84 protein-coding genes, 19 tRNA genes and 3 pseudogenes (1 of these 106 only partly in view) are annotated in these 115,343 nt (G+C 41.8%); 68 read left to right on the forward strand and 38 right to left on the reverse strand.

From position 1 onward, the window contains the following. Positions 1 to 67 precede the first annotated feature (67 nt). Positions 68 to 730 carry a maleylacetoacetate isomerase gene (maiA, locus tag HWQ47_RS09775; protein WP_269970948.1) on the forward strand — a complete coding sequence of 221 codons (663 nt, stop codon included), beginning with the start codon at positions 68 to 70 and terminating at the stop codon, positions 728 to 730. A gap of 23 nt (positions 731 to 753) precedes the next feature. Here maiA and HWQ47_RS09780 read toward each other — a convergent pair whose 3' ends face one another. Then, positions 754 to 1,623 (reverse strand): LysR family transcriptional regulator, encoded by an 870-nt coding sequence (locus HWQ47_RS09780; protein ID WP_269970949.1) that lies wholly within the window; start codon positions 1,621 to 1,623, stop codon positions 754 to 756. 101 nt (positions 1,624 to 1,724) lie between these two features. Here HWQ47_RS09780 and HWQ47_RS09785 point away from each other — a divergent pair, with 101 nt between their 5' ends. Further along, positions 1,725 to 3,029, forward strand: coding sequence for an MFS transporter (locus HWQ47_RS09785; RefSeq protein WP_269970950.1), 1,305 nt, complete (start codon positions 1,725 to 1,727; stop codon positions 3,027 to 3,029). A gap of 279 nt (positions 3,030 to 3,308) precedes the next feature. On the opposite strand, the gene HWQ47_RS09790 is transcribed toward HWQ47_RS09785, so the two are convergent. The 8 genes from HWQ47_RS09790 to HWQ47_RS09825 all read right to left on the reverse strand — a co-directional run bounded on the left by HWQ47_RS09790 (position 3,309) and on the right by HWQ47_RS09825 (position 4,205). Further along, positions 3,309 to 3,384 (reverse strand) — tRNA-Val (locus HWQ47_RS09790). 41 nt (positions 3,385 to 3,425) lie between these two features. Beyond that, positions 3,426 to 3,501, reverse strand: a tRNA-Val gene (locus HWQ47_RS09795). A 41-nt stretch (positions 3,502 to 3,542) separates the two neighbouring features. Continuing rightward, positions 3,543 to 3,618, reverse strand: a tRNA-Val gene (locus tag HWQ47_RS09800). 41 nt (positions 3,619 to 3,659) lie between these two features. Then, positions 3,660 to 3,735 (reverse strand) — tRNA-Val (locus tag HWQ47_RS09805). A gap of 41 nt (positions 3,736 to 3,776) precedes the next feature. Beyond that, positions 3,777 to 3,852 (reverse strand) — tRNA-Val (locus tag HWQ47_RS09810). Positions 3,853 to 3,893: 41 nt separating this feature from the next. Continuing rightward, a tRNA-Val gene (locus HWQ47_RS09815) sits at positions 3,894 to 3,969 on the reverse strand. A gap of 42 nt (positions 3,970 to 4,011) precedes the next feature. After that, positions 4,012 to 4,087 (reverse strand) — tRNA-Val (locus tag HWQ47_RS09820). Positions 4,088 to 4,129: 42 nt separating this feature from the next. After that, positions 4,130 to 4,205, reverse strand: a tRNA-Val gene (locus tag HWQ47_RS09825). 321 nt (positions 4,206 to 4,526) lie between these two features. Here HWQ47_RS09825 and gltX point away from each other — a divergent pair. The 12 genes from gltX to HWQ47_RS09885 all read left to right on the forward strand — a co-directional run bounded on the left by gltX (position 4,527) and on the right by HWQ47_RS09885 (position 8,455). After that, positions 4,527 to 5,936: a glutamate--tRNA ligase gene (gene gltX / locus HWQ47_RS09830; protein WP_269970951.1), complete on the forward strand. Its 1,410-nt coding sequence runs from the start codon at positions 4,527 to 4,529 to the stop codon at positions 5,934 to 5,936. 103 nt (positions 5,937 to 6,039) lie between these two features. Further along, a tRNA-Ala gene (locus tag HWQ47_RS09835) sits at positions 6,040 to 6,115 on the forward strand. 154 nt (positions 6,116 to 6,269) lie between these two features. After that, a tRNA-Glu gene (locus HWQ47_RS09840) sits at positions 6,270 to 6,345 on the forward strand. A gap of 148 nt (positions 6,346 to 6,493) precedes the next feature. Further along, positions 6,494 to 6,569: transfer RNA gene (locus HWQ47_RS09845), tRNA-Glu, on the forward strand. 148 nt (positions 6,570 to 6,717) lie between these two features. After that, positions 6,718 to 6,793, forward strand: a tRNA-Glu gene (locus tag HWQ47_RS09850). 148 nt (positions 6,794 to 6,941) lie between these two features. After that, a tRNA-Glu gene (locus HWQ47_RS09855) sits at positions 6,942 to 7,017 on the forward strand. 148 nt (positions 7,018 to 7,165) lie between these two features. Continuing rightward, positions 7,166 to 7,239, forward strand: a tRNA-Glu gene (locus tag HWQ47_RS09860). 148 nt (positions 7,240 to 7,387) lie between these two features. Beyond that, positions 7,388 to 7,463: transfer RNA gene (locus HWQ47_RS09865), tRNA-Glu, on the forward strand. Positions 7,464 to 7,611: 148 nt separating this feature from the next. Continuing rightward, positions 7,612 to 7,687: transfer RNA gene (locus HWQ47_RS09870), tRNA-Glu, on the forward strand. A 265-nt stretch (positions 7,688 to 7,952) separates the two neighbouring features. Then, positions 7,953 to 8,028, forward strand: a tRNA-Glu gene (locus HWQ47_RS09875). 236 nt (positions 8,029 to 8,264) lie between these two features. Next, positions 8,265 to 8,340, forward strand: a tRNA-Glu gene (locus HWQ47_RS09880). Between the two features lie 39 nt (positions 8,341 to 8,379). Beyond that, positions 8,380 to 8,455, forward strand: a tRNA-Ala gene (locus tag HWQ47_RS09885). Between the two features lie 399 nt (positions 8,456 to 8,854). Here HWQ47_RS09885 and HWQ47_RS09890 read toward each other — a convergent pair. Together HWQ47_RS09890 and HWQ47_RS09895 are read right to left on the reverse strand one after the other, a co-directional pair. After that, a protein-coding gene (locus HWQ47_RS09890; RefSeq protein ID WP_443020112.1) for an IS630 family transposase occupies positions 8,855 to 9,884 on the reverse strand; the annotation gives its coding sequence in 2 pieces (ribosomal slippage) (positions 8,855 to 9,430 and positions 9,432 to 9,884; 1,029 coding nt in all). Positions 9,885 to 9,923: 39 nt separating this feature from the next. Beyond that, positions 9,924 to 10,736: a LysR family transcriptional regulator gene (locus HWQ47_RS09895; protein ID WP_269970952.1), complete on the reverse strand. Its 813-nt coding sequence runs from the start codon at positions 10,734 to 10,736 to the stop codon at positions 9,924 to 9,926. Positions 10,737 to 10,774: 38 nt separating this feature from the next. On the opposite strand from HWQ47_RS09895, the pseudogene HWQ47_RS09900 reads away from it, so the two are divergent. Continuing rightward, positions 10,775 to 11,445, forward strand: a pseudogene (locus tag HWQ47_RS09900) (sodium ion-translocating decarboxylase subunit beta); the annotation flags it as partial. A gap of 219 nt (positions 11,446 to 11,664) precedes the next feature. On the opposite strand, the gene HWQ47_RS09905 reads toward HWQ47_RS09900, so the two are convergent. Then, positions 11,665 to 13,494 (reverse strand): ABC transporter ATP-binding protein, encoded by a 1,830-nt coding sequence (locus HWQ47_RS09905; RefSeq protein ID WP_269970953.1) that lies wholly within the window; start codon positions 13,492 to 13,494, stop codon positions 11,665 to 11,667. Between the two features lie 184 nt (positions 13,495 to 13,678). Between HWQ47_RS09905 and HWQ47_RS09910 the strand changes: the two genes are divergently transcribed. From HWQ47_RS09910 to sstT, 6 genes are all read left to right on the forward strand, one after another. Next, on the forward strand, positions 13,679 to 15,190 hold the full coding sequence (locus HWQ47_RS09910) for an AlkA N-terminal domain-containing protein (protein WP_269970954.1): 1,512 nt from the start codon (positions 13,679 to 13,681) through the stop codon (positions 15,188 to 15,190). Then, complete coding sequence (locus tag HWQ47_RS09915; protein ID WP_269970955.1) at positions 15,187 to 15,750, forward strand: methylated-DNA--[protein]-cysteine S-methyltransferase; 564 nt, start codon at positions 15,187 to 15,189, stop codon at positions 15,748 to 15,750. Before HWQ47_RS09910 ends, HWQ47_RS09915 begins: the two co-directional genes overlap by 4 nt. A 154-nt stretch (positions 15,751 to 15,904) precedes the next feature. Then, a complete protein-coding gene (locus HWQ47_RS09920; RefSeq protein WP_269970956.1) occupies positions 15,905 to 17,203 on the forward strand; it encodes a DEAD/DEAH box helicase in 1,299 nt (432 codons plus the stop codon). 366 nt (positions 17,204 to 17,569) lie between these two features. Next, a complete protein-coding gene (locus HWQ47_RS09925) occupies positions 17,570 to 18,040 on the forward strand; it encodes a dual specificity protein phosphatase family protein (protein ID WP_269970957.1) in 471 nt (156 codons plus the stop codon). 336 nt (positions 18,041 to 18,376) lie between these two features. Further along, positions 18,377 to 19,270, forward strand: coding sequence for a chemotaxis protein CheV (locus tag HWQ47_RS09930; RefSeq protein WP_269970958.1), 894 nt, complete (start codon positions 18,377 to 18,379; stop codon positions 19,268 to 19,270). 189 nt (positions 19,271 to 19,459) lie between these two features. After that, positions 19,460 to 20,689: a serine/threonine transporter SstT gene (gene sstT / locus HWQ47_RS09935; protein WP_269970959.1), complete on the forward strand. Its 1,230-nt coding sequence runs from the start codon at positions 19,460 to 19,462 to the stop codon at positions 20,687 to 20,689. 87 nt (positions 20,690 to 20,776) lie between these two features. On the opposite strand, the gene HWQ47_RS09940 is transcribed toward sstT, so the two are convergent. Next, entirely contained in the window at positions 20,777 to 22,183 is a 1,407-nt protein-coding gene (locus HWQ47_RS09940; RefSeq protein ID WP_269970960.1) for a Gfo/Idh/MocA family protein, read from the reverse strand. 319 nt (positions 22,184 to 22,502) lie between these two features. On the opposite strand from HWQ47_RS09940, the gene HWQ47_RS09945 reads away from it, so the two are divergent. Continuing rightward, a complete protein-coding gene (locus HWQ47_RS09945) occupies positions 22,503 to 22,904 on the forward strand; it encodes a hypothetical protein (protein ID WP_442802114.1) in 402 nt (133 codons plus the stop codon). A gap of 52 nt (positions 22,905 to 22,956) precedes the next feature. Here HWQ47_RS09945 and HWQ47_RS09950 read toward each other — a convergent pair whose 3' ends face one another. Both HWQ47_RS09950 and HWQ47_RS09955 read right to left on the reverse strand, forming a co-directional pair. Continuing rightward, entirely contained in the window at positions 22,957 to 23,616 is a 660-nt protein-coding gene (locus HWQ47_RS09950; RefSeq protein WP_269970961.1) for an RluA family pseudouridine synthase, read from the reverse strand. Positions 23,617 to 23,715: 99 nt separating this feature from the next. Further along, a complete protein-coding gene (locus HWQ47_RS09955) occupies positions 23,716 to 24,318 on the reverse strand; it encodes an acyl carrier protein phosphodiesterase (protein ID WP_269970962.1) in 603 nt (200 codons plus the stop codon). 164 nt (positions 24,319 to 24,482) lie between these two features. On the opposite strand from HWQ47_RS09955, the gene HWQ47_RS09960 reads away from it, so the two are divergent. The 11 genes from HWQ47_RS09960 to HWQ47_RS10010 all read left to right on the forward strand — a co-directional run bounded on the left by HWQ47_RS09960 (position 24,483) and on the right by HWQ47_RS10010 (position 35,362). Beyond that, a complete protein-coding gene (locus HWQ47_RS09960; protein WP_269970963.1) occupies positions 24,483 to 24,641 on the forward strand; it encodes a hypothetical protein in 159 nt (52 codons plus the stop codon). A gap of 58 nt (positions 24,642 to 24,699) precedes the next feature. Beyond that, positions 24,700 to 25,737: a tRNA preQ1(34) S-adenosylmethionine ribosyltransferase-isomerase QueA gene (gene queA, locus HWQ47_RS09965; RefSeq protein ID WP_269971717.1), complete on the forward strand. Its 1,038-nt coding sequence runs from the start codon at positions 24,700 to 24,702 to the stop codon at positions 25,735 to 25,737. A gap of 175 nt (positions 25,738 to 25,912) precedes the next feature. Continuing rightward, positions 25,913 to 27,046, forward strand: a complete 1,134-nt coding sequence (gene tgt / locus HWQ47_RS09970) for a tRNA guanosine(34) transglycosylase Tgt (protein ID WP_269970964.1) — start codon at positions 25,913 to 25,915, stop codon at positions 27,044 to 27,046. 31 nt (positions 27,047 to 27,077) lie between these two features. Beyond that, positions 27,078 to 27,410, forward strand: a complete 333-nt coding sequence (gene yajC / locus HWQ47_RS09975) for a preprotein translocase subunit YajC (protein WP_269970965.1) — start codon at positions 27,078 to 27,080, stop codon at positions 27,408 to 27,410. A 17-nt stretch (positions 27,411 to 27,427) separates the two neighbouring features. Next, positions 27,428 to 29,278: a protein translocase subunit SecD gene (gene secD, locus HWQ47_RS09980; protein WP_269970966.1), complete on the forward strand. Its 1,851-nt coding sequence runs from the start codon at positions 27,428 to 27,430 to the stop codon at positions 29,276 to 29,278. A 12-nt stretch (positions 29,279 to 29,290) separates the two neighbouring features. Further along, on the forward strand, positions 29,291 to 30,238 hold the full coding sequence (secF, locus tag HWQ47_RS09985; RefSeq protein WP_269970967.1) for a protein translocase subunit SecF: 948 nt from the start codon (positions 29,291 to 29,293) through the stop codon (positions 30,236 to 30,238). Between the two features lie 1,329 nt (positions 30,239 to 31,567). After that, on the forward strand, positions 31,568 to 32,152 hold the full coding sequence (locus tag HWQ47_RS09990) for a hypothetical protein (protein ID WP_269970968.1): 585 nt from the start codon (positions 31,568 to 31,570) through the stop codon (positions 32,150 to 32,152). Positions 32,153 to 32,179: 27 nt separating this feature from the next. Further along, entirely contained in the window at positions 32,180 to 32,380 is a 201-nt protein-coding gene (locus HWQ47_RS09995; RefSeq protein WP_269970969.1) for a hypothetical protein, read from the forward strand. 303 nt (positions 32,381 to 32,683) lie between these two features. Continuing rightward, positions 32,684 to 33,664, forward strand: coding sequence for a transposase (locus HWQ47_RS10000; protein ID WP_269970970.1), 981 nt, complete (start codon positions 32,684 to 32,686; stop codon positions 33,662 to 33,664). A gap of 369 nt (positions 33,665 to 34,033) precedes the next feature. Beyond that, on the forward strand, positions 34,034 to 35,062 hold the full coding sequence (locus tag HWQ47_RS10005) for a serine hydrolase domain-containing protein (protein ID WP_269970971.1): 1,029 nt from the start codon (positions 34,034 to 34,036) through the stop codon (positions 35,060 to 35,062). A 21-nt stretch (positions 35,063 to 35,083) separates the two neighbouring features. Continuing rightward, positions 35,084 to 35,362, forward strand: coding sequence for a hypothetical protein (locus HWQ47_RS10010; protein WP_269970972.1), 279 nt, complete (start codon positions 35,084 to 35,086; stop codon positions 35,360 to 35,362). Between the two features lie 141 nt (positions 35,363 to 35,503). On the opposite strand, the gene HWQ47_RS10015 is transcribed toward HWQ47_RS10010, so the two are convergent. From HWQ47_RS10015 to HWQ47_RS10060, 10 genes are all read right to left on the reverse strand, one after another. Next, positions 35,504 to 36,769, reverse strand: a complete 1,266-nt coding sequence (locus HWQ47_RS10015) for an OmpP1/FadL family transporter (protein ID WP_269970973.1) — start codon at positions 36,767 to 36,769, stop codon at positions 35,504 to 35,506. 348 nt (positions 36,770 to 37,117) lie between these two features. Beyond that, complete coding sequence (putP, locus tag HWQ47_RS10020; protein WP_269970974.1) at positions 37,118 to 38,569, reverse strand: sodium/proline symporter PutP; 1,452 nt, start codon at positions 38,567 to 38,569, stop codon at positions 37,118 to 37,120. 157 nt (positions 38,570 to 38,726) lie between these two features. Beyond that, positions 38,727 to 39,431, reverse strand: coding sequence for a DUF3379 domain-containing protein (locus tag HWQ47_RS10025; protein ID WP_269970975.1), 705 nt, complete (start codon positions 39,429 to 39,431; stop codon positions 38,727 to 38,729). Further along, on the reverse strand, positions 39,424 to 39,987 hold the full coding sequence (locus HWQ47_RS10030; RefSeq protein WP_269971718.1) for a sigma-70 family RNA polymerase sigma factor: 564 nt from the start codon (positions 39,985 to 39,987) through the stop codon (positions 39,424 to 39,426). Before HWQ47_RS10030 ends, HWQ47_RS10025 begins: the two co-directional genes overlap by 8 nt. A gap of 118 nt (positions 39,988 to 40,105) precedes the next feature. Next, entirely contained in the window at positions 40,106 to 41,749 is a 1,644-nt protein-coding gene (locus HWQ47_RS10035; protein WP_269970976.1) for a BatD family protein, read from the reverse strand. Between the two features lie 85 nt (positions 41,750 to 41,834). After that, positions 41,835 to 43,811 carry a VWA domain-containing protein gene (locus HWQ47_RS10040; RefSeq protein WP_269970977.1) on the reverse strand — a complete coding sequence of 659 codons (1,977 nt, stop codon included), beginning with the start codon at positions 43,809 to 43,811 and terminating at the stop codon, positions 41,835 to 41,837. 2 nt (positions 43,812 to 43,813) lie between these two features. After that, positions 43,814 to 44,806 carry a vWA domain-containing protein gene (locus HWQ47_RS10045; RefSeq protein ID WP_269970978.1) on the reverse strand — a complete coding sequence of 331 codons (993 nt, stop codon included), beginning with the start codon at positions 44,804 to 44,806 and terminating at the stop codon, positions 43,814 to 43,816. Beyond that, entirely contained in the window at positions 44,800 to 45,336 is a 537-nt protein-coding gene (locus HWQ47_RS10050) for a DUF4381 domain-containing protein (protein WP_269970979.1), read from the reverse strand. The genes HWQ47_RS10045 and HWQ47_RS10050 overlap by 7 nt, the downstream gene beginning before the upstream one ends. After that, positions 45,336 to 46,265: a DUF58 domain-containing protein gene (locus tag HWQ47_RS10055; protein ID WP_269970980.1), complete on the reverse strand. Its 930-nt coding sequence runs from the start codon at positions 46,263 to 46,265 to the stop codon at positions 45,336 to 45,338. Before HWQ47_RS10055 ends, HWQ47_RS10050 begins: the two co-directional genes overlap by 1 nt. Continuing rightward, positions 46,266 to 47,222, reverse strand: a complete 957-nt coding sequence (locus HWQ47_RS10060; RefSeq protein ID WP_269970981.1) for an AAA family ATPase — start codon at positions 47,220 to 47,222, stop codon at positions 46,266 to 46,268. A 422-nt stretch (positions 47,223 to 47,644) separates the two neighbouring features. Here HWQ47_RS10060 and fadI point away from each other — a divergent pair, with 422 nt between their 5' ends. Further along, positions 47,645 to 48,955, forward strand: coding sequence for an acetyl-CoA C-acyltransferase FadI (fadI, locus tag HWQ47_RS10065; protein WP_269970982.1), 1,311 nt, complete (start codon positions 47,645 to 47,647; stop codon positions 48,953 to 48,955). A gap of 6 nt (positions 48,956 to 48,961) precedes the next feature. Further along, the gene (gene fadJ, locus HWQ47_RS10070; protein WP_269970983.1) at positions 48,962 to 51,100 is read left to right on the forward strand and encodes a fatty acid oxidation complex subunit alpha FadJ; all 2,139 of its coding nucleotides are present in this window, start codon (positions 48,962 to 48,964) and stop codon (positions 51,098 to 51,100) included. Positions 51,101 to 51,828: 728 nt separating this feature from the next. Here fadJ and HWQ47_RS10075 read toward each other — a convergent pair. From HWQ47_RS10075 to HWQ47_RS10085, 3 genes are all read right to left on the reverse strand, one after another. After that, positions 51,829 to 52,593 (reverse strand): hypothetical protein, encoded by a 765-nt coding sequence (locus HWQ47_RS10075; RefSeq protein ID WP_269970984.1) that lies wholly within the window; start codon positions 52,591 to 52,593, stop codon positions 51,829 to 51,831. A gap of 147 nt (positions 52,594 to 52,740) precedes the next feature. Beyond that, positions 52,741 to 57,066 carry an EAL domain-containing protein gene (locus HWQ47_RS10080; RefSeq protein WP_269970985.1) on the reverse strand — a complete coding sequence of 1,442 codons (4,326 nt, stop codon included), beginning with the start codon at positions 57,064 to 57,066 and terminating at the stop codon, positions 52,741 to 52,743. Positions 57,067 to 57,450: 384 nt separating this feature from the next. Then, a complete protein-coding gene (locus HWQ47_RS10085; protein ID WP_269970986.1) occupies positions 57,451 to 60,240 on the reverse strand; it encodes an insulinase family protein in 2,790 nt (929 codons plus the stop codon). 229 nt (positions 60,241 to 60,469) lie between these two features. Between HWQ47_RS10085 and sixA the strand changes: the two genes are divergently transcribed. Further along, a complete protein-coding gene (gene sixA, locus HWQ47_RS10090) occupies positions 60,470 to 60,940 on the forward strand; it encodes a phosphohistidine phosphatase SixA (RefSeq protein WP_269970987.1) in 471 nt (156 codons plus the stop codon). Positions 60,941 to 61,069: 129 nt separating this feature from the next. Here the strand turns inward: sixA and smrB are convergent, their stop codons facing one another. Beyond that, positions 61,070 to 61,600: an endonuclease SmrB gene (smrB, locus tag HWQ47_RS10095; protein WP_269970988.1), complete on the reverse strand. Its 531-nt coding sequence runs from the start codon at positions 61,598 to 61,600 to the stop codon at positions 61,070 to 61,072. A 123-nt stretch (positions 61,601 to 61,723) separates the two neighbouring features. On the opposite strand from smrB, the gene prmB reads away from it, so the two are divergent. From prmB to HWQ47_RS10125, 6 genes are all read left to right on the forward strand, one after another. After that, entirely contained in the window at positions 61,724 to 62,668 is a 945-nt protein-coding gene (prmB, locus tag HWQ47_RS10100) for a 50S ribosomal protein L3 N(5)-glutamine methyltransferase (RefSeq protein ID WP_269970989.1), read from the forward strand. A gap of 138 nt (positions 62,669 to 62,806) precedes the next feature. After that, positions 62,807 to 63,901, forward strand: a complete 1,095-nt coding sequence (gene aroC, locus HWQ47_RS10105) for a chorismate synthase (protein ID WP_269970990.1) — start codon at positions 62,807 to 62,809, stop codon at positions 63,899 to 63,901. Between the two features lie 185 nt (positions 63,902 to 64,086). Then, positions 64,087 to 65,256: an MFS transporter gene (locus HWQ47_RS10110; protein ID WP_269970991.1), complete on the forward strand. Its 1,170-nt coding sequence runs from the start codon at positions 64,087 to 64,089 to the stop codon at positions 65,254 to 65,256. A gap of 30 nt (positions 65,257 to 65,286) precedes the next feature. Continuing rightward, positions 65,287 to 66,420 (forward strand): ATP-NAD kinase family protein, encoded by a 1,134-nt coding sequence (locus tag HWQ47_RS10115; RefSeq protein ID WP_269970992.1) that lies wholly within the window; start codon positions 65,287 to 65,289, stop codon positions 66,418 to 66,420. A gap of 44 nt (positions 66,421 to 66,464) precedes the next feature. Continuing rightward, positions 66,465 to 66,734 carry a YfcL family protein gene (locus tag HWQ47_RS10120; protein WP_269970993.1) on the forward strand — a complete coding sequence of 90 codons (270 nt, stop codon included), beginning with the start codon at positions 66,465 to 66,467 and terminating at the stop codon, positions 66,732 to 66,734. Positions 66,735 to 66,739: 5 nt separating this feature from the next. Continuing rightward, positions 66,740 to 67,264: an RNA methyltransferase gene (locus HWQ47_RS10125; RefSeq protein WP_442802108.1), complete on the forward strand. Its 525-nt coding sequence runs from the start codon at positions 66,740 to 66,742 to the stop codon at positions 67,262 to 67,264. Positions 67,265 to 67,375: 111 nt separating this feature from the next. On the opposite strand, the gene HWQ47_RS10130 is transcribed toward HWQ47_RS10125, so the two are convergent. Further along, complete coding sequence (locus HWQ47_RS10130; RefSeq protein ID WP_269970995.1) at positions 67,376 to 68,704, reverse strand: DUF5666 domain-containing protein; 1,329 nt, start codon at positions 68,702 to 68,704, stop codon at positions 67,376 to 67,378. Positions 68,705 to 68,804: 100 nt separating this feature from the next. Between HWQ47_RS10130 and HWQ47_RS10135 the strand changes: the two genes are divergently transcribed. After that, positions 68,805 to 69,473, forward strand: coding sequence for a response regulator transcription factor (locus tag HWQ47_RS10135; protein WP_269970996.1), 669 nt, complete (start codon positions 68,805 to 68,807; stop codon positions 69,471 to 69,473). A gap of 44 nt (positions 69,474 to 69,517) precedes the next feature. Beyond that, a complete protein-coding gene (locus HWQ47_RS10140) occupies positions 69,518 to 70,771 on the forward strand; it encodes a sensor histidine kinase (protein WP_269970997.1) in 1,254 nt (417 codons plus the stop codon). A gap of 58 nt (positions 70,772 to 70,829) precedes the next feature. Here the strand turns inward: HWQ47_RS10140 and mnmC are convergent, their stop codons facing one another. Then, a complete protein-coding gene (gene mnmC / locus HWQ47_RS10145) occupies positions 70,830 to 72,902 on the reverse strand; it encodes an FAD-dependent 5-carboxymethylaminomethyl-2-thiouridine(34) oxidoreductase MnmC (RefSeq protein WP_269970998.1) in 2,073 nt (690 codons plus the stop codon). A 112-nt stretch (positions 72,903 to 73,014) separates the two neighbouring features. On the opposite strand from mnmC, the gene fabB reads away from it, so the two are divergent. The 11 genes from fabB to purF all read left to right on the forward strand — a co-directional run bounded on the left by fabB (position 73,015) and on the right by purF (position 89,272). Beyond that, positions 73,015 to 74,226, forward strand: coding sequence for a beta-ketoacyl-ACP synthase I (fabB, locus tag HWQ47_RS10150; RefSeq protein WP_269970999.1), 1,212 nt, complete (start codon positions 73,015 to 73,017; stop codon positions 74,224 to 74,226). A 709-nt stretch (positions 74,227 to 74,935) separates the two neighbouring features. Further along, positions 74,936 to 76,300, forward strand: a complete 1,365-nt coding sequence (gene guaD, locus HWQ47_RS10155) for a guanine deaminase (protein WP_269971000.1) — start codon at positions 74,936 to 74,938, stop codon at positions 76,298 to 76,300. Positions 76,301 to 77,859: 1,559 nt separating this feature from the next. Continuing rightward, positions 77,860 to 78,162, forward strand: coding sequence for a hypothetical protein (locus tag HWQ47_RS10160; protein WP_269971001.1), 303 nt, complete (start codon positions 77,860 to 77,862; stop codon positions 78,160 to 78,162). A gap of 435 nt (positions 78,163 to 78,597) precedes the next feature. After that, on the forward strand, positions 78,598 to 79,761 hold the full coding sequence (locus tag HWQ47_RS10165) for a 4-phosphoerythronate dehydrogenase (RefSeq protein ID WP_269971002.1): 1,164 nt from the start codon (positions 78,598 to 78,600) through the stop codon (positions 79,759 to 79,761). 2 nt (positions 79,762 to 79,763) lie between these two features. Then, a complete protein-coding gene (locus HWQ47_RS10170; protein ID WP_269971003.1) occupies positions 79,764 to 80,780 on the forward strand; it encodes an aspartate-semialdehyde dehydrogenase in 1,017 nt (338 codons plus the stop codon). Between the two features lie 188 nt (positions 80,781 to 80,968). Beyond that, a complete protein-coding gene (locus HWQ47_RS10175; protein ID WP_269971004.1) occupies positions 80,969 to 84,052 on the forward strand; it encodes a FimV/HubP family polar landmark protein in 3,084 nt (1,027 codons plus the stop codon). Positions 84,053 to 84,208: 156 nt separating this feature from the next. Next, positions 84,209 to 84,994, forward strand: coding sequence for a tRNA pseudouridine(38-40) synthase TruA (gene truA, locus HWQ47_RS10180; RefSeq protein ID WP_269971005.1), 786 nt, complete (start codon positions 84,209 to 84,211; stop codon positions 84,992 to 84,994). A 74-nt stretch (positions 84,995 to 85,068) separates the two neighbouring features. After that, positions 85,069 to 86,343, forward strand: coding sequence for a bifunctional tetrahydrofolate synthase/dihydrofolate synthase (gene folC / locus HWQ47_RS10185; protein ID WP_269971006.1), 1,275 nt, complete (start codon positions 85,069 to 85,071; stop codon positions 86,341 to 86,343). Between the two features lie 9 nt (positions 86,344 to 86,352). Then, a complete protein-coding gene (locus tag HWQ47_RS10190; protein WP_269971007.1) occupies positions 86,353 to 86,958 on the forward strand; it encodes an SPOR domain-containing protein in 606 nt (201 codons plus the stop codon). Between the two features lie 203 nt (positions 86,959 to 87,161). Continuing rightward, positions 87,162 to 87,650 carry a CvpA family protein gene (locus HWQ47_RS10195; protein ID WP_269971008.1) on the forward strand — a complete coding sequence of 163 codons (489 nt, stop codon included), beginning with the start codon at positions 87,162 to 87,164 and terminating at the stop codon, positions 87,648 to 87,650. A gap of 107 nt (positions 87,651 to 87,757) precedes the next feature. Beyond that, positions 87,758 to 89,272 carry an amidophosphoribosyltransferase gene (gene purF, locus HWQ47_RS10200; protein WP_269971009.1) on the forward strand — a complete coding sequence of 505 codons (1,515 nt, stop codon included), beginning with the start codon at positions 87,758 to 87,760 and terminating at the stop codon, positions 89,270 to 89,272. Between the two features lie 135 nt (positions 89,273 to 89,407). Here purF and HWQ47_RS10205 read toward each other — a convergent pair whose 3' ends face one another. Next, a complete protein-coding gene (locus HWQ47_RS10205; RefSeq protein WP_269971010.1) occupies positions 89,408 to 93,418 on the reverse strand; it encodes a response regulator in 4,011 nt (1,336 codons plus the stop codon). A 167-nt stretch (positions 93,419 to 93,585) separates the two neighbouring features. Here HWQ47_RS10205 and HWQ47_RS10210 point away from each other — a divergent pair, with 167 nt between their 5' ends. Beyond that, positions 93,586 to 94,701, forward strand: coding sequence for an HD-GYP domain-containing protein (locus HWQ47_RS10210; RefSeq protein ID WP_269971011.1), 1,116 nt, complete (start codon positions 93,586 to 93,588; stop codon positions 94,699 to 94,701). Positions 94,702 to 94,786: 85 nt separating this feature from the next. Here the strand turns inward: HWQ47_RS10210 and HWQ47_RS10215 are convergent, their stop codons facing one another. After that, complete coding sequence (locus tag HWQ47_RS10215; protein WP_269971012.1) at positions 94,787 to 95,053, reverse strand: hypothetical protein; 267 nt, start codon at positions 95,051 to 95,053, stop codon at positions 94,787 to 94,789. Between the two features lie 157 nt (positions 95,054 to 95,210). Here HWQ47_RS10215 and HWQ47_RS10220 point away from each other — a divergent pair, with 157 nt between their 5' ends. The 6 genes and pseudogenes from HWQ47_RS10220 (at position 95,211) to HWQ47_RS10245 (ending at position 101,495) form a co-directional block, all read left to right on the forward strand. Next, entirely contained in the window at positions 95,211 to 97,226 is a 2,016-nt protein-coding gene (locus HWQ47_RS10220; RefSeq protein ID WP_269971013.1) for a DNA topoisomerase III, read from the forward strand. A 108-nt stretch (positions 97,227 to 97,334) separates the two neighbouring features. Continuing rightward, positions 97,335 to 98,068 (forward strand): annotated as a pseudogene (locus HWQ47_RS10225) (aromatic amino acid lyase); the annotation flags it as partial. A gap of 63 nt (positions 98,069 to 98,131) precedes the next feature. Beyond that, positions 98,132 to 98,359 (forward strand): cytochrome c3 family protein, encoded by a 228-nt coding sequence (locus tag HWQ47_RS10230; RefSeq protein WP_269971014.1) that lies wholly within the window; start codon positions 98,132 to 98,134, stop codon positions 98,357 to 98,359. A 191-nt stretch (positions 98,360 to 98,550) separates the two neighbouring features. Beyond that, positions 98,551 to 99,900 carry a DUF1800 domain-containing protein gene (locus tag HWQ47_RS10235; RefSeq protein ID WP_269971015.1) on the forward strand — a complete coding sequence of 450 codons (1,350 nt, stop codon included), beginning with the start codon at positions 98,551 to 98,553 and terminating at the stop codon, positions 99,898 to 99,900. Between the two features lie 28 nt (positions 99,901 to 99,928). Beyond that, entirely contained in the window at positions 99,929 to 101,092 is a 1,164-nt protein-coding gene (locus tag HWQ47_RS10240; protein WP_269971016.1) for a DUF1501 domain-containing protein, read from the forward strand. A gap of 274 nt (positions 101,093 to 101,366) precedes the next feature. Next, positions 101,367 to 101,495: a hypothetical protein gene (locus HWQ47_RS10245; protein WP_269971017.1), complete on the forward strand. Its 129-nt coding sequence runs from the start codon at positions 101,367 to 101,369 to the stop codon at positions 101,493 to 101,495. A 143-nt stretch (positions 101,496 to 101,638) separates the two neighbouring features. On the opposite strand, the gene HWQ47_RS10250 is transcribed toward HWQ47_RS10245, so the two are convergent. After that, positions 101,639 to 102,715 (reverse strand): DUF4331 family protein, encoded by a 1,077-nt coding sequence (locus HWQ47_RS10250; protein ID WP_269971018.1) that lies wholly within the window; start codon positions 102,713 to 102,715, stop codon positions 101,639 to 101,641. Positions 102,716 to 103,064: 349 nt separating this feature from the next. On the opposite strand from HWQ47_RS10250, the gene HWQ47_RS10255 reads away from it, so the two are divergent. After that, positions 103,065 to 104,039 carry an AraC family transcriptional regulator gene (locus tag HWQ47_RS10255; RefSeq protein ID WP_269971019.1) on the forward strand — a complete coding sequence of 325 codons (975 nt, stop codon included), beginning with the start codon at positions 103,065 to 103,067 and terminating at the stop codon, positions 104,037 to 104,039. A 165-nt stretch (positions 104,040 to 104,204) separates the two neighbouring features. On the opposite strand, the gene HWQ47_RS10260 is transcribed toward HWQ47_RS10255, so the two are convergent. Beyond that, positions 104,205 to 104,741, reverse strand: a complete 537-nt coding sequence (locus HWQ47_RS10260; RefSeq protein WP_269971020.1) for a hypothetical protein — start codon at positions 104,739 to 104,741, stop codon at positions 104,205 to 104,207. A 14-nt stretch (positions 104,742 to 104,755) separates the two neighbouring features. Beyond that, positions 104,756 to 106,903, reverse strand: coding sequence for an LruC domain-containing protein (locus HWQ47_RS10265; protein ID WP_269971021.1), 2,148 nt, complete (start codon positions 106,901 to 106,903; stop codon positions 104,756 to 104,758). Between the two features lie 625 nt (positions 106,904 to 107,528). On the opposite strand from HWQ47_RS10265, the pseudogene HWQ47_RS10270 reads away from it, so the two are divergent. Further along, positions 107,529 to 108,210: pseudogene (locus HWQ47_RS10270) on the forward strand (transposase); the annotation flags it as partial. Positions 108,211 to 108,525: 315 nt separating this feature from the next. On the opposite strand, the gene dld reads toward HWQ47_RS10270, so the two are convergent. Continuing rightward, the gene (gene dld / locus HWQ47_RS10275; RefSeq protein ID WP_269971022.1) at positions 108,526 to 110,214 is read right to left on the reverse strand and encodes a D-lactate dehydrogenase; all 1,689 of its coding nucleotides are present in this window, start codon (positions 110,212 to 110,214) and stop codon (positions 108,526 to 108,528) included. Between the two features lie 737 nt (positions 110,215 to 110,951). Then, positions 110,952 to 111,368: a ribbon-helix-helix domain-containing protein gene (locus HWQ47_RS10280; RefSeq protein ID WP_269971023.1), complete on the reverse strand. Its 417-nt coding sequence runs from the start codon at positions 111,366 to 111,368 to the stop codon at positions 110,952 to 110,954. 520 nt (positions 111,369 to 111,888) lie between these two features. Here HWQ47_RS10280 and gloB point away from each other — a divergent pair. The 4 genes from gloB to HWQ47_RS10300 all read left to right on the forward strand — a co-directional run. Beyond that, entirely contained in the window at positions 111,889 to 112,719 is an 831-nt protein-coding gene (gloB, locus tag HWQ47_RS10285; RefSeq protein WP_269971024.1) for a hydroxyacylglutathione hydrolase, read from the forward strand. Positions 112,720 to 112,814: 95 nt separating this feature from the next. Then, the gene (locus HWQ47_RS10290) at positions 112,815 to 113,210 is read left to right on the forward strand and encodes a VOC family protein (protein ID WP_269971025.1); all 396 of its coding nucleotides are present in this window, start codon (positions 112,815 to 112,817) and stop codon (positions 113,208 to 113,210) included. Between the two features lie 25 nt (positions 113,211 to 113,235). Continuing rightward, on the forward strand, positions 113,236 to 113,805 hold the full coding sequence (locus HWQ47_RS10295) for a hypothetical protein (RefSeq protein WP_269971026.1): 570 nt from the start codon (positions 113,236 to 113,238) through the stop codon (positions 113,803 to 113,805). Positions 113,806 to 113,821: 16 nt separating this feature from the next. Next, positions 113,822 to 115,343 carry the 5' portion of a GMC family oxidoreductase gene (locus HWQ47_RS10300; RefSeq protein ID WP_269971027.1) on the forward strand. 47 nt of this gene lie beyond the right edge of the window, so 1,522 of the gene's 1,569 nt are visible here — the first part of the coding sequence; its start codon is at positions 113,822 to 113,824; its stop codon lies beyond the right edge, outside the window.

Genomic DNA, 115,343 nt, shown 5'->3' on the forward strand with positions numbered 1-115,343 from the left:
TATATTTTAAAAAGGTCAATTCATTGAATTGGCCTTTTTTGTACACATTTTTATTAAGGGATGGCATATGTTAAAGCTTTATGGATATTGGCGTTCGAGTGCCGCTTACCGAGTCAGAATTGCACTTAATTTCAAGGATCTAGAAGCTGAGCAAATTTCAGTTCATCTGGTAAAAGAGGGGGGCGAGCAGCATAAAGCAGACTATGCCAAGTTAAACCCACAGCAGTTAGTGCCAACTTTTATCGATACTGACTCCGATGATGTTAATGATGAGTTTGTTTTATCTCAGTCAATTGCGATTATTGAGTATCTAGATGAAAAGTATCCTGAAATGACTCTGTTGCCTCTGAATATGCAACACCGGGCTATTGTACGCTCAATGGCAATGTCGATTGCTTGTGAAATGCATCCACTCAATAATCTAAAAGTGCTTCAGTATCTTGCGAAAAAGCTTAACGTGGATGATGATGCAAAGTCGGCTTGGTATCATCACTGGATCCATGAAGGATTTTATGCGCTAGAGAAACAGCTTGAGAAGCATGCTGGTCAGTTCTGTTTTGGTGATTCAGTGACATTAGTTGATTTGTGTTTAATTCCTCAGGTATATAACGCCAATCGTTTTAATGTTGATTTACTGCTGTACCCGAACATTGTACGGATCACTCGAAACTGTAACGAACTGGATGCTTTTATTGATGCGGCTCCTGATAATCAAATTGATGCAAGCTAAGGTCAAATCAAAACTGATATTAATCACCTGTTTGCCATTAGAAAATTAACAAAAGCTTTGTCGGCGACACTGATCGGTTTGTGTTTTTTCCAGGCTATATGTAAGTCGAGAAAAACTGGAGGTTCAAACGGTTTAGCTAAGATCTCATCTTTATCGCTGATCACCATTTCAAGCACACTGGTGATCGCAAAACCTTGTGAAACGATCTGTTTTATCAAGTTAATAAGATTTGTTTCGAAACCTATGTTGGCCGTTAGGCCTAAAGCTGTGGCTTGAGATAGCATCCACTCTCTGTGGAAATAACCAGGTTTAAACATCACCAGCTCATGCTCAAAGAATTGTTTAATATTAACACTTTTGTGTTCAGCTAAAGGATGTTCTGGTCCAAGTGCGACAACCATTTGTTCAGTTAACAGTCGGTGACTCTCAAACTCAGGTTTAAGATCATGAGCCGTAATGATGGCGATATCGACCTCTTCTTGCATTAGCATCTTCAATGAATCACGAGTGCCACCCTCAAAGAGTGATAATTTTAGATCTGCATATTGGTGGCGAAATGCCATTAATCGACTCGGTAAGTAGAAAGATCCTAACATGCCGGGAACTGCAATTCTGACCTCACCTTTTGTAAGGTTTGCCATGGATTTGATATGGGCTTCAGCTTGCTTGAGCTGTTTGATGATAAGCAGTGCATGACTATGTAAAGCTGCCCCTTCAGCGGTAAGGGTGATTCTTTTCATACTGCGACTAACTAGGGTGACACCTAGTGAACCTTCTAACCGTTTGATGCTCTGACTCAAAGCGGGCTGAGCCATACTAAGACTCTCAGCAGCTTTGGTGAAGCTTCCATGTTTAGCAAGCGCATCTAAGTGATTGAGTTGACGTATATCCATAACAAATATCAATAGCTCTGATTATTTTAATCTATTATTGTTATATTAATGCCAATGTTAATCTATGTCTATTGAGTTTGTTTATTAAGTAGTTGTAGCAGATGTCGGTCAATAATAGCCAAGTGATCCATATAGATAACCCAGTTAAGCAAGGTCATTCCCTTACGGTGGTGCACAAGGGGGAGTTGCGTTTAATCTGGGGTCTTTCCATTGCGTCAATCATTGTTTATATAAACCTTTATTTAGTGCAAGGGATCTTGCCACTGATAGCCGATACATTTGATGTTGCAGTACCACAAGCTACTTTATTGCTGTCAGTGACCAGCTTTTCAATGGCTTTTTCATTGCTGTTTTATGCCGTTATATCCGATAGAGTGGGGCGCAGAATACCTCTACTTATCAGTTTGTACCTACTCTTACTCTCTGATTTACTGATGATGTTTGTGGGGGATTTTACACAACTTCTGGCATTGAGATTATTTCAAGGGGCCTTATTAGCAGCCGTTCCAGCTATTGCTATGGCCTATTTTAAAGATGAGTTAAGTCAGGGCGCCATGTTGAAAGCGGGTGCTATCTATATTGCAGCGAATAGTTTAGGTGGAATTGCCGGTCGTCTGATTGGCGGTGCGCTGTCATTACACTTGCATTGGCAGCAAGTTATCGGCGTTATCTTACTATTATCACTGGTGGGAGTCGTTGCTGTTCATTGTTTATTACCAAGCCAAAGTACAAATAGTGGCTCCTTAACGTTGGTGGCATCTGGTGAGAAACCCATGTCTTGGTTGTCATCGATCCAGAATGATTTCCGTGGCTTTTGTCTTCACCTTAACGATGTAAAGCTGCGGAGCATCTATTTGGTTGGTGGTTTGGCATTTTTGGTGATGGTAAACCAATTTAGCTATATTCAACTTCATTTGATGTCAGCGCCGTTTAATTGGGGACGTTTTCAAGTTACGCTTATTTTTCTCTGCTATCTAAGTGGAACCTTTGCTTCATTCTATTCAGGGAGTTGGATAGCACGTTTTGGGCGGGAAACTGTATTCAGACTTGCTCTGGCGGCCATGTTTTTTGGCGGGTTAATCACTTTAGTGGATACAAGCTTGGCGATCTGTCTTGGTTTTTTGATGAGTTCATTTGGCTTTTTTCTGCTTCATAGTAGCTGTAATGCTTGGGTCGCTCAGCGTGCTAAGGTTCATAGAGCCAAAGCAACAGCGCTGTATTTGTGCTGTTATTATTTAGGGGCTTCTTTAGGAGGGCCTTATTTGATGCCATTCTGGCAGCACTGGGGCTGGCGTGGTGTTGTTTTTGCTTCAAGTTTGGTCTTGGTGCTGCTAGCTTGGGTTTTATTCAAACTGACTCGAACTATCTCGTTTGAGGGGGCGTCAACCAAACTCGCTGCTAGCTGATTGCTTTTTTATCTCATTCTCTGGGATTACTGCAGTAGGTTTTCTTCTGTAATGCTATTTCCACTAAGTTTGGATTCTCAGATACTTTAAATAAAGCAAATTGGGTAGATAGACTTTACGCTAATAGTTAGTTATTGGAAGTGTAACTGGAATAGATAAAAGGGTGATGTTGGGATTGATATTGGGTTAGAACTGATCTTACTAAGAGTGATTTTTTAGATAATTTTAAAAAGTAGATTTGAATCAGAGGAATTGAACTTTGCTTCTCAATAAAGAGAATGGTGGTCGATACTGGGCTCGAACCAGTGACCCCCTCCTTGTAAGGGAGGTGCTCTCCCAGCTGAGCTAATCGACCTGGGACTTTCTATTTTATGTTACGCTTCTCAATAAAGAGAATGGTGGTCGATACTGGGCTCGAACCAGTGACCCCCTCCTTGTAAGGGAGGTGCTCTCCCAGCTGAGCTAATCGACCTGGGACTTTCTATTTTATGTTACGCTTCTCATTAAAGAGAATGGTGGTCGATACTGGGCTCGAACCAGTGACCCCCTCCTTGTAAGGGAGGTGCTCTCCCAGCTGAGCTAATCGACCTGGGACTTTCTATTTTATGTTACGCTTCTCATTAAAGAGAATGGTGGTCGATACTGGGCTCGAACCAGTGACCCCCTCCTTGTAAGGGAGGTGCTCTCCCAGCTGAGCTAATCGACCTGGGACTCTCTATTTTACGTTACGCTTCTCAATAAAGAGAATGGTGGTCGATACTGGGCTCGAACCAGTGACCCCCTCCTTGTAAGGGAGGTGCTCTCCCAGCTGAGCTAATCGACCTGGGACTTTCTATTTTACGTTACGCTTCTCAATAAAGAGAATGGTGGTCGATACTGGGCTCGAACCAGTGACCCCCTCCTTGTAAGGGAGGTGCTCTCCCAGCTGAGCTAATCGACCTGGGACTTTCTATTTTACAGTAACACTTCTCATTAAAGAGAATGGTGGTCGATACTGGGCTCGAACCAGTGACCCCCTCCTTGTAAGGGAGGTGCTCTCCCAGCTGAGCTAATCGACCTGGGACTTTCTATCTTACAGTAACACTTCTCATTAAAGAGAATGGTGGTCGATACTGGGCTCGAACCAGTGACCCCCTCCTTGTAAGGGAGGTGCTCTCCCAGCTGAGCTAATCGACCTCGCTGTGTGGGGCGTATTATAGGGATGAAGGACTTAGTGTCAACGATTTTTTAGTGAAAAAGAACCGTGCGTTTTAATTTTGTACGACTTGCCGCTATGTTGCTCATGTTGTTGTTGGTATGGTTCATTTTTATTCAAAACAGTATGGCAAGTAAAGAAAAAAGGAGCGAATGAAGTTAGATATAGGTGAATGTCGTCTGTTTATCTTCATATATAGGAGTATGGCAATTTCCCTAATCCCAATTGGCTGTTAGAATATGCCCCACATTCATTGGTACCGTCTATTTTTTTAGACTTTCTATATAGGTTAGTGTCCCATTATGACAACTAAGACGCGTTTTGCTCCCAGTCCTACTGGATTCTTGCATGTCGGTGGCGCTCGTACAGCGCTTTATTCATGGTTATGTGCTCGTGCGAATCAGGGCGAGTTTGTTCTGCGAATTGAAGATACTGATATTGAACGTTCTACGCCAGAAGCATGCGAAGCTATTCTTGAGGGGATGCAGTGGTTAGGTCTGAATTGGGATGAAGGCCCTTACTACCAAACTAAGCGTTTCGATCGCTATAACGAAATCATTGCTCAGATGTTAGAGCAGGGCAGTGCTTATAAATGTTACTGTTCGCGTGAACGTATAGAAGCTATGCGTGAAGAGCAGGCTGAGAAGGGTGAGCAGCAGAAGTATGATGGTTGTTGCCGTGATAAAGCACCACGTGATACTGATGAGCCTTTTGTTATTCGTTTTAAAAATCCAACTGAAGGCAGTGTTGTATTTGATGATCACGTTCGCGGACGTATTGAGATCTCAAATGAACGATTAGATGATCTTATTATTGCCCGTACGGAAGGAACGCCTACATATAACTTCTGTGTAGTGGTTGATGATTGGGATATGGGGATCACTTGTGTTGTTCGTGGTGAAGATCATATCAATAATACACCTCGCCAAATTAACATTCTTAAAGCACTTGGGGCACCGATCCCTGAATATGCTCATGTAGCGATGATTCTGGGTGATGACGGTGCCAAGCTTTCTAAGCGACATGGCGCTGTGGGTGTAATGCAGTATCGTGATGATGGTTTCTTGCCTGAAGCACTACTTAACTATCTTGTTCGCCTAGGTTGGTCACATGGAGATCAGGAAATTTTCTCAATTGATGAAATGAAGCAACTATTTAAGCTTGATGATATCAATAAAGCGGCATCTGCTTTTAATACAGAGAAGTTGATCTGGTTAAATCAACACTATATAAAGGAGCTTGCTCCAGAATACGTGGCTAAACATCTTGAATGGCATATGGCGGATCAAAATATTGATACCACTAATGGTCCTGAATTAGCCAAAGTCGTCTCTGCTTTATCTGAAAGAGCGAAAACCTTAAAGGACTTGGCAACATCTAGCCGTTACTTCTATGAAGATTTTACTGACTTTGATGAAACTGCGGCTAAAAAGCACCTTAGAGGTGTAGCTATGGAGCCGCTTCAACTTGTTCAGCAGAAGTTAGCTGAATTAAATGAGTGGACTTTAGAGGGCGTTCATCAAGCTATTGAAGATACAGCAGCAGAATTAGACGTCGGTATGGGTAAAGTTGGTATGCCTTTACGCGTGGCTGTAACGGGCGCTGGCATGTCTCCTGCTGTCGATTTAACCTTATTCTTAGTTGGAAAGGTTCGTTGTGAACAAAGAATCCTCAAAGCGATTGAATTTGTAGCAAATAGAATAAATTCCTAAAAAACGAGTTGACACTTTTGGGTGCGCTGCATAGAATGCGCCACGCAGTTGAGACACAAGCAATTAATAGTTGCGGTGCACTTAAATGTCATTAGGTTAGACAGGGGCCTTAGCTCAGCTGGGAGAGCGCAACACTGGCAGTGTTGAGGTCAGCGGTTCGATCCCGCTAGGCTCCACCATCTAACCTAACTCGAATCTTGTTGAGTATAAAACAAGAACCTAATCTCAGCGTCTAGTGAGAATGAATTAGGTTGTTTAGGTTGGTTTCATAGCCTTTGGAATTGAACTTATAGATAACTCTTTATTTGTAGAGTTTAAAGAACAGATGTCCGGGTCCCCATCGTCTAGAGGCCTAGGACACCGCCCTTTCACGGCGGTAACAGGGGTTCGAATCCCCTTGGGGATACCAATATTTCTTTTTAACTGATTTAGTTTGGTTGAATGTGAAAAGATTCACTTCCTGAAGGGAAGGAGTCGATATATAACGTTGTTTCTCGTGCCTTTGAGTCTCAACCTATAAGCTCTTTATTTGTAGAGTCTAAAGAATGAATGTCCGGGTCCCCATCGTCTAGAGGCCTAGGACACTGCCCTTTCACGGCGGTAACAGGGGTTCGAATCCCCTTGGGGATACCAATATTTCTTTTTAACTGATTTAGTTTGGTTGAATGTGAAAAGATTCACTTCCTGAAGGGAAGGAGTCGATATATAACGTTGTTTCTCATGCCTTTGAGTCTCAACCTATAAGCTCTTTATTTGTAGAGTTTAAAGAATGAATGTCCGGGTCCCCATCGTCTAGAGGCCTAGGACACCGCCCTTTCACGGCGGTAACAGGGGTTCGAATCCCCTTGGGGATACCAATATTTCTTTTTAACTGATTTAGTTTGGTTGAATGTGAAAAGATTCACTTCCTGAAGGGAAGGAGTCGATATATAACGTTGTTTCTCATGCCTTTGAGTCTCAACCTATAAGCTCTTTATTTGTAGAGTCTAAAGAATGAATGTCCGGGTCCCCATCGTCTAGAGGCCTAGGACACCGCCCTTTCACGGCGGTAACAGGGGTTCGAATCCCCTTGGGGATACCAATATTTCTTTTTAACTGATTTAGTTTGGTTGAATGTGAAAAGATTCACTTCCTGAAGGGAAGGAGTCGAGATGTAACGTTGTTACTCATGCCTTTGAGTCTCAACCTATAAGCTCTTTATTTGTAGAGTCTAAAGAATGAATGTCCGGGTCCCCATCGTCTAGAGGTTTAGGACACCGCCCTTTCACGGCGGTAACAGGGGTTCGAATCCTTGGGGATACCAATATTTCTTTTTAACTGATTTAGTTTGGTTGAATGTGAAAAGATTCACTTCCTGAAGGGAAGGAGTCGAGATGTAACGTTGTTACTCATGCCTTTGAGTCTCAACCTATAAGCTCTTTATTTGTAGAGTCTAAAGAATGAATGTCCGGGTCCCCATCGTCTAGAGGCCTAGGACACCGCCCTTTCACGGCGGTAACAGGGGTTCGAATCCCCTTGGGGATACCACTATTACTTTTTAACTGATGTAATTCGGTTGAATGTGAAAAGATTCACTTCCTGAAGGGAAGGAGTCGAGATGTAACGTTGTTACTCATGCCTTTGAGTCTCAATTTATAAGCTCTTTATTTGTAGAGTTTAAAGAATGAATGTCCGGGTCCCCATCGTCTAGAGGCCTAGGACACCGCCCTTTCACGGCGGTAACAGGGGTTCGAATCCCCTTGGGGATACCACTATTTATAATAATGAGACTTCGGTCTGGTTGTTCAAGCGTTAAATCTTAGTCTACAGGATTTAATGAGTATTCACTCTTTGCAGAGTCTAATGCAGTCCAGGTCCCCATCGTCTAGCGGGAACAAGACTAGGACACCGCGCAGTGTTTTCTGATAGAAAGTACGGCGGCTCTTTTAAATAAGAGAATGAGGTTCGAATCCATGCCTTCGGAATTGAATTTATAGACAACTCTTTATTTGTAGAGTCTAAAGAACAGATGTCCGGGTCCCCATCGTCTAGAGGCCTAGGACACCGCCCTTTCACGGCGGTAACAGGGGTTCGAATCCCCTTGGGGATACCACTTTTATCAAGCGTTGAGTTTTAGCTTATAGAACTTAATGAGTTCACTCTTTGCAGAGTCTAATGCAGTTCAGGTCCCCATCGTCTAGCGGGAACAAAACTAGGACACCGCGCAGTGTTTTCTGATAGAAAGTACGGCGGCTCTTTTAAATAAGAGATTGAGGTTCGAATCCATGCCTTTGGAATTGAATTTATAGACAACTCTTTATTTGTAGAGTTTAAAGAACAGATGTCCGGGTCCCCATCGTCTAGAGGCCTAGGACACCGCCCTTTCACGGCGGTAACAGGGGTTCGAATCCCCTTGGGGATACCAATATTTACAAAGTTTCATGCAAGTTCCAGTGCGTGAAATGGGGCCTTAGCTCAGCTGGGAGAGCGCAACACTGGCAGTGTTGAGGTCAGCGGTTCGATCCCGCTAGGCTCCACCATCTCAAAACTTATTACTATCACCATTGATCTAGTAATAAGAAAAAACCACCGAAAGGTGGTTTTTTTATGTCTAAATTTTACATTCCCTGTTTATTATTCTCTGCGCAAATAGGATAGAAGAGGGCGGCTAGCGATCGACTGGTTTTTTATGTGTGTCTGTTTGTTATAATATATCTACCCAAATCTATTTTTTATGAATTTTTTGACAAAATTAAAGTGCCGTGGGATTTGGGACAAAACTGGCTGTACTGTATGACTTCTATAATTTGATCACAGAGCAAAGATGCGATTACTTGGCAACAGCAAGTGTTAACTCAATGGCCTTTTTAATCAAGCTATTGTATGGGGACTTAGGATAAGATGCTGTGAAATGTAGGTTGTTATACCAATCGGTATAATCATCTGGTCAGATTTATCCATGAACGATTGCATAGATTCTTTACAGTATCAATGTCACTAATAAAGCTATTCCAAGCTTGCGTGCATTGCTCGACAATGTCCTCATAATTGGCAAAACACCTATTGGCTAAATGGCGCTGTCTTATCCATCCCCAAACTTGTTCGATAGGATTAAGCTCTGGTGAATAGGGAGGTAGTTTAATCATGGTTAGATTATCGAATTCATCATCTAGATCTTTTGTATGCCAACCGGCACCATCCATGATCACGACAGCGTGGCGATCTGGAAGAGTTGCTTCAGAAATTAACTTTAGGTGTTGCCGCATGAACCTTTTATCTACCCATGGAGTGATCAACGCTTCGGTATTTCCATTCGACGGACATACCGCCCCAAAAACATAAGCGTACTCAAACTGTTGTTGTCGAACGACTCTTGGACGACTTCCTTTTTTTGCCCATAAGCGTGTCGTCGTGTTTTGTTGCCCTATACGAGCTTCATCTTGAAACCAAACATCAACTTGAGCCAGGGCAATATGACCGGGGATGTTAAGGATCGTTTCCAAGCGGAAGTTTTTTAAAAGCTTCTTGTGCTTTTTGGGATTGTTTAGGATGTTTTGACCTACTCGTTATCCAAGAAAAACCTAGCCGCTTTAATACTCTATAGACACTTGATGGTTCATAATTGATACCAAAGTGCTGAGAAATATATTCATTAATATCAGCACCCGATAGTCTGCCGCCTTCTTCAGATAAACTTTGCTGCTCAATGAATGTTGCGAGTTGTTTAGATTGAGTCTTGTTTAAAGATGGAGGTCGGCCAGGTGATGTTTTGTGCTCAAGGCCCGCTAAACCGTCGGTTAAGAAATCACTTACCCATTTGTTTACACTGGTACGACTCACCTTAAGAATACTCGTGATCTCAATGCGGTTATGCCCTTCACTGAAATGTGCTAATGCCAAAAGACGGATCCGCTTTTGTGCATTTTTCTCTCGTCGTGCCAGAGAGCGAAAGTCAATGGTATTAAGCATTTCCATATGTAACCTAATCATTAAAATTAACTGTTCAGATTAGATCACATCTTTATACCGATTGGTATTAGGCACCCAGTTTGTATCTACTATTTCTAGCTTTCCGCTGGTTAATTCAGCTTCGATCATTTTTAGGGATAATGGACTGACTCCTATACCTTCAGTTACCATACGCAAACATGCCGATAAGGAACTGCAGGAAAATAGTCTAGGTGGTGGAACATTTAATTCACGGAATTTATTGCTTATATCTTCATATGGTCGTGTATTTCTTGCATACGTGATGACAGGCCACTGGCTTAGTTGCTCTATTGATGTTGTCATTTTTGCCATACCTAGCTTTGGGTTCGCTACCCATATCAGTGAGAACTCACACAAATCTACATTTTCAATTTTACTGTCTGATACCGGGCCCATTAAAAAAGCTAAATCCAATGATTGTGAAAGCAGTCCTTCTCGTAAATTGGTAGTGACATCAACGGTTATTTCTACGTCTAGCTTAGGAAATGCATTATGAATTTTATTCAAGAAAGTAGGTAGCCATGTGTGAACAATAGTTTCAGATACGCCTAGTCGCAATAATCCACATAATGGTGAGTTTTCATCGGCCACCTCTTTTAATTGCTCCGCCATATGCATTATTTTTTTTACATACGGTAATATTTCTTGTCCTTTCGATGTTAAAGATACTGGGCTGTTATCACGTTCAAACAGTTTTACCCCTAACTCTTCTTCTAATGCGATAATCCGTGCTGATATGGAGGGTTGAGTTGTATTCATTTTTTCGGCTGTTAGTCGGAAATTTCCTAGAACAGCAACCCACATAAATGTTTCAAGACGTTTAAAATTCATAACAAAACCTTAGCTCTCATCAATAAGCGAGACACGCTCTGGCCTCGCGACTGGCGCCAGACTTATTAGGTGCAATTGCCTTGCTACCTATTCTTACATGGCATTGGTGCCCTTAATCCAACCACCTATTATGAAAGCGTTGACGACTCATGAAGAACGTTCAATTGTGATGGAACAGATGCGGCATGTGTCGAAGATAGAAAAAATAATCTTTCCCTTAATGGTCCTTGCTCTAACAGTGATGTTTTTACCTGCTGCGACGCCATTGGTCGGGATGTTCTGTCTTGGGAATATAATGCGAGAGTCAGGTGTCGTCGATCGTCTCAGCAACACTGCACAAAATGAATTGATAAATATAGTGACCATTTTTCTCGGGCTGGCTGTTGGCTCAAAGCTATCGGCTGAAAAATTCCTTAATCTTGAAACCTTGGGGAGCCCTGCTCTCGGAGCCATCGCTTTCAGTATCGGTACGGCATCGGGCGTGATGATGGCTAAGCTGATGGGGCGTTTTTCTAGTTCCCCAATCAATCCATTGATCGGTGCAGCCGGTGTATCGGCGGTACCGATGGCGGCGCGCGTTGCTAATAAAGTTGGATTAGAGGCTAATCCACATAACTTTTTGTTAATGCATGCTATGGGGCCAAACGTTGCTGGCGTACTCGGTTCAGCGGTGGCAGCGGGGATATTACTGGCAATCATTGGTGGATAGCACTTCAGTTGTTATTGGATTTGGACCATGGTTAAGCCATTTTTGAACATGAGAAAAGTGTCATCGTGTCGCGAAAACTAGATGTTTAATGTGTAGAAATGACTCAGTGATGCTTTGTTCTACTGCCGGTTACAATATTCCACTTTTTTCAGTGAAAATACTGTAACCGGCAGGTTGATGTTAAGAAAAATAGATGTCATGGACAGAGAGGTTGAATAATTAATCTATTCCCAAGAAACCACCGGTTTGATGAGCCCAAAGTTGAGCGTAGATACCACCAGAAGCAATTAACTCTGAGTGGGTTCCTTGTTCTACTACATTACCTTGATCTAACACGATCAATCTATCCATCGCGGCGATGGTCGATAGTCGATGAGCAATCGCGATGACTGTTTTGCCTTCCATTAATTGATACAAGCTTTGCTGAATAGCGGCTTCAACTTCAGAGTCCAGTGCCGATGTTGCTTCATCGAGTAATAGGATGGGGGCATTCTTTAAGAGAACCCGTGCAATGGCGATTCGTTGGCGTTGCCCACCAGAGAGTTTTACTCCACGTTCACCCACTTGTGCATCTAAGCCCCGATTACCTTCAGGATCGGTTAGTGATTGAATAAAATCATATGACTGAGAATGCTTGATTGCACTTTGAAACTCCTCTTCGCTGGCATCAGGCTTACCGTAAAGAATATTTTCACGAATAGAGCGATGCAGCAGAGAAGTATCTTGAGTCACCATGCCAATATTGGCGCGTAGTGAATCCTGTTGCACATGTTTAATGTCTTGACCATCGATCTCAATGGTGCCTTTTTCAATATCATAAAAACGCATCAACAAATTAACTAAAGTCGATTTACCTGCCCCTGAGCGGCCAACTAAGCCGACTTTCTCACCTGGTTTGATTTTGAGATCAAGCTTCTCAATCACGCCGCTATTTTCACCATAGTGAAAGCTGACTTGGTTAAAATCGATTTTGCCATGAGGTACCTGTAGTGCTTTGGCATTATCAACATCTTGGATCTCTGTGGGTTTAGATAATGTAGTAATGCCGTCAGCAACAGTTCCTATGTTTTCAAATAGTGAGCTTATCTCCCACATAATCCATTGAGACATGCCATTGAGCCTGAGTGAAAGGCTGACTGCAATCGTGATGGCACCTATGGTTATCGCGTGGTGACTCCAGAGATAGATAGAGATCGCGGCGATGGCAAATACGAGTAAGTAGTTGATTATTTGAACACTAACATTTATCCCCGTTACCAGTCGCATTTGACGATATACGGTGTCTAGAAAGGTTTGCATGCTACCTTTTGCGTATTCAGCTTCTTTTTGCGTATGTGAAAACAGTTTTACCGTGGTGATATTGGTATAACTGTCGACCACTCTTCCTGTCATTGTTGAGCGGGCATCGGCTTGCGCCATCGATGCCGCTTTGAGTTTAGGGATAAAAAGAAATTGAATGCCGACGTACGCACACAACCAGATGATCATTGGTGCCATAAGGCGAATATCAGCATTGGCAATCATGACCAACATCGTGATGAAATACACTAAAATGTAGACGAGCACATCGAGTATTTTGGTGACGGCTTCACGCACCGCGATGGAAGTTTGCATGACTTTAGTGGCAATACGACCGGCAAAATCATTCTGATAAAAGGAGACGCTTTGTTTTAATAAGTATCGGTGGGCCAACCAGCGGATGGACATGGGGTAGTTGCCCAACAAGCCTTGGTAAACAATTAATGCGTGCAGTAATACCAATGCTGGGATCACTACCAAAATCAGTACTGTCATCCCAATGAGCTTACGTCCCTCCTTTTCGAATAAAGTCTCAGGGTCATTATTAATTAATAGGTCGACAAGTTGCCCCATAAAGCCAAATAAAGAGACCTCTAACACTGCCAGCAGAGCTGTGATAACTGACATTAAAATGAGTGGTCGTTCAAATCCACGGGTGTAAAAACGGCAAAATGCATATATCCCAGTTGGTGGTTGCTCTGGCTCTTGTGAGGGCAAGGCATCAATCCATGATTCAAATCGTTTGAACATCTAAGTACTCAATTTATGTTGTTATTTCTATGGGAGAAAGAGTGAGTGATTAGCATATCGTAAACACATCTGTTTTGGGGCGATTATTTATTTTTAATTCAGTTCCGTTTTCCGCTAGTTCAATGGCGTAAATATGCGTAAAGTGGTTGCAGTTCATTCAATATTCCGTTAAGTCAGGTCATTAATGTGCCCCAGTTCTGTTAGACCTTTATCAAACGAGTCCTGTCGTAGGGCAAGATTAGCCAGAGATCCACGTTTTGATGGGGTATTCTTTACTGGGGTCTTGAGCACGGGCATTTTCTGCCGCTCTATCTGCCCAGCAGCCCCTGCAAAAGAGGAGAATGTTCGTTACTTTTTTACTGCTATTGGTGCTGCAAATGCAGGGCTTAGACCTTGTTTACGTTGTCGGCCAGACAGTGCTCCAGGCTCCTCAGCGTGGAAAGGAACGCAAACAACTGTTGATCGCGCCTTATCATTAATCGATGCTGGATACCTATTTGGCGATAATGGGGGCTCCTTGGAATCTTTAGCGGAAAAGCTGGGGATCACTAGTCGTTATTTGAGAAAGTTGTTTGTAGAGAAGGTCGGCACGTCACCCAATAAATACGCTCAATTTCGTCAGTTGATGTTTGCTAAACAATTGCTGCATCAAACTGATCTGTCGATGACTCAGGTTGGGCTGGCCGCAGGGTTCAGTAGTATTAGACGTTTTAATGAAGTTTTTCAGCAGACTTTAGCCTTAACGCCGTCAGCTTTGCGTAAGAAAAGAGGGACAAACATGAGTCAAGATAGACATGAGCTGGGTGAGGTCTGTCTATCAATGCAGTTGTCTTATCGGCCGCCCTTAAATTGGCAGAAGCAGTTAGATTTTTATCGATTAAGAATGGTCGAGGGGATGGAGTGGGACAATAAAGCTGAGGGTTATAGCCGCAGCTTTCAAATTGGCAATGTAAAAGGCTTTTTTGAAGCCGAGCATGATGAAGCTCATCACCGGTTTAATGTGACCATTCACTTAGCCGACACTAAAGCCTTACCTGTGCTGAAAGAGGTGGTGACACAGATAAAACGTGTATTGGATCTTGATGCTGACATGGCTCAAATTCAAACCAGTTTATCATCAATCGACATTATCAATAATGCGGTATTAGATGGATTAAGGTTACCGGGGACTTGGAGCGCATTCGAAGCTGGATGCAGGGCTATTTTAGGTCAACAAGTCAGTGTTGTTCAGGCGACTAAGCTGTTAAATCTCATGGTAAACGCTAACGGTGAAGAGTTGACTATTTCTGGCAGAGTAATACGTCTTTTCCCGACTCCTGATGCAATAGCGAACGCAAGTTTAGATGAGCTCAAGATGCCTGGCGCGCGAAAGGCGGTACTTAATGCATTCGGGCAATTTGTGAGTGAACACCCACACGCGTCGGTTGATGACTGGATTAACATAAAGGGCATAGGCCCATGGACGGTGGCATACGCAAAAATGAGGGGCTTAAGCGATCCAAATATTTTGCTGTGTTCAGATTTAATCGTCAAAAAGAAGGTGCTTAAACGTTATGAGGAGTTACATGGTACTACTAAGCATTTAGCTGACAAGATGCCCACTGCGATTAATTACAAGACTGTTACCGAGCAATTAGAGAAAAATATTGCTCCTTGGGGCAGTTACTTAACCTTTCAATTATGGAATTTAGCATGACAGATATCATTCGAACTCAAACGCCAGTTTCATGTTTTACGGATGTGACCGATAAGGCGTTACTCATTCCAGTAGCTGACAGACTGGTTCAAAGTCCCGTTGGTGTACTGCATATCAAGGCTAATCAATTTGGCATCAGTCATCTTGGCGTGGCTAAAGAAGGGGCTGAGTTACTTGAATGTGTGAAAGGGGAGGTTGTTGAATTTGCTCAGTTACATTTGCAGCAGCTTGAGCGTGAATTAACGGAATACTTCGACGGTGAGCGTCACTCATTTACCGTGCCACTGGCGCCTAAAGGAACAGAGTTTCAAACTCAAGTGTGGCAAGCTTTGATTGAGCTAGGTTATGGCAATACCTGCAGTTATGGTGATATTGCACTACAGATAGCACGCCCTAAAGCGGTGAGAGCGGTAGGCGCGGCTAATGGTGCTAATCCCATCGCGATTATTGTGCCTTGTCACCGTGTGATTGGGAAAAATGGCAAGTTGACCGGTTATGCTTATGGTCTTGGTATGAAGCAGCAGTTACTTACCTTGGAAGAACAAAATAGGAGGGGGTGAGCATAAGCGTGAATGACAATTACGTGAGTTATGTCTGATAGGGGGAATTTTGCAGACTTACGTCGACTTGGCTTGATCAGCAAAGCCTCGCCAGCGGGATACAACTAGCGTAGAATACGCCTCATATTTTTTTAATGGCCACACCTGTAAATCTATGACCCACGCACTCTCTTGTGAAACAACAAACAGCGCACGCTTTGACGAATTGGGCTTAATCCCCGAACTACTTAAGCGGGTCACCGAACTTGAGTATTCAACGCCCACTCAGATCCAGTCTCAAAGCATCCCTCTGGTACTGAAAGGAAGCGATCTCCTCGCTGGTGCCAATACGGGCTCAGGCAAGACTGCTGCTTTTTCTCTACCCATTTTACAGCATCTACATACTCAAAAAAAGGCTGCTGCAAAAGGGAACTTTGTTCGCGCATTAGTGATAGTGCCAACTCGAGAACTTGCCCAACAGGTGGCTACTAGTTTTAAAAGTTATGCTCAGTGCTTAACGCCAAGAGTTAAAATAGAGGCTGTATTTGGTGGTGTTTCAGCTAACACACAAATGTTAGCACTGCGTGGTGGAGCTGATGTGCTTGTCGCAACGCCTGGACGTTTATTGGATCTGTTATCAAGTAATGCCATTAAGTTATCGCAAGTCACTCACTTAGTGCTCGATGAAGCTGATCGCATGTTAAGCCTTGGCTTTACCGATGAGTTAGGGGAGATCTTAGCCCTACTGCCAAAGCGTAAGCAAACGCTTCTTTTCTCTGCCACCTTTCCCGAAGAGGTAAAAGAGCTTATAGATGCACTGTTATCGTCGCCTGTAGAGATTCAACTGCAGAGTGAAGAGGAAAGTACCTTACGCCAGCAGGTTTATAGGGTAAATAAAAGTCATAAAACGGCATTGTTAGGTCATTTGATTAAAGAGAATGACTGGCGTCAAGTGCTCGTTTTCGCTAGTGCTAAAAATACATGTAATCGTTTAGAGCAAAAACTGGGCAAACTGGGTATTACAGCACAAGTATTCCACAGTGATAAATCCCAAAGTGCAAGAACTCGAGTATTAGAGGAATTTAAACGTGGCGATATCAGTGTGCTAATTGCCACAGACATTGCCGCTCGTGGTATTGATATCGAAAAGCTTCCTGTCGTTATCAATTATGAATTGCCTAGAAGTCCAGTTGATTATATGCACCGCATTGGACGCAGTGGACGTGCTGGTGAAGCAGGCTTAGCCTTATCTTTGATCTCACACCATGAATATCAACATTTTAAGCTGATTGAAAAAAAGAACAAACTCAGTTTGGAATGGGAACAGATAGCCGATTTTGAAGCTGATGAAGAAGCACCTTTAGATTGTCCATCAAGAGAGATTAAAGCGATGGCAGCTCCTGAAGGTATGGGGAAGAAGAAGCGCAAAAAATTACCTAAAGCTAATGCCGAATTGTGGGGCAAAAAGTCCTGATCTAGCATTAAGTGTCCATGTATGACTTTAACGTGAAATTCATTAATCGAGATCACGTTTTATACCCAAGCTATTTGGAAATGCAGGATTCAGTGGGAATTTAATGCGCTTTAGGCAAGATATTGATTGTAGGTAATGGTTGTTCCCTTGGCAAAATCAATAACGCAGGATAAAGCGCATTAAAACCCATCAACGAAGGCTTTGCGCAAGCCCACTTCGTTGTTGTATTAGCTTAAAAGGGAGCAACCATTCTAATACTAATACGCCTAGAATTGAACTCGCGTAAGGCCTCTGAAACGAGCATTTTCAGGTAGTTTGGGTATATAGATTCAATTATTTTTAATTAAATTGTAATAGGTAGTAATAATGCAGCATCTATTTTGGTTAGTCGAAGACAAGATTGCTGGACGCAGTGGGCCTAACAAGGAAGTGTGGGATCTGAATGAAATTAAACGTTCAGGTATTGGAGCTCTACTTTCCGTCAATGGCGGAGAAGATTGTGATTTAGTTGAAATTAAACAGGCTAAGTTAGTTTATGCATGTATACCATTTTCAAGTAATGTACCGCCACAAGAGGATGATTTGAAGATCTGTGTTGAGCAATTGCCAAAGGCATTGGCCTTTATTCGTGATTGTGAAGCGAAAGGGCTACCGGTCTTGATCCATTGTCGCTCGGGTAAGGATAGAACGGCTCTTTTAATGGCCTATTATTTAATGGAAAATGGTGCTGCCCCGCTGCATGCTGTGAGTCAAGTTCGTGCCGTTAGGGATATTGCATTTAGTGCAGAAGGCTGGGACCAATTTGCATTTGATGTGTTGTATGCACTTCAAGATTAAACGTGTTTTGCATAGAGATTGAATATGTTTGTTCGTTTAGGATCTTATTTCATTAGGGTCCTTATTCCTTTCTAGCCATATAAATCTCTAATTTCCCTTAACCTAAAGAAACGCCATTTTCTTGTCTAATATAGTCAAAACCTCTTCAGTTTCTCTTCGCTATTTTATCACTTTTATTGCCGGATACAGGCATAGAATTTGGTCTGTTTCATTACTTAATTTTATATATAATCAAAATCTTAATCTCAATTTAGTATTCTTTTTAAAATCGAAATTTTTTTTCATTATTTTAAGGTTATACTTCTAATATTATAGTCGTCAGAAATTGGTCCCCTAATGAAGAGTAAGGCTACACAATCACAAGGGTTATTACTTTTTCGATTGTCTCACAGACAACTGTTTGCTGTGGGAACGCTAAAAATACGTGAACTTGTACCTTACACTCCACTTCATGCCATCCCCCATTCTCATCCAACGATTTTAGGGGCTGCTACTATTAGGGGCAACACTATTCCTGTTATCGATATGGCTGCAGCGGTTGGATATCAGGGGCTTTCAAAGGAAGAGTTAGTTAAAAGCTATATTGTCATCACTGATTGTCAGCGTATGGTGATAGGCTTTTTGGTGCGAGGTATTGATAAGATCATTGAATGTAATTGGAGAGACATTGAGTCTCCGCCAAACAATTTAGGTTCTAATGCTTATTTGACCGGAGTGACACGTTTTGAAGATGGTTTGGTGCAACTCCTCGATGTTGAACTGTTACTTTCAAAAGTATTCCCAGCGAGCCCTGAGACCAGCCGTCCAATTTTAACCGATGTGCAACGAGAAAAGCTTAAGCCTCTAAGAATACTTCTAGTCGATGATTCTAAAGTGGCACGCAAACAGTTATCTGATGCGCTTGATAGAATTAATATCCCGTATCAGGTCACTTCTGATGGACATGATGCACTATCGATAATGAAAGCCGCCGCTGAAAACCATCAACCAATAGATATGTTAGTCAGTGATATTGAGATGCCTGGATTAGACGGTTATGAACTGGCATTTGAAGTGAAAAACACCCCCGCTTTAGCACAAGCATACATTATACTGCATACATCACTTTCGAGTGAGATCAGCGTGGGTCAAGCTCAACAAGTTGGGGCCAATGAAGCTTTAGAGAAATTTGATGCTCATGAGCTCATAAGTGCCATGCTTCGTGGTGCAGAGAGCAAGGAGGAAAGTTAGAACCATGATATTGAAATGCTATTGATAGGTAATATTGTCGTCTATTTTTAATCTATGACTAGACATCTGTAGCCAGTTTAGTTACAACTTCTGATTAAAGAAAATTAACCTATTCAGTTAGCGTCATTTCCCCGTTATATTAGGGGGGTGATTGTTAATCATCATAAATATAAAGTGACAGGCTACTCCATGAAGCAAAATCAATCTTTATTGGCCAAATTGGCTAATGGCAGCTTAGTGCTGCAGATCCTATTTGGGATTATCGCGGGCATTATTGTTGCCAGTTTCTCTGAAAGCACAGCACAAAATGTGGCGTTTTTAGGTGAGTTATTTGTTGGCGCATTAAAGGCGATAGCACCAATTTTGGTTTTCATCTTAGTCGCGGCATCGATAGCAAACCAAAAGAAAAATGCTAAAACCAATATGCGTCCGATTGTGATCCTATATCTATTTGGTACATTCTCGGCGGCAGTGACAGCTGTATTGATGAGTTTTGCATTTCCTACCACGCTGGTATTGTCACTGGATGCTGCGCAGGCATCACCACCAGAAGGTATTGGTGAGGTTGTTCATACCTTGCTATTCCAGCTTGTTGATAACCCAGTTAATGCGGTAATGACAGGTAACTATATTGGGATTTTGGCTTGGGGTGTTGGTCTTGGTTTAGCCTTACATCATGCAACCGATTCAACTAAGCAAGTTTTTGCAGATGTGAGCCACGGTATCTCTCAAATGGTGCGTTTTATCATTCGCTTAGCACCAATCGGTATTTTTGGTCTGGTGTCTGCAACATTTGCGACTACCGGTTTTGCTGCCATTGCAGGTTACATGCACCTATTGTTAGTACTGTTAGGCGCAATGGCAATTATGGCGTTAATTATTAACCCGGCTATCGTGTACTTTAAAATACGCCGTAACCCATATCCATTAGTGTTCACTTGTATTCGTGAAAGTGGAGTAACTGCCTTCTTTACTCGTTCAAGTGCTGCCAATATCCCAGTCAACATGGCATTGTGTGAAAAGTTGAAGCTGCATGAAGATACTTATTCAGTGTCTATTCCACTGGGTGCGACAATCAACATGGGCGGTGCGGCGATCACTATTACTATCTTAACGTTAGCTGCTGCTAACACCATGGGTATTCAAGTCGATATTTTAACTGCGATTTTATTAAGTGTGGTTGCGGGTGTGTCTGCATGTGGCGCTTCAGGTGTTGCTGGTGGCTCATTACTTTTGATTCCACTAGCTTGTAGCCTATTTGGTATTTCAAACGATGTTGCTATGCAAGTGGTTGCCATTGGCTTTATTATTGGTGTTATCCAAGATTCGGCTGAAACGGGGCTGAACAGTTCAACTGATGTGATATTTACAGCGGCGGCATGTGAAGCGGCAGAACGAAAGGAAAATGCTGGAGCATAAATTGTCATTATAAGTATGAGCAATAAAAAGCCTAACACGGTACTGTGTTAGGCTTTTTATTTCGTAATCGCGAATAAGGGAGCAGTCCTAAGCGCCTATTATGCCAAGTGGTTTGCCGGTCTTCCAGGCGCCGCGAGTGAAGTCTGGAAAAGTGACAGAGTTACTTCTGTTATTGACCGACTCCTCGCTTAAGATATTGACCACTGACCAAGCAGCACCATCATAAACATCCTGATCTAACGCTTCACCATTACGTAAACAGTAAATCATGCGCCATAGCATTAAGAAATCCATACCACCATGACCGCCATTTTTCTCGGCTTCTTGGCCCATTTGTTGCCAAAGCGGGTGATCGTATTTGTCGTACCACCTTGTCATGTTCATATCCCAGCGATGGAAGCTTTCACCGCCATCTTGATCACTTAGGTGAAATGGAGAATGCTCTAATGCTATTCTATTGGGGAAGCCTGCAAATACGCCGTTAGTTCCTTGAATTAAGTTATGGCGGCTATAGGGTCTGGGCGTCGTCGTGTCATGCTGAACCATGATAGTGCGACCGTTTACCGTTTTAATTAAGCTGGTATTCATATCACCATTGATAAATTCGAGTTGATTGCGTTCATGATCAGCGGGGAATTCACGTTGAGCATAAAGCGCTCGCCCAAGAGCTGGTGAGCTCATAGAGGTGAGGTAATCGAAACGATCGCCACGGTTGATGTTCATATATTGAGAGACGGGTCCTAAGCCATGTGTTGGATATAAGTTTCCGTTACGTTTAGTATGCCAATAGGTGCGCCAAGAGCCTGTTTTAGAATCAAGCTCTTTCATCTGCCAACGTAATTCATGTATATAAGCTGCCTCACCGTGGATCAGGTCACCGAAAACACCTTGGCGAACCATGTTTAATACCATCAGTTCATCACGGCCGTAATTAACATTCTCCATCATCATGCAGTTTTTTTGGGTTCGCTCAGCCGTATCAACGATTTGCCAACACTCTTCGACACTCATGGCTAAAGGCACTTCAACAAAGGCATGCTTATCATTTTCCATGGTATCTATGGCCATAGGAGCATGCCATTCCCATGGGGTTGAGATAATGACAATATCGATATCATCACGCTTAAGCATCTCTTGGTAAGCATGTTCACTGCCTGTGTAAGCCGTAGGCTTTGGTCGATCCTGTTCAACCACAAACGCTATTGCTCTATCGAGTACGGTTTGATGCGTATCGCAGATAGCGTTAATTTCGATGCCCTCAAGATGACAAAAGTGCTTCACATGGCCATAGCCACGCTGACCTACACCGATAAACCCCACTCTTACTACGTCTAATTTAGGAGATGTCAGCCCCATGACACTTTTACCATTGTGAGGTTTTGGTGGCATTTTAATTGTATGGGCTGATATGGGTAGAGTTAACCCAGCAGTGACAAGACTTGCTGTTGTGATACCTGCGGCTTTTAAAAATGCACGGCGATTATAGTTCTTCATAGACTTCCTGTAGGGACAAGCTACTGTTAATGTTGATTAATTAAATCAACGAAAGTGACGACAGTTAATTATTTTATGATTATTATTTTACCGATATCATTTATATCAAATTTTAGCGCTCGAGTTTGAGTATTTTCTACTCATCCGATGGGTTAGGTCGTTTGGGTTACTTTGCTAAAAGTGGTGCATATAAAGTGATTTAGATCGCGTTTTTATTTTTCTTTTGCGATACACTTAATTAAATTAACTCTTTATTTTCTTATAAGGCGTAAGCGTTACAGATTATTAGCATCTGTAGCGTTAATGGGGTGAGACAACAATGATGCCAGTGGTTGCAGTCAAACAAGAAAATGCATTTAAAGTCGATAGTAGTGAATTGCTTAAAGTGATTAAAATGTCAGTTGTTGAAAAAAGGCAACGCTTAGGTTGGCAGGCTATCGAGGCTGAAAAGCGTGATATTGTTGGCCGTTGGATAGATGAACGAGATTCTGTAGGAGATAAAATCACGCTTTATCAAGAAAATGATAAGATTTTTTTGGAGACTTGGTACAACGATGGCTGCCACAGTTTAGATGAGATCCAAGCAACATCAACGCCTGAAGGATTAAAGCTTGAGGATGTTGGAGGCAACATTTTTGGTGAATATTTTCTTTTATCAGAGGGACAAACTCTGCAGTTTTGTAATTCCGCCAGCTGTTTTTATACCGCCAAACCAGTTTAATTCTGTTTAATAGCTAGAGCATTGATACTAAAGGCTCTAGCGATTAGATATGTTAATCAGTAAAAGGGTGTTTACTGGTAAAGGTTAACATTTTTCCTGAATAGGGATGAGTGATACTCAGTGCCATCGCATGCAGACAGAGTCTGTGAGACGCCTCGATCAGTTCTTTATCGCCATAAAAGTCATCGCCTAAGATCGGATGCCCTATTGCCAGCATATGCAGCCTAAGTTGATGAGTACGTCCTGTTACTGGGTTTAATTCGACTAAGGTGCTATTTTCTCGGTGTTCAAGCACTTTATAATAGGTTTTAGAGGGTTTTCCATCTTGGGCTATTTTTTGTAAAGGTGGTCGTTCACTATCGGCTTTCATTGCTAATTCGATCACCCCTTCGTTTATTTCAAGGTGTCCTTTAACTTCAGCAATATATGTTTTTTTACTCAATCTATTTTGGAATTGCGTTTTTATATTTGATTCTGCTTTTTTATTGAGCGCAAATACCATGATGCCGGAGGTGGCACAATCAAGTCGGTGAACCAAGATTGCTTCAGGATAACGCTGTAATAAACGGTTTAATGCACAATCAAAGGTATTTTCAGCGCGACCAGGGTTTGAAAGTAAGCCCGAAGGTTTATTAATAATAATAAGATCTCGATCTTTATATCGAATATCTAACCAAGGTATTGAGGGTGGGGTATAAGTGAATATTTGCATGGATTCTCCTGTTGCGAGGTAATTTTAGCAAATATAAGTTCTGATTAATATCCAAAATATGAACCTGTTAGATGTAGCAGGTTCATATTTTGGATTGTTTTAATCGACTGAGAGGTACTCACTTGGGGTCTGTCTAGTCCAGATCCGGCTGTATGCCATTAGTTGGGGATAAAAAGTTCTAAACGCTATTTCTATTTCAATATCTAAGGTTTCGACTGTTTGAGCTGCCCCGCTAAAGATCTCAGGTTTTGAAATTCGTTTAGCCACGGACTCAATGGTTTGATTTAGCCCTTTTCTATTTTTATATGCCATTAGCCAATTTTCGTTACGGATCTTAGCTGCGATTTGTTGTAGACCTTCAGGTAGTTGCTCACACTTATCTATTTCATTATAAGCTCGCGTTGAAAAGGCCTCTAAGCTGTCATTGTGATACTCATCCCAATATTTAGCTAACATATGGTCGAACGCGAGATCAATTAAAATAGGGGCTGCTCTTCTGAGTGTGACTGGAAATTTTTGCAGTAGATCTTTCGTTAATTCATGGTTATCGGTTAACTGGTCTATTTGTCTGTGCAACCAGATCCCTTGTTGAAGATGTTTAGGGAAGTCGGCAATATTACCTTTAGCAAAATCTCCTGCTAAGTTAGCCGCAAGGCTGGTTTTACTATTATCTGCGAGATGGAGATGTGCGAGAAAGTTCATAACTGGTTTGTTAATTTTCTTGTTGAAAATGCTTGATTCACGGTATCATGCGCCTAGATGCTAAGATAGCTTTTGCTCATTTTAATTGTGGAATTAGGTTTGTCTTAAGGATGTGCGTCTTTTAAATTTATTTTCTTATCAAATATCGGTTTATAGGATCAAGGATGATGTGGGACTGGTTTTCTAAAATTTTCACCAAAAAAGAGCCGCTTCAACGTAAGCGTGTAGAGTTTGATATTCCCTTTGAACAATATAGTTATCGAAAGGGAAATTTTGATATAGAAGTCAATGCTGAGAGTAAAGATAATAAAACTGATTGTTGATCTTATCTGCCTCTACCAATAAACTAGCGCACGATTTATGTCAAAGCAGAGACCAACCATGCGCGTTACCGATTTTTCTTTTGAACTTCCCGATGAGCTGATCGCTCGCTATCCTATGCCAGAACGTACTTCGTCTCGTTTATTATCCTTAGAGGGTAGTAGTGGGCTGCTGAGAGATAAACAGTTTATCGATATTTTAGACATGGTTAATCCTGGCGATCTTATGGTGTTTAATAACACGCGTGTTATCCCAGCACGACTTTTTGGTCAAAAGGAAACTGGCGGAAAGCTTGAGGTGCTTGTAGAGCGTATGCTTGATGATAAGCGTATCTTAGCCCATGTCAGAAGTTCTAAGTCGCCTAAGGTCAACTCAAAGATTTGTTTGGATGGTGGTTACCAGATGACCATGCTTGCCCGTCATGATGCGCTGTTTGAACTTGAGCTTAATGAGGAAAAAACCATTCTTGAAGTGTTAGAGGAGGTGGGCCATATGCCTCTTCCTCCCTATATTGACCGTCCTGATGAAGACGCGGATAAAGAGCGTTATCAGACCGTTTATAATCATACTCCTGGCGCAGTGGCAGCGCCAACAGCTGGACTGCATTTCGATGACGAATTGCTAAACAGGTTAAAAGATAAAGGTGTCGATACTGCGTTCGTTACCTTGCATGTGGGTGCTGGTACTTTTCAACCTGTTAAAGTGGATGACATTCTTGATCATAAGATGCATTCAGAGTGGGCTGAAGTTACTCAAGAGGTTGTTGATAAAATCGTTTGTACTAAAGCTAACGGTGGCCGGGTGATTGCCGTGGGGACGACTTCAGTTCGTTCATTAGAGAGTGCCGCTAAGGCAAGTGAAGCTCAACTGCAGGCATTTTGTGGTGACACCGATATCTTTATTTATCCTGGGTATCAGTTCAAAATCATTGATGCCATGGTGACCAATTTCCATCTGCCTGAATCTACCTTAATTATGCTACTGAGTGCTTTTGCTGGTTTCGATGAGGTAAAAAACGCCTATCAACATGCGATTGCTCAAAAATACCGCTTCTTTAGCTATGGTGATGCCATGTTTGTGACTAAAAAAGCGAACTAATAGCAAAATTTGGTTTAAAATACCCACCCACTTTAAGCGGTGGGTTTTTTTTAGCTGCCATTTTAGGGTTAAGGGTTGATCCTCAATAGTTTGGCCTTATCTCCTATGTTTACTTCGGCTCGGTATTGGATACGGGCTTGTATGAGTCAGACTGTTTTTCTGGCAAGGATATAAAATGAAATTTGAATTAGATACAACCGATGGCCGTGCACGTCGCGGACGTTTGATATTTGAACGTGGTACGGTAGAGACGCCGGCATTTATGCCTGTTGGTACTTACGGCACCGTGAAAGGGATGACGCCAGAAGAAGTGCGTGAAACCGGCGCTGATATCCTACTGGGTAATACTTTCCATTTATGGCTTCGTCCTGGTGAGGAGATCATGCGTAAGCATGGTGATCTGCATGATTTTATGAATTGGCAGCGTCCTATTCTTACCGATTCGGGTGGGTTTCAGGTATTTAGCTTAGGCGATATTCGTAAGATCACCGAAGAAGGAGTTCATTTTCGTTCGCCTATCAATGGTGAGAAGATCTTCTTAGACCCTGAAAAGTCTATCCAGATCCAAAACTCATTGGGCAGCGATGTGGTGATGATTTTTGACGAATGTACGCCTTATCCTGCGACAGAAGATGAAGCACGCAAATCGATGCAAATGTCACTGCGTTGGGCTCAACGTTCACGTGATGAGTTTGATAGACTAGAGAATCCAAATTCACTGTTTGGGATTATCCAAGGCGGTGTGTATGAAGATCTTCGTGACGAAAGTCTTAATGGTCTAGTCAATATTGGTTTCGACGGTTATGCCGTTGGTGGTTTGGCAGTCGGTGAGCCGAAAGAAGACATGCACCGTATTCTTGAGCATGTATGTCCTCAGATCCCAAATGACAAACCTAGATATTTGATGGGGGTCGGTAAGCCAGAAGATTTAGTTGAAGGCGTACGACGTGGTGTTGACATGTTTGATTGTGTTATGCCAACTCGTAATGCTCGAAATGGTCATCTGTTTACCAGTGAAGGTGTTATCAAGATACGTAATGCTCGTCATCGTGATGATACAGCAACACTCGATGATAAGTGTGACTGTTATACCTGTAAGAACTACTCACGGGCGTATTTGTACCATTTAGATCGTTGTAATGAAATTTTGGGTGCTCGTTTAAACACCATTCACAACCTAAGGTACTACCAAAGATTGATGGAAGGTTTGCGCGGTGCTATCGAGACAGGTACATTAGAGGCCTTTGTTGAGGACTTCTATACCAGTCAAGGTCGCGAAGTCCCTGAAGTTCCAGAATTAATCGATTAATTTTTACACTGTTAAATAAGAAGAGAACACTATGTTTATATCAAATGCACACGCTGCAGATACTGCAGTTACTGGCGCCGGTGGCACTATGGAACTTGTTTTCATGTTGGTTATATTCGGCCTGATTTTTTACTTCATGATTTTCCGTCCACAATCTAAGCGTGTTAAAGAGCATAAAAGCTTAATGGGTTCATTGAGCAAAGGTGATGAAGTCCTCACTAGTGGTGGCATTTTAGGTAAGATTGCTAAAATTAATGACGAAAATGACTATGTGTTGTTGTCAATTAATGATGCAACTGAAATCACAATCAAGAAGGATTACATAGCGGCCGTATTGCCTAAAGGCTCTATTAAGTCACTTTAAGCTAAGAGGGCGATGGTGTGTTAAATAAATATCCAATGTGGAAGAACCTAATGGTGATAATTATCATCTCTGTGGGTTTTTTCTATGCGATCCCGAATCTCTTTGGGGAAGACTATGCCGTACAGGTTGTGGCTACCCGAGGTGCTGAGGTTACGGCGACGACTCAGTCGACTGTAAACGATATTCTTGCGAGTAAGAATATCACGGTAAAACGCTCTGAGCTTGAAAATGGTCAGTTATTAGTTCGAGTGAGTAATGGCGAACAACAACTGTTAGCGAAAGAAGCGATTGTCGAATCGCTAGGTGATAAATACATCGTCGCCTTGAACTTGGCTCCAGCTACACCAGATTGGCTTGAGTCAATGGGTGGCAGCCCGATGAAGTTAGGTCTGGATCTACGTGGTGGTGTGCATTTCCTTATGGAAGTGGACATGGGCGAAGCAGTTCGAAAGATGACAGAAGCTAAAATGTCAGACTTTAGAACCGATCTACGTGGCGAAAAAATTCGTTATGCAGGGATTCGAAATACACCTAAAGGGATTGAAATTAAGTTCCGTGATGCAGAGAACTTAGGTAAAGCCGAACGTTTTCTAAAGACCCGTGGTAATGACATGGTGTTTAATGATATTTCATCAGGCGACAACTATGCACTTCGGGCTACGCTAAGCGAAGCTTATGTTAAACAGGTAAAAGAGGAAGCCCTACAGCAAAACATCACCACGATCCGTAATCGTGTGAATGAGCTGGGTGTCGCAGAGCCTGTGGTACAACGTCAAGGTGCTGAACGTATAATTGTTGAGCTGCCAGGTGTTCAAGACACAGCTCGCGCTAAAGATATTCTAGGCGCAACGGCATCAATTGAATTCCACATGGTTGATGAGAAAGCCGACGCAGCCGCCGCTGCGAGTGGTCGAATTTCTCCAAGTTCTCAAGTTTATAATCGCCGAAATGGTGGTCAAGTCGTGCTGCAAAAAGCGGTTATGTTGACCGGTGATCATATTCAAGGTGCACAACCAAGTTTTGATGAGTACAGTCGTCCTCAGGTGAGCATTAACTTGGACTCTAAAGGCGGGTCAATCTTTTCAAATGTGACTAAGGACAACATTGGTAAACCAATGGCGACCCTATTCATTGAGTATAAAGATAATGGTGATAGAAATCCTGATGGCAGCATCAAGATGCAGAAGATTGAAGAAGTTATCTCTGTTGCAACCATCCAAGCACGTCTTGGTCGTAACTTCGTTATCACAGGTCTTGAACACGCTGAAGCACAAAATTTAGCGCTACTACTTCGTGCTGGCGCCTTGATTGCCCCGGTGACGATTGTAGAGGAGCGTACGATTGGTCCAAGCCTAGGTAAAGAAAATATCCAGAACGGTGTTCAAGCGATGATCTGGGGTATGGCTGTTGTACTTATCTTTATGCTGATCTACTACCGTGCTTTTGGTCTTATCGCTAACTTAGCGCTAACGGCTAACCTAGTGATGGTTGTTGGTGTTATGTCGATGATCCCAGGCGCTGTGCTTACGCTGCCGGGTATTGCCGGTATGGTGTTGACAGTCGGTATGGCTGTTGATGGTAACGTGCTTATCTACGAGCGTATTCGTGAAGAGTTACGTAACGGTCGTAGTGTTCAGCAAGCTATTCATGAAGGTTATGGCAATGCATTCTCAACCATTGCTGATGCCAACATCACCACCTTTATGACCGCGCTTATCCTGTTTGCTGTTGGTACTGGTGCGGTTAAAGGCTTCGCTGTGACGCTGATGATCGGTATTGCAACGTCTATGTTTACCTCTATCGTGGGAACTCGCTCAATAGTTAATGCTATTTGGGGTGGTAAACGCGTTAAGAAACTTTCTATATAAGGAGGCATGATTATGTATCAGATTTTATCAATAAAAGGCACGATCGACTTCCTTCGCCATGCGCTGCCAATCAGTATTCTATCTCTGGTATTAGTGCTTGGATCGTTAACCTCATTAGCGACGAAAGGCATTAACTGGGGACTGGATTTTACCGGTGGTACCGTTGTTGAGCTTGAGTTCTCATCACCCATCAACTTAGAGCAACTGCGTGTTAAGCTAGCCAGTGTTGAAACTGATGGGGCTGTGGTACAGAACTTTGGTTCTAGCAGAGACATATTGGTTCGTCTTCCTGTTAAAGCGGGTATTGCTACCGATATTCAAGTTGTCCAAGTTATGGATGCCGCAATCACCTTGGATCCACAAGTGATCCAAAAGCGTGTTGAAGTCGTTGGTCCTCAGATAGGTAAAGAACTGGCAGAGCAGGGCGGATTAGCGGTATTGGTTGCGCTTATCTGTATTCTTTTTTATGTTTCCTTCCGGTTCGAATGGCGCTTAGCTGTGGGCGCAGTGGCAGCACTGGCTCACGATGTGATCATCACATTAGGCGTATTCTCACTGTTCCAGTTAGATTTTGATCTGACTGTATTAGCAGGTGTGCTGACAGTGGTAGGTTACTCTCTTAATGATACGATAGTGGTATTCGATCGTATTCGTGAGAACTTCCTCAAGATGCGTAAGAGTACGCCAGAAGAGGTTGTTAACACTTCAATTACTCAAACCATGAGTCGTACCATTATCACGACTGGTACAACTTTGGTTGTGGTTGTTGCGCTATTTCTTAAGGGCGGCACCATGATCCATGGTTTTGCTACTGCATTGCTAATGGGAATATTTGTCGGTACTTTCTCTTCTGTCTATGTTGCGAGTTTCTTGGCGATTAAGCTTGGGATTAACCGCGAACACATGATGCCTGTTGAGATAGAAAAAGAAGGCGCAGATCAAGACACGCTGATGCCTTAAGTTTTAGTATTTGTCTAGCCATTATATGAAGAATATGATGGTTGATATTAGAGATTGAAAAACCACCTTCGGGTGGTTTTTTTATACCTTGAAATCCTGCTGTTCATCAATCTTCGAATGAAGCCTGTAGGTCAGTGGGTATTAGGGAGTGTGTTTAACTACATTGCTACCTATTGCCCGTCGTGGAGGTCAGAGCACAAATGTCGTGAAGGCAGGTCAATTATGTTCCCTACATCATCATGACATGTCCCATATCCCTATAAGGTCAGGATGTACCAAAGTTGTGATCACGGATGCGAAACAAAACCTATGTGCAGTTACTTCTGCGAACCGCCGTAAATCCTTCCATGGAGGCTCGACGATGGCATTCATGCCATCAACGTCCGCAGCCGAATATATGGCCTATCCCGTTTGCAAGACATTTGATATCAATTTTGAGAAGAGTTCATTGCACCCATATATTCGGCCTGTTTATGAGGTTAACCTCTGGCCCTGATGGATATTTGCCTCTACTTTCCTGATCATCTACACGGCTTCTTTAAAGCCCTAGCGGCTGTTAGGTTTTAAGTAGAGCAGTCTGATTGTCTCATCATCAAATCAAGTGTCATAGCAACTTGCTGGTATGTCTTACACTAACTCGGTTCGTTTTACTCTAGGACTAGCTGCTAAGCAAATGTCCTATATTCATCTTCTCTAGCAGGGATAGCCCAGGTCTGTGGTACGGCTGCACAGGCTACCCAAAATGTAAAACTACTTATTGTGACAACAACGGCCAACCAAAATATTAAAATTCCATAACCCTTTGTTGATGATGCTTAAGGCTAGCAAAAATTAATTTAAAATAATTAATATGCTAATCACTCCCGCTACAAGTGAGTATCCCGCTCGAAAGAACCCTGTACATATTGATACGATTCAATTGGTTGCGTTAAGGTATATCTATTGTGAATTATTTGCTTTATAAAGTGTATTGCAACATAAGAATGCACAAAAAGAGTATTTACTAAAAAGGAATTTTAATATGAAGTTACTATCAACATTGTGTTTTATGGCCGCTGTTCCGTTTTCTACATCAGCTCTAGACTCATACCATGTGGAATGCGACAGCTGTGTTACCTAGGCGCAATTTACTCAGGTAGCGAAAGATAACGCAATACATAGAGAACATATCTACTTGAGCGTTATGAACTTTGAAAATTATGAGGTAAAAAAATATAAAGACTCTAAAACTGTATGCATACCCAATGGTAGAGAACCAGATGGTGAAGGTGGTTTTATTTATGACTGTTGGCTTGAAAAAACTTTGACGGCAGACATTCGTTAAATCTAATGAATGCTGAGCTAAATTTATTTACAGATTTAGCCGATACGACTAACGATCTCAACCAAGCAATTTCACAGAGAGCAGTCGAAGTCCCTAAAGAAGTATTACCTAGTGGATTAGATATTGTTTCTCCATCAGACAATGGAGGTAAAGTTATAAGCTACTACGATTCTCTGTCATTATTTGACACCTCAGTTGTTAGTAAATTCTTTATTGCATTGGACGTATTTACTAAAACGATTTCTACCGGCATAACTTTCAGTGCACCTGCTGTTAAATTCACTTTTTCAGATAACACAGTAGCTTATGCTGTTTTTGATTTTATTGATTATGATGGTTTTGCCCATTTAAAGTTCATAAAAATTACAGGTAAGAATGGATTAGTAATTGACTTAAAAAAAGATAATCCATTCACTGATAGTTATGACGTTTCAGGAATGTCACTCACTTCATGGCAATCGCTTCTAACTGCTTTTAAAGCTCATGGGTTAGCTGTGAATATTGCAGATACATCAAGAGTTCCTAAAGGCACCATTACAGTTATTGATTGTTCAAACAGCACTGAAATTGTGTGCAGAAACCCGCTTTAATTGGCAAGAAAATATAAGGTGTTTATTATGACGTTAAGCTCAGGATTATTTGCTATGGTTGTATTGCCATTTATGATTTTAGTTGGCGTGTTGAGTTACTATCTAGGTAAAAGAAAAACAAACACACCAGTGATTGTGGCTATTCTGGGGGCTCTTGGCGGAATATTCCCACCTCTTGGCCTTGTGTACCTCATGCTTTTATCACTTAAAAATGATATTGAAATATAAGTCGAAACAGTAAAAAAGTCCCTTGTTACGAAAGCTTGGGGCTATAACTTTATTAATCATTGACTACCATCAACACCTAAAGTGTCAATCGCCTTTAAATTGCTTATGTTCTAAATGTAATGAACTGCTTTTTGTCTTGAAGTGGCCGTAAAAACATACCTTCAGACTCCACTGAAGAATAATTCTTATCGACCATATCAGTATCGTCTAAATGGGCAACAAAGAAATACCCAAGACACCCACAATTGTTAGAAGAAGAATCCTTGACTAAGATTAAGTAAGCGTTGTAGAGGAGGGGTTGTTATGCCTACACCAAGGAAAGCACTAGTTAGTTTGGAAGATACATCCTATTATCACTGTGTATCTCGTTGTGTTAGAAAGGCTTTTTTATGCGGAGTTGATCGTTATACTGGTCAGTCATATGAGCATAGACGAGGCTGGGTTGAAAATCGACTGTTAGAGTTAGCTTCTGTGTTCGCTATCGATATTTGTGCCTATGTAGTGATGAGTAATCATATACATCTGGTATTGCGAGTTGATGCTGATTTGGTTCGAAGCTGGTCAGATATAGAAGTGGTGTCTCAATGGCAAAAGTTGTTCAAAGGCGATAGCCTTAATCATGACTTCATTAAAGGTGAAACACTTGAATCCTATCAACAAACCATCATCAATAAACGGGTTAAAGAGTATCGTATAAGGTTGATGGATATCTCGTGGTTCATGCGAGCATTGAATGAACCTATTGCCCGTAAAGCTAATGCTGAAGATAAGTGTAAAGGCCGATTTTGGGAGGGGAGGTTTAAGTCCCAAGCGCTACTTGATGAAACCGCGGTTCTTGCTTGCATGGCATATGTCGATTTAAACCCGATACGCGCAAAAATAGCCAAGACGCCAGACACTTCCGATTTCACCAGCATTCAAAGACGCATTAAGGCAGCTATGAAAGGTGAGCAACCAACGTCATTGTTACCGTTTGTAGGGGACGAGCGGAAAGATATGGTCAACGGGTTGATGTTTAATGCTAAGGACTATCTGCAACTTGTTGATGATACAGGGCGAATAATCAGAAGTGATAAACGTGGGGCTATTACTCAAAGTTCACTACAGTTGCTAGATAGGCTTAACCTCCCCCAAGAAAACTGGTTGAAAATCACCAGTGAATTTACCAAGCTATTTAAAGGCGCCGTAGGAACACTTCAAGAGCTTGATGCTTATTGCGAACACTCAGAACGCAAACGAAGGCAAGGAGCAGCTAACTGCCACCGATGGTTAGATAGCGCATAACAACTCTATAAATCACATACCCATTCTATAACCAAGCAGCCGTTTGGCACTTTTTATGTTTGAATTTCAGGTAAATAGTCGATAGTTTATAGATAGTTGAGTTTTTAGTGAATAGATTCCCCTTTCATTATGATTGATGGGAGGAATAATCCCCTTCAGTCATTTGAAATGAGGTACTGTTAGATAGAAATTAAAATGGATGTCTTTGTTATTTTGGAAATTAAAATGGATGTCTTTGTTATTTTGTTATTTTGTTTGTTATTTTTTCTAACATTTATCTAACTGCAGGATTAAGCATCTCTATTCCGGGTGCCGGTATCAATGATGCCGCTGGAGGAAATGCCCCTGACTGGAAAGGAGGATTCATCAATGTCGTCTTCAACTACTAAAATCGTATTCACACTCTCTGTTTTAGCCGTCACCTTTGTCTCGAACATCTGGGCTCATGAGGTGGCGTCGGCTCCTCTGACTGACAGCGAGTCTAATCCCATCAAACTTGGTTGGATGCAGGGATTTCCGCCACCTCAGGATAAGCTCATCATGCAGCCAGAGTCGGACTTCTTCAGCTTTCCGAAGATGCGCTGGACCGTTTGTCACATCCGTGAACTGATGCCCACTAAAGAAGTGAGCAGAGGCATCGGGGTGCCCGTTCCGATGGCCTATGCCCTAGATAGTGGCATTGACTCAGTCACGTTCAAACCTCTCGGCAGTAATAAGTCCATGACTTGGAAGGCGTCGTTATCGGTAAACTACACAGATGGAATGCTCGTGCTGCATAAGGGGCGGATCGTTTACGAAGCATATTCTGACTGCCTCAACGACATGGGTAAACATGCCGCCATGTCGATGACCAAGTCCCTTACAGGCCTGCTTGCTGAGATCCTTGTCGTTGAGGGGTTACTCAACCCTACTGCCAAGGTTGCAACCATCATCCCTGAACTCAAGGACAGCGCGTTTGGTAGTGCCACCGTGCGACAAGTCATGGATATGACCACATCACTTAAGTACAGTGAGGACTATGGGAATCCAAACGCAGATATCTGGGTTTACTCAAAGGCAGCTAGCCCTTTACCGAAATCGAATGGCTATAAAGGCCCCAACGGTTATTTCGAATATCTGCAAACCCTTAAACAAGACGACATCAAGCACGGCGAGGCTTTCGGTTACAAAACAGTCAACTCTGATGCACTTGGTTGGATTATATCCAAAGTCACAGGAAAAGATATTGCTAGTCTACTGTCTGAGCGGATCTGGATGAAAATGGGAGCAGAGCAGGATGGCTATATGACCGTAGACGCCAAGGGGATCCCTTTCGCGGGCGGTGGATTGAGTGCTGGCTTACGTGACTTGGGTCGAATCGGGCAATTAATGCTGAACAGCGGAAAGATCAATGGGTAGAGGTTATTCCCACAAGAGGTGGTGGAAAATATTCGGGTCGGTGGCGACAAGAAAGCTTTTGCGAAGGCTGGATACAAAACACTTGAAGGCGGCAGTTATCACAGCATGTGGTGGGTCATGCACAACGAGCATGGTGCTTTTGCTGCGAGGGGTGTACATGGGCAGACCATTTATGTGGATCCGGTCGCTGAAATGGTTATCGTGCGGTTCTCGTCTTTTCCTTCGGCTGCAAACTCGAAGATTGACCCAACCTCGTTACCAGCCTATCAAGCTGTAGCCAAGTATCTTATGAAGGATTAAAGGGGAGGGAGTTTGAGGAAAAGAAAACGGCCAAGGTAGGCCGCTTAACAACACAATATAGAACGGTATTCAACTAAAATAAGATTAACTGAATGCCGCTAGCACTTAAGTGCGCTCAACTGGAATCACTAAACTAAAAGATTAGAACTTGTAGTTGTATTGCATTGAGTAGTAAGTTGCATTTGACGTTGTCGTAGCATTGATTGGGCCAAGAATTTCACTTACTTCAGTTAGGTGAGTTTCTTCGCCGCGAACGAATGCGATACCGAAATCAAGGCTAGTGTGGTTAGATAGGGTGTATGTCGCCCCCATAGTGTACCACTGACGGTCAGAGTCTGGGATTGAGATAGAGCTGACTTCACCTACTACACCTTGGTCGTGCATGTAACCTGCACGCAGTGTCCAGCTATCATTAAGTGTGTAAGTACCACCTACACTGAATAACCAAGAGTCATCCCAAGCATACTTTTTTAAAGGTATCTCACCTGGATCAAGAGTAATTTCGTGGAAGTCGCCCCAAGTTGTCATCTGCGCAGTGTAGTGCAGTGCAAACTTTTCTGTTAGCTGGTGGAAACCAGCAACCTGGAAGATATCTGGAAGGGGAATATTGATCTCTTGGTAATCAACAAAACTTGAGGTGACAGTACCATCAGCAGTGAACTCTGGGCTGAAGCGGTAGCTCACACCAAAACGGTTATCGTCATTGATTTCGTATACTGCGCCTACGATACCACCAAATGCGATCCCGTCAGCATCAACATCAACTAAGTCTACTGGAATATAAGTGCCATTTTCTCCAAATGGTAACTCACCAGAGCGAGTGAGTAAGCCAGAACCATAGATCACGTCTAGACCAGCACCCACGCTGAAGTGGTCGTTAATGCGGTATGACGCACTTAGGTTGAAGTTGATGGTAGTAACTTCAGTTTCACCTAGTAAGTCGACTGGTGCTGGTACTTTTCCAAATCCAGGGATCTCTACAGGCTTAGCTAGATCACCCGTATCAGTACCGGTACCGAAGTTACTGAACATAGCCACGCCGTAAGCGAACTTGTCGTTTACTGGGCTAACATAATAAAAGTTAGGGATGATTTTTGCTTCTGCTCCGTCATCGACTCCACCGTAGTGAATATCACCCATGGCAACATCTTTAACTTCAACTTGTACATCAGCATAAGTGACACCCATTGAAAGTTGTTTTTCATCAAACAATGCCATCGCGGCTGGGTTACGGGAAAGCACTGATGCGTTATCAGCTATGACGGCATCACCTGCAAATGCACGGCCAATCCCTGTTGCTGATTGGGCGTTTATCTGAAAGCCTGCTGCCATAGCTTGTGAGCTGGCAAGTGTTACGGCTACAGCTAGCATTGTTTTGTTAAAGCTCTTGTTGAAATTCTTCATCATAACTCTCAATTATTTACGGCCCCACTTTCTGATTGAATGTAAGACTCAATGTGGGATCCATTTATTAGACCAGTGCATAGTAGGGATGGATGTGACGGCCAACAACTCCGACCAGTTAGGTTTGCAAGTTGTGTTTTTGTTAATTTTAAGCAGATAAAAACAATGATAATAGCGGTGGTATTTTAATTAAGGGCTAAGGTGCTTATCTGTAGCAAGATTAAGGGATTGTGCGCATTTGAATAAAGGTTAACACCTTGTAAATCATAGCCTGAAAAATAAATAGTTATTTTGGCGTACACGTGTACGCCAAAATGAAGTTTATCGCTCTGAAAGCCTTATTTATACTATTTAAAGTTTTGAAGTAAATACTCTAAACTGTTCTTTTACAGCGTCCGATGGTGCTGAAATTCGACTGACTATGACACCCGTTAGCGTGGCAAAAATGAAGCCAGGTAAAATCTCATAGACATCAAAAATACCACCGGATAATTGTTTCCAAACGACAACAGTTACAGCACCAACAACGATAGTGGCGACTGCGCCGTTACGGCTATAATCTTTCCAGAAAAGTGAGAGCAGTACCACAGGACCGAATGCCGCACCAAAACCTGCCCAAGCGTAGCTTACTAGACCAAGTACACTGCTTTCTGGGTTAAGAGCAACGATACCAGCGATAACAGCAATGACCAGTACACCGATCCGGCCAACTAACATCAGCTCTTTACTGCTCGCTTCTGGTCGTAACCACTTTTTGTAGAAGTCTTCGGTGATCACGCTCGAACAGACTAACAGCTGAGAATCGATAGTACTCATAATTGCTGAAAGAATAGCGGCGATAAGCAGACCACCGATCCAAGGATTAAATGCGGCGTGGGCCAAATGAATGAATACAGTCTCAGGATTAGTCAGTGGCTCGCTGGCAAAATACAGACTTCCTGCTATCCCAGTTGCTAAGGCCCCAACCAGCGCTATCAGCATCCAACTCATGGCGATACGGCGGGATAATGGAATATCGTTGGGGTTTTTTATTGCCATAAAGCGTGAAAGTATGTGGGGTTGACCAAAGTATCCCAGTCCCCAGGCGAGCAATGAAATTAAACCAATAAAGGTCGTGTTTTCATTAAACATCGTTAGCATTGCAGGATCGATAGCATCGAGAGCACTTTGTGTTTGAGGCTGGGAAAAAATGGCGACAGGCACGATTAACAGTGCAATTAACATTAAGCAACCCTGAAAGAAATCGGTCCAGCTGACTGCTAAAAAACCACCTACGAAGGTGTATGCGACTATGATGCTTGAGCCGATGATTAGGGCTAAGGTGTAGTCCAAACCAAATACTTTTTCAAACAGTATTGCACCACCAACCATACCTGATGAGGCATAGAAGGTGAAAAAAACCAAGATGGTGATGGCTGAGACAAGCTTGATTAATCCCTTGCTGTCCTCAAAACGTTTTTCAAAAAAGTCGGGTAAGGTGAGTGCATTGTCGGTAAATTCGGTATAAACACGTAAGCGCTGCGCAACGAACAACCAGTTTAACCAAGCACCAAATACTAAACCAATGCCGATCCAAGCTTCTCCTAAACCACCGAGGTAAATTGCACCGGGTAAACCGAGAAGTAGCCATCCTGACATGTCAGATGCGCCAACACTTAAGGCAGTAACAGCTGGACCCATGCCCCTGCCACCTAGAATATAGTCGTCGACAGAGTCGGTGGCTTTATAGGCCCAAAGACCGATCCCCATCATGAGGGAGAGGTAGCCGATAAAGGTAATTAAGATAGGTAGTTCAATGCTCATGCTATTGCCATTTCTTGTTATTTTTAAATGTGAGCGACATGCTAGCAGATGTTAGAGGTGAATCTCAAACTGGATGTGAAGTGTGATGTGGAACTTGCTGATGATATGACCTGTCGCGATAAAATATGGTGATAGGTCATATCATCAGTTAAATACGTTAGATGAACGTTTGCTCAACCTCTTTTTTAACGAAATTAATATCTTCGCTTGTCTCGCCCACAAGCAACATATAGGCGTTATCTTTGACAAAACCATTGCCTTTGTACTTATTATCGGCAAAGGCTGCTTCAAGCACCATACGGTGCTCTACTGGTACAATAAAGAGTGTGACCTTACTGTGCTCACCTTGCATAACTAAATGTAAACTTTGAACCCCTTGAAAGTCACAAAAAGTGCTGTAATAAACCTTACCAGGTTGCTGAGTAAAATGAGAATTACCTAAGGTACCTAACGAAGCCAGTTGAAAGTTAACATCAGAGTACTTGACGTTATTATCCGCCTCCATTGCTTTTGTTTCATGGTAAACATGAGCCAGTGCATGTTGACCCAAATCAACCGGAGCCATTCTTAACAGAGTGAAGCTAATTCCAGCTATAAATGCGACAGAAGCGACCATCGCCAGGGTAAACCCAGAACGTCTACGTTGATATTGATGTTGATGTAGCTGTTGATTAAGTAATAGTTTTGCCGCGAGATCTTCGGGGACATCTATGTTTAATGCTCGCTCTATTTTGCAGTCTAGCTTTTTAAGGTCATTAACGAATGCCTCTTGCTCCACCGAGTTATGCATCTCAGACAAAAAGTCTGGATCTTGGCTGTTAGGATCGCCATAAGCCTGTCGTCTAAATTTCAGCTCATCCATTGGATTGACCTCGTACTTGGGGTTGTTCTAATACATCTTTCAATTGGTTACGTGCTCTAAATAATCTGGTCATCACCGTATTACGGTTTAGATCTAAAATTCCTGCTATCTCTTCACCACTAAACCCACCAATAATTTGCAAAAGAAGTGGCTCACGGTACTCAATTTCTAGTTTGGCAATTTGCTTACGGATCAGGTATTGCTCTGCCTGCTCTTCAGAACTGGAGGAGATATGATCTTCAAGACTCTCTTGTTCTACATCGGAATAGTTAAATTGTTTACGTTCAAAACGTCGGGCATTTTCGCGCCTAAGAATAGTGATAAGCCATGCCTTAGCTGCCTTATCATCTTTCAAAGACTCGAGTGAACGCCACGCCCGTAAAAACGTTTCTTGAGTGATATCCTCCGCCACATGTTTATCGCCGCATAGCCAATAGCCATAGCGGAAGATATCTGAGTGGAGTGCCCTGACAAGGCTATCGTATCGTCTTTGTTTACTTACCATGTCTGAATTGACCGTGGTAGTTGATTTTTTATTTCGCGAGAAATTAAACATTTTCGAATTCATGCTGGTTTCAAGTAGCGACAACTGTATGAGTTAGCTTAACCTTATGAACACTAAGTGCAAGAGGTTAATGCAAAGTTAACCTCTTGTGCTCGTGTTTAAAGCTGTGTTAGCTAGGGTTTAGTTTTGCTAGTGGGCTGTGATTTTTTTGTGCTCTTGGGTGCGGTGTAGATTTGACCGCCGATAAAATTAGCGCATAATCCAGCTCGGTCTTACTGCGGCTAAATGCACTTATTTGCAGCTCATTAATGGCAGTGTTAAGCGTCTCTGATAAAGCTGCGATCTCATTGAGTGTCATGGTTTGTTTGTAAGTTTCACTGAAGTATATTTGCAATGTCGAAAGCACTTTTCCGACTTCTTTCTCGTGGCAGGCAACTTCAAATTGTTGTAATGCTGAATCAGTAGGTTTAGCAACATTGGGAGTGGATGTATCATTAACGTTAGGCTTGCCTATGCTTGGCCGTGTAAGTGCTTTACGCCACAGGATCACAGTGATTATCCATAAGGTGGCAAACAGCAGAGTTAACCATGGCCAGAATCCGTTCGTTGATGAAGTTTGAGTCTCAAAGTCTAGAACTGGCAACTCACTTGCTATATTTTGATTGCTAATCACCTTAATAGTACGGGCGGGTAAGCTTGCAAGTTCCTGTTGCTTGGTGAAGGGGTTCCACCACGGGACGCGGATTTCGGGTAAAGTATAAATGCCTGCTTTGGTCGGGACTATTGCCAATGTTTGTGTCAGTTGAGAGACCATCTGTTTATCACGGAGAAAGGTTTTTCTTAGGGATTTTTCTGGATAGCTTTTTAACTCAGGAGGAAGCTGAATCGTTAATTCTGGTAAACTGGTTTCATCTGTGTTGGAAGCTAACAAGTTAATGGTACGAGTGATCGGCGTACCGACCTCATACTCTTGAGGCTCGGTAGGCCAATCTTCATTGAGCGCAACGAGATCCGAAACTAACCACTCTCCGTGAAATTCATTAGGTATTGGGTTGATCAATATGATCTCTTTGGGTGCCTTTGCTTGCATGGGCTTGCTTTCATTAAAGGAAAACATGCCACCACGTCTTGATGATTGCACTAAAACATCACCAGAGAAACCAGCGCCGTCGATGGTCAGCTCTCCAGGTTGATCGGCGATGATGCTATAGGTTCGCTCAATGACTCGATAGCGCTTTCCATTAACTATTTCGGTTTTATCAATATCTTCACCGAGCTGCTTGATTTGCGCCCCATCAGGTGTTGGCGCACTGAGCACGCCTCGTTGCAGATCCACTGCCAGATAAAGTTTAACCTTGTAGGTGATCATCTGACCCACATAAGCTTCATCTGTCGATAAGGTGCCGCGAATAAACAGACTTTCCATCTGTTCAGGTTGACTATTGGCGGTAACGACTGCCAATGAAATAGGGGCGGAGCTAACACCATCGATGGTCAATGCTGGGATCTGAACATTACCAGCGTGCAATGGAGCGAGCAGAACCTGCCAGGTGGTTTTTCTACTCGCATCGAAATTAATAATTTGAGTATTGCGGCTGACACTGGTCCGTCCGACAATAAAGTCTTTAAGTAGGGCTGAAGTATCCAACTTTCCTGTACTGACGTCATCGTCAGCTTCAATGGTCAGCACCAAATATTGTCCCTCGACGGCGGGGTTACGGTCGACGCTGGCTTCGATGCTAGTCAGGGCAAAGCTAGGGAAAGAGGTTGATAGCGTAATGAGGGCTAAAAGAAAAAGTTGTCGTATTAGCACTGTTCGAGATCCTTTGAAATCATATTGAAACCCATGGAAGATATAATATCTTGCTGATTTATATTAAGTAATAGCTTATTAGTATCTACCACTGTTCATGCTCCTTAGATGTTAAGCCTTGCATACGACGTTTCTGATACTCCAGTTGCATCTTATTTCTAAGTAACACTTGAGGGTCATCGACTAAGCCACGCATTGCTCGCTCCATTTCTGGTGTCAGGTCTTCAGGTCCGGATACAGCCTGTGCTGTTTGAGCTTGTTGCTCATTGCCATCAGCTTGGTTTTCATCTTGATTCTGCTGTGGGGCTTGAGCTTCTGCAGTTTGCTCTTGTGCAGCATTTTTTTCCTCTTCAGCTTTAGCTGTCTGCTGGGCTTCAGGGGATTGCTTTGGTTGATCATCAGCGTTCTGAGGCTCATCCTGTTTTTGATTAGGATCCGCTTGCATCTCTGCCTCGTTATCTTGCTCTTGGGATGATTGCTGCTCATTTTGATCTGAATCTGATTGTTCAGAGTTCTGCTGCTGTTCTTTACTATTTTGTTCTGAACCTTGCTCTTGATCTGACTGTTGGTCCTGATCTTTGCCTTTATCTTGTTCGGACTCTTTGTTCTGATCCGATTGCTGATCTTGGTTTTGCTTGTCGTCTTTGTCTTTCTGATCTGAATCTTCATTCTTGTCAGAATTGTCGCTCTTATCTGAGTCGCTTTCAGGCTTATCTTGTTTTTGCTGGGCTAATTTTTCTGCAAGTTGGTGATTGTCTTCTGCACCTTCAAGATTAGGGTCGAGTTCAAGTGCACTTGAATAGCGTTTTGCAGCTTCTTCAAATTCGCCTTTTTGCATCAGAGCGTTGCCTTGGTTATAGAGACCAAATGCGCTGCTATCTTGTTCAAATAAACTGAGTGCCTCGTCATACTCGCCGGCTTTATAGTGAGCACTCGCCTGCCACTGAGGAGAGGTGAAGGTAGTCGATGCATTGGTGTAATCTTGTGTTTTATAAGCCTGCATGCCTTGTTGATCTTTGGTTTTCCATAAATCATCCCAAGTGGAAGCTTCAACAGGGGAGGGCTGATAAATAGCAAAAACCAGTATGGAGGCGACTAAACCGTGTCTAAAACTCAAGAGTACTGGGAGCAGTAGCAATAAAGCGATGTAGGGACCTGCATCTTGCCAGACTTCGCCGTTAAGCTCTGTGGCTTTAGTGTCGCCACTTGTGTCTAACCATGAGGTTAATTGTTGTAAATCAGCGCCATCGCTTCGAAAGGGAACCAAAATGCCATCAGCGCTTTGGGTTAGTTCATTGAGCTGTGAATAATCTGTTTTGGCAATCACCACCTGATCGCTTCTATCGCGCAATAGTTGCCCTCCAGGTAAACGGATAGGCGAGCCTTGTTTACTGCCTAATGCCAATATTGAAAGGCGGTATTGCGTGCCTTGCAGTACTTTTTTAGCTGCATTAATCTGATTTGTGCTTACCCCATCGGTAAGTAAAATAATATCGCCACGAATATGGCCACCCTGCGTAAGAAGGCTTTTTCCTTGTGCTAATGCTGCGGGCAGGTTCGACCCTCTCACTGGCATTATGTCCGGTGAAAGAGTGGGTAATAAGTTGAGTAATGTCGCTCTGTCTCGCGTCAGTGGACTGATGGTAAACGCATCGCCAGCATAGGCGATAAGTCCTGTCTCTCCCTCTGTTAAAGCTTCAATCAGATCCGTTGCTTTAAATTTTGCCTGGGTCAGTCTATTGGGGGACAGATCCGTTGCGTACATCGACAGGGACATATCCATGATAATGACTCGACCTTGTGCAGCTTCATAAACGGGTAAAGATTGCTTAGATATTGCTGGTCCAGAAAGTGCAAGCACGGCAATAAACCAAGATACAGCGAGATAACCTAGATTGCTACGTTTAACTTGTTGGCTTTTTGATACTAAAAAATTGGCTAGATGGGGGGAGATATAGTGACTCCAGTTGGAGTTTAATCGCTCGCTCTTCCAGATCAATATTAAGATGATAAGCAAAGGTAGTAGCGCGAAAAACCATTCGGGGCGTAGGAAATGCAACATGATTATTTTTTACCCCAGTTCATATTTAAGCGTCTTATCATCGGAAGTTGAGATAAGGTCATTAAGATGCTGACGAATAATGCCACTGCTAATGGCAGATAAAAAAGCTCTGATTGAGGGCGGTAGCTGATTTGATCTCGGCTAATCGGCTCAAGTTTATCTATCTCTTGGTAGATTTGTTCTAACTCTTGGGCATTTCTGGCTCGAAAGTATTGACCACCCGTGGTTTCAGCCAGTGAAGTGAGCTGGTTTTCATCCAGATCCATTGATGGATTGACTTGCTCTTTACCAAATAGGGTTCGACGCTCCATCACATCAGCGCCTACTCCAATGGAATATATTTTGATCCCACGTTTAGCCGCAATTTGTGCCGCTTGCTCTGGAGATATTGAGCCTGAGTTATTAGAACCATCGGTTAACAGGATTAATACACGGTTACTTTCTTCAACCAAATCGAAACGTTTCACCCCTAGGGCGATAGCTTCGCCTATTGCCGTTTGTTTGCCGACTAATCCAATTTGGGCTTCTTTAAGGAACTGTGCAACCGAGCGCCTATCTTGGGTTAATGGGGCTTGAAGGTAAGCATGATCAGCAAATAAAATGAGTCCAAGCTTGTCACCTTTGCGACGCTCGATAAAATCACTAACTACACTCTGAACCATGGTAAATCGATTGACGGTTTGCCCTTCAAGTACCATATCTTCAATCTGCATGCTACCAGAGAGATCAACCGCCACCATAAGGTCACGACCTTTGCTCGGTAGCTCGATAGGATCACCCATCCACAGTGGACGAGCAACGGCGACAATCAATAACATCCACACTAGCCAGTAAGCTTTACGGGATGCTGGGGCTTGTTCTATCTGTTGACTGCCATTTTGAACGATACCAGGAAGGTGTAAATGACCACTAATCTCTACATCTTGCTGTTTTTTCCGAAATATTAAGGGTAAAGGTAACAGTAGAAGTAACCATGCCCATGCGAGTGTTAGCATTTAACTTCTTGCTCCTGCTTCTGTGCATATTGTTGTGATTGTGAGTGGTTACTTGTCTTCGCGGTGAGGGGCAAAGCCTCTTTTAGCCAGAGTTTGGCTAACTGTTTCAATTCTTGGGCCTCATCGGTTGTTAGCCCTTGCTTTTGGTAACGCAGGTCTAAAAGTCGATGTAGTGCTGGTGTTGCATGCTTCACTTGCTGATCCATCCAGGCGTACCAAATTTGTCCCTGCAATCCAGCGACTTGTTCTCGTGGAAGGTAGCTGATGGCGGCACGTTTAATTAAGGTATTTATGTCAACAGAGATATTTGCGCTGTTGATATCGAGAAGTTCGAGTTCAATGATGACTGCCCGCTTTGCTGCTGCGCGTTTGTATCTACGTGTTAGCCAGACGACGCTGAAGATAAGAGTACTTACCAGTATCAAGAGCACTAGCCAGTAGCCGAGGGCTATAGGCCAGTTCTCTACTATTGCTGGAGTGTGGATATCTTTTAATGCTTCTAGTGCTGGATTAATCGCTGTTGCTTGCATTATCTTAATGCCCCTAACTGATCGTTTAAACTTTTCCCAGCATCTATAAAACGGGTCTGAACATTCAGTTTTTGCATCATGTCAGTAAAGTGAGTTTGTGAACTGAGTTGTTTTTTCAACCAGGCATCATAACCCGCTCTATTAAGCGTCACCTCTTTATTGCCCTCTTTGACTGGCAGTTGGAACTGTTTGGGCAAAGCTAACGTGCCTTGTCTTAAAGGATCGGTTATGAGAAAAGCCCCCATATCACAGTGACGCTTGAGATCAGACAATGGTGCAAGGCAGGCTTCATTGAAGTTACTGCCGTCGCTGATTATCCAGATTAAAGAGCCGGGTTTTGCGATGCGCCTTAGTCGCTGACATGCACGAAACAGATGTTCTGGTTCAGCTTGATACTCTGAAAGTTGACTCAACTGTTTTTCATGTAACGATTTGATCCCTGAGATAAGCTGCAAGATGCCTTGTTGACGGCTTCTGGGTTTTAACTCCAGATGTTCTTTCTCTGTGGCAATCAGGGCACCGAGTCGATCGCCATGTTGAATCGCACTCCAGCCTAACGTGGTGGCTAAGTGTGCGGCTTGTACTGATTGAAGTAATAAGCTTGAACCAAAATAGAGGCTGTGGCTAAGATCCAGTAAGATAAGTACCGGACGTTCACGCTCCTCTACAAATAACTTAGTGTGCACCTTGCCTGTTCGAGCAGTGACTCGCCAGTCAATGGTTCGCACATCATCACCAGGTTGATAATGACGCACCTCTGCGAACTCCATTCCCCGACCTTTGATTAAGCTGGCTCTGTGGCCCGCTAAATTAGCACGCGCCTTAGATCTCTTTTCTGGTAAAGCTCTGGCGATGGTTTGACAAGCCAACAGCTCTTTTTGTGTCAGGTTAACCCCGTCAGAAAAAAGCGGTAGTCTAGTATCGGCCATTTAAGGTACCGCAACTTGAGATAGAATATGGTTAATCACATGATCGCTGGTGATACCTTCAGCTTGTGCCTGATAGCTCAATAGCAGTCGGTGTCTTAATACGTTAGGTGCAACGGCTTGAATATCTTCAGGTGACACAAAATCACGTTCATATAACCAGGCACGGGCACGGGCACAGCGCTCAAGAGCTAAGCTTGCACGTGGACTGACGCCATATTCGAGCCAAGAGGCTAGCTCATCACTGAATTTTTGTGGTTGACGCGTTGCCATAATAATATTGACGATGTAATGTTCAAGAGGTTCAGCAAGATAAAGTTCAAGAGACTCTTCACGGGCCTCAAAAATATCTTTCTGAATAATAGGCTCAACGGTGGGCGCATCTTGTTTAAGTGCTTCCTTGCGAGACATACGCATGATTTGAAGTTCTGTCTCAGCACTGGGGTAATCAAGATTAAGATGCATTAAAAAACGATCCAACTGAGCCTCGGGGAGAGGGTAGGTGCCTTCGTTCTCTAATGGGTTCTGAGTGGCCATCACTAAAAAGAGCTCAGGTAGTTTGTAACTGTTCTTTCCTACTGTGACCTGACCCTCTGCCATCGCTTCAAGCAGTGCCGATTGCACTTTTGCTGGAGCCCTGTTGATCTCATCGGCCAAGATAAGATTATGGAAGATAGGACCCGGTTCAAATTCGAAACTTGAAGTCTGGGCACGATAGATATCAGTACCAGTGAGATCCGCTGGCAATAGATCTGGGGTGAATTGAATCCGATGAAAATCCCCTTCGACACCATCACAAAGTGCTTTTACAGCACGGGTTTTAGCCAAACCTGGTGGCCCCTCAACCAGTAAGTGCCCATCAGCTATCAATGCTATTAGTAGGTTTTCGGTCAGGATGGGTTGTCCTAAAATGACCTTATTCAGGTATTCGCGTAATGCGTGAAATCGACTCAAAGGCATGATGATACTCGGTTATTTTAGTTTGTTTGGTTATAGACCATTAACATGGTAAAAAATTCCCATAGGGTTTGGCTAGTGCCAATTTACCATTTGTGTAAAAAGTGGTCATTATTGTATGGCTTATATAAACGCCAGTTTGTCGTTTGAGCTACATTTACATATTTTTTATAGGTTTAAATAGAACCATGGAGCTTCAGATAAGCTTCATTAAACATTGTTAATCCAGACTTTTATATATTTATTTTAAATGAAAACCAAACAAGTGTTTAAAACTTTATCGTAAGAAGTTAGAATCAGATCACATTTTAATGGTCAGACCTGTTATAAAGGATATCCGTTTATTGGGTCGGTTCGTTAATAGCCGCAGGGACATAATATCGTCGGCCGCTGAAACAGCGAGACGTATAAGAAGAGGGTGAAAAATGAGTCACAGACAACAGGTAACGAACGCTAAGGGCGATCGTATTGCGATAGTAACCGGGCTTAGAACGCCTTTTGCGAAGCAAGCCACCGCATTTCATGGTGTATCAGCATTAGATATGGGCAAGATGGTTGTCAATGAACTGCTTTCACGCTCAGAACTTGATCCTAAAGAGATACAACAACTAGTCTATGGACAAGTGGTGTTGATGCCTGCTGCACCCAATATTGCTCGTGAAATCGTGCTAGGCACGGGGATGGATGTCACCACCGATGCTTATAGTGTTACCCGTGCTTGCGCCACCAGTTTCCAGTCAACGGTGAATATAGCCGAATCGATTATGACAGGTAATATTGATATCGGCATTGCAGGTGGTGCAGATTCATCCTCTGTTGTGCCCATCGGAGTGTCAAAGAGGCTGGCCATTGCCTTGGTCGATCTTAATAAGGCGCGTACATTTAGCCAAAAATTGGCAATTTTCCGTCGTCTTGGATTAAAAGATCTTCTGCCCGTCCCACCAGCTGTTGCTGAGTTTTCAACTGGGCTGTCCATGGGGCAGACTGCTGAGCAGATGGCGAAAACCTACAACATTAGCCGCGCCGATCAAGATGCATTAGCGCATCGTTCTCACACACTAGCGACTGAAACCTGGAATGCGGGTCATCTGGCTCAAGAGGTGATGACGGCTCATGTTCCGCCTTATAAAAGCTTTATTGAGCGTGATAACAACATACGTGAAAACTCTTCGCTTGAATCCTATGCCAAGTTAAGACCTGCGTTCGATCGCAAACACGGTACAGTGACCGCTGCGACAAGTACGCCACTTACCGATGGTGCTTCAGCTGTTCTCTTGATGAGTGAAAGCCGTGCTAAGGCACTGGGTTATACGCCTATCGGTTATATAAAAAGTTACGCATTTAGTGCCATTGATGTGTGGGAAGATATGTTGATGGGACCCTCTTATGCGACCCCTTTGGCACTTAAGCGTGCAGGGATGGAGCTTGAAGATCTGACCTTGATAGAGATGCATGAAGCGTTTGCAGCACAAACATTAGCCAATATGCAGATGTTTGGTTCGAAAAAATTCGCCGCTGAAAAACTAGGTCGTAACCGTGCGATTGGTGAGATAGATATGAGCAAGTTTAACGTGCTAGGTGGCTCTCTTGCTTATGGTCATCCATTTGCAGCAACCGGAACTCGACTCATTACCCAAGTGTGTAATGAGCTTAAACGTCGCGGCGGCGGAACGGGATTAACGACCGCGTGTGCAGCGGGTGGTTTAGGTGCGGCAATGATAGTTGAAGTGGAGTAGATGATAATGGATAAGACATTTAAGTTAACTAAACGTGAAGATGGTATTGCCGTACTGACCATGGACGTCCCTGGTGAGACGATGAATACCCTAAGAGCTGAGTTTGGACCTGAAATCAGCCAAGTGTTAGCTGAGATTAAAAGCGACAGTAGCATTAAAGGTTTAGTGCTTATTTCTGGCAAAAAAGACTCTTTTGTCGCCGGCGCCGATATCTCAATGCTAGATGCATGTGAAACGGCGGCAGATGCAAAACAATTATCACAGCAAGGTCATCTTGTATTTAATGAACTTGAGTCATTAACCATTCCAGTCATTGCAGCAATCAATGGAGCTTGCCTTGGTGGCGGGCTTGAGTTGGCGCTAGCATGTCATCAGCGAGTGTGTAGTGATAACAATAAAACCATCATGGGTGTACCAGAAGTTCAGTTGGGGTTACTTCCTGGCGGTGGTGGAACACAAAGGTTGCCTAGGTTGGTTGGGATAACAACGGCACTAGATATGATGTTAACGGGTAAGCAGTTAAGACCTAAACAAGCATTAAAAATGGGATTAGTCGACGATATGGTACCTGAGTCAATATTACTGCAAACCGCAGTTGAGATGGCTCTGCAAGGTAAACGTGCGCCTAAGAAGCCTAAACTGTCATTGGTTAATCGCATACTTGAAGGATCTAACATTGGCCGAAATATTATTTTTGACCAAGCAGGAAAACAGGTACAGAAAAAGACCCAAGGCAACTTTCCTGCACCAGATAAAATTATTGACTGCGTTCGACAAGGTATGGCTAAAGGTATGGTGAAAGGGCTTGAAGTTGAAGCGGGTCACTTTTCCGAACTAGTGTTGTCTAAAGAATCTGCAGCACTAAGAAGTATCTTTTTTGCCACCACCGAGATGAAGAAAGAGAGTGGCGCAGGTGATGCCAAGCCACGCAATATCAAGAAAGTGATGGTATTGGGCGGCGGTTTGATGGGCGGTGGCATTGCCTCTGTCACAACGACTAAAGCCAAAATTCCAGCGCGTGTTAAAGATATCAGTGAGCAGGGGCTGAGTAATGCACTGTCATATGCTTACAAGTTGTTAGATAAAGGGGTAAAGCGTCGTCATATGACACCCGCTGTGCGAGATAATATCATGTCCTTAATGACAACAACGACTGAGTATAAAGGCATTAAAGACGCAGATATCGTGGTTGAAGCGGTATTTGAAGATTTAGCTCTAAAGCACCAGATGGTGAAAGACGTAGAGCGTGAATGTGGTGAGCACACTATTTTTGCATCGAACACCTCTTCATTACCTATCTCTCAAATTGCAGAAGCTGCCAGTCGCCCTGAAAATGTGATCGGTTTACATTACTTCTCTCCAGTCGAGAAAATGCCGCTCGTTGAAGTTATCGCCCATAAGAAAACATCGGCAGAAACAATTGCTACTACGGTTTCCTTTGCCCGTAAGCAAGGTAAAACACCGATTGTGGTTCAAGATGGTGCAGGCTTCTATGTGAACCGAATTTTGGCTCTGTATATGAACGAAGCTGCACAGCTTCTTCTTGAAGGTAAATCTGTTGAAAAATTAGATAAGGCGCTGGTTAAATTTGGTTTTCCAGTTGGCCCTATGACTCTACTTGATGAAGTTGGCATCGATGTTGGTGCTAAAATCTCACCTATTTTAGAGCGTGAGCTTGGGGAGCGCTTCAAGGCTCCAACAGCCTTTGATAAGCTACTTAGCGATGAACGTAAAGGTCGCAAGAATAACAAAGGCTTCTATCTTTATGGCAACAAAGCCAAGAAGGCTAAGCAAGTCGACACTTCTGTTTATGGAGTATTAGGCTTATCGATACCAGCTAATAGTGACGCTAACGCCAGTGAGCTTGCTGAAGTGTCACAGCGCTGCGTAGTACAGATGCTCAATGAGGCTGTTCGTTGTCTGGAGGAGGGGATCATTGCTTCACCAAGAGACGGTGATATAGGGGCTATTTTTGGCATTGGCTTCCCACCATTTCTTGGTGGGCCATTCCACTATATTGATACTTTAGGTGCCACAGAGTTGGTGACTAAACTTGAAGCTTATCAAGAACAATTTGGCGATAGGTTTGCACCATGTAATCGTCTGAAAGAGATGGCTTCGGGTAGTGAAAAGTTCTTCAATTAGATTTTGTGGCGGTAGCCTGAGCTGGTTTGTTGGGTTATTGCGACTTTTTCTGTTTAAAAATGCGGCAAGCTATTGCCGTTTTTTTTTTGCCTATACGGAAATAGTTAGCCTACTTTAGACGGTATTGTTATAGGTTACAGGTCAAGGCCCTGTGCAGATTGTATTGCCATATACTTCTAGTACACGGCTCTGTGTTACGGCAATTAGTGTTTCAGTGGCATGATGGGAGCAACTGATTCTTGCAAAGAACATGCTCTGGTATGTTCCCGACATACTTAAGACCATGGAGATCAGGTGTTGCGAATGCACGACTGGATGGTCTATTCTGTTCCATACAAAATGAGACATTTCTTCCTTTCCTTGGAAGTCAGATTCAGGAGGTAGAGTCACGCAGGAGTCGTTACTTAGGATGCTAGAGCCGAGCAGAAATTAATGACCTTGGCCTAGAGGCGCTAAACTCTCGCTGAGCGATCACATCTTTATACCGGTTGGTATAAAAGGGCTATCAATATAATCTCATTATGTAACGAATAAAAATGGAGCCTAGGCTCCATTTTTATCTCAGTAGTTCACATTTTAGCTGTTGAACTCTAATGCCACCACCCCTTGGCAGGGATAATTTCCAAGTGATTAAGCCCTTCAGGAAGTTGTACTTGTTTACGCTCTGTTTTATTGATAAAACCAAGAGCTTTCATTATTGAATCAAACATAATCATTCTCCTAGAATTTTAAGCAATGTCAGAGTTGATGAATTTAACATGTGGAACTCTGGCTGTTTGTAACGGCTTAAATTTAACATGTGGAACTCTGGCTGTTTGTAGCGGCTTAAACTTCACATGTGGAACTCTGGCTGTTTGTAGCGGCTTAAACTTCACATGTGGAACTCTAGCTGTTTGTAGCGGCTTAAACTTCACATGTGGAACTCTAGCTGTTTGTAGCGGCTTAAACTTCACATGTGGAACTCTAGCTGTTTGTAGCGGCTTAAACTTCACATGTGGAACTCTGGCTGTTTGTAGCGGCTTAAACTTCACATGTGGAACTCTGGCTGTTTGTAGCGGCTTAAACTTCACATGTGGAACTCTGGCTGTTTGTAGCGGCTTAAACTTCACATGTGGAACTCTGGCTGTTTGTAGCGGCTTAAACTTCACATGTGGAACTCTGGCTGTTTGTAGCGGCTTAAACTTCACATGTGGAACTCTGACTGTTTGTAGCGGCTTAAATTTCACATGTGGAACTCTGGCTGTTTGTAGCGGCTTAAACTTCACATGTGGAACTCTGGCTGTTTGTAGCGGCTTAAATTTCACATGTGGAACTCTGGCTGTTTGTAGCGGCTTAAACTTCACATGTGGAACTCTGGCTGTTTGTAGTGGCTTAAACTTCTCATGTGGAACGCTTGAAAGAAGTAACTGATTAGAATTCGTTGATGGGATGTCAAATGCCATAGTGGGTGCTGATAATATCAGGGCGATAGATGTAGCTAATACTTTAATCATATTATTCTTCTCTCAAGTTATTGAAAACACCAAATCATGTTTTCGAATTATTAAAGGTTGCCATTATTTTTGACACTTGAGATGAATGTTGCAGTTGTTATGCCATGTTTTCAATACCTTGTGCTTTTTGTTGTGTATTGTGTTTATTTAGGTTGATTTTCTGTATTTTTGAACTACGTCAGACTCGATGAAATTTTTATTCAACAGTTTACTAAAGTCATCCTCTGTTACAGGCTTACTAAATATGAACCCCTGAATCTCTTCACAGTTCAACGCTTTAAGTATACTGAGTTGTGATGCATCCTCAACGCCTTCACCAACGACTGAAAGCCCCATGTTATGGGCTATAGTGATAATTGAATCGACCATTTTCAGATCTCTATCTGATTTGTCGATATCATCGACGAATGCTTTATCAATTTTCAATGTATGGATTGGAAAGCGTTTCAGATAGGAGAGTGATGAATAACCAGTGCCAAAATCGTCCAATGCTAAACTGACCCCCATTTTAGAGAGTTGCTGCATCACCTTAATCGCTTTCTCTGGCTGCTTAATGACGGTTCCTTCAGTGATCTCAAGTTCTAGGTTTTCTGCTGGTAGCTGAGTGAGTCGTAAAATTGACTCTATTCTTTGTTGTAGATCTGGCAGTGCGAATTGATACGATGATAAATTGACGGCAACCCTACCATCAAATAAACCTAAACTGCGCCATTTTTGTGTGGCGAAGCAGGCCTTCTTCATAACGAGGTCTCCAATATCAACAATCAATCCATTCTCTTCGGCTAAAGGAATAAATTCACTTGGGGGTATTAGGCCGTGCACTGGATGGTTTAGCCTAACTAACGCTTCCATTCCTGCCATTTTTCCGGTTTTTAAGGCTATTTTAGGTTGGTAATACACTTCAAATAGATCATCTCTGAGCCCTTCACGAATAAGATTTTCAACTTCTAATTGTCTGATTGCATTTCGATTGATCGATTCAGAATAAAATTGGTAACGATTGCCACCGCCTGATTTTGCATGATACATAGCAATATCAGCTTTACGTAATAGTGCTTGTTCGTTTTGATCATCTTCTGGGTAAAGAACAATACCGATGCTTAGACCAACGACGACTTTTTCAGAGGTTATTTCAAATGGGCTAACAAAAGCATCGATAACATTATTTGCTATGACTGCACTGGACCCGATATCCGGGTTATTATCGACTAAGATGGCAAACTCATCACCACCTAAACGGTAGATACTGGTGTGGTAAGGAACCGTCGCTTCGATCCGTTTCGCGACTTTAATCAGTAGTTCATCGCCGACTTGATGACCCATAGAGTCGTTAATTTTCTTAAAATTATCCAGATCGAGTACCATCAATGTATGGTGGGTATCTCTTTTAACTAAATTTCCTAAAGTCACCATTAAGCTTGAACGGTTAGGCAAATTAGTCAGCAGATCATTGTTCGTCAGTTTTCTAAGTTCTTCCTCTTGCTGCTTACGACGCGAAATATCTGAAAAAACACCAACATAATGTGATAATTGACCTTGTTCGTCATAGATAGCATCAACGGTTAGCTCCATCAAGAAGCTGGTACCGTCGCCTTTAGCAGATTCAACATCGTTACTCCAACTCCCTTGTTGGTGTAAGATGGAGCGAATTTGTTCGGAATAGCTATCTGGGTATAGATCGAATTTAAATAGGGAGCTTATAAATTGTTCTCTAGGTATCAGGCTCAATTCACAACAAGCTTCATTGACCTCAACAAAAATAAAGTTATTGTCTAAAATAAACATGCCTTCGGATATATTGGCGATGGCGCGTTCAAACAAGCGAAGCTGTTCTTCGGCATTTTTAAAGTTGTTAATATTCTTGATTGTTCCTGTCATACGTAAGGGGTTGTCTTTCTCGTCTCGTTCGACTATTTTTGCTCTGTCTAAGATCCATACCCATTCGTCGGATTTACCTTTAACTCGATATGCCGCTTCAAAATGGTCAGTTTTACCCGAGAAATGACTATTAAGGGCTGTAGTGACACGCTCTTGATCCATAGGATGAATGTTACTCTCTTCCCCGTTTTCTCCTGATCTTTTACCGTCTCTGGGGAATTCTAATGAGCCCCAGATGTTAGATCTGTATATCTGTCCGGTTTCAATATCCCAATCCCACATCTCATCGCCGCTTCCCCACAGAGAAAGTTTGAGTCTCTCTTCTGATTTTGCTATCTGTTTTTGAACTTCACGGCGACGAAGAATAGCTTGTACGATCACAGCAGAAATTATTAGTGTGACAATGAAATAGACTAGCTTTGCCTGCTTAGACAACCACCAAGGTGGGGTTACCAAAATATTTAGACTTTTTATCTCTCCTTGACCTTGAGTCAAGGGATCAAAAGCGTATATGTTAAAAGTATATTCACCGGGTGAGAGGTTAGTGTAAGTTGCTGAGTTTATTCCTTCAGAATGAATCCAAGATTCAGATAGTCCCTGCATTTGATATATGTAGTCAATGTCTTTACTCCCATGGCCAGGGCTATTAAACTTCAGTGTAAAAGGGTAGTCAGAATATTTTAAGAATATTTTTTCTGTTGAGGATATGTTTTCTTTTAATATAGTGCTGCCAATACTGATTGGGACGTTAAAAACTAACAGATCTTTTATATTGACTTTAGGTGCTTTTGAAGAAGAAAAAATACTGTCAATATTCCTCATTGATATTGAACTGATGCCAGATATCCCACCAAGTAATATAGTGTTGTCAAGCTTTAGTATAGATTGTGCATTGTACTCGTCTTGGCTTCCATAGTTACTTGAAAGTGATATTGATTTTTTACTTTTTATTTTGGTAATTATTAATTCTTTTATTGATGTAGAGTAAATGTAATTTTCATCTGAAAAAATAGAATAAATAGGTCTGTTGTTTGAATATATTTCTTCAACCTTGTTGTCGGCGTGACTATATTTTAACAGTGATGTGTCTGTACCAAAGTAAATATCATTGCTGTTTTGAGACAAAGCTATACTTATTACTATTTCTTTGGGGAAAATATTTTTAATTTCGCCATTTGTTATTTTGAAAAGTCCGCCTTGTGTTGCAACCCAAAGAGATGTTTTCGATTTTTTAATATCAAAAACAGGATTGCCAATATCAACATTGTATTCTACAGTAATTTGTTTGTTTTTAGATACTTCTATAACTTTTCCATTTGTTGTTCCTGCGTATATGCTTTCATTGAACTGTGAGTTGTCGATAGCAAAAAATGCTTCATTACTTATGACTTCTCTATAGTGAGTTAGTTTATCAATTGACAATAAACCTTCTGTTGTCGCTACAAATAAGCTATCTCCTAAAGTGGTCACCTGTTTTGGACCTTCAACATTGGTATTATATTTAGTAATTACTTCATTTGATTTGTTATATAGATCAATATTCTTAGATCCAGTTGTTACTAATATGTTTGATTGTAATCCTTTAGTTATTGACCAAACGTTTTCATTTTTTATATCTAAAGTCGATACTATATTGTTATCATCATAATTTACTAGGAAACCTATATTGTGAGTTGTTATATAATTTGTTTTTTTTCCTCTTATAATTTTAGGATTTGTAATTTTGATGTTTTTTAAATCCAACCTATTAATGTTTATTTCTGTGAAGTCACTATTAATAGAGTAAGTGTGTTGATCTTTTATAGATATGTATCGATCTGATAATGCTGTGAGATTTGAATAGGTATTGTTATTTATTTTTTTTATTTTATCTTCCGAGATCTGAAAGACACCCTCAGGTTTTACCATTAGGATTTCATTATTCATATTTACTATATCTGTCGTATGGCTACTTAACAATGTTTGTTGATGATTTTTAATTAATATAATGTCACCTATATAATTTCTTACATATAGATTTTCTTTATTAAAAATTATTTTTTTTATACCATTGAAATCACCTTTTATGGATTTTATAAGATCTAGTTTATTATTTAGGAAGATAATTTCATTTTCTGTCCCGACTACAATCTGAGCATTGTGCTCTGTTATCGTCCATATTGGCTGAGTGCGTAGGTTATTAGCTAGAGTAAAGTCATCGCTAGTTTTGTTATAAATGACTAATCCTTTGTCAGTGCCTACAAATAAATTAGCACTTATCGAAAAATAAATACTTCTAATGAATGAACTCGGTAGAGAGTTTTCTTCTTTGGAAGAAAAATAATGTTTAAACTCACTGCCATCGAAGCGGTTTAGTCCATTCAAAGTTCCAATCCAAGCAAAGCCCTCAGAATCTTCAACAAGTGAAGTCACTGTACTTTGAGAAAGCCCTTCCGAAACACCATAGTTTTTTACTTTTAAAAGTTTTGGTGTGTGAATAGACTCTATAACTTCCTGTTCAGTTATAGAGTTAAACTCTACAGCAACCGACTGGCCAAAAATGCACAGGGTCAATAGTAAAGATATGGTTATTTTCATAAGCGCGTTAGGCATCATTTTTAGTTTAATTATTAGTTAGTAATGCGGGAGCAACAGTTACTTAACCTTACCTTTTCAGAAAGTGAACGATTTGTCAAAGTATCACTTGCTTTTACGGTGATAATTTTGACTATTTTTATTTTAAAAAACGAGCTTTATTCTGAATAATGTATTCAAACGTTGTTTTATCATGATTTTCTTTGCTTATTAGTGATTAGTATTGAGTGGAAGGCTTCTTTTATGATGATATATAAACAGCTTGATACAGCTATTAATTGACTAAAATTTACTCGGTGTAGTTTATTGTTATGATGAGAAGCTTTATTCATGTAAGGGGATAAGTTCTCACGGTTAAATTCGACAAATTGCCGATAACCGCGAGCCTTATTGTTTCAAGAAGTCTTAATAGTAGAATTTTGCCGATTTTTCTTTAAAGCTTCTCAAATCCGTGATCATCTTGTCAGAGGTTAATCGCTCCTGTTGTTGGTGGTTTTCACCTGTTGTAAACAGGACTAAACGGTCGCTGTGTTTACTACGCATCTTTTGCATCATGAATTTTATCATGTCAGAACGAGTTAGCTTTGTGATCTCTTCTACGACAAGCTCTCTCTGGTTAAATTGATAGTCTTTGTTGCCAATACTTGACCAATATCTTTGCCCTCGGGTTTTCAGGTTTGGATCATGTTCCATTACTTGGTTAATTAATCCTTGTTTCGTCAGTTCCCATTGTTCATTGGTTATCTGCAAGATGGCATAGTTAAAATCAGCAATAAACTCATCAATCGCTTCTAGTAGTTGGAGCGGACCACATGTTGGCGATTGGATATAAAAGATCATCCCAGGATATCGATTTAAGGGTAGGTAACCAGTACCTACCATGTAACCAAGTTGCTTTTTAGTTCTAAGTTCATGGAAAAAGGTCGATGACATGGTGTGGTTCAATAAGCTAAATAAAGCCATCATATCAGGGGTTGAGGAGTCTGCTTGATAATAGACGATAATACTGCTGTCTTGGTGTGTGACCATCAGCTCTCGCATTAAGGTACCACGTCCTGAAAGGTTGACTAATTCCCTTTCAGACTCTCTACTGGGGGAGGTGACTAATGATAAGATATGCTCGAGTCGTTTACCCAATGTTTGAGCTTCACTGACTAACCAATCTCCGTACACCAAGCCTTCAAGGTGTATTTTTTCATAAAAACTTCTTACATGATTGTGCAAGTCATCTAAGGTGATTGATTCGAGCTCTTCAGCCATACGAGATGGCTCGTAACTGCGTTTTTGCAGAGAGACGGTTAAGCTAGTAAAAATTTGTGAGATAGGTTTGGCCCGGATTTGGTTATACCAGTTTCTTAAAATTTGGCGCTTTATAAGGTCAAATCTATCTTGGGTAAAGTTTCGCTCCCTGGCTTTCTCGATCAATAGTGCGAGTAGCACTTCCTGTTTGCCAGTAAATCCGGTGAGATGAAGAGTGATCCCACCTTGATGGGGATATATGTTGTAACTTAATCCTGCCACTTCAGCTTGATAGGTATATTCAATTAGATAATCGAGTAACATCTCAACATATAATCGAGTTAACGCGGCATTTCTTGGCGAAGAAGCGGCTTGGCTGGAGTCTAGCGATAGGTATAAATGCCCTTTAGGTACATTGAATTCATCATCTTTTCTGTGCCAGATCCGGTAGCCTTGTTCTTGGGATACAATAACTGGAACGTGAGTTTGGCTTTTTTCATCTCTTGCGAATGAATCGGAGATAATAAAAGGGTTGCGCTTAGGTAAAGTAAGCTCCGCACGGATTTTTACTTGGCTCCAACGATTTAACTTTTCTCTTGAAATCGGCTTTATTTGGTATGGGGTATGGTACCAAGCAGCTTGAGTATTGGTTTCAAGTTCAGATGAAATTATCTGAATGCGCATATTTGAAGGCGTCATCATATTGAGTAGTTTCAAGGTTTCTGGCACATTAAGGCCATCCATTTTATAGTCACCAAAGACCAGATCTTCGATATCATAGTGATGCATATTTATGCTGAGATGGCTAGCGAGATCCAGAGGTTTAATCTGCTCTTGATATTTAAATGCTAACTTGAGCAGGTTAGCTCTTTCTTGGTATCGCCAGTCCTGCATGGCTTGAGTTTTAATTAGTTTAAGATATTCAAAGGCACAATCTATAACGGTATCGAGTTCTAAGACCCCTTTATCAGTGAGTTGGATACTGATATTAAAATCTTTAAAATTATAGCCATTGACCCCACCACCAGCAGAAAGGTTAACGGCGTAGCCATTATCTTTGAGATAGGAGAGTAAGCTGCCATGGCCTTCGTAACCTAAAAGATGACTGATAAAGGTGAGCGGCTTGTGTTTATAGTAGGGATCAATTTCAGGCAAACAGAAGGTGATAGCCACTCGTTTCTGATCTTTTATCGGAATGATATTGATGCGAGTTTGTAGTTGTTCAGCTTGGTATATTGGTACATCAGGGTATTGCTTGGTTAGCTGTCGATTCTCGATATTGCTGAAAAACTGTCGAGCCAGCAGCTCAAGCTCTGCAAGCGATAAAGGAGCAACAAGGCAAAGTGTCATCAAGTTTGCACTATAGTGACTAAGATAAAAGTTGAGTAGTTCTTCTCTTAATTCTGTTTGATCTCCGTTTAGGGTTTCCAAGTTACCGACTGAAAATTTGGAGAAAGGGTGCTCCGGATTAACGGTCTCCTTCTGAACCTGATAAGTTCTGCGAATGTCATCTTTAAGTTTAAGACTAAATTCAGACTCGATAGCATGTCGCTCACGATCAACTAAGTCTTGGTCAAACAAAGGGGCAATAAAAAATTGGCTGAATCGATCTAGTGACTCTACAAATACATCGGTATCAATGCTAAAGAAAAAGTTAGTTTGTTCAGTACCAGTCCACGCATTGTTACTGCCACCGTGTTGATTAATGAATGCATGGTACTCCCCAGAATCTGGGAATTTTTCAGTTCCAAGAAAAAGCATATGTTCAAGAAAATGAGCCATGCCTGGGCGTGAGACTGGATCGTCAAAATGACCGACATTGACGGCCATTGATGCAGCTGCTTGGTTGGCCAATGTATCTTCGACTAGTAATACCGACAACTCGTTGTCTAATTTAAGGTATTGATAGCGGCGGTGATCATTTGGGCTTTTAATTATTTGCAAAGATTCACTCAAGTCGCAAACTCCATGTTTAGACGCTTTTCTGTTATCACTGAGACACAAAATATGTGTACCGCTAGTGGTATTCCATTGTCGAGGTAATACATACTGGTCTCCTTCGCTGAGTTTGGCAAATATCTCAGGATCTATTCGACTAATTAATAACTTATTTTAGGTTTTTCCGAATGAGATTTAGGGCTACAATGTGGAATTAAAGATAATAATAATGAGTAGCGAGAGTGGTATGAAGCTATTTTTAATGCGCCATGGTGAAGCAAGTTATCTCGCCCATTCAGACAGAGAGCGGACTCTAACCGAAGCGGGTCGGTTGCACACTAGTGAGACGAGTAACTGGTTGGCTAAGTCGGTGATGGAGTTTGATCTGGTATTGGTGAGTCCTTATCTGCGGGCTCAACAGAGCTGGCAAGAGGTGAGCAAACATTTTCCAGAGCCCAGAAATTGGCTGGTGCTCGATGAACTTACTCCTTCTGGTGATCCGAGAACGGCAGCAGATTTAACCATAGCTTACGCGGAGCAATATAAAGCTGAAAAGGTATTGGTTATTGCCCATATGCCGCTATTAGGCTATATGGTTAGCGAATTAGTGCCGGGGACTGAACCTCCACTGTTTGCGACTTCAGGAGTCTCTCTTATTGACATACAGGCCGAACAGGCGAGTTTAGTTTGGCAACATACGCCTCATTCAATAAGGTAGACTGAGCGACGGGCTGGGCAGTGAAATTCGTTAAGTATGCCTGACAAATTTCGAGATTTTGTTTGCCCAGTCCTTAGCTCGTGACTGGTCGCTTTGTTCGCTGTATTTTTGGCTCGAAACTTAAGCTTGTTACCTTCTGTGTGATTGATCGCCAATATCGATTAATACCAATAACGCTGCATCGCCTCCCCACTCTTTAGGTGCTTTATGAAACGCCATGACATGGGGATGTTGAGCTAACCACATGGGGATATTTTGTTTTAAAATACCGGTACCATGACCATGCATGACACAGCAACAGTGGATTTGTTGTTTGATACAAGCTTGGATCAATGCAGCCAACTCGAGTTTTGCCTCTGATTGACGCATGCCATGAAGATCCAACAGTAGATCAGGTTGATAATCTCCACGGCGCAGTCGTTTAACCTCAAAATTGCCGACATCATCGCGACTCCAGCGCATCGCCCCTTCACTAGGCAGGTGTGGTTGATAAGTGTCAGAAAAGTAACTGTCAGCATGCAGCTGCTGCTCTTTCTCTTCTAGCTGTTTTTTATCTTTCTGAGGCGTGCCGAAATGACGCTTATTCTGTTTAAAGGGTTTGATCCCTTTAGTTAACGTTGAAAATAGAACTTGGTCTTCAGTATTTGTTTTCTTATTCATATCACTACTTTCTTTCAATCTATGTTCATTAGCGTTCAATTCGGCCCTCTATTTTATTGAATCCGATGCCATATGAATAGAGTTCAGTTACAATGAATCGGAATAATTATGCTGGAGAGCGTTTTGGATAAGATTTTTGTTGATGAAGCTGTGACTGAACTGCGTACTATCGGAGATATGTTACGTTGGAGTGTCAGTCGTTTTAATGATGCTAACATTTATTATGGTCATGGTACCGACAATGCGTGGGATGAAGCCATTGCATTGGTTTTCCATGCACTTCACCTTCCTGAAGAGATAGGTCAACAAGTTATAAATTCAAACCTTACCAGCAGTGAAAAACATAAAATTGTTGAGTTGATCCTTAGGAGAATTCGTGAGCGTTTACCCGTTCCGTATTTGACCAATAAGGCCATGTTCGCTGGGTTAGAATTTTATGTCGATGAACGTGTACTTGTACCGCGTTCGCCTATCGCAGAGATGATCGGTAATCGATTCAGTCCTTGGTTATACAATAAGCCGGTAAATCGTATATTAGATCTCTGTACCGGCAGTGCTTGTATTGCTATTGCTTGTGCATATGAATTTGAAGACGCAGAGGTCGATGCATTAGATATTAGTGAAGATGCGCTTGAAGTGGCACAGATTAATATTGAAACGTTAGGGGTGATGGATAGAGTTTTTCCTATGGAATCGAACCTTTTTTCTGCCATACCCAAAGGGCCACATTACGATCTTATCGTCTCTAATCCTCCCTATGTTGATGCTGAAGATATTAACGATATGCCAGAAGAATATCACCATGAACCAGAGGTTGGTTTAGCATCAGGTCGAGATGGCTTAGAACTCACTAAGCGAATTTTAGCTAATGCTGCGGATTATCTTACTGAAGATGGATTATTAGTTGTTGAGGTAGGTAACTCTATGGTGCATCTCGATGAGCAATTCCCTGATGTGCCTTTTACTTGGGTAAGTTTCGACAATGGCGGCGATGGCGTGTTTGTATTAACCCGTGATCAACTGCTTGAAAATGAATCAGTGTTTGCGATTTACAAAGATACTGAATAGTCAGTCGTTAAGAATTAAGAGAGGCTAACGAATATGTTAGCCTTTTTTAATTCTGTTACTCAACGCGCTTATGGGCTAATCTCAGATTGTGTGTTTTTTTGAGTATTTTAATCACTAGTTTAGAGGTAAATAAATAGGATGTCGGGAAACAGTATTGGTCAAAATTTCGTGGTAACAACGTTTGGTGAAAGCCACGGTGTAGCTTTAGGCTGTATTATCGATGGATGTCCTCCGGGTCTCGAGCTCAATGAAGCTGATATGCAGCATGACTTAGATCGTCGACGTCCTGGAACCTCTCGTTATACCACTGCAAGACGAGAGGCTGATGAAGTCCGTGTGTTATCCGGTATATTTGAAGGTAAAACCACGGGTACTTCGATTGGCTTAATGATTGAAAATACCGACCAGCGTAGTAAAGATTACTCCAATATTAAAGATCTGTTTCGTCCTGGTCATGCGGACTATACCTACCAACAAAAATATGGCTTTAGGGATTACCGTGGTGGTGGTCGTTCATCTGCCCGTGAAACAGCAATGCGGGTTGCTGCTGGCGCGGTTGCTAAAAAGTACTTAAAGCAAGTTCACGGTATCGAGATTAATGGTTTCCTTTCTCAACTTGGTCCAATCAAGGCTGAGACTATAGATTTTAGCCAGATAGAGCAAAATGCTTTTTTCTTTCCTGATGCATCAAAACTTGATGAACTCGATGACTACATGCGAACGCTTAAAAAGAGCGGTAATTCTATTGGTGCAAAAGTGAGCGTTATTGCCACCGGCGTACCAGTGGGATTAGGTGAACCTGTTTTTGATCGACTTGATGCCGAAATCGCTCATGCACTCATGGGTATTAACGCCGTCAAGGGCGTTGAAATTGGCGACGGTTTCGATGTCGTCACTCAAAAAGGTTCAGAACACCGAGACTTAATGTCACCGGAGGGTTTTGCTTCTAACCATGCTGGTGGCATTTTAGGTGGTATATCTTCAGGGCAGCCTATTGTAGCTCATATCGCCATGAAGCCAACATCGAGTATCAGCATTGCGGGTGAGAGTATGACTGCTCAAGGTGAAGCTGCTGAGGTCATCACTAAAGGACGTCATGATCCCTGTGTAGGCATTCGTGCCGTCCCTATTGCTGAAGCTATGTTGGCGATAGTCTTAATGGATCACTTGCTAAGACATAGAGCCCAGAATATGGATGTTAATAGTCAAACGCCAATTATCGGCATGCGATAATTGTTTTTTGTTTAGGCTAAATAGAAAGGTTTGTATAGGCTAGCTAGAAAGTTTAAGGGGCGCATTAAGCGCCTTTTTTATTGTTCTGATTGGTGAATAATTATAAAACTTAGTTACTGTTTAGCGCGCTTGACGTTAAAATGGCGCGACCTTCATATTTAATAAAATCTGATAGATATAACTCAATGAATCAAACCTCTCCTGCTAGTGTACAGCTGCGCTGGATCAGCGCCTGTTATTTTTTCTTTTTTGCTATTTTAGGCGTGATGGTGCCATACCTTGGCGTCTTCTTCGAAAATAGAGGCTTTAATGCGCAGGAGATTGGTTTTCTCCTCGCCATTTTAATGGCGACTCGAATCGTGGCGCCCAATGTCTGGGCTATGGTTGCCGATAAAACAGGGATGCGATCTCAGTTGGTAAAGTGGGGGGCTGCAGCTGCAGCAGTGAGTTACCTGACTTTTTTCTATAATGGTAGCTTCACCTATTTAGCGGTGAGTTTAGCCATATACACTTTTTTCTGGAATGCAATTTTAGCCCAGTTAGAGGTGATAACCCTTGAAACATTAGGCGAAAATACCTCTCGTTACGGTTCCATTCGCAGCTTCGGAAGTCTGGGCTATCTAATTTTCGTAGTGGGAGTTGGTTTTGGCATTAGTGCTTGGGGCACTGAAATTTTACCCTATGTTGGTATGGCACTCTTTATCGGTTTACTCTTGAGCGCGTTACCATTGCCTTCAGAGCGGGTGGTGACTAAGCATAATGCTGATAAACCTAAATTAGTGTTGGATAAAGCCCTATTTTGGTTTCTACTCTCAGCCACTTTATTGCAGATGAGTGCGGGGCCATTTTATGGCTTCTTTGTTTTGTACCTTAAACAGTCAGGCTACAGTGAAGCAATAGCGGGTATATACGTGGCATTAGGCGTGCTCGCCGAGATTTTAATGTTTATGCTGGCACCACGCTTATTGAGTCGCTATGGGGTCAATCGACTGTTAATTGTGAGTCTGGGGTTTACGGCTGTGCGTTGGTTGCTGATGGCATATTTTGTCGAAAGCTATATCCTATTGGGCATTAGCCAACTTTTACATGCTTTTACCTTTGGCTTGGTGCATGCGGCTTCTATTCAATTTGTACATCAGCATTTCGATGTTAGTCATCGCAGTAAAGGCCAAGCGCTTTATGCTAGTCTCAGTTTCGGTGTCGGAGGTGCACTGGGCACTTGGCTTTGTGGCATGATCTGGGGAGATGGTTCAGGGGCATCACTTGCTTGGGCGGCAGCAGCTGTTTGTGCGTTCCTCTCGATGCTAACCATATTTTTTATACCCAAGGCAGAGAAAAGTCCAGTTTCGGCCTGATTTTAATTATCAATTGAACAAGGATACTCAATGACAATTCGATTTCGTTTAGGTTTGCTCATTAACCCCCTTGCTGGGTTAGGGGGCAGTGTTGCCTTAAAAGGCAGTGACGGTGTCGCGGCTGAGGCTATCGCCAGAGGCGCATCACCTAAGTCTCATTTGCGTATGCAACAGGCGCTTGAGGTGATATTACCTTATCAAAATCGTATTGAGATCATTACTGCATCGGGTCCCATGGGGGAGTCTTTAGCTAAAGAGATGGGGTTTGATGTGAGAGTCGTACATCAAGTCAATCAAGAGACGCAAGCCACTGATACCCAAGCGGTCGTGAAGGTCTTATTAGAGGAGACCTTAGATCTATTGTTGTTTGCTGGCGGCGATGGCACTGCGCGTGATATCTACAGTGTTGCTGAGGATCATCTGCCTGTATTGGGTGTTCCTGCGGGAGTAAAGATCCATTCAGGTGTGTATGGCATTACGCCTCATGCCAGTGGAACCGTAGTTAAGATGCTACTTGATGGTGAGCTCGTGAGTCTGATGCATGCAGATGTAATGGATATTGACGAAGTGGCTTTCAGGCAGGGGATGGTGAAAGCGCGCCGTTTTGGCGAGATGTTAGTACCTGCTGAACCAAGGTATATTCAATCGGTGAAGATGGGTGGGGTGGAGGTTGATGAGTTGGTGCTACTCGATATTGCCGCTGAAGTGCTCGATACCATGGAAGATGAGCTGTATATCATGGGATCAGGCTCCACTGTTGCTGCGGTTATGGAAGAGCTTAAACTGGATAATACCTTGCTTGGAGTCGACTTAGTTCGGAACAGACGACTGGTGGCTTCTGATCTCAGTGCTGCTCAATTGCTTGAACACACGCTTAATCAACCAGTAAAATTAGTCATCACCTTAATCGGTGGTCAAGGGCATATTTTAGGTCGAGGAAATCAACAACTGTCCAGTGAACTGATAAAAAGGGTCACAAAAGACAATATTATCATCTTGGCGACTAAAACTAAGCTAAAAGCACTTGAAGGACGACCATTAATTGTGGATAGTGGCGACCCTGAATTAGACAGAGACTTGTGTGGCTATTATCGCGTCATTACGGGTTTTCATGATCATGTGATGTATCAGGTGGCAAATCCCGATCTGGTATCATCACATTGAATAAATATTGCAGCTTGCTGTGAGTAAAAAGAGTGGAGTTATCTATGTTAGAGCAGTATGAAACAACCTTGTATGAGTGGATCGATGATATTGTTGCTCAAGGTAATGAAGACTCCCTGTTTGCCAGTGGCTATCTACAAGGACATTTTGCTGTGGCCATTTCACAACTTGAAACTGAAGTTGAACAGGATTTTTCAGCCCTAAGTGAAAAGATGGACGTATGTATGGAACTGGCTAAACAAGAGCTTGCCGATACCGATTACGCACTGGTGGATTCTGCATGGAAGCAGCTTAGTGATAGATTAGCCGCGTGAGTTCAGTGAGTCAGAGTTTGGTTCAGATAGGACTTGTGAATCCTAAGAGTCCAACTAATGTCGGCGGAATAATGCGTGCAGCTGGCTGCTACCAAGCTGACGCCGTGTTCTATACGGGCAATAGGTATGAATTGGCGGCCAGAAGTGGCAATGCTCAATACAATACTGATACCAAAAGAGCAGGGCATCACATTCCGCTTGAGCGCGTCGAGAGTTTGCTTGCGGCGAGAGCTGATGGCATAAAAGTTGTTTGTGTCGATCTTGTGGTTGGCGCGATCCCTTTGCCTGAATTTGTTCATCCAGATAAAGCGCTGTATGTGTTTGGTCCAGAAGATGGCACCATAGATCAAGAGATTATTGATCATGCCGATGCGGTGGTATACGTGCCTACCATTGGCTGTATGAACTTGGCTGCGTCGGTGAACGTATTGCTTTATGACAGGCTGGCTAAGTCAGATAATCAAGAAGCCAATGATGAGCTGATTAAACGTAGCCGGGATAACAACAACCGGGTGAAAGTTAGATCTTAATGGTTTGCGATACTAATTGTTATACCTATGAGTATTACTCTTAATCAAGACAATAAAAAACCCAGCTAACAGACGTTGCTGGGTTTCTTTTTATCTTAACGCTATCTAAGTTTAATCATCTAAACGGCACTTTAATAAATCGTCACCATTTAATTGACATTCAACTTCAACCCATTTGTCGTTAAAACGAGCTAATGAGTTATCAGATGAAGGGTAGTTCCATAAGCTATTGTTGCTTACTAGACCTTCTAAACTAATGTTAGTTTCTCTAAGTTCTGGCTCTATCTCTTTAACGAGCCAATGAGCAGGTGTCAGAGTTGCGGCTTCAACTTCAATACCTTCAACTTCAACCCATGTATTGTTTAGTGTTCCGACTGTTAAACCATCGTCATAATAAGTACCTGCATCTAAGGTAAACTCAATACCATTGATGCTGAATGCACCATTAGTTACTTGTGCTAGCCCTTCAACAGTAAACTCACGGGCAAATGGCTGTGGAATCGAACCTGATGCATCTTCAAATTCGATTTCAGTGGCTTCAAGTCCTGTCCCTTTAGTGATCAGATCGACACTGATATGGCGACCTGTATTCAAGTCGATAAGTTTGCCGTCTTCAAACTGTGTGGTAGGTGTGACTAAAATGCGAGTGCGGCTATCAATCTCAAAAAGCGTTTTCTCAGTATTTACCCAAGTCACAGTGCCTTCAATTTCGGCATCATTAAAATCCATATCATTTTCGATATCGACTTCTTGTGCAAACAAGGTAAGATCTTGACTGTCATAGCGACCTTCAACTTCAACCCATTGACCGTTAGCTAATTGTTGACCCTCAAGGTCTAGTTCGGCATTGCTGTAATTAACAACAAGGGTGCCAATATTGAACTGTTGCGCGACTTCATTTAATTGTGAAATTCGGCCTTCAATTTCAGATTCTTGTGTAGCTACGCCAGCAGGTGAGGTTATAGATGATGCTAACCAACTACCATCATTTTGTAGCTTAGCAGAGATCATCACCCAGCTACCGACAGTAATGTCATTGCTACGTTGAGCCTGAGGATAGGTGAATGCTAACCCATTAACAGTGATAGTATCTTGGTCAATTGCAGAGACTGTACCTGTAATGGCTGGATCTAATGCTATGGCCTTGGCGCTATTGTTTGCGGTGAGTATTTCGACCTGCATACCTTTAGTTATCGCATCGGTCGTCAGCGTATCTTGCTGATAAGTAACCATTGCGCTAGCAGTTGCCAGTGTGCGTCCATTGACTGTGATAGTTTGGTTTGTCGGTGAAATGCTGTCAACTGTGCCAAAAATTTTGGCAGGAGTCGGCGTTGGAGTTGGGGGTGTTGTGCCGCCATCTGAACTGCCACTACCACAACCAACAACAAACGTTGCGAGTATGCTCGCCAATACTACATTTTTAACACGAAAATTTTTCATTAGTTGTTTTACCTAATATTCAATGAGATAGATTACTTATTTGTATTATAATGTCGCCAGTGTGAAGGTATCGTGAAGAAAAAATAAAGGCGTGAAATTTATGAAAGTGCTAATTGTCGAAGATAATCATAATGTATCTGAAACTATTGCTGATTATTTAGAACTTGAGGGCATGATAATCGATTGTGCATATCATGGAGAGAGTGCAATCAAGCTTATTAGTGACAACTATTATGATGTGATTATTATGGACATCATGATGCCTAAGTTGGACGGTATTTCTACTGTTAAGAAACTACGACAAGAGTTATTTTGCCCGACGCCTATCCTATTTTTGACCGCGAAAGATCATCTTGAAGATAAAGTTGCGGCATTTAAAGCTGGAGGGGATGATTACCTGCTTAAACCCTTTGCGCTAGAAGAGCTGAGTTTGCGTCTACATGCTCTGGATAACCGAGGACCCAGACGTGACATTGGTCAACTTGCTTTTGCCAATATCATCATCGATACCAGTACCGATAAAGTGAGTCGGCAAGGGGTCGACATAAAACTGAGTCGTACACAACTTAAAATTTTGAAGTTATTACTTAAGCATGCGCCAGCCATCGTTAGCAGAAAAGAGATTATTCAAGTGCTTTGGGGGGATGATTCACCTGAAAGCGACTCGCTACGGAGTCACGTGTATGGCTTAAGGACAGCCTTGGATAAAGGGTTTACTGAATCATGTTTGGAAACCTTACACGGACAAGGTTACCGAATAAAAGCTTAACCGTTCGCGTACTTGCACTATGAATTATAAAAAATGAGAGAAGAATGGATAAGATCCCGATAGCTGACCATAGTCATTTCCCCAGTTTCTACTGGAAGCTCCGCTGGAGTTTCGGTTTGATGACTTTGCTTATCTTCAGTCTGTTTGGTTCTCTTCTCTATGTCGCTGAAGACAAGCTTGAAGTGTTGAGTCTGCATCATTGGCTTGATACTGAGGCGAGCCAATATGTAAAAAATTTTGATAAGTTTGGCTTTGATGCGCCACTGCCAAATACTTCAGAGTTTACCAGTTATTGGAGTGAGCAGAATATGCCTGTTTGGCTCTCCCAATACACCCAAACGGGTTTGTATGAACATTTAATTGGCAGCGAAGATAAACACTTCATTGTGAGTGAACATCCGTCCGGAAAAGGCTTGCTCTATGTTGTTTTTCAGGATGATGCTGATGATTATTTAGACAGTTATGAGTCTGAATTACACTCATACACTTTAATGTTGGGTGGTTTTGTGACACTTGCTATGGCTCTCTATGGGCTCTATTTCGTGCGGACTTTGTCTCATCCATTGGCTACGATTCAGGAGAAGGTGAGTCAAATGCCACCTGGCAATGCGTTATTTGATGTCGAAACCAAATTTCGTGAGACGCGTGAGATAGAGAGCACATTACTTGAGAGTAAAATTAATATCAGTAACTTCTTTATTCGGGAAAAGGAGTTTAGCCGTTTTGCCTCCCATGAATTAAGAACGCCCATTATGGTGATAAAAGGCTCGACTGAACTGTTGCAAAAAATCCCAGAACTTCCCCATATTGCCACAAAAGCCATTGCACGTTTAGAGCGTGCCAGTGATGAGATGGAGCTACTCACTGATACATTTCTATTATTGGGGCGAGCTTCGATTGAGTCTCGGTATATGGCAATGCAGTCTCTGGAACGTTTACTGTCTAAGCAGATCGATGAACTGGCAATATTGTTTGCTAAAAATAATGACACTTACCAGCTTATGATTAGTCAACCAAGTCAAGTTTATGCACCAAAAAGCTTCATTACCGTGGTCATTAATAATCTGATTAAGAATGCGTTTAGTTACAGTGTCGGCGATATTGATATTAACCTAACGGGCAGTATTTTAACGATCAGTAATCGCCATGATGGCCACGATGTGTATAACGAAGGCTATGGCTGCGGATTAGTCATCGTTGAGCGGATATGTGAGCGCATGGATTGGATTTTTGAGCATGAAAACAGCGCGGAGTTTTATACCGCGGTTGTTAATTTTTCAGCAAATACAGAAGGGTAAACTCGCTCTGTTGACTCAGCCACAAAGCGATGTAATAAACGATATTTTCCGTCTATGATTAAAGTGCTTTGCCCTTGATTAATTTACGCATCCACATACGATTAGGGTTAAGCATATCCAGCGTTGGTCCATCAAGTGGGATTATTTCACCGCAAAGTTGCGCTGCCAACGCCTCTGCTGCCAGAGGGCCTGAGGATATTCCGCGGGAGCCCAGTCCGCCTAAGATAAACAGGCCTTGATGTATCGGTGCTGGTGTCTCTTGCCAATACTTTATACTGGCTTTAGTATGCTGATGTTGTTGATAATTAGTTAATATTTTATCAATATTCGGCGCGCATCCCATCATAGGAGCGTGATCTCGGGTTACCATTCTCACGCCAACTCGTGCCCTATGATCGCTAATATCCACATCGTCAGTCCAGGTTTTATCTGGATAACTCTGTTTGATTTTATGCAGGTTTTCCATTTGTTCATTCGGGGAATATTCAAGGTGTTGCGGGTTTTTAATGTAACTGGCACCAGTACAGTGAAAACCGTTATTTTGCGGGGTCAGATAACCGTGTGAGCAAAGTACAGTATTGAGTTTTAACAGCTTGTTTCGAGCGGGTATATGACTCACTTGACCTCTGAAACCAGTGGCGGCCAGATGTTCGCTCTGCTTAAACTGAGTGAGGCCTTGTCCGTTGGCTAAGATTAAGGTGTTAAAGGGCCCAAATTTGACCTGCTCAGCTCCATCATCACTTTTGTTATAGAGGAACCACAGACCTTTTATCTGTTCAATTGTGGATATGTCAGTATTAAACTCAACACTAACGTCGCTTAATTGAGCGGCTTTATCAAAGGCGGCTTGAGTAAACTCATGGGGGCATATCCAGCCACCAAGGGGATAGAATATTCCCGCTTTATCAATATCGATGCCGGCTACTTCGTTGGATTCGGTACTGTTGATGGCATACGCTATCTGTTTATCCCACGTTTGTGCCGTAATGATTTTGTCGAGTCGGGCGCAGCTACGCTCATCAAATCCCGTTTGCAGTACACCACAAAAATCATAACTTACAGTAAAACCATCAGAGAGCAGAGTCTGTAACCTGCGGCGACTAAAGAGATACCCCTGCTGAAAGTAGTGGCTTAAATAACCATTATCAGGTGTTAATAGCGGGTATATAGCGCCCTGTTTATTACCTGATGCTTGTTGCGCTAATGACCCATCGTTGCAAAATAGACGTACTTTTTTGTGGCGTTGTGCGAGAGAAAGGGCTAGATGAGCACTGGCAACACCGCCACCAATAATGGCAAAAGTATCAGCTTTCGTGTCAGAGTCTGCATGTGCCAAAGGGGTATAGAGCGAAGTCTGTGCTTGAGCATGCCGTAGTGCTTCTCTCTCCTGTTGACTGATTTGAGAATCTAAGGTGCTATGGCTCATACTTGATGCTGAGTCGATTGATACTGTGTCATTCACAACGTCCAAAGCGATAAAGCTAAAGCCGGTGTGATTACATAGCTGGCTGAGACGTTCATTTTGGTTAGGATCTAAACTGCAAAGCACTGCATCATTGTTACTGATTTTTGCCATTTGCCATAGCAAGGTTTGATTGATGTCGAATGGCCTACTAATGGGGGCGAGACTTATGCTCCAAAGATCTAACAGACAGGTCTCAGCTGCAGATCTTGTTTGAACTGGGAGCCGCATATCCTGTAGAGAGGTGAGAGGATCGCCAAGGTAAAGATCTATCACAAACCGACCGTCATCAAATATCAGTCTTTGACAACCGGATATTGCCACGGGGTTACTGTTTATCAAGTCCTGAATAAAAGCAGTGTGTAGAGTGCCTTTATCGGTGAGTGAAGCTAGCTGTGAAATAAAATCAACGATGGTGCCTAGATCCGGTTCAAATATTTTCAGGTTGACCTGAGCAGAGATTGCACTAGATTGTAACCAGACTCTTAATGAAAGGAGTTGCTGTATCGAACCAAGGCCTAATTGGCCACAGATTAATGTTCGCTTGTCAGTGAACTCTTTAGGCAAAAGTTGGACATATGAGCTGAAAAGGCCAGTATCTTGCTTCATTTGCGTATTTTTCTCACATTCTAGGGTCAATGAATTTACTCTACGGCTTATATTAGGCATTATTTTACCTATGTTTATGGAAAGCTGACCACTTAAATACAGTAAAAGCGATATTATAGCCGCAGCTAACTGGTTCTAGGTGTACTTCAATGTACAAAATGGAAAGTAAATAATGAAAAGAGTCGTGATCACCGGACTTGGCGTCGTATCAAGTATTGGTAACAATAAGCAAGAAGTCACTGAGTCACTAAAAGCTGGCCGTAGTGGTATTACTCACTCAGATCAATTTGAAGAGATGAAACTTCGCAGCCATGTTTGGGGCGATATCAAGTTAGATCCTAAAGAGCATATTGATCGTAAAGCCCTGCGCTTTATGGGTAATGCTGCAGCCTATGCGTATATAGCAATGGCTGAAGCGATTAAAGATGCGGGCTTAACAGAAGAGCAATATTCAGATCCGCGTGTAGGAATTATCGCGGGTTGCGGTGGTGCATCATCTGCTAACCAAGTTCAAGCTGCTGATATTCTTCGTGAGAAAGGGGTTAAGCGTGTTGGTCCTTACATTGTACCTCGCATTATGTCGAGTACAGCCAGTGCATGTTTAGCCACTCCATTTAAAATTAAAGGCATGAACTATTCAATCAGTTCTGCTTGTGCAACGAGTGCACACTGTATCGGTCATGCGGCTGAACTTATCCAGATGGGTAAGCAAGATATGGTGTTTGCTGGTGGTTCTGAAGAAGTTGATTGGACTCTGACTATGGGTTTTGATGCCATGGGTGCACTGTCAACTAAGTACAATGACACGCCTGAAAAGGCATCGCGTACCTATGATACTGACCGTGATGGTTTTGTTATCTCTGGTGGCGGCGGAATTGTTGTTGTTGAAGAGCTTGAACATGCACTCGCTCGTGGCGCTAAAATCTATGCTGAAATCATAGGTTATGGTGCTTCTTCAGACGGTTATGACATGGTTGCTCCATCGGGTGAAGGCGCAGTACGTTGTATGCAAATGGCCCTTGCTGATGTTGATACCCCCATTGATTACATCAACACCCATGGTACATCTACGCCAGTGGGTGATATGCGTGAGCTTGAAGCGTTACGTGAAACCTTTGGGGATGCCTTACCGCCAATCGCATCGACTAAATCTCTTACGGGTCATGCATTAGGTGCTGCGGGTGCTCATGAAGCTATCTACAGCCTGATCATGATGGAAGAGGGCTTTATCGCACCAAGTATCAATATCGATAACTTGGACGAAAAAGCGGTGGGTATGCCAGTTGTAACCGAGTACCGTGAAGCTGAGCTCAATACTGTTATGAGTAACAGTTTTGGCTTCGGTGGTACTAACGCAACATTGGTTATGCGCAAGTATAAGTAATTTTTTATGTAAAAATGGTGCAACGGGTTTTGATTGATGTTGTCGCGATAAAGAGAGGGAGCTTAGGCTCTCTTTTTTGTTTCTTAAGTTTAAGAAATCTTAAATCACCCCGTTATGTATTTTGCTCTACCATACTACAGATGGACTCTCCTCTATCGTAGGGTAATTTATAGTAAGTTTCATCGGGGTCATTTAGAGGTTCAATCATTGCTATTACAAGTTTCTCCTTGGTCAATTCTTTAATCTTGTCAACAAACTTTTGACCTTTTGGTACGAATTCCGAACTCGACAATTCGACTTCGGCAGTAATTTTGTTGGTTAAATCAACAAACCAAGTTGTTTTGAAGTAAGAGGTTTCAATTCTATCATTGGCATGCTTCTCTATAGCGAAAATTTATCTGTGTAAATAAAGAGATGTATTCACTCGAACATGATTTGAATAAGTATGAATAACAGTACCTTGATCACTTTGCAAATAACATCTTATCAGCATGAATCTAATTTGCGTAATACCACAAGATAAACTAGGTGCAGATTAAAGCATCTGTATTTGAAGTGAGATTATAGCCAAAAGTGACCATTTAAGTAGATGCTTAACTTTGTATATTAGCTTGGTCACAAATTGCAGTTAATTTTATTCAATTTAATTGTGCGCATGTAATACTCCCGCCCGTGTGAACCCTATAAATAACAAGATGGATGTATGTCAATGTCTGAGATTAAGTTTGGTGTATTGGGGCAGTATTTTCATTGCCCAGTGAAAGGTGATTTTGAGTATGCGGCTCATTCATTGATTTTAGTTGATCAGCAGGGTGCTATTTCGGCTGTCCTCACAAAGAGTGATGTCAATTACCATGCACAAATTGACACTTTGTCGGCTCATCAGCAGCTAATAGAACTCAGCCCAACTCAGTATTTGATGCCGGGTATGGTTGACCTGCACATACATGCACCGCAATTTCCCCAGGCCGGCAAAGGCTTAGACTTACCACTTTATGATTGGCTACAAGATTATACATTTCCCCTTGAAGCCAAGTTTGAAGATATGGCATTCGCCAAGAAGATTTATCCTCAATTAGTCCAGTCACTGCTCGCGAATGGTACTACCAGCGCTGTTTATTTTGCCACTATCCATAAAGACACATCAGTGGAATTGGCACGGGAATGTCTTCGCCAAGGCCAGCGCGGCTATATTGGTAAGGTCAACATGGATGAGCCTACACAGTGTCCCTCTTTTTATATTGAGTCATCGACTGAATCGGCCTTACAAGAAACTGAGCAGTTCATTGAGCAAGTACTGGCCATCGAAGGGAATGAAGCTCAACTCGTCTCGCCAGTCATTACGCCACGTTTTGTCCCAAGCTGTACTGCACAATTGCTACAAGGTCTAGGTGAGTTGGTGCAAAAGTATCAATGCCATGTGCAAACGCACTGTTCAGAAAGTGATTGGGCACGAGATTACAGCCAAGCACAATATGGTAAGACTGACGTTGAGATATATAATGATTTTGGTTTAATGACGAGTAAAACCATTTTAGCTCACTCGATATTTTTAACGCCATCGGATCATCAACTGATTAAATCCACTGGCGCGAGTATTGCTCACTGCCCGCTATCGAATATGTACTTTGCTAATGCAGCAATGCAGACCCGTGAGATCTTAGATAATGATCTTAAATGTGGACTAGGAAGCGATCTTGCAGGAGCACCGATTCCTTCAATATTCCATAGCTGTTTAGATGCGGTTAATCACTCTCGCGTGCGCGAAGATGGCACATCAACCTATTTAGCTGCCAATGAGCGCGGCGAGCAAGGATCGCGCATCTCTTTCTTAGAAGCTTATTGGTTAGCAACCGTGGGCGGCGGCCAAGCGATTGATGCTAAGGTTGGCTTATTCCAGCCAGGCTTTGAGTTTGATGCGTTAGTTATCGATACCGCTATTGCTGATAGTAATATTTTCATTCTAGATGAGATGGATACAGTGAAAGATAAACTGGAGAAAATCATCTGCCTTAACAGCCGCCACAACATCCGTAAAGTCTGGGTGAAAGGGCAACTCGTTATCGAGAAGTAAATGGTATTAACCATACTTGGGACTTGTCAGATCACAAGTTTCAAGTATCTTTTGGGGTGGGTTCGCTTGGTTGGTTTGTTGAATACCATATCTGAATTGGTGTTTATTGCTTGCAGCAGGTGCCGTGCAGGGTCTTGTATGTTTAGGACAGATATAAGACACTTCTTATCCCTAAGGGTATGATGCACTAATGTCGCAGTGGCAGGTCAATGATGTTGCCTACATCATCAAGATATTTCTATCCCCTCATGGGTCATATGCCAAGGAGTGAGCCGAATGTGTAAGTACTTCTGCGTCGGCGTTACTGAACTATTGTGTCCTTTTATAGGGCTAATCAGTAGTAAGAATCTCCATTCATTTTGTTCTAACATTGGACCACAGGACTCACTTTCCATTACACAGGCTTCTTCTGGCAGGCCCTAGTTTATGCAGATAAATAGATAACGTTAGTGCTTCTCTTAGTTGCAGTCATCTCACTCCTATAAAAGCCAGTATTGACACTGCTCTTCCTAAATTATCCAGCTTCGTCATTCGCTGCCTCTATGTACCTGCACCACATTCAATGTTTCTGTGATGGTTCTGGTCGCCCTTGGCTGATAATCCGGCTTGACTACTAGGGCTACTTACCCGTTGACCATTAGTTTATTTCAATCATTTTGGAAATATTCAGTGAGTCGCCTAAATTGGTATGTTGAAAGTGATTTTTTGCCCATTGCTTAGGATTGAATATTGACATGATTATTTTATAACTGGTTGAAGTTACAAGTTCTAATAATTGTTTACGAAAAAAGTTCAGTTTTTATATTTGTATAGATGAATCAGGTTTACTACTGTCATTATTTGTGTCATTGTTCTGATAAAACAATCATTGTTAGCGACGGCTATTATTAATAGGTTTGTCGTATTTAAAGAACAATGTACTGAAAAAAATATTGGCTTACCGCATAATTAGTTTTATTGTGAAAAACTTTCCCAAAGAGTTAGTTTTCTATATAAGTGCTGTATACACTGACTTGATGCTTCGCTCATATTAATTTTTATAAAGTATTACTTCATTCGTAGATATTATAGTGACCACTTGAATTGATTAAAAAAGAGAATTAATTAACTATACCTACTCTATAGTTGTTACTGATATAACTCTTTTATATCAACATCTCAGCCTATTAATGGCTGTTCTCATCAACGACTTTAATTGACGACTTAGTAATACCTATCATCATTAATACTTATTGACTCTACAAAGTAATAATCGGCTTATAGTCTAATCTATATTTACATTCTTTCGCCAATGTTACTCGTATGTTTCTTTCTTGCAAATGAATGTGTGCGATAGGTGGGGGGGGTAATAATGCATTAATATAGTTAACAATTAAAGCTAGTAATTAGTAAGTGACTTTCAAAAGGATTCTAAAAATGAAAATATATAAGAAATCTTCATGTTATAGGAATAAAAGTTCATTATATCTGGTCAGCGAATTATTATAAAAGAAGGTGGAGTATCATTTCAATATTCCCATTACAATGCCAAATATTCTATTGTCGCTTAAGGGGCTATCATGATAAAAACATTATTAACAATAGCTTTGATGATGTTCATGAACGTAAATTTTACTGATGCTGTCAGAGTAGATGCAAAACTAACAGCACAGATGGAAGCATGTGCTGCTATGTATAAAATCTCTGGTGATTCGTTTGGTGTAGAGTTACACGAGAAAGCACACACACTAGCATGGAGTTATTATAAAGAGCCTATCAAGCTATATGAGCGTAGTGTGTTCACTGATACGTATGGCATAACTCTAGATGAAAATATAGAACGTTTAGACTTGCAAGAATTCTGTGATACAAGTTTCAAATAAAAAGGCACTCACGTATTCCGGCAATTGCAACTACTCATTATAGGTTTCATTTGATTACTTAAATTATCTTTTTTTCTCCACCCTATTTCTATTCTAAGTGATCGGATTACACTATATTTCTCATAAAATATCGTTCAAGCCACTATAAATCAATAGTATATTCTGAATTCAAGATCCAAGTGCACCATATCAAATCATCTAAATACTTCTACTTTGAACAAGGGGAGTCTTTAAGCAAATTACCCAATATCAACGCTACCTGAAGCTCAATCTCAAACTAAGAAAATGTAATCAGGCTATATTCGAAAACTCCCAATACTTGTTATCCTGCATAAGTGATAACTCTCTCTGATATTGAATCAAAAATGTAACTAGCTTCATTTCAAGCTGTTAGAATGCATTAATCCAACGCATTCACCTCACTTTTGGAACCATATGAAAATCCTTGCCGATGAAAACATGCCTTATGTTCAACAGTTGTTTGGCGACTTAGGAACGATTGAAACAGTTAATGGCCGGGAGCTGACAGCTGAGCAGGTGCGTGATGCTGATGTGCTTCTAATTCGCTCGGTTACCCAAGTGAATGAAACATTATTGTCGCTCAATACTCGTTTGAAATTTGTAGGTAGTGCCACTATTGGCATAGATCATATTGATACTGAACTTCTTGCTAGCCGAGGTATCTCCTTTAGCAATGCGCCGGGTTGTAATGCTACGGCAGTGGGGGAGTTTGCTTTTATCGCCATGTTGGAGTTGGCCAATCGTTTTGGTTCCACACTTAAAGATAAGGTCGTCGGTATTGTCGGTGCTGGAAATACTGGTAGTGCAGTGGCTAAGTGTTTACAGGCCTATGGCGTTGAAGTGCTGTTACATGATCCCTTGATTGAAGCGACTGATCCACGTGGCTTTGTTTCGCTCGAACAGTTAATCAGCCGTTGTAATGTGATCAGTTTACACGTGCCAATGACGAACACCGGTGAGCACAAAACCTGGTACATGTTCGATGAGGCAAGACTCAATAGCCTTAAACCCAATACTTGGTTGCTTAACTGCTGTCGAGGTGAGGTGATTGATAACCGTGCCTTAATAAACGTTAAGCAGCAGCGAGATGATATTAAAGTGGTGCTTGATGTGTGGGAAGGTGAGCCTAACCCTATGGTAGAACTTATCTCCTTTGTTGAGTTGGCAACGCCGCATATTGCCGGATACAGCTTGGAGGGTAAAGCTCGTGGTACTTATATGTTGTACCAGAAGTTAATGCAGGTGCTAGGTATGGAGACAGATAAATCGATGACTGCATTGTTGCCTACTTTGTGGAGTGAGCAGATGAATATCGACAGCATCCCCAATGAAAAAGCTTTGTTGCAACTGTCACGTTTTATTTATGACCTACGAGATGATGATGAACAATTTAGGACCACTATTCTTAATCATTCATCAAAAAATCACCAAGTAAATTGCGCGAATAACAATGGGTTTGATCTTATGAGAAAAAATCATAAGCATCGGCGTGAATTTAGTGCCTTAAGGGTAGTAAGTACGGGGCAATCTGATGTAAATTGGTTGTCCAATTTAGGGTTTTCAAGGATCGGTCTGTAATTATGTCGCAAGAATTTAATGTTGTCGTATTAGGTGCTACGGGCGCCGTGGGTCAAACTATGATAGAGATCCTCGAAGAGCGTAACTTCCCCGTTGCTAATTTATTCCCACTTGCCAGTAGTCGTAGTGCTGGTAATACGGTGAGTTTTCACGGTAAACAGGTTGAAATTCTTGATGTTGATACTTTTGACTGGTCTCAAGCTCAGATAGGCTTTTTTTCAGCAGGTGGTGATGTGTCAGCGAAATGGGCGCCGATAGCCGCTGAACATGGTTGTGTGGTGATTGATAATACCTCTCACTTTAGGTATGACATTGATGTACCGTTAGTGATACCAGAAGTTAACCCTGAAGCGATTGCCGATTTCCGTAACCGCAATATTATCGCTAACCCTAACTGTTCTACGATTCAGATGTTGGTGGCACTAAAGCCGATATATGATGCATTTGGGATCTCACGGATTAATGTCGCGACATACCAGTCTGTGTCAGGTTCAGGTAAGGAGGCTATTGAAGAGTTAGCCAGCCAATGTGCAAAGCTGCTTCAAGGACTGCCAGTTGAGCCGAAAGCTTATCCTAAACAGATAGCGTTTAATGCCTTACCCCATATCGATAAATTTATGGATAATGGTTACACCAAAGAAGAGATGAAGATGGTCTGGGAAACCCAGAAGATTTTCGGCGATGAGAACATTGTGGTTAACCCGACAGCAGTTCGCATACCGGTTTTTCATGGCCATTCAGAAGCTATTCACTTAGAGACATTACAGCCTGTTGATGCTGAAGAGGTTAAGGCTGTGTTAAGAGGCGCACCAGGGGTTGAACTATTTGAATCAGATGAAGAGTATCCTACTGTGGTTACCGATGCCGCAGGCAGCGATCCTGTATATGTGGGTCGTGTGCGTAAAGATATCTCTCATGACAATGGCATAAACTTGTGGGTAGTCTCTGATAACATAAGAAAAGGTGCTGCTCTTAATAGTATTCAGATAGCCGAAGTGTTGATCAGAGATTATTATTAGTACTGAGAACATTTAGCCAATTATGTTGAAAAAGCCTGCATATTGCAGGCTTTTTAGTCTTTACACTTGTTTTTGAATTGTGAACAGTAGCAGACCATTGATTTCTGGTTTATAGTAATCTCAATAAATACAATTGCCTAAAGCTATGCGCATATTAGCCAGCTACTGCATTTGAAAGGGAAGAATGAATGAACTTTCGCACTCCGTATCTTGTCGGTTTAATAGCCTCAGTATTATTGGTCTTGATCACCTGTTCTGTTGAACAAACCGTTTTCGCTGCCGAATCCTTAAAGATAACGGGTCCCGACGGCGAAGTCAGGCAGACAAACAGGCAATACGGTCCAACTCGATCTTCTGATACTTTTTGGAGTATAGCCCAGAGGATGCAACCCGATGCGAATGTGAGTATCTATCAGGTGATGGGGGCTATCTACGATGCTAACCCCCACGCATTTTCAAGCCCTAATTATAATAGTCTAGAGAAGGGGATGATACTGCTCATCCCATCTAAAGAGTTGATGCTCTCCATTCCAAAAAGCTTAGCTAAGCAGCGTGCTGAGCGAAATGACGCGGGCTGGAAAAAATTAACGGCTAAACCTGTCGCAGTAGTAAAACCTAGCGTGTCTAAAGTTGACACTACTAATATAGTTGAGAGCGCGGCTTCTTCTACTTCCACGTCTATTCCAGCTATTCCAACAAAAAATGCTGAAACAAGTGAAGTTGATAACAGTAAGATGTTGGCAGAGCTTGAAGTTGCACAAGATAAGAATTTACAACTTACTGATCAACTGGGAAGAGCTCAAGACGAGTTAAGTGTTAGTGGTAATGATATCGGGTTGCTGACTGAAAAGGTTGATGGGTTAAATGAAGAGATTGCCATCTTACAGGAGCAACTTCAGGCGAGTCGCTTAAAAAGTGAATCTTTATCGACTGATGTTGAAGCGTTAAAAGAGAGACTTGCTCAGATGGACCTTCCGGCTTTACAAGAGGAAGGTATCAAGTGGAAAGAGTTAATGAGCAACCCACTGACTTTAATATTAGGTACCGCAATACCTGCGTTTATTTTCTTAATATTGTTGTGGTTATTCTTAAAACGTCGTCGAAATGAAGGTGAGCAGAACGAAGCTGAAACCAGCACAGTGCAAGAGGCACCAGAGTCAGCAGCAGCAGGATCAGAGAAAATAGAGACTGATGTCGAAGATGATCTCGATAATATGGCTGTTCATCTAGACACCGAAGAAGATGAGGGCTCACTTGATTCTCTGATGAATGTCGATGCTAGTGAACTTCAACCTGAAGTTGAGATGGAGATTGATTCTGAGCAGATGGACATGGCGAGCGAGATGTTTGTTGATCCGGGCGAGGAAGAAGCTCCAGAAGAGGCTGTTATCGATGCAGAGGCGGAAGATGAAGGCCAATCCCTGGATGAGCTTTGGGCTGAAGCCATGGGTGAACAAGATGGAGATGAAGAAGACTTAGACTCACTCCTTGATGGCATAGGTGAAGATAACCTTGGCGAAGAGACCGTCACTGAATTAGACGTTGATGTAACCGATAAGGCCGAAGAGCAAGGCAATGAAACTGATCTTGATGGCTTACTTGAAGGAGCTGATGAGTCAGAAGCTGACTCTGCAAGTGACTCTTCCGGGAATTACCTTAGCGAAGATATTGCTGCTGAATTAGCTGCAGATGCAACCGATAAAGGCGAAGAGCAAGTTGATGAAGCCGATCTTGACGCTTTACTGGCTGGGTTTGATGAGCCTACAGATGACTCAGAAACTGCTTCTGCAGTTGGCTCAGAAGCTGACTCTGCAAGTGACTCTTCCGGGAATGACCTCGGCGAAGAGATTGCTGCTGAATTAGCCACAGATGTAACTGATAAAGGCGAAGAGCAAGTTGATGAAGCCGATCTTGACGCTTTACTTGCTGAGTTTGATGAGCCTATAGATGACTCAGAGAGTGGCTCAGAAGCTGCTTCTGCAGTTGACTCAGATGATGGCTCTGCAAATGACTCTTCGGGTCATGACCTCGGCGAAGAGATAGCGGCTGAATTAGCCGTGGATGCAACCGATAAAGGCGAAGAGCAAGTTGATGAAGCCGATCTTGATGTTTTACTGGCTGGGTTTGATGAGCCTACAGATGACTCAGAGAGTGGCTCAGAAGCTGCTTCTGCAGTTGACTCAGAAGATGGCTCTGCAAGTGACTCTTCGGGTAATGACCTCGGCGAAGAGATAGCGGCTGAATTAGCCGCGGATGCAACCGATAAAGGCGAAGAGCAAGTTGATGAAGCCGATCTTGATGTTTTACTTGCTGGTTTTGATGAGCCTACAGATGACTCACAGAGTGGCTCAGAAGCTGCTTCTGCAGTTGACTCCGAAGATGGCTCTGCAAGTGACTCTTCGGGTAATGACCTAGGCGAAGAGATAGCGGCTGAATTAGCCGCGGATGCAACGGATAAAGGCGAAGAGCAAGTTGATGAAGCCGATCTTGATGCTTTACTGGCTGGGTTTGATGAACCTACGGATGACTCAGAGAGTGGCTCAGAAGATGACTCAACAAGTGATTCTTCGGATAATGACCTCGGCGAAGAGATTGCGGCTGAATTAGAGATAGAAACATCAGATTTAGAGGCTGCTCCATCTGATAAACCAGAGGAACAAGTTGATGAAGCGCTTGATGCTTTACTTGCAGATCTAGAATCGGCTGAGCAAGCATCTAATGCTAAGCCAGAGCCCATTAAAGAGGACAGTTTCTTTGGTGATCTTAAGGGCAATAAAGACAATAGCCATGATGATGTAGAGTGGGACGGCGAGTTAGCTAGTTCAATTGCAGATATTGAATCATTGTCTCCTGAATCAATTGATGAAGATAAAATAACGGTAGATGAAGCTTTAGCGGCATTAGACGCTCAAGAAAGTGTAGAGGCTACGTCCAATGGAGTTGATGAGCACGATCTCACCAATTTCCAAAAAGATAACGGTTTTATCGATATAGATCGTCTACTTAACGAAGCCGATGAAGATATCGTTGAAGTCGATCAATACAAAGAGCTTGATGTCGATATGGGAGAACTCGATAATTTGATGGGCAATGCCACTATGGTGGACGTTGATGATGAGGAAAACTCGGTTAACGCTAAGTTAGATCTAGCTCGTGCCTATATTGAGATCGATGATAATGACAGTGCGATTGCATTACTACAGGAAGTGAAGCTAGATGGGAATGACAATCAAAAACAAGAAGCTGAAGGTTTGATCAGTAGCTTGACGTAAACCCTGTTCGATCTTGTGCTCATACTGATTGGCACTCGATAAAAAATGGCGCCCTCGGCGCCATTTTTTTATTTCGTTATGCTAGAATCCAGCCCCAAATAGATTCGAGTATTTCTGCTGTTTTTTTACAGTAGACTAAAGGTGTTAAGAGGTTGTATGCGAGTAGCGTTAGGTGTCGAATATGATGGCAGTAAATATTTTGGCTGGCAGCGTCAGCTTGAAGTTGACTCTGTTCAGTCTCAGCTAGAGAAAGCCTTATCGAAAGTGGCCAATGAGCCTATTACTGTTCATTGTGCTGGAAGAACCGATACCGGTGTTCATGCTACAGGCCAAGTTGTTCATTTTGAAACAAATGCGATACGTAAAGACTCTGCTTGGACCTTAGGTGTTAACGTCAGCTTACCTGATGATATCGCTGTAAGGTGGTCAAAAGTGATTGATGAGGATTTTCATGCTCGCTTTTCTGCCACGGCACGTCGCTACCGATATATGATCTATAACTATCAGCTACGTCCCGGAATTTTGCGCTTAGGAGTTAGCCATTACAGAACTCATTTAGACGAGGAAAAGATGCATGAAGCGGCTCAGCACTTTGTGGGTGAGCATGATTTTACCAGTTTCAGAGCGCTTCACTGTCAGTCAAAGTCACCTAATCGTAATGTCCACGAGGTGAATGTTACCAGACAAGGTATGTATATCTGTGTCGATATTAAGGCCAATGCATTTTTACACCACATGGTACGAAATATTGTTGGCTCCTTAATTGAAGTCGGTTTGGGACACCAAAGCCATGAGTGGATCCCTGAGTTGCTCGCATTAAAAGATAGAAGTAAGGCTGCGCCAACGGCGAAACCTAATGGTTTGTATATGGTCGATGTGACATATCCAGAACGATATGAATTGCCTAAGTTAGCGTTAGGCCCTCTGTTTATGCTGGATTAATAGGTCTGCTACATATCCCTATTCGACTCGCTAAGGGTGTTATTTTTAACTCATTAATTAAGAACAATAAATTTATGCCTAAAGTGCCAACTATAGATGCCAGTTTAGCCTTATGGTTAGATTACCTGATGCTGATACATCCAACTGAAATTGATATGGGGTTAGATCGAGTCTCCATCGTTGCCGATCGCCTTGGCCTAAGAGCGTTGGGTAAGACTAAGGTGGTGACGGTTGCCGGTACAAATGGCAAAGGGACCACTTGTGCAATGCTTGAGCACATTTTATTACTGGCAGGACACCGTGTTGGCGTGTATAGCTCACCACATATACTTAAGTACAATGAACGTATCAGAATTAATGGAGTCGATGCGTTAGATACTCAAGTCGTAGAAGCATTTGTTGTTATTAACCGTGCTAGGGAAGATATCTCTTTAAGTTTTTTTGAATTTGCGACATTAGCTGGCCTCTATCTGTTTAAGTCCTCACAACTGGATGTTATCTTGCTCGAAGTGGGATTAGGCGGCCGATTAGATGCCACTAACATTATCGACTCTGATATTGCGGTGGTGACTTCAATCGATCTGGATCATCAGGAGTACTTAGGTGATACCCGTGAATCTGTTGCGGTTGAAAAGGCTGGAATTTTCCGTGCATCTAGACCCGCGATTGTTGGTGAGCCTGATATTCCAACTGGTTTATTGGACGTTGCTAAACTAAAAGGGGCTGAGCTTTACTGTGTTGGTAAAGACTTTAATTATCACGTTGTTCAAAATAATCCTCTGTACTGGGATTTTAATGGTAGTACACGTGTGATCAGTCGGTTGCCGGTACCTCAATTACCGCTTCCAAATGCGGCAACAGCGCTGGCAGTGATTGAACTTGGTTGGCCTGAAATCTCCACTGATATCATTAAGAAAGCGATAGGTAATGCCCGTCTTGAAGGCAGATTTGAGTTGGTGTGTGAGCAGCCATTAATTATACTTGATGTCGCCCATAATCCTCATGCAGCCAGATATTTGGCTACACGTCTCAATACGTTTAAATTTAAGCGATTATATGCATTATGTGGCATGCTAAAAGATAAAGATTGTACTGAAGTGATCAATATATTGGCTGAGCAGATCGATCATTGGTCATTCACTGCACTCGACACTGAGAGAAGTGCAACGCCACAGCAGTTGCAAACGGCATTAAGGGTTTCAGGCTCATCATCGCAATATGCTAGTCTAGGTGCTGCATGGAGTGAACTCAGTTCAAAACTGACACCTGAAGATGCTGTGATTGTGTTTGGTTCTTTTTATACAGTGGCCGAATTTAAAGCCTTGCCGCTAAATTTTAATTCGTTTTAGGGAGATAAATTGTCTAGTCATTTTCAGAACCGCATTGTCGGTGTCATTGTTATTGCTGCGTTAGGCGTGATTTTTTTACCGGATATTTTAGACGGAAAGAAAGATCATCAAGCTGAACAGTTTGCAGAGATCCCTTTGCGTCCTGAAATCGATCTGGTTGAATTACCCGCCTCCGATTTTGATACTGTGGATCTGAGTGAAAGTGAGCAAGCGTTTGAGCCAGAACCTGATGAATTGGATCAACTGGTTCATGCCATTGAAGAGAAAGAGAACCAAGATAGGAAGGCTTTATCTCAACAGACGAGCAAACAAGTTGATAAGAGTCAAACTTCTCAGATTGAAGAAGTGAAGCCTAAGATCAATTCTGGGTCTGCTTATACGTTACAACTGGGTAGCTTCAGGAGTGCTGACAATGTCAACGGTTTAGTGAAGCAGCTCAAAAAGAAAGGTTTCACTGCTTATACTTTACCTCATAATCCCGTAGATGGTCAGTTGACTAAAGTTTTTGTCGGACCGAATGTGTCAAAAGCTAAATTGCAAAAGTTACGGCAGGACATTGAAAAGTTAACTAAGTTAACGGGTCGCATTGTGGTTTATGCTCCAACGGCTTCGTAATCCTAAATTACCGTTCTACCTCAATTCGAGATAGCCAGTTTTCTGTTTGACTCACTGTTTATGTGTGTGCTAAATCTTGCAGTAGGTTAACTAGAAAACTGTGGTCATAGATTGAAACAATCATTTTCATCATTAGGATGAGAATATCTTCAGTCTCTGGTAAAATCTCGCCGTCTTAACGCCTTTGCTGGATTATTTTTTCAATGGTTTGGATTGATTACGCCATTTTTGCTGTTATCGGAGTATCGACTCTTATAAGTTTACTTCGCGGCTTCGCTAAAGAAGCCATGTCTCTTGTAGTCTGGTTTGCCGCTTTTTTTGTTGCAAGTCACTTTTATCAAGATCTCTCTGTTTACCTCACTCAATTGCAAGATGAAATGTTACGTAATGGTGTTGCCATTGCTATTCTTTTTGTTGCGACATTAATTCTTGGGGCATTAGTTAACTACCTTATTGGTCAATTGGTCGATAAAACGGGTCTATCTGGAACTGATAGAGTCTTAGGCCTGTGTTTTGGAGCAATAAGGGGCGCCTTGATCGTTAGTGCTTTACTGTTTTTTATGGATGCGTTTACGGGCGCACCCAATACGGATTGGTGGCAGAGTTCTAAACTCGTGCCGGAATTCGGCGTAGTAATCCAGTGGTTTTTTGACTATGTGGAAAACACGTCAAGCTTTGTACCCAAAATATAAAATGCGATAAGCATTATCGGCGGCAACATGATGGTTAATTTAGGTTAATAAGCATTAGTCGTTAAAAATTATAATATTAGAACATCTTACAATGAGGAAGCTTATCCATGTGTGGTATTGTCGGAATAGTTGGTCAAACTTCGGTTAATCAGCCAATTTATGATGCACTAACTGTACTCCAGCATCGCGGCCAAGATGCAGCTGGTATCGTGACTGTTGATGGAAATGCGTTTAGATTACGTAAGGCCAATGGTTTGGTAAAAGATGTATTCGAAGCTAAGCATATGCAGCGCCTTCAGGGGAATGCAGGTATAGGACATGTTCGTTATCCTACCGCCGGCAGCTCGAGTGCTTCAGAAGCTCAGCCTTTCTATGTCAATTCTCCATTTGGGATATCATTGGCCCACAATGGTAATTTAACTAATACCGTTGAACTGCATGAGCGTTTAATTAAACAGCGTCGGCATGTCAATACGACTTCAGATTCTGAAGTCTTACTTAATTTATTAGCCGATGAGATCCAACAGTGTAAGGGTGAGAATCTAAGCGCTGAAGAGGTATTTGACGCTGTTGCAAAAGTACACTCATTGATCCGCGGTGCATATGCGGTTACCGCTTTGATCATAGGTCAAGGTCTGGTTGCTTTTCGTGATCCTTTTGGGATCCGCCCTTTAGTACTTGGTAAACAAGAAACTGAAAATGGCACCGAATATATGATCGCCTCAGAGAGCGTCGCTATAGATGCTGTTGGTTTTGAGTTGATGCGTGATGTGGCACCTGGTGAAGCGATTTATATTACACTTGATGGGCAGCTCTTTACTCAGCAATGCGCTAAAACACCGAGTTATGCACCTTGCCTGTTTGAGTTTGTCTATTTTGCTCGTCCGGATTCCACTATTGATAAAGTATCAGTGTATGGCAGTCGAGTTAATATGGGCGCTAAACTGGGTGCTAAAATTAAGCGTGAGTGGGAAGATCATGATATTGATGTGGTTATTCCGATCCCGGAAACCTCATGTGATACAGCGCTTGAAATTGCGCGCCACTTAGAACTTCCTTATCGTCAAGGTTTCGTTAAAAACCGTTATATTGGCCGTACTTTTATTATGCCTGGACAGCAGGAGCGTAAAAAGTCGGTACGTCGTAAGCTTAATGCCATTGGGGTTGAGTTTAAGGGCAAAAATGTATTATTGGTTGACGATTCCGTGGTACGAGGGACGACCTCAGAACAGATCATTGAGATGGCTCGTGAAGCGGGAGCTAAAAAGGTGTACTTTGCTTCGGCTGCGCCTGAGATCCGCTTCCCGAATGTCTATGGCATTGATATGCCAACAGCCAGTGAGTTAATTGCACATGGCCGGGATGTGGATGAGATCAGCAAGATGATTGGTGCTGATGGGATGATCTTCCAAGATCTTGAAGATCTTGTTGAAGCTGTTCGTATGGAAAACCCTGAGATAAAGCGTTTTGAAACTTCTGTCTTTGATGGTAACTACATCACTAACGATGTCGATCAGGCATATCTTGACCACATTACTCAATTGCGAAATGATGATGCAAAAGCCAATAGAAATCAAGATATAGGTACTAATCTAGAGCTGCATAATGTGTGTCATCCTTAAAGAGATAACGCCTTAATTACGCTTAGTCATTACGTATCGTGTTATATAGACAGGTATGATACAAGCCTAAACCGACCTTTATCTATTTTGGGGTCGGTTTTTTCTTGTCTGCCGGATTCAACATTCAAGGATTTCTTATCTGGTTAACTTTCTAGTGAGTGTTTTGGCTTGTTCGAAATCGAAATTTTCAATGGCTCTCTTTAGGCTTTCGAAATCGACCTGACTATTTTGTAGGGAGAGTTTTACCCTGAGTATCTCCTCTAAAGCTTGGGTATCGTAGTTATCTATCATTTCCAATAAGGTTGTTAATGGTAAATTTTCTTGTTCTTGATTAGCCTCATCATCTAGTGGTTGTGGATCATCTACATGATTATTTATTTTTGTGGTATCAATATGTTTTTTCAATGTTTGTAAGTGTTCGATGACGATATCGACTTTCAGCTCTTCAGGATAAATATTATTGTTGAGGGAATCTTCCATCTCTTTGGCCATGTCACAAAGCGTTATAGCTGCAAGGTTTGCAGCTGCCCCACGTAGTGAGTGCGCCGTGCGTGTGGCTGTTTCAATATCTTTAATGATCATTGCCTGTTTAAGGTTAATCATGGCCTCTATCTGAGATATGATAAAGTGTTCTAAAATCTCCCAGTACTTAGTACTATTCCCTCCGATCCTTGAGATGCCTAAAACAGTGTCAACGCCTGGCATATCTTCCATTTTTAACTCAATATCACTTTTCTGATCTTCGACAATATCTTTTTTGTTTATCATCGCTTGTATACTAACAATCGTCGTCTCGGAGGGGATTGAATTGGCTCCGAGAATATACTCTCTTAGCTTTGTTTTAAGGATGTTGAAGTCAATAGGCTTGCCAATGTGGTCGTTCATACCAGCCTTTTTACAGTTTTGAACATCGCTATCCATTGCATTTGCTGTCATAGCGACGATAGGTAAGTTGTCATAGTCTGGATTTTTCCGAATATTTTCTGTCGCTGTAATGCCATCCATTATAGGCATTTGCATATCCATTAATACGAGATCAAATTTTTTGTCGCCCAATCTGTCTAGGGCTTCTTGTCCATTGTTTGCTATCGTGATTTCAACATTAAATGGTTCCATCATACCTATAGCTACTTCTTGATTGGTTTCGTTATCTTCAACAAGTAACAGAGACTTACCACTTAAATCTAACCTTGTTTCCTCGACATTTATATTTTTACTATGATCTGTAAGCCCAAGACTTTCGATACCATATGCTCCCATCACGGAATCGAAAAGGATTGAAGGGTTTACGGGTTTGATGATGATGCCATCGAGTAAATGCTCAATATCCTCTGTCATGCCAACTTCACGACCGTAGGCTGTAACCAGTATAACTTTTGGTTGCTTTATGAGGTCCATTGCTCTGATCCTTTTAATGGTTTCTATCCCATTAATGCCGGGCATGTTCCAATCCATAAAGACTAATTCATAAGGACAAATATTTTCAGTTTCTATTGCTGAGAGTGCTTCTTGGCCATTACTGACGGCTGAAGGAGAAAACTTCATCATGGTTAGCAGGTTTACCAATATATCCCTAGCGACATCATTGTCATCAACGACAAGCACAGGCTTACCAACTAAGTCTTTAATTGGTTGATAATTGTTCTTCATTTTTGCATCTTGCAACTCACAATCTAAGGTAAAGGAGAAGGTTGAGCCTTGGTTTGCTTCACTGGTCACCCAGATCTTGCCCCCCATAATTTCGACTAAGCGTTTAGAGATTGTGAGTCCTAGGCCTGTGCCTCCATATTTGCGCGTGATAGAGGCATCGGCTTGGGAGAAAGACTTAAATAACTTATCTTGTTGTTCCTGTGATAAACCTATGCCTGAGTCGCGAATATCGAATTGAAGATTCAAGGTATCTTCTGTTTGATTAAGGAGTTTAACGCCAACCACTACCTCACCAGACTCTGTAAATTTAATGGCATTACCACATAAGTTGATCAATATCTGGCCAATGCGTAATGGGTCACCGACTAGGGCTAGTGAAATATGAGGGTCGATATCAAATAGAAACTCTAATCCTTTCTCTTCAGCTTTGACGGCGATGATATTGGTGAGGTTATCCAACACTTCATCCAGTCTAAAGTCTACATTCTCGGTAACCAATTTCCCGGCTTCCATTTTTGAAAAATCTAAAATGTCGTTGATTATTCCTAGTAACGATTTGGCAGCCATATCAATTTTACTGACGAAGCCACGCTGTTTGGGGTTTAGATCTGAATTGAGCGCTAAATGGGACATGCCAATAATGGCGTTCATAGGTGTACGAATTTCATGACTCATATTTGCAAGGAAATCGCCCTTAGCTTTACTGACTTCATCGGCAGCTTCTTTTGCTTTCCTTAGCTCTATTTCCATTTGTTTACGTTCAGTGACGTCGAGTAATAAGCCAACAACACCATTAGGAACGCCATTGGTAGAGAAGAACGTGGCCTCGTAGACCATGACATCTCTTGGTTCTCCATTGGCATTCAATAAACGTGCTTCATAGTCTAGTGAGCCGATATTTTGCAGAAGATTTGCTCTTGAATCCTCAAATTGTTGTGCGGTTTTGGCTTCAAAGATATCTTTTGGTGTATGACCTATGATGTCAGCTTCAAATAAACCAAAAAATGAGGTGAAACTTTCGTTGACCCCTATGTATTCACTATCAACGTTGCGGTAGTACATCGGATTAGGAATAGCATCTAAAATTTGGCGGTTGAGTTCCAATTGTTCGACAACTTTGAGCTCTGTTTTCCTCTGTATCTCAAGATTACGGGTAAGTTGTACGCCAATTGCGAGATCATCGATCACATCCAGAACCCAGTGTTCAACTGTGTCGTCAAGCGGTGCTAACGTGCCTATTTCTAGCAAGCCAACGGAAGATTGATTAACGACTAGGGGAAAGTAGTGCATTTCGGCTAAAGACAAGTTATTGCCATTAAGTAATATAGAGTACTTGTCCTTTAAATTTTTAAAACGACGATATTTCTGTCCATAGAGTATGCTTTTATGGGTTGAATCATTGTTTACATAAGAGGTTGGAGAGTCTGCGCTGTAACCAATGCCAGCGACTCTTTTTAAGGTTTCATCATCCAACACATATATGCCTATTAGCGGTAGGTTCAATTTTGAGATCAAAAATTGATTAACATCTTTACCTAATGACTCAGTATTTTCTTGTCCTCGTAGCACTACACTAAAATCTTTTAATAGTGAATTTCGTTGCAGTTGTCCCGCAACATTTTTAAGCACTTGGTTTAATGCTTTATTGAACTCGCCCATCTCACCTTTAGTTTTTTCATCTAATGCAAAATTAAAATTATTATCAGCGACATGATCGATTACCGTCTTTTGCATATTTTTAAGAGGATGGATGTAAAGGTGCCACTGTAATATAAAAAAGCAGATGGTGCTGGTAATGAAAAGTCCTAAACTTAGCAATTGCATAGAGTAGATATACATTCCACTATGGACCTCCTCTACAAGATCTGCGCGAACACGTTCGTTTAGTGCTCGGCTAGCAAGGCCTATCATTGTAATGACTTTAGAGCTGTCACTTAGGTACTGAACCCCTAATAATTGTGTCATGACATAGGAACTGGCATTGGGATTGTCGGTAAACCGTTTAAGGGCTCGACGTTCAGTCGCTGCGAGTTCGTTGGCTTTTTGCAATGCTAGACTCAGTTGGGTTAATTCGTAATCCCGTACCCCAATTTTGTTCATCTTATCTATTATGGGGAAGCTATCATTTGAGGCTACGTTCTCTAATTCAATCAGTTCAAATTCAGGGTCTAGAATTTTTTCCCAGTAGGTCAGTGAAGTCCCGTTGGGTAAAGCGGATGTGCCATTGCGGCTTGCCATTATTTGTTCGAACAGATAATACCAACGTTCATTGCCTGTTAGGGCGTAAAGTTTGGCAAATGCCGTTTGTTGATTGGTACTCATTCTTAGATCATGAAGTAGATCATTGGTGGTATTTAAACGGGTGAAATCTTCGATGAGATTCTCTCTGTTCTTCTGATTATAAAACGTCAGGACTATGCAGATGAATAGGCTGACAGTCATCAGTAAAAGTAAAGCTCTGGATGTATAACTGAGATGAACTTTCGTTAAAGGCATTAACCTAAACTCCTGTGTAACTTAGCGGGTGTCACTATTTTCTTGTTTAACGACTTTGCTTTGCTGTTAAGTAAAGAGTAAAAAAATGACACACTTTTTTTTCGGTACAATATTTATTTTAGACTTATAATTTAAATAGGCTTGTTTAATTGTCCAATGGAACCGAAATGACTTTAATAAGTAGCGAATTTTCTACTGAGATAAGTAAGCAAACAGTATTAATTGTTGACGATACCCCCGATAACCTGACGCTACTGCATGAGCTTTTAAAGGATGTGTATCATGTCAAAGCCGCTGTAAATGGTGCTATTGCCTTGAATATAATCAGTAAAGGTGGCATCGATATCATACTATTAGATGTGATGATGCCTGTTATGGATGGTTATGAAGTTTGTCGACGAGTTAAAGGAGACGCTGGCCTCAGCGACATCCCCATTATTTTTTTGACGGCAAAAACCAGTATTAATGATGAAACCATGGGCTTTGATCTGGGAGCTGCCGACTACCTGAGTAAACCCATTAGCCCGCCTTTACTATTGGCGCGTGTTAAAACTCATCTGCAGATAAAAGCATCCAAAGATTTCCTGAAAAATCAGAACGCTTTTCTTGAAATAGAAGTCGAGCGACGTACACAGGAAGTGGTTAATATTCAAAATGTAACCATCACAGCGATGGCTAATTTGGCAGAGACTAGGGATCCTGATACTGGTTTTCATATTAAACGAACACAAATATACATGAAGTTACTTGCGACCCAGCTCGGTACGAAGGAGAAGTATAGTGAGATAATGACTTCCACTTATATTGAACGGCTATTTACCTCTGCTCCTTTACACGATATCGGTAAAGTTGGGATCACAGACAATATTTTGTTGAAACCAGGTAAATTGACTCGAGAGGAGTTTGAGGTGATGAAAACTCATGCTTATCTAGGATTTAAGTCTCTAGAGACGGCAGAAAAGCATATGGAACAATCAGATACCTTTTTACATATCGCCAAGGACATCGCTCACCATCACCATGAGAAGTGGGATGGTTCTGGTTATCCAGATGGCTTAGTTGGAGAAGATATCCCTTTGAGTGCCCGTATGATGGCGATAGCCGATGTGTATGATGCCCTTATTAGTAAACGAGTTTATAAAGATGCCATGACTCATGAAACCGCTTTAGATATTATAAAAGAGGGTAGGGGAAATCATTTTGATCCTGAATTGATTGATGCTTTTTTAGAGGTTGAAGCTGATTTCTTTAATATAGCATCTAAATACAAAGATGATGATTAGAGCCATATCGTGAATCCACTCCTTTTTGAATCAGGTAAAAGCATATTCATTTATACCGATTGCATCGGGAATAAGCTTTATGCCATCAAGCCAAATTCACGCACCAGACTAACATCCAAATAGCAAATAGTAGGGTCATCGCCCCTCGGTTCAGTCTGTGGCCCATGCTTAATCCTATTAAAGTACTGATGCAAGTTAACGTGATCTGCAAAGTGAGCAGTAACATAAGCTCAAATATTTTATCCTCTATTATCAAAGGTAAAATAAGTAAGGCGATTGCCGTGACGAACAGAAAATGATAGAGCAGTAACTGGTCTAGGCTACTGCTTGACGTTGGTTTGATTGCTAACATGAGAGTCCTCAATTTATCTATTTCGATGACAGAGATAATACATTTAAATGAGAATGATTCTCAAATGAATTTACATTAAATGTTTCTGATTATTGCAGCTACTGCAAGTTTGCGCTAAAGTTACTGGTAATTTATACAGTGTTCGGTGTTTCATCTTATGATCCTCTATATCGCAGAAAAACCCTCCCTTGGTCGAGCCATTGCCGACGTTTTACCTAAACCTCATAAAAAAGGGGACGGGTATATTATTGCTGCTAATGGAGATTGTGTTTCCTGGTGTATTGGTCACCTTCTTGAACAAGCCGAACCAGACGCCTATGATCCTGAATTTAAATCTTGGAAGTTTGAACATCTGCCTATTATTCCGCAAAATTGGAAGATGAAAGCTAAGCCCAAAACCCGTTCACAACTCACAATATTAAAAGGGTTAGTCAAACAAGCATCACAGCTAGTTAATGCAGGGGATCCCGATCGTGAGGGACAGCTTTTGGTTGACGAGGTGATTGCACATTTTGGTGTGAAAGGAGATAAATTACATCAGACTCAACGCTTATTGATCAGTGACTTGAATCCACAGGCGGTGAAACGAGCCCTAGGTCAAATGCGCAGTAACCGAGAATTTATCCCCTTATCGACATCTGCTTTAGCTCGCTCAAGAGCTGATTGGCTCTATGGACTTAATATGACGCGAGCGTACACGATTCAAGGACGTAAAGTGGGTTATCAAGGGGTATTGTCTGTGGGTCGTGTGCAAACCCCGCTGCTTGGGTTAGTAGTTCGTCGAGATGAAGAGATAGCAAACTTTGTCTCTAAACCTTTCTATGAAGTATTGGCAAACCTTAGTACTGATAAAAGTGAGCACTTTAAGGCGAAGTGGCAACCAAGTGACGCATGTCAGGCCTATATGGATGAAGAGGGAAGAGTTGTATTTAAAGGGTTAGCACAGAACGTAGTGGGCCGGATCACTGAGCAAGTGGCTTGGGTGATTGGTCTTGAAAGTAAAGATAAGAAACAGAATCCGCCTCTGCCTTATAATTTATCGTCATTGCAGATTGATGGTGCTAAGCGTTTTAGTATGAGTGCAAAAGAGGTGCTTGATACCTGTCAGTCGCTCTATGAAAAGCATAAGCTGATCACTTATCCAAGATCCGATAGCCGTTATTTGCCAGCAGAGCAGTTCGCCATGGCGCCTTCTGTCGTTAAGGCAGTATTAAATGGAGCTAGTGAGCTAGTTATTGGACCCGATCAGCCCGATTTAAAGATGAAGTCTAAGGCGTGGAACGATAAGAAAGTTGATGCTCATCACGCTATTATCCCAACAGAAAAAACGGCGAATTTGGCAGGGTTAAGTCAGAGGGAGAGACAGATTTACTTGCAGATCGCCCGCCAATATCTTAGCCAGTTTTATGCCCCTTATCTCTATCATGAAACTCAGGTTGAAATTGAGATCGCTGGTGGCAAGTTCAAAACTAAAGCGAAACAGGAAAAAGCATTAGGGTGGAAACAGCTTTTCTCTCGACAGGAGTCACAGCAAGAAGCAAAATTAACGGCTTCCAATGATGGGAATGATGATTCAGAAACACTGCAACAGTTACCATTACTTGTGAAGGGCCAACAGTTGCATTCAGGTCAAGGTGAGTTAGTTGAGAAGCAAACTCAGGCTCCTAAGCACTTTAACGATGCAACACTGCTCAGTGCTATGACAGGAATTAACCGTTATGTTACGGATCCGGAGGTTAGGAAAATTTTAAGAGATACTGATGGCTTAGGAACTGAGGCGACAAGAGCGGGAATTATTGAACTCTTGTTTAAGCGAAATTATTTGGTTAGAACTGGCAAGTTGATTATTGCGACTGATGTAGGTAAGGGCTTAATCAATAGCCTCCCTTTGAGTGCCACAACTCCCGATATGACGGCGTTATGGGAGAGTAATCTAGATGCCATCAGTCGTAAAGAAGCCAAATATTTAAATTTCATGACTCCCTTACTCGAAACATTATCAGCATTGATTGTCCAAGCTGGTTCACAGTTACCCTCTGCTTTACAGGGAGTAACGGCACCTACTAACAGTTTTAAGAAAAAACGTTATACGAAATCATCAAGCGCTAAGTTGACAGGTGGGTCGACAAGAGCCAAGGCAAAGCCCGCCACTAAAAAGCCTGCAAGGGGTTAATTCAAGCTTCTGTGAACTCGTTTATTGTTAGCGGATGAAAAGGTTAGCAGAGTCCTAGTTTTTTCATCTTGCTTTTAAGTGTATTGGGATTGATGTCTAGCAGTTCTGCTTAAGGAAGCCACATCTGAAATCTTAGCCGATCTGGATGGTAGCTACTTATAGGCGCTTAATGGAGAGGAGCCATTTAGTTATCGAACAACGGCTTATACGATAGCGGCGGCTAAAGATGCCCTGACAGATTTTGGGAACGTAATTGAGATACAGTCAATAACTCAGACGATAACCCAGCTGTAGTGATGGGAGCTGGTAGTGAGTTTGCGCAATACTCTCAAGTTGAAAAGTATCTGGTTGAAAGTAAAGGTGGGGTCTTCTCGACCACCAATGTTGAACCTCTGCCAATGGCGTTGGCGACTCAACAGCTGAGTATCGCTTTGACTCACCTGTCCCATAACAGCGCAGTGCGTACGATTCACCTTTCAGATGATCACTTTACTCAGTTGCCGCGATTTTTGAGTGCGCCGGGTAATAAGGGTCATGCATTCGGTGCTATTCAGAAGACCTTTGTGGATATGCAGGTGCGAAATAAACAACGAGTGGATCCTGTCTCATTCGATGGTATTGCTATCGCTGGAAATATCGAAGATACCCTTACAAACCTTAAATTGGCATCTAATAACCTGATCCAGATATTGGATAACATTAATGTGATGTATGGCTTAGAGTTGCTTCATTCAACTCAGGCCATGTACGATGCGTACCGTGAAAAGGTCCCTTTTGTCAATATCGATCGTGCTTTCACGCCGGATATCAAGGCGTCTCATCAGTTCATCATGAACTATTAAGCCGCACATTTAGATTTAATAGATATCAAGGGGGATCCGTCCCCCATAAAACAGGATTGTAAGATGTTTAAAAATTTATCGACTTTTTCACTGACACTGTTTATCGCCTGTGTCCTGATTATCCCAGCGGCCAATGCAATGAAGTTAAAAGAGTATCATCAAGAGATCATGACAGGTGACGGTGCTAAGGTGGATTGCGTGGCTTGTAGTTGCTGTCATCAGGAGCATAAGGAGAGTGTGGTTTACTGTAATCAGTGTCATGAGTTTGAATATCCGAAGATGAAACGTTAACGGTGACGTTGTTTTCAAACTGTTAATCTAGAAATGCCGGATTCAAAGGGAAGCTTTTGAATCCGGATTTTTAGAGGAATTTTCCACGGGTTTGGTTAACCTGGTTGTAAAGGAGTGTAAAACTCTTTGAACAAATACTAAACCTCACTATGTTATGAGAATACTCATAAATTTGAGATAGAGAGGGATGGATGTCATTGAGTGCTGTGATTGCCGTTAATCGTTTTGGCTATGGTGCAAAAGCAGGAGAGCTTGAACAAGCTAAACAAGATCCTAAATCATTCCTGATTAATCAGTTGCAGCCTATATCGTTTAATCAAGATTTGCCGAACTCTCATCAATTGCTTCGGCAGTTGGCTCAATATCATCAAGAGAAAAAACAGGCTAAAAAACTTCGCAAAAAAACCAGTAACCAAGCTCCATTATCCTTTAAAAAAATTATGCCTTTTTTTCGCGCAAGCTACACTGAGCTCTGTGCCGACAGTATTCACCAGACTATAAGTTCATCAAATAGCATGATGTGGCGATTACTGGATTTTTTCTCCAATCATTTTAGTGTGTCGGCTCAAGGGCCTATGATGACCACGCTTGCGCCAACGCTAGAGCGAGAGGCCATAGCACCTTATCTGCTTGGTTCATTTTCTGACATGTTAGTGGCGGTGGTGCATCATCCTGCCATGCTCAAATACCTGAATAACGAACAATCATTTGGGCCGAACTCTAAAGCTGGCAAGAAGGGAAAAGGGTTAAATGAAAACCTTGCCCGTGAAATTCTCGAGTTACATACATTAGGTGTCAATAGCGGTTATACACAAGAAGATGTGATTGAACTGGCGAAAGGGATCAGTGGTTGGAGTATTGCTAAGCCGTCTATCGATGATAAGAATGGTTTTTACTACAGAAAAAGAGGCCATGAGCCAGGTCTGCGTAGGTTATTAAATAAGATCTATACCGAAAAGGGAGAGGCCCAAGGGATCGCAATGCTTAGAAGTTTGGCCATGGAGCCAAAAACCGCTGAGCATGTATGCTATAAACTCGCCCGTCATTTCATTGCCGACGAGCCATCTCGTGTACTGGTTAAGCGTTTAAGTGAGCGTTGGTTAGCAACACAAGGGAACCTGCAACAAGTGGTGTTATCGCTTATCGATAGTCCTGAATCGTGGGCCCCCATCTCGCAGAAGTTTAAAAGTCCCCGTGAGCATTTGATCTCCACTTATCGGGGATTATCGTTATCGGTGAATAAGCCCAGAAAGCTTATCAGTATGCTCACTACTCTGGGACAGCAGCCATTTAAGGCTAATTCACCTAAAGGGTACGGTGATAATGAACTCAGTTGGAATGGGGCGAATGCCTTACTTGTGAGGATTGATTGGTCTGTTAATGTGGTACACAGAAAACGAAATATTGAAGTGAAACTACTAATCCCTCAGCTTTTTGGTCAGCAGATTTCAGAGAGATCATATTTGGAGATATCCCGAGCGGAGAGTCGTGAGAATGCCTTGGTTCTGCTATTGATGAGTCGGGACTTCTTAAGAAGGTAAGAGTAAGAAGATAATAAGGATAAAGCAGATGCAGCGGCGAGAATTTGTAAAACTCCTTGGAGGCAGCTTAGTTCTGATGCAAAGCCCGCAGTTGGCCTTTGCATTAGATAGCAAAGCTCCCCAAAAGCGTTTTATTTGGGTCATGCTTAGAGGGGCGTTAGATCCATTGCATACCGTTATCCCTGAATTTGATCCAGACTACAAAACGTTAAGACCAACATTATCGAGACAACTTGCAGGCTCAACGTTACCTTTATCAAGCGGGTTTAGCTTAAACCCTAATTTGGTCAATCTGCATAAATGGTATTGGGAGAAGGAGTTACTGCCTATTGTTGCTGTATCTACTGGTTACCAAGGCCGCTCCCATTTTGACGGTCAAGATTATTTGGAGAGTGGAACGGGCACACAGGATGTCGACTCTGGTTGGCTTGGGCGTTTAATGCATATCCAAAAAAGTGACTCGATTGCAATTTCATCTACCACCCCAATAAGTTTACGGGGCAGTGATAGGGTCAATAGTTGGTATCCCTCTAACTTTAAAGAGGCCAACGATGATATCTTACTCACCTTGATGAAGATGTATCAAGGTGATGAGCTGTTAAGCACTCATTTAGCCAGTGGTATAACGCTGAAAGAGAGTGCCATGCTATCAGCTAATCAACAGCGAAAAGACAGTCGACAATTCACTGAACTTGCCACTGCTTGCGCTAATCTGCTTATACAAAATGAACAGATGGGCTGCGCCATGCTTGAGGTTGGTGGTTGGGATACTCATAACAACCAGCACACTAGGCTCAAACGCCAATTAAGCCAGTTAGATGCAGGATTGGCTGCACTTAAATTAGGTTTGGGAAAACAGTGGCAACACACAGTGGTTGCCATCGCGACAGAATTTGGTCGAACTGCAATCGAGAATGGTACTGGGGGTACAGATCATGGCTCGGGCAGTGTTATGTTTTTAGCTGGAGGCGCCGTTAACGGTGGAAAGATATTAGGCCAATGGCCTGGACTCTCACGGGATAATTTATATCAGCAGCGTGATCTTCAACCAACAAGCAATACTTTTAGCTGGTTAGCCAGCGTATTAAGCCAACATTGGCAGTTGACCGCTCCTCAGGTATCTCAGGTCTTTGCGAATACACCCGTGTACAAAACAAAGCTGATTGGAGCTTATACCAATCCCACTAAATAGGTGATCAATTCAGAGATGCTCAGGTTTAAATGCCTTTATCAACGTATGGTTTGAGTTTGTGCAATATTTTTTAGCGACGTTTAACGCAAAAATAGATTGCTTGTTCGTTCGATAACTTGCACGAAGTAACATACTGAAGATTATTGACCGTGATAATCCGCCCAGCAGAAGAGTTGCAACTCATATAATAATGAAAACGGGATGATGATTGAAGGTACTATTGTTAGCAAACCTATGGCCATGCATAGATAGGCTGGGCATTGAAGAGAAGATTATGACGGCTGAGACTGCATCGAACTTAGATGAGTATGCAGCAAATTTTCAATCTGCAAATAAGGAACAGAATAGGAAGTTATGTGATGTAGCCATAAAATTTGCTCGAGTCAGTGATTTTGGAAAATAATCTTATGAACTTTTAAGTGAAAGCTTATTATGTTTCTCATAATAAGCTTTCTTGACTAATTTACAGTAAGAAATATTTATATCTCATTTGCACTTACCTATATCAATGACTATGAATTTCGCTGCTACATTGTCCTTTTACCATTAGTTCTTAATGGGGACAACATAGGGAAACGACTCGGGGTGACGATTAAACGTATTGGCATGATCTGTTACCTCTCTGCCAACAAAAATGCTGAGTGCAGCATCCATTGCATCATCACTGGGTTTACGGCCATTGATCTTCTCAAAAGTATAAGCAGCCTCTGTTCCTACATTGTATGGGATCATATCCGGTAGCAGTTTTACGGCTACTGAATCTGCGTATGCAACTGGGCTTGGCAATTTATTATCGAGAGTCACTGCTCGTAATACCGTGCCGGATACAGCATAGGCGCGGGTTAAATCAGAATCGGGACGGTGTTGAATATGCTCTGATATTTCCATTTTATTATTGACCATAAACATATGTGTCATCAAAGGGTTAGCAAGCCTATTCACCTGAACCCACTGATCGACGTTGTACATGGCAGTTGTGGCATAGACATGGATGTTCCCAGGTAGCATGGTGTTTGGGACTTCAACAACAATAACGCTGCTTTGGAAATCTTTAAACAGATCGACGCCTTTATCAAAAGCTGGAAGTGCCAATGTACCTTCTCCAAGGAGTTGAGTCATAAAACCAATAATGCCCTCAGAGTTGCCGACAAAAGTATCATGTGCAGCTCCGGACCAGACTCGGATACCATCGTTGAATGTGGACGCTTTGCCTACTGTAGCTTTACCTATTACTCTTCCTTTAGCACCTACCGCTTGGTTAGCCCCCTCTACAATGCCAAATACTAATTTGTCTTTGTCCAGATAGGCGGTGATCGTGATCCCGCCTTTTTTGAACTCCTTATCGCTGGCAATGTGGAAACTATATACGCCATTTTCACCAAAGGCTGCATTACCATCCGTGCCGGTTGTTGGGTTGACGTTCATCATAAAGGCTGTGTAACCACTTTGTTCAGATTCAAATACAAACATGTCGGTTAAATCAAACTGCGGGTTCTTCACCGCAAGCTCACTCTCAAAGTGATGACTTGCAAATGCAGGCGTCATTTGGAATATGGCACCTACTAATAAAACCAGAGCACTGGTTATTAATCCTGTTTTTAATCTGTTTATATAAACGGACATGTCAGATTCCTTAGCTTAGTCATTTAAAATATTTATCTTAGTTGTTGTTAAATATCAAAACAAATAACTGCCTTTTTGTCACGTACTAAACTTATAGTGGCTGCTGGTGCGTATTATGCGGCTGTTTGTGTTGCGCCTTGTTTTTAATGTTATATTCAAGTTTCAACCATGGTTCTCAGTCACTTACCAACTGCAGGATCTATGGTTAATTTAGAGAGAATCTTGAATAGTCCAAATGATATTAGGGGCATTATTTAGGATTTAATTCGCACTATCCATGACGCATGAGGTGTCTTTTATGTCACATCGTACATTTTATTGTTTAATGGTGAGGTAAAGGTGTATTCCTATGAACATGTCGAATAAAAATCTTGAACTTAATGGTGTGCGGGATCTTAGTCTGGAGAAGGGGCCATATCTGGACGTTCTTTCTGATGTTCTGCGTGCTATTAGACTTTATGCTAGCAGTTACTACTGCGCTGAGTTTTCCTCTCCTTGGGGAATCGATGAACCACAGGCTGAATGTGGAACGTTTCATGTGGTGATACGCGGTAGCGCTTGGCTTACAGTACCTGAGCAAACCAGCCCAATTTTTCTATCGGCAGGGGATATCATCGCTTTTCCCACTGGCTCACCTCACCAAGTTAGCGATCAGCCTGACAGCCAAATGATGCCCGGTAATGAGGTGTTACAGAGGATACGGTCGAACAAGAGCCCCTTTTCTGACGGACAGAATGTGGTGACGCTTTTGTGTGGTTACTTTCAATACCAAACAGATACTTATTTGCCCCTATTACGTGATATGCCGTCCATGTTACATATTAAAACAGAGGAGGAGCCTGAACTCGCTTGGCTTAATCATTTGATTAGGACATTGGCCTATGAATCTCGCTCACTGTTGCCGGGAAATGCTGTGGTGGTCGATCGTCTCACTGAAGTGCTGGTGATTCAGTTATTGCGCTGGCATATGAATCATCAACAAAACCCCCTTGGTTACTTTCAAGCCCTAGCCGATGACAAACTCAGTCGAGCGCTTAGTCTAATTCATCAACAGCCGTCTAAGCTCTGGACTGTTGAAGCTCTGGGGCGCTCAGTGTCTATGTCACGCACCTCTTTTGCAAACCGCTTTCAATCTATCGTGGGCATGACGCCGTTAGCTTATTTGAGCCAGTGGCGGATGCACATAGCTTATGGATTACTTGCAGAAGGCAACGAATCTATGTTGAGTATTGCAGAACAGGTAGGGTATAAATCTGAGGCTTCATTTGGCAAAGCATTTAAGAAAATTGTTGGCATTAGCCCAGGAAAAGTCCCTAAGAAATGATGATGACTTGCAGCACAAACAGAGTACATGCTTAACGATTCGTATTGGTCGAGCTTCCACATCAAACAGAGACTGTATTACTATGATATAAAATGGATTTTTTATTAGCTAAACAATGAAAAACGCAGTGAGTGACTGCGCTTTTTTGCGAACTTAACTGACATTTTATTCATTCATTGTCAGTGACTGCTGCTCTAGATTAGTATCATATTGCCAGAGCTGGTAACTAGGGGCGCTACCATCATAATGCCAGATAACCACCATTAATTTACTTTGATGGTTAGCTACTTTTATGTTCGCTGACAAGTTGCCTTCATCTAGTGGCCCTCTGTATAAACAAGAGTCGTAATCCACTTTGTAACTACTGCCTGAAACCTGATAGTCACCGCAGAGTGAAAAGTAGGCTCGTTGTTGATTATTCATTGCAACATCGATATCCAACTGATAGGAGGACTCGATAATATTATCTGCAGCGATCACCAGATCATCTAGTGAGGTCGGCGCTGTCACGGGATCTGGATCCGGTGTTGTGATTGGGGCTGATATGGCTTCTCCACCTCCATCGCCTCCACCACAACCACCTACTAACCCTATGAGAGTAAAAGCAATGATTATACCAAGCGGATTAAGTTGCTCAGTCACTGACTTTTGACTCTGTGCTCTGTTCTTTTGCTTAGAAGTGACAACTGTTTGGTTAGTCATAGTGAGTTCCTTAGCTATTGCTCAGTAAATATCAATGAATTTGTAGGATTGGTGTACCAGGTTTCATTTGTATCGCCAGTGCTATCAGCGGCAAAATCAACAAAGTCAGTATAAGCACTATCGAGACGCTTTTTTTCCATAGGGTGTTGCCAATCGGATGGCACTTCTAATGCCCATGCCATGCCATTGTCAGTGAGGAAGTACTGTCCAGCACTAGAATTGGCGGCGTCATCTCTAGCACCTAGGTAGGCAGATTCAAATTTATCGGTTGGAGCTCGATTTTTTAAGTGAACTTCCCATTTTCTACCTGGATTATTACCACCTGTATAATATTTTGCTATCTCACCATGGTCGGTATTTGGTGTGGCAAAAATAAAGGGATCATAGGGGAATTCAGGCATTGAAGTTTTATCAACGGGAGTGTCGAAAGGAATACTCATTTCCCAGGTCGAACGGTAAGCACTACCGCAGCCTGATTCAGTTCTGAGGTAAGTACACCCATGGGCTATGGTGACATGATCTGATAAGTCTTGTGTAAAGATAAATACGGCATTGCTTTGTTCAGTTTCTAAGGTTGATTCCGATTGGGTGATGCCATCAATATTCCAGTTTATTAAGCTCTCTTTTACCTTACTTCGGGCTACACCGGGGAGTTGAACACCAAAACCGTTGTGGTATGCGGCTCCCATTGCCGCTAGTTGCATAGTTAATGCTATGCGTCGTACCTTATCGTCTTTGACATATTCCGCAATACGTAATTTCACAACAACATCATTCATATCAAAGTCACCTTGATCTGGGTAAAGATCTTCATAGGCCAAGGAGGTAAATGTTGAAGAGGAGGGATAATAGTTAATCGAGACTCCAGTTTCGGTTAAAGTGATAGGGTAATCTTCCACTTCCCCGTCACCTATACCACCAGTCGAGGCAATATCTTGTTGAGTACTGAGGCGAAAACGAGCCCAAGTACCTCCTGTTTCTGCCCAACTCGGGATATCAATAACGATGGTATTGCTACCATCATCTAAGGGTTCAGCGAGGACGACTTGCTCCTCTAATTCAAATTCACCATTTTGATTTAGATCTATCCAGCCGTTAAGGTAACCATCATCACCTGTGACATCGACGAGCAAAATGGCTTGTTCACCAATTTCAAATCCTGTTGGCATACTTACGCCATCTTCATCGTCAGATCCATCACTGGCATCGTCACTTAAGGGGTATGTGTACCCATCAGATTCATTATCAATACTGCTACCTAAATAAAAACCTGAAACAATGGTGTGCCTTGCACCATTACTATCCATTAAAGTGCCATAACTGTCAGGTGCATCACCAAAGTCGACATTGTTCCCAATAGGCACCTCTGCTAGGGCACAACGAGCGCCATCATTACTTGATGATGATGGACCATAGGCAAACAGTTCAGCCGTTGGTGATGCCTGCTCTACATTAACGCGATAAATATTTCCGTTGGCATTATTACTGGTATAAAGATTACCACTAGGGTCAAAAAATTGGGCACCAAAAATAAAATTACCTGAAGTGGAGCTCGCGACTGTGCCTAAGTTTGTTGACGACCCATCAGCGGGATCGATGCGGAGTAGTTTACCTGTGCTGCCATTGGTGATTGCATAGATATAACCATCGGTTGGGTGAAAGGCTAAATCAGTAATATTATAGGTAGCGTTAGTGTTACTACCTGAGACTCTAGTCATGTTGTAGCTACTTGGATCACCGAGGGGAATGGTGAAAAGACCTTTACCTTTGCGATATCCGTACCAAGTGTTTTCATTGATAGCAATATCACCTACATATATGTTACCAGCGCTTGCAGAGGCGCTATCTTTGGTGATGGTAAGTGGAACTATTTGATAGTCATCACCTGTTTTTCCTAAGGTCGCATTCTGATAATCCCAGCCATAGATATAGTTATCATGATAATTAAATCCAACACCGTTATAGGACTTAGTTGTGCCCATATCATTTTCTAATACTGTGTAACTACCCGTTGCCAGATCAACACCATATGTTTTTGGGACAGATGAGGGAGTTTGAATAATAAAAGCTTGGGTAGGGCAGGCTTCAAATTCATCAGCCCAACTTATCCCTTGGGTGAATAGCATGCCACTACAAATCATTAATGAGTATGTTTTTTTCATTAGGATTTCCTTATTGTATTTAGCTAACGTTTACTCTGCAGACTCCATGCCAAAATTATTTACCAATAAATACAGTTGGTTACAATGGTTTTGGTTTAGGGGTGAATAAATGTGTTGCAAGTTGCAAATCAAGTTGCAGATCTGATGAGGCAAAAATGTAATAAGCCTTCGAATGAAGTCTGATGACATTTTCTGGTTTAGCTTTAAGCTGAGTTTGGTACAGGGTTTGATTGTTGAAAGTTGTACCTTTCATTGTCGTTTATCGCCTCCAGCGGGATATGCACTTTTTCTTTGAGAAGGTTCTAGGAGAGGGGATCACTTCGCGTTCGCTCACCCTGTTTGGGAAACTCACCACCGCATCTACTTCTACATCTATTTATCTATCTCTTTGATTTTTGACTTGTCAGAGTAAGCCGAAAACCCCCCTTCAATGTTAGAGATAATTACCAGTGGTTCTCGTGCTAACGTATTAGTCTTAATTTTGTTAGGAATATAAGACGCCTATGGCAGCCACATAGAACTCTTTTGAGTCACTCACTGTTTATTTGTGGGTCTTCGTCGAAAATGGTGGGAAACACAACTTTTAAGATCAACTCCCCAATACGTTTTCTCATCCAAGTTACTTATGAACGAAACAGCTTTATATCAAAAAACCTTAGACTCAAAAGCACCATGGCTAGTCTCTGACGTTCAGTTTGATGAACAACATCAAAGTATTACGGTGATTGTGAACTATGTACATAGAGGTTATTTAGTTTGCCCCGTTTGCCAGCTTTCACTCCACAATTCCGTGAATTCATTGCCTGAACCATGGCTATCAGACACCTCAAATTCCCTAGGTTTACGAGAGTAGCCGCCACACTGAACTACTCGAAGTGGGAGTGTTGGCGATGTTAGTCATGAGTATGTTAAATGTGGTTAGTAAATTCTTTAAATTAAGCTGGGAAGCAATTGATCGGATAATGGAAAGGGACGTTTTTAGGAGGGAGCATATCGAACAACTTGCTCGATTGAGTCATTGTTAATTGACGAAACAGCCATTAAAAAAGGACGAGAATACGTTACCGTACTTTCCAACTTTCATGGACAAGTGTTAGCCGTTTCAGATCACCGATCTAAACTCAGTTTTAACGCCTGTTTTTAGCAATTGCCTTCAGATGCGAAATCAAAAACTAAAACCATCTGTATGGACATGAGACCTGCGGATTATCTCCTTTGATATGTGAAGAGGCTCAACGAACAGCCTCTTCTGGTTTAAGCCAAGACACAGCTTACCTGCTGCCCATTGCCAAGAAAGATTGAATAAGCCTAGCAATGTCTTCAGAATGTCGTCTAAAAAGGTACCTTGTTCTTTGAGGCATGCATGATGTCCAAAGATGTATTATCTAATAGGACCACCTATAGCCCTGCAATAACCACACACAATGAGCTAAATAGTACATCAAAAAGTGGGTAGTTGTTTTTTACACTTTAGAGATTGCCATGGATCCTGCAAAACGTTGCTTGTATAACTCAATATGTATGTTTAACTCCCTCTAAAAAGGAGTATAAGAGCACAGATAAAAAACGATCGCCAAACACACTTTCAAATTAGATAAAAAAACGTTCACATCTAACCTCGACTATTTATCATAGTTTAGCTTTTTAGACATTCCACCAATTCCTGCATTTAAGGTATTAGTTGGATCTAGCGTCCTATAATAATCAGCCAAGGGTGGCTTAGCGTCATAATGGTGGCCTACGTTATGCTCTGCTGGGTATTCGGCACCACGTTTTTCAAGCAGCAATAACATAGCTTTTTTAATATCTTTAGCATTTTCGCCTTTGCGAACTAAGTAATCTTGATGGAACACATGACATAGAAAGTGGCCATAATAAAGCTTATTAACTAACTTACAGTTAAGTTCTTCAGGTAAGGTTTCAAACCAATCGGTATCATTGCGTTTTAAAGCAATATCAAGCGCAACGATTGACTCGACTTCTTGATTGTTTATTGCTGCGTATTGAATCGCAGCGCCAGCCGCTGCAAAGCGCAATAAATAAGCAGACTTTGCATCCTCTTCATTGCAGAGAAAATAACTTAAATTATGTTGTTTTTTTATATCATCCAAGAGTGATTCGGTTTCTTCTTTAACATCTCCCTTTACTGTTAAGATCAATTGATGTTCGTATATCTCATTCCATTGGTGAAGCTTTTTTGGTGTCTGGCTAGGAAAAAGTGCTGCTAATTTATAGATTACATTGTCTATGAAGCCTTGCTTTAAAAATGGAATATGCTGGGAAAGTGTATTTAATTGACGCTTGATATTAAAAATTTTAGGCAACCAATTCGTTCCTAAATATTTAATGAGTAGTACTGTATCTCGGCCATATTTATCTGCCAACTCAAAAATGTCACGATGTAAGTATTCAGCGTAGACGGGCAAACTAGTTGATTTTTTAAGTAACGTTTTCCTAACGGTTTGTAATGCTTGGGTTGAGTTAGTACCTAAGTAAAAAGTATGCTCATTCTTATTCTTTAAAAAAGTATCCACTCGCACAGCAAAAATAGCTAGCTTGCCAGCACAGCCACTAGCTTGGTTCAAACGCCTTGGATCTGCATTAAAACGCGCAGGAGTATCATCTCCAATTTGACGAACCCAATCAGCATAGTCGCGATCTGAAGCCAGCTTATTTGTGGTTTTTATATCTTCAATTAAATATTTTTTGTTTTGTAAATTGGTAAGTATCTCTTGTGGAGTATCACCTAACTCAATATCAAGCTCATTGACTAAGCTTAATGTCCCCTGTTTATTTACTTGAGCATATAATGCAAGCTCTGTGTAAGCAGGACCTCGCTCTACCAATGCTCCACCCGAGTTGTTACATATTCCACCAACTATTGATGCACCAATACAAGACGATCCAATTACAGAGTGTGGCACTCGATCATAAGGAGCTAGGGCTTTTTCTAATGAAAATAGACTTGCGCCGGGAAAGGCGACTATCTGTTGCTGTAGCGCTAATACATGGATGTCATTAATTCGCGTGGTGTTGATTATTACGGTGTTTCGATCACAGCCTTGGCTAGGTGTTGAACCACCTGTTAAGCCAGTATTTGCTGCTTGCATTATGACAATAATATTTTCTTTTACGCAGACTTCTAATAGTTGCCATTGCTGCCAAAGAGTCGATGGTTTAACAACGGCAATGGCGGGACCATGACCTTCACGAAAGCCATTCCGAAACGGAGCAGTGGCTCGTTCACTAGTGAGAACATAGCGTATACCAACAATCTTTTTAAAGCATGTAATTAATGAACGATTTGACATTATATAAGTAACCTATATTTGATTTTTTTAACTAAATAGTTTTAAGTAGATAAGCTCTAGTGGCTGGCCTCATTATTTTGGCCTTACAAGCGATATGATCTTTTTATGTTTTCAACCACTTCCCATGATAGATGCTGTTCTTGAGTTTGTTCGTTTGGAAGTGATGATGCCAACCGATGTGATTGGCTATAATACCAATGAGCCAAAGCACAATTTCAGCGAGCATAGCAATAATGAATAAAACATCTAAGCGTCTAAGACATAATCTCTTACAGTGCCTTAGGCTTTCTCCTAAATCTTGATAGTTTACATCACCACGGACTCGGTCTAACAATAACCAACCATAGCTGGAAACCTGTTGGAACCCAATATTGCGGTAGTCCGCATTAGTCACAGTCAATATGCACGATAATCATAGGACTAGCACAGTTACTTTGCATGCCAGTAAAATATCGAGCCTATCCGCTTTCAGGTGCGAATTACCCAATAAACTATCAATGCGTTTAATACTATGTTTAGTTAGCACTTTCTCTTGAAAATTACAGTCTAATTGAACCAGTAATAGTTGATTTTTATCAAACAATGATTTAGTCGCAACTATCAGAGAATTAAGGTTTTTTATGAATTTTAGACCCTTGTTCTACAAGTGGCTGATGTAATATCATAATATAGCGCATGATGATGTTATCAGGTTTGCTCTTGGTGACATTAATTAGATCAAATAGCACCATGTGTGTCTAGTTTTTGAAGTTAAGAGAAATTATTTGAGAATTTCCTAGAGATAAGCTGAACCCCTCTTTTCGCTGACTCTTTCTCAGATGTTGTTCTTCTAATATATTCTGCGCATTGATATCATTTAAGGCGTTTTCACTCACCCGAGTGAGTTCTCCATCGGCTATTAGTGATAAGTAGCGTGAACAGCAAACTCTTAAAAAAGACGTGAAATTACTTATATCATGATCAGCATCAAGAGATTCATGGTACAACTTAGTAATTACTTGATTTATCGTCATTTTATCTCGAAATGATAATTCTTCTAATATATCCCAAAAAAAAACCTCTAAACGAATTGAGGTAACAACCCCATCTATGCGAAGTGATCGGCTTCGATTGATCCATGACCGACAATCAGCATTAATGAAAAGTTGACACATAATGACTCCTTCGCTTCAATAAAAATAATAACGATGCCGCAAATTGTATTTTGGCGGCAGTAAGGGCTGTTAATTCTTACCCTTTATTACACCAGAAAGACTGAGTAATTGTGAACCGTTGAATACTGATGAAATTGCCTTGTTAAGGGTTGTAACATCTTGAACAGCCACGATAACTTTAGCATTCAAACGTAAATATTCAGATTCTGGATATATAGCTAATATAAGCCATAGTCATCTTCAATATTACTCATGGCCTTCGACAAAACCACCATTAGTCATTAATGCTTCGACCATTGTGATTCCCTTATAGAATTTTAATAGTGATTTACAAAGCAGTTAAGATCAATTTAATAACAATAGATGATAATTCTGGTAACATAGGAATACTACAAAGTAGTTAACTATTTAAATTCATGATTTCACTTAACTCTATCTACTATGTTCATAGAATAAACTTATTTAAAAATAATATTAATAATTTTGTATTAGCTACATGTTACCTATCTTAAAATAAATCATGATAAATTCACATCTCATTTTTACAACTACATTATTAAATACCATGTTAAAAATAACTCCACTTCCAGCTTATAACGATAACTACATCTGGGTATTACACCAACAAGGCACTAACTACTGTGCTTTTGTCGATCCTGGAGATGCCAATATTTGCATTAAATTCCTGCAACAGAGTAAAGCTAAATTATGTGCAATACTTATTACTCACTCTCATAGAGATCACGTAGATGGTGTTAAGGAATTAATATCTTACTGTAAATTTAATGGTTGGAATATTAATGTATATTACCCAAGAAATGAGCCTGTTGATGGCGGTAATATTGAACTGTCTGAGCCTGACCGCATCACAATAGAGCCGATGGAAATAACCTTTGATATTTTAGACATACCCGGGCATACATTAGGACATATTGCTTTTGTTAATCATCAAATGCTGTTTTGTGGTGACACACTATTCTCAGGAGGTTGTGGTCGGGTATTTAGTGGTACAGCTAATCAATTGAAGACATCATTGGATAAATTATCAACTTTACCATCAGAGCTAGAAGTATATCCTGCACATGAATACACTCAGGAGAACTTAAGATTTGCAATCTTGATTGATCCGAAAAACGTTGATCTACTTATATACAGTGAATATGTTGACCATTTACGATTAGGCCGTCAAGTCTTGCTCCCCACCACCATAGCTAGAGAGCGACTAATCAACCCGTTTTTACGTTGCGACAGTCAGGAAATAAAACTCAATCTTGAGCATCATTTTAACGTCCAGTTTGCCTCTGAAATAGCTGTATTCACAGCACTAAGAGCATATAAGAACGTTTTTTAACTATCATATCAATTTAACAACCCGCTACTACCACTATCATTTTTTAGTACTGTACAGTGGAAAAACTGTCATGAAATATCAGAAAGGAGAGTATATTGCCGAAAATAATTCATACGATGATCAGAGTTTTAGATCTACAGAAATCAAAGAGTTTTTATCAGGATATTTTTGATTTAAAAGAGACATATTGCTTAGACTATCCGGAATTCAAATTACTTTACCTGCGAAATAAGCATAGTGACTTTGAGATAGAATTAACGTTCAACAAAAATAGAACGGTCCCTTACGAATTAGGTGATGGATATGGCCACATTGCTTTTGTTGTTAACGATTTGGATGCTATTCACAAAAAAATTAATGCATTAGGAGTAAACGCCGGAGTAATAAATAATTTTAAAGATAAGGAAGTGTTAATCGCAAGGTTTTTCTTCATCAGTGATCCTGATGGATATAAAATTGAGATTTTACAACGCAATGGTCATTACCAATAAAATAAAATTAAACAAGGTGATTATTATGATTGATAAACAACAGGAATCTAAACGAAAATTCATTAAAATAAGTATTGGCATGCTCACTGGGACATTAATAGCTACCAGCGGTTTGTTTTCTATTATGGCCCCCGCGAGAAGTTGGTCATTACCTTTAACAGCATTACCCGATAACGTTGCAGAAACGATTTTAATAGTAACACGTCATATATTTCCTCATAAAAATCTTGAAGATGCCGTTTATGCTCTAGTGGTTAAAGATTTAGATAATTCAGCAGCGAATGATCCTGCGGTGAAAAAGCTCTTGATTGATGGCGTAGCAACTTTAAATAAAAAGTCAACAAACAACAATTGGTTATCAGCAAGTTATCAAGAACAAAACACGATTATCTTATCGATGGTCGATAGTGTTTTTTTTGAAAAAATTCGCGGTACATCGATTGTTTCACTTTATAACAATGAAATGGCTTGGGCACATTTCGGTTATGAGGGACCTTCTTATGAAAAAGGAGGTTATTTAAATCGTGGTTTTCAAGATTTAAATTGGCTGCCTGAACCTCCACATAGTACCAGTCCACTAAAAAATAAAACATAAAATAAAGGGGAAGGTAATGAAAAGTATTGATTTAAATGACAGCGATACAGTTGTGATTATTGGTTCTGGTGCTGGAGGTGGAACATTAGCTAATGAACTTTGCCAGCAGGGCGTAAAAGTTGTTTTACTAGAAGCTGGAAGCAAACAATCAACCAATACATTTGTGAACGATGAATGGAAATCATTTTCTCAATTGGCCTGGTTGGATAATAGGAGTACATCAGGAGGTTGGCGTGTTAGTAAGGACTTTCCTAATCTACCAGCATGGATATGTAAAACAGTAGGAGGAACGACAACACATTGGGCTGGAGCCAGCTTGCGAATTCAGGCGCATGAATTTAAGGCACTATCAACCTATGGTTCGATTAAGGGCGCGAACTTATTGGATTGGCCAATAACCCTTGATGACTTGGCCCCTTATTATGATTTGGCTGAAAATAAAATGGGCGTCACTCGTACAAACGGTATCCCAGGGTTACCAGGTAACAGCAATTTTAAAGTTATGCATGCAGGTGCCGAAAAGCTTGGCTATAAAGAATGTCACACTGGTCGAATGGCGATAAATAGCCTGCCTCGTGATGGTCGTGCAGGCTGTCAACAATTGGGGTTTTGTTTTCAGGGCTGTAAAATGGGAGCTAAATGGTCAACCCTTTACACCGAGATACCTGCGGCGATTGCAACGGGAAATCTTGAACTTAGAGCTGGCTGTCATGTAATGATAATTAAGCATGACGATAAAGGTCTGGTAGATGGAGTGCTATATGTTGATGAACAGGGCACTCAACAACTGCAAAAAGCCCGAGTCGTTTGTGTTGCGGGTAACTCAATAGAAACGCCTCGTTTATTACTCAATTCGGCAACTGAAATGTTTCCTAACGGTTTGGCTAACTCTTCTGATCAAGTGGGCCGTAATTATATGCGTCATACTACGGGATCGGTTTATGCGACTTTTGATAAACCAGTACGCATGTGGCGTGGCACAACAATGGCCGGCATTATTCAAGATGAAGCAAAAAATGACCCTTCACGTGGCTTTGTCGGAGGCTATGAACTGGAAACGTTGTCTTTAGGACTACCTTTCATGGCTGCATTTATAGACCCTGGATCATGGGGTAAAAAATTCACCGATGCCTTAGACAATTACGAGAATATGGCTGGTTTATGGATAGTGGGTGAGGATTTACCACAAGAAAGCAATCGGATCACACTTCATCCAAGTGATAAAGATCAGCATGGTTTACCTGTCCCAAATGTACACTTCGATGATCATCCTAACGACAAAATAATGCGTGAACACGCTTTTGAGCAGGGCTCAAAGCTTTATAAAGCCGTTGGAGCTAAAGAGGTTTATCGAGTACCCCCCTATCCATCGACTCATAACTTAGGAACTTGCCGCATGAGCCTACATCCTAAAGATGGGGTCTGCAATAAACATGGACAAGCCCATGACATTAAAAATTTATTCATCTCTGATGGCAGTCAATTTACCACTAGTGCGGCAGAGAACCCAACATTGACTATCGTAGCCTTGGCTATCC

This window comes from Shewanella sp. MTB7, from assembly GCF_027571385.1.
Taxonomy (GTDB): domain Bacteria; phylum Pseudomonadota; class Gammaproteobacteria; order Enterobacterales; family Shewanellaceae; genus Shewanella.

Excerpts from the sequence above, each read along its gene's own strand:
- HWQ47_RS09995 (WP_269970969.1), top strand. The coding sequence starts at position 32,180 with ATGACGTTAAGCTCAGGATTATTTGCTATGGTTGTATTGCCATTTATG.
- HWQ47_RS10250 (WP_269971018.1), bottom strand. The coding sequence starts at position 102,715 with ATGTCCGTTTATATAAACAGATTAAAAACAGGATTAATAACCAGTGCT.
- purF (WP_269971009.1), top strand. The coding sequence starts at position 87,758 with ATGTGTGGTATTGTCGGAATAGTTGGTCAAACTTCGGTTAATCAGCCA.
- HWQ47_RS10295 (WP_269971026.1), top strand. The coding sequence starts at position 113,236 with ATGATTGATAAACAACAGGAATCTAAACGAAAATTCATTAAAATAAGT.
- aroC (WP_269970990.1), top strand. The coding sequence starts at position 62,807 with ATGTCGGGAAACAGTATTGGTCAAAATTTCGTGGTAACAACGTTTGGT.
- HWQ47_RS10135 (WP_269970996.1), top strand. The coding sequence starts at position 68,805 with ATGAAAGTGCTAATTGTCGAAGATAATCATAATGTATCTGAAACTATT.
- queA (WP_269971717.1), top strand. The coding sequence starts at position 24,700 with ATGCGCGTTACCGATTTTTCTTTTGAACTTCCCGATGAGCTGATCGCT.
- mnmC (WP_269970998.1), bottom strand. The coding sequence starts at position 72,902 with ATGCCTAATATAAGCCGTAGAGTAAATTCATTGACCCTAGAATGTGAG.
- HWQ47_RS10080 (WP_269970985.1), bottom strand. The coding sequence starts at position 57,066 with ATGATGCCTAACGCGCTTATGAAAATAACCATATCTTTACTATTGACC.
- HWQ47_RS09915 (WP_269970955.1), top strand. The coding sequence starts at position 15,187 with ATGACAGATATCATTCGAACTCAAACGCCAGTTTCATGTTTTACGGAT.
- putP (WP_269970974.1), bottom strand. The coding sequence starts at position 38,569 with ATGAGCATTGAACTACCTATCTTAATTACCTTTATCGGCTACCTCTCC.
- HWQ47_RS09920 (WP_269970956.1), top strand. The coding sequence starts at position 15,905 with ATGACCCACGCACTCTCTTGTGAAACAACAAACAGCGCACGCTTTGAC.
- HWQ47_RS10230 (WP_269971014.1), top strand. The coding sequence starts at position 98,132 with ATGTTTAAAAATTTATCGACTTTTTCACTGACACTGTTTATCGCCTGT.
- HWQ47_RS10055 (WP_269970980.1), bottom strand. The coding sequence starts at position 46,265 with ATGGCCGATACTAGACTACCGCTTTTTTCTGACGGGGTTAACCTGACA.
- HWQ47_RS09925 (WP_269970957.1), top strand. The coding sequence starts at position 17,570 with ATGCAGCATCTATTTTGGTTAGTCGAAGACAAGATTGCTGGACGCAGT.
- HWQ47_RS10160 (WP_269971001.1), top strand. The coding sequence starts at position 77,860 with ATGATAAAAACATTATTAACAATAGCTTTGATGATGTTCATGAACGTA.
- HWQ47_RS10260 (WP_269971020.1), bottom strand. The coding sequence starts at position 104,741 with ATGACTAACCAAACAGTTGTCACTTCTAAGCAAAAGAACAGAGCACAG.
- HWQ47_RS10210 (WP_269971011.1), top strand. The coding sequence starts at position 93,586 with ATGACTTTAATAAGTAGCGAATTTTCTACTGAGATAAGTAAGCAAACA.
- HWQ47_RS09895 (WP_269970952.1), bottom strand. The coding sequence starts at position 10,736 with ATGAATTTTAAACGTCTTGAAACATTTATGTGGGTTGCTGTTCTAGGA.
- smrB (WP_269970988.1), bottom strand. The coding sequence starts at position 61,600 with ATGAATAAGAAAACAAATACTGAAGACCAAGTTCTATTTTCAACGTTA.
- HWQ47_RS10075 (WP_269970984.1), bottom strand. The coding sequence starts at position 52,593 with ATGATTAAAGTATTAGCTACATCTATCGCCCTGATATTATCAGCACCC.
- HWQ47_RS09780 (WP_269970949.1), bottom strand. The coding sequence starts at position 1,623 with ATGGATATACGTCAACTCAATCACTTAGATGCGCTTGCTAAACATGGA.
- dld (WP_269971022.1), bottom strand. The coding sequence starts at position 110,214 with ATGTCAAATCGTTCATTAATTACATGCTTTAAAAAGATTGTTGGTATA.
- HWQ47_RS10175 (WP_269971004.1), top strand. The coding sequence starts at position 80,969 with ATGAACTTTCGCACTCCGTATCTTGTCGGTTTAATAGCCTCAGTATTA.
- yajC (WP_269970965.1), top strand. The coding sequence starts at position 27,078 with ATGTTTATATCAAATGCACACGCTGCAGATACTGCAGTTACTGGCGCC.
- HWQ47_RS09950 (WP_269970961.1), bottom strand. The coding sequence starts at position 23,616 with ATGCAAATATTCACTTATACCCCACCCTCAATACCTTGGTTAGATATT.
- HWQ47_RS10130 (WP_269970995.1), bottom strand. The coding sequence starts at position 68,704 with ATGAAAAATTTTCGTGTTAAAAATGTAGTATTGGCGAGCATACTCGCA.
- HWQ47_RS09945 (WP_442802114.1), top strand. The coding sequence starts at position 22,503 with ATGATGCCAGTGGTTGCAGTCAAACAAGAAAATGCATTTAAAGTCGAT.
- HWQ47_RS10030 (WP_269971718.1), bottom strand. The coding sequence starts at position 39,987 with ATGTTTAATTTCTCGCGAAATAAAAAATCAACTACCACGGTCAATTCA.
- guaD (WP_269971000.1), top strand. The coding sequence starts at position 74,936 with ATGTCTGAGATTAAGTTTGGTGTATTGGGGCAGTATTTTCATTGCCCA.
- HWQ47_RS10015 (WP_269970973.1), bottom strand. The coding sequence starts at position 36,769 with ATGATGAAGAATTTCAACAAGAGCTTTAACAAAACAATGCTAGCTGTA.
- sstT (WP_269970959.1), top strand. The coding sequence starts at position 19,460 with ATGAAGCAAAATCAATCTTTATTGGCCAAATTGGCTAATGGCAGCTTA.
- HWQ47_RS10195 (WP_269971008.1), top strand. The coding sequence starts at position 87,162 with ATGGTTTGGATTGATTACGCCATTTTTGCTGTTATCGGAGTATCGACT.
- HWQ47_RS10120 (WP_269970993.1), top strand. The coding sequence starts at position 66,465 with ATGTTAGAGCAGTATGAAACAACCTTGTATGAGTGGATCGATGATATT.
- fabB (WP_269970999.1), top strand. The coding sequence starts at position 73,015 with ATGAAAAGAGTCGTGATCACCGGACTTGGCGTCGTATCAAGTATTGGT.
- HWQ47_RS09940 (WP_269970960.1), bottom strand. The coding sequence starts at position 22,183 with ATGAAGAACTATAATCGCCGTGCATTTTTAAAAGCCGCAGGTATCACA.
- HWQ47_RS09910 (WP_269970954.1), top strand. The coding sequence starts at position 13,679 with ATGTGCCCCAGTTCTGTTAGACCTTTATCAAACGAGTCCTGTCGTAGG.
- maiA (WP_269970948.1), top strand. The coding sequence starts at position 68 with ATGTTAAAGCTTTATGGATATTGGCGTTCGAGTGCCGCTTACCGAGTC.
- HWQ47_RS10280 (WP_269971023.1), bottom strand. The coding sequence starts at position 111,368 with ATGTGTCAACTTTTCATTAATGCTGATTGTCGGTCATGGATCAATCGA.
- gloB (WP_269971024.1), top strand. The coding sequence starts at position 111,889 with ATGATAAATTCACATCTCATTTTTACAACTACATTATTAAATACCATG.
- HWQ47_RS09955 (WP_269970962.1), bottom strand. The coding sequence starts at position 24,318 with ATGAACTTTCTCGCACATCTCCATCTCGCAGATAATAGTAAAACCAGC.
- HWQ47_RS10205 (WP_269971010.1), bottom strand. The coding sequence starts at position 93,418 with ATGCCTTTAACGAAAGTTCATCTCAGTTATACATCCAGAGCTTTACTT.
- HWQ47_RS10040 (WP_269970977.1), bottom strand. The coding sequence starts at position 43,811 with ATGTTGCATTTCCTACGCCCCGAATGGTTTTTCGCGCTACTACCTTTG.
- HWQ47_RS09930 (WP_269970958.1), top strand. The coding sequence starts at position 18,377 with ATGAAGAGTAAGGCTACACAATCACAAGGGTTATTACTTTTTCGATTG.
- HWQ47_RS10245 (WP_269971017.1), top strand. The coding sequence starts at position 101,367 with ATGACGGCTGAGACTGCATCGAACTTAGATGAGTATGCAGCAAATTTT.
- folC (WP_269971006.1), top strand. The coding sequence starts at position 85,069 with ATGCCTAAAGTGCCAACTATAGATGCCAGTTTAGCCTTATGGTTAGAT.
- HWQ47_RS09990 (WP_269970968.1), top strand. The coding sequence starts at position 31,568 with ATGAATGCTGAGCTAAATTTATTTACAGATTTAGCCGATACGACTAAC.
- truA (WP_269971005.1), top strand. The coding sequence starts at position 84,209 with ATGCGAGTAGCGTTAGGTGTCGAATATGATGGCAGTAAATATTTTGGC.
- HWQ47_RS10110 (WP_269970991.1), top strand. The coding sequence starts at position 64,087 with ATGAATCAAACCTCTCCTGCTAGTGTACAGCTGCGCTGGATCAGCGCC.
- secF (WP_269970967.1), top strand. The coding sequence starts at position 29,291 with ATGTATCAGATTTTATCAATAAAAGGCACGATCGACTTCCTTCGCCAT.
- HWQ47_RS10265 (WP_269971021.1), bottom strand. The coding sequence starts at position 106,903 with ATGAAAAAAACATACTCATTAATGATTTGTAGTGGCATGCTATTCACC.
- fadJ (WP_269970983.1), top strand. The coding sequence starts at position 48,962 with ATGGATAAGACATTTAAGTTAACTAAACGTGAAGATGGTATTGCCGTA.
- HWQ47_RS09785 (WP_269970950.1), top strand. The coding sequence starts at position 1,725 with ATGTCGGTCAATAATAGCCAAGTGATCCATATAGATAACCCAGTTAAG.
- HWQ47_RS10235 (WP_269971015.1), top strand. The coding sequence starts at position 98,551 with ATGTCATTGAGTGCTGTGATTGCCGTTAATCGTTTTGGCTATGGTGCA.
- HWQ47_RS10255 (WP_269971019.1), top strand. The coding sequence starts at position 103,065 with ATGAACATGTCGAATAAAAATCTTGAACTTAATGGTGTGCGGGATCTT.
- HWQ47_RS10240 (WP_269971016.1), top strand. The coding sequence starts at position 99,929 with ATGCAGCGGCGAGAATTTGTAAAACTCCTTGGAGGCAGCTTAGTTCTG.
- HWQ47_RS09905 (WP_269970953.1), bottom strand. The coding sequence starts at position 13,494 with ATGTTCAAACGATTTGAATCATGGATTGATGCCTTGCCCTCACAAGAG.
- HWQ47_RS10045 (WP_269970978.1), bottom strand. The coding sequence starts at position 44,806 with ATGCTAACACTCGCATGGGCATGGTTACTTCTACTGTTACCTTTACCC.
- HWQ47_RS09960 (WP_269970963.1), top strand. The coding sequence starts at position 24,483 with ATGATGTGGGACTGGTTTTCTAAAATTTTCACCAAAAAAGAGCCGCTT.
- HWQ47_RS10060 (WP_269970981.1), bottom strand. The coding sequence starts at position 47,222 with ATGCCTTTGAGTCGATTTCACGCATTACGCGAATACCTGAATAAGGTC.
- HWQ47_RS10220 (WP_269971013.1), top strand. The coding sequence starts at position 95,211 with ATGATCCTCTATATCGCAGAAAAACCCTCCCTTGGTCGAGCCATTGCC.
- sixA (WP_269970987.1), top strand. The coding sequence starts at position 60,470 with ATGAAGCTATTTTTAATGCGCCATGGTGAAGCAAGTTATCTCGCCCAT.
- HWQ47_RS10025 (WP_269970975.1), bottom strand. The coding sequence starts at position 39,431 with ATGGATGAGCTGAAATTTAGACGACAGGCTTATGGCGATCCTAACAGC.
- HWQ47_RS10140 (WP_269970997.1), top strand. The coding sequence starts at position 69,518 with ATGGATAAGATCCCGATAGCTGACCATAGTCATTTCCCCAGTTTCTAC.
- fadI (WP_269970982.1), top strand. The coding sequence starts at position 47,645 with ATGAGTCACAGACAACAGGTAACGAACGCTAAGGGCGATCGTATTGCG.
- HWQ47_RS10215 (WP_269971012.1), bottom strand. The coding sequence starts at position 95,053 with ATGTTAGCAATCAAACCAACGTCAAGCAGTAGCCTAGACCAGTTACTG.
- HWQ47_RS10050 (WP_269970979.1), bottom strand. The coding sequence starts at position 45,336 with ATGCAAGCAACAGCGATTAATCCAGCACTAGAAGCATTAAAAGATATC.
- HWQ47_RS10115 (WP_269970992.1), top strand. The coding sequence starts at position 65,287 with ATGACAATTCGATTTCGTTTAGGTTTGCTCATTAACCCCCTTGCTGGG.
- HWQ47_RS10000 (WP_269970970.1), top strand. The coding sequence starts at position 32,684 with ATGCCTACACCAAGGAAAGCACTAGTTAGTTTGGAAGATACATCCTAT.
- HWQ47_RS10005 (WP_269970971.1), top strand. The coding sequence starts at position 34,034 with ATGTCGTCTTCAACTACTAAAATCGTATTCACACTCTCTGTTTTAGCC.
- gltX (WP_269970951.1), top strand. The coding sequence starts at position 4,527 with ATGACAACTAAGACGCGTTTTGCTCCCAGTCCTACTGGATTCTTGCAT.
- tgt (WP_269970964.1), top strand. The coding sequence starts at position 25,913 with ATGAAATTTGAATTAGATACAACCGATGGCCGTGCACGTCGCGGACGT.
- HWQ47_RS10165 (WP_269971002.1), top strand. The coding sequence starts at position 78,598 with ATGAAAATCCTTGCCGATGAAAACATGCCTTATGTTCAACAGTTGTTT.
- HWQ47_RS10170 (WP_269971003.1), top strand. The coding sequence starts at position 79,764 with ATGTCGCAAGAATTTAATGTTGTCGTATTAGGTGCTACGGGCGCCGTG.